The 109,304-nt window shown below is 66.7% G+C and carries 114 protein-coding genes and 3 pseudogenes (1 of these 117 running past the window's edge); 56 read left to right on the forward strand and 61 right to left on the reverse strand.

What is annotated here, in order from left to right; genetic code table 11:
* The 4 genes and pseudogenes from F622_RS0108165 to F622_RS14295 all read left to right on the forward strand — a co-directional run.
* Window positions 1-282: transposase (locus F622_RS0108165; protein ID WP_018939182.1), on the forward strand; the 282-nt coding region annotated here is incomplete at its 5' end.
* 68 nt (window positions 283-350) lie between these two features.
* Window positions 351-1,130, forward strand: a complete 780-nt coding sequence (locus tag F622_RS0108170; protein ID WP_018175688.1) for a nuclease-related domain-containing protein — start codon at window positions 351-353, stop codon at window positions 1,128-1,130.
* 62 nt (window positions 1,131-1,192) lie between these two features.
* Window positions 1,193-1,909, forward strand: coding sequence for a nuclease-related domain-containing protein (locus F622_RS0108175; protein WP_018175689.1), 717 nt, complete (start codon window positions 1,193-1,195; stop codon window positions 1,907-1,909).
* Between the two features lie 146 nt (window positions 1,910-2,055).
* Window positions 2,056-2,280 (forward strand): annotated as a pseudogene (locus tag F622_RS14295) (hypothetical protein); the annotation flags it as partial.
* Between the two features lie 151 nt (window positions 2,281-2,431).
* Here the strand turns inward: F622_RS14295 and F622_RS0108185 are convergent.
* Window positions 2,432-2,905 (reverse strand): SgcJ/EcaC family oxidoreductase, encoded by a 474-nt coding sequence (locus F622_RS0108185; protein ID WP_018170137.1) that lies wholly within the window; start codon window positions 2,903-2,905, stop codon window positions 2,432-2,434.
* A 367-nt stretch (window positions 2,906-3,272) separates the two neighbouring features.
* Here F622_RS0108185 and F622_RS0108190 point away from each other — a divergent pair, with 367 nt between their 5' ends.
* From F622_RS0108190 to F622_RS0108200, 3 genes are all read left to right on the forward strand, one after another.
* Complete coding sequence (locus F622_RS0108190) at window positions 3,273-3,593, forward strand: hypothetical protein (RefSeq protein ID WP_018170136.1); 321 nt, start codon at window positions 3,273-3,275, stop codon at window positions 3,591-3,593.
* Between the two features lie 243 nt (window positions 3,594-3,836).
* The gene (locus tag F622_RS0108195; RefSeq protein ID WP_047251416.1) at window positions 3,837-4,790 is read left to right on the forward strand and encodes a DMT family transporter; all 954 of its coding nucleotides are present in this window, start codon (window positions 3,837-3,839) and stop codon (window positions 4,788-4,790) included.
* Between the two features lie 204 nt (window positions 4,791-4,994).
* Window positions 4,995-6,464, forward strand: coding sequence for an amidohydrolase family protein (locus F622_RS0108200; protein ID WP_019571674.1), 1,470 nt, complete (start codon window positions 4,995-4,997; stop codon window positions 6,462-6,464).
* Window positions 6,465-6,766: 302 nt separating this feature from the next.
* Here F622_RS0108200 and F622_RS13820 read toward each other — a convergent pair whose 3' ends face one another.
* From F622_RS13820 to F622_RS0108225, 5 genes are all read right to left on the reverse strand, one after another.
* The gene (locus F622_RS13820; RefSeq protein ID WP_081620157.1) at window positions 6,767-7,099 is read right to left on the reverse strand and encodes a cupin domain-containing protein; all 333 of its coding nucleotides are present in this window, start codon (window positions 7,097-7,099) and stop codon (window positions 6,767-6,769) included.
* A gap of 43 nt (window positions 7,100-7,142) precedes the next feature.
* Window positions 7,143-8,417, reverse strand: coding sequence for a hypothetical protein (locus tag F622_RS0108210; RefSeq protein WP_018649886.1), 1,275 nt, complete (start codon window positions 8,415-8,417; stop codon window positions 7,143-7,145).
* A 240-nt stretch (window positions 8,418-8,657) separates the two neighbouring features.
* On the reverse strand, window positions 8,658-9,326 hold the full coding sequence (locus F622_RS0108215) for a cytochrome c (protein WP_018170131.1): 669 nt from the start codon (window positions 9,324-9,326) through the stop codon (window positions 8,658-8,660).
* Between the two features lie 221 nt (window positions 9,327-9,547).
* Window positions 9,548-10,450, reverse strand: a complete 903-nt coding sequence (locus tag F622_RS0108220) for a complex I NDUFA9 subunit family protein (protein ID WP_018938154.1) — start codon at window positions 10,448-10,450, stop codon at window positions 9,548-9,550.
* A 158-nt stretch (window positions 10,451-10,608) separates the two neighbouring features.
* Window positions 10,609-11,088, reverse strand: a complete 480-nt coding sequence (locus F622_RS0108225) for a hypothetical protein (protein WP_018144261.1) — start codon at window positions 11,086-11,088, stop codon at window positions 10,609-10,611.
* A 222-nt stretch (window positions 11,089-11,310) separates the two neighbouring features.
* On the opposite strand from F622_RS0108225, the gene F622_RS0108230 reads away from it, so the two are divergent.
* On the forward strand, window positions 11,311-11,877 hold the full coding sequence (locus F622_RS0108230) for a DUF99 family protein (protein ID WP_019571675.1): 567 nt from the start codon (window positions 11,311-11,313) through the stop codon (window positions 11,875-11,877).
* 157 nt (window positions 11,878-12,034) lie between these two features.
* Window positions 12,035-12,769 (forward strand): DUF72 domain-containing protein, encoded by a 735-nt coding sequence (locus F622_RS0108235; protein WP_019571676.1) that lies wholly within the window; start codon window positions 12,035-12,037, stop codon window positions 12,767-12,769.
* Between the two features lie 4 nt (window positions 12,770-12,773).
* Here the strand turns inward: F622_RS0108235 and F622_RS0108240 are convergent, their stop codons facing one another.
* The 3 genes from F622_RS0108240 to F622_RS0108250 form a co-directional block, all read right to left on the reverse strand.
* Entirely contained in the window at window positions 12,774-14,012 is a 1,239-nt protein-coding gene (locus tag F622_RS0108240; RefSeq protein WP_026287941.1) for an MFS transporter, read from the reverse strand.
* A 255-nt stretch (window positions 14,013-14,267) separates the two neighbouring features.
* The gene (locus F622_RS0108245) at window positions 14,268-14,663 is read right to left on the reverse strand and encodes a sulfur globule family protein (protein WP_018950763.1); all 396 of its coding nucleotides are present in this window, start codon (window positions 14,661-14,663) and stop codon (window positions 14,268-14,270) included.
* 588 nt (window positions 14,664-15,251) lie between these two features.
* A complete protein-coding gene (locus F622_RS0108250) occupies window positions 15,252-15,725 on the reverse strand; it encodes an SgcJ/EcaC family oxidoreductase (protein ID WP_026304744.1) in 474 nt (157 codons plus the stop codon).
* Between the two features lie 282 nt (window positions 15,726-16,007).
* Here F622_RS0108250 and F622_RS0108255 point away from each other — a divergent pair, with 282 nt between their 5' ends.
* Window positions 16,008-16,802, forward strand: coding sequence for a class III extradiol ring-cleavage dioxygenase (locus F622_RS0108255; protein WP_019571677.1), 795 nt, complete (start codon window positions 16,008-16,010; stop codon window positions 16,800-16,802).
* A gap of 70 nt (window positions 16,803-16,872) precedes the next feature.
* Here the strand turns inward: F622_RS0108255 and F622_RS0108260 are convergent, their stop codons facing one another.
* On the reverse strand, window positions 16,873-18,405 hold the full coding sequence (locus tag F622_RS0108260) for an L-lactate permease (protein WP_018175704.1): 1,533 nt from the start codon (window positions 18,403-18,405) through the stop codon (window positions 16,873-16,875).
* Window positions 18,406-18,617: 212 nt separating this feature from the next.
* Between F622_RS0108260 and F622_RS0108265 the strand changes: the two genes are divergently transcribed.
* The 3 genes from F622_RS0108265 to F622_RS0108275 all read left to right on the forward strand — a co-directional run bounded on the left by F622_RS0108265 (window position 18,618) and on the right by F622_RS0108275 (window position 23,787).
* Window positions 18,618-21,077 carry an EAL domain-containing protein gene (locus F622_RS0108265; protein WP_019571678.1) on the forward strand — a complete coding sequence of 820 codons (2,460 nt, stop codon included), beginning with the start codon at window positions 18,618-18,620 and terminating at the stop codon, window positions 21,075-21,077.
* Between the two features lie 168 nt (window positions 21,078-21,245).
* Window positions 21,246-21,887, forward strand: coding sequence for a hypothetical protein (locus tag F622_RS0108270; protein WP_019571679.1), 642 nt, complete (start codon window positions 21,246-21,248; stop codon window positions 21,885-21,887).
* Window positions 21,888-22,263: 376 nt separating this feature from the next.
* A complete protein-coding gene (locus F622_RS0108275) occupies window positions 22,264-23,787 on the forward strand; it encodes an NAD(P)H-dependent oxidoreductase (protein WP_019571680.1) in 1,524 nt (507 codons plus the stop codon).
* Window positions 23,788-23,823: 36 nt separating this feature from the next.
* On the opposite strand, the gene F622_RS0108280 is transcribed toward F622_RS0108275, so the two are convergent.
* Together F622_RS0108280 and F622_RS14125 are read right to left on the reverse strand one after the other, a co-directional pair.
* Window positions 23,824-24,519, reverse strand: a complete 696-nt coding sequence (locus F622_RS0108280; RefSeq protein WP_019571681.1) for an MOSC domain-containing protein — start codon at window positions 24,517-24,519, stop codon at window positions 23,824-23,826.
* Window positions 24,520-24,589: 70 nt separating this feature from the next.
* The gene (locus F622_RS14125) at window positions 24,590-24,733 is read right to left on the reverse strand and encodes a hypothetical protein (RefSeq protein ID WP_018175713.1); all 144 of its coding nucleotides are present in this window, start codon (window positions 24,731-24,733) and stop codon (window positions 24,590-24,592) included.
* Between the two features lie 130 nt (window positions 24,734-24,863).
* On the opposite strand from F622_RS14125, the gene F622_RS0108290 reads away from it, so the two are divergent.
* Entirely contained in the window at window positions 24,864-25,841 is a 978-nt protein-coding gene (locus tag F622_RS0108290) for an OmpA family protein (protein ID WP_019562981.1), read from the forward strand.
* Between the two features lie 28 nt (window positions 25,842-25,869).
* On the opposite strand, the gene F622_RS0108295 is transcribed toward F622_RS0108290, so the two are convergent.
* Window positions 25,870-26,934, reverse strand: coding sequence for an alpha/beta fold hydrolase (locus F622_RS0108295; RefSeq protein ID WP_019571682.1), 1,065 nt, complete (start codon window positions 26,932-26,934; stop codon window positions 25,870-25,872).
* Between the two features lie 106 nt (window positions 26,935-27,040).
* On the opposite strand from F622_RS0108295, the gene F622_RS0108300 reads away from it, so the two are divergent.
* On the forward strand, window positions 27,041-27,736 hold the full coding sequence (locus F622_RS0108300; protein ID WP_019571683.1) for a DUF4197 domain-containing protein: 696 nt from the start codon (window positions 27,041-27,043) through the stop codon (window positions 27,734-27,736).
* On the opposite strand, the gene F622_RS0108305 is transcribed toward F622_RS0108300, so the two are convergent.
* On the reverse strand, window positions 27,730-28,959 hold the full coding sequence (locus F622_RS0108305; protein ID WP_019571684.1) for a bifunctional diguanylate cyclase/phosphodiesterase: 1,230 nt from the start codon (window positions 28,957-28,959) through the stop codon (window positions 27,730-27,732). The genes F622_RS0108300 and F622_RS0108305 overlap by 7 nt on opposite strands.
* 396 nt (window positions 28,960-29,355) lie before the next feature.
* On the opposite strand from F622_RS0108305, the gene F622_RS0108310 reads away from it, so the two are divergent.
* Window positions 29,356-30,597: an HD-GYP domain-containing protein gene (locus F622_RS0108310; RefSeq protein ID WP_019571685.1), complete on the forward strand. Its 1,242-nt coding sequence runs from the start codon at window positions 29,356-29,358 to the stop codon at window positions 30,595-30,597.
* Window positions 30,598-30,630: 33 nt separating this feature from the next.
* Here F622_RS0108310 and F622_RS0108315 read toward each other — a convergent pair whose 3' ends face one another.
* The 4 genes and pseudogenes from F622_RS0108315 to F622_RS14300 all read right to left on the reverse strand — a co-directional run.
* The gene (locus F622_RS0108315; RefSeq protein WP_019571686.1) at window positions 30,631-30,945 is read right to left on the reverse strand and encodes a hypothetical protein; all 315 of its coding nucleotides are present in this window, start codon (window positions 30,943-30,945) and stop codon (window positions 30,631-30,633) included.
* 211 nt (window positions 30,946-31,156) lie between these two features.
* Window positions 31,157-32,278, reverse strand: a complete 1,122-nt coding sequence (locus F622_RS0108320) for a flagellin (protein WP_019571687.1) — start codon at window positions 32,276-32,278, stop codon at window positions 31,157-31,159.
* Window positions 32,279-32,413: 135 nt separating this feature from the next.
* A complete protein-coding gene (gene msrA / locus F622_RS0108325; RefSeq protein ID WP_019571688.1) occupies window positions 32,414-33,034 on the reverse strand; it encodes a peptide-methionine (S)-S-oxide reductase MsrA in 621 nt (206 codons plus the stop codon).
* Between the two features lie 145 nt (window positions 33,035-33,179).
* Window positions 33,180-33,379, reverse strand: a pseudogene (locus F622_RS14300) (hypothetical protein); the annotation flags it as partial.
* A 92-nt stretch (window positions 33,380-33,471) separates the two neighbouring features.
* Between F622_RS14300 and F622_RS0108335 the strand changes: the two are divergent.
* The gene (locus F622_RS0108335) at window positions 33,472-34,365 is read left to right on the forward strand and encodes a hypothetical protein (protein WP_019571689.1); all 894 of its coding nucleotides are present in this window, start codon (window positions 33,472-33,474) and stop codon (window positions 34,363-34,365) included.
* Window positions 34,366-34,508: 143 nt separating this feature from the next.
* Here F622_RS0108335 and F622_RS0108340 read toward each other — a convergent pair whose 3' ends face one another.
* The 7 genes from F622_RS0108340 to F622_RS0108370 all read right to left on the reverse strand — a co-directional run bounded on the left by F622_RS0108340 (window position 34,509) and on the right by F622_RS0108370 (window position 42,616).
* Window positions 34,509-35,546 (reverse strand): phosphotransferase, encoded by a 1,038-nt coding sequence (locus F622_RS0108340; RefSeq protein ID WP_019571690.1) that lies wholly within the window; start codon window positions 35,544-35,546, stop codon window positions 34,509-34,511.
* Entirely contained in the window at window positions 35,543-35,827 is a 285-nt protein-coding gene (locus tag F622_RS0108345; RefSeq protein ID WP_018175725.1) for an MliC family protein, read from the reverse strand. The genes F622_RS0108340 and F622_RS0108345 overlap by 4 nt, the downstream gene beginning before the upstream one ends.
* Window positions 35,828-35,961: 134 nt before the next feature.
* The gene (locus F622_RS0108350) at window positions 35,962-38,442 is read right to left on the reverse strand and encodes an EAL domain-containing protein (protein WP_019571691.1); all 2,481 of its coding nucleotides are present in this window, start codon (window positions 38,440-38,442) and stop codon (window positions 35,962-35,964) included.
* Between the two features lie 171 nt (window positions 38,443-38,613).
* Window positions 38,614-38,997, reverse strand: coding sequence for a hypothetical protein (locus F622_RS0108355; protein ID WP_019571692.1), 384 nt, complete (start codon window positions 38,995-38,997; stop codon window positions 38,614-38,616).
* Between the two features lie 206 nt (window positions 38,998-39,203).
* Window positions 39,204-40,229 carry a sensor domain-containing diguanylate cyclase gene (locus F622_RS0108360; RefSeq protein ID WP_019571693.1) on the reverse strand — a complete coding sequence of 342 codons (1,026 nt, stop codon included), beginning with the start codon at window positions 40,227-40,229 and terminating at the stop codon, window positions 39,204-39,206.
* A gap of 55 nt (window positions 40,230-40,284) precedes the next feature.
* Window positions 40,285-41,052, reverse strand: coding sequence for a hypothetical protein (locus F622_RS0108365; protein WP_019571694.1), 768 nt, complete (start codon window positions 41,050-41,052; stop codon window positions 40,285-40,287).
* A 7-nt stretch (window positions 41,053-41,059) separates the two neighbouring features.
* On the reverse strand, window positions 41,060-42,616 hold the full coding sequence (locus F622_RS0108370; RefSeq protein ID WP_019571695.1) for an EAL domain-containing protein: 1,557 nt from the start codon (window positions 42,614-42,616) through the stop codon (window positions 41,060-41,062).
* 199 nt (window positions 42,617-42,815) lie between these two features.
* On the opposite strand from F622_RS0108370, the gene F622_RS0108375 reads away from it, so the two are divergent.
* Window positions 42,816-42,995, forward strand: a complete 180-nt coding sequence (locus tag F622_RS0108375; RefSeq protein WP_018170098.1) for a hypothetical protein — start codon at window positions 42,816-42,818, stop codon at window positions 42,993-42,995.
* Here F622_RS0108375 and F622_RS0108380 read toward each other — a convergent pair.
* Together F622_RS0108380 and F622_RS0108385 are read right to left on the reverse strand one after the other, a co-directional pair.
* Window positions 42,975-43,931: a pentapeptide repeat-containing protein gene (locus F622_RS0108380; RefSeq protein ID WP_018170097.1), complete on the reverse strand. Its 957-nt coding sequence runs from the start codon at window positions 43,929-43,931 to the stop codon at window positions 42,975-42,977. The genes F622_RS0108375 and F622_RS0108380 overlap by 21 nt on opposite strands.
* 85 nt (window positions 43,932-44,016) lie before the next feature.
* Window positions 44,017-44,943, reverse strand: coding sequence for a patatin-like phospholipase family protein (locus F622_RS0108385; protein ID WP_019571696.1), 927 nt, complete (start codon window positions 44,941-44,943; stop codon window positions 44,017-44,019).
* Window positions 44,944-45,090: 147 nt separating this feature from the next.
* Between F622_RS0108385 and F622_RS0108390 the strand changes: the two genes are divergently transcribed.
* From F622_RS0108390 to trxC, 3 genes are all read left to right on the forward strand, one after another.
* Window positions 45,091-45,666, forward strand: a complete 576-nt coding sequence (locus F622_RS0108390) for a hypothetical protein (RefSeq protein ID WP_019571697.1) — start codon at window positions 45,091-45,093, stop codon at window positions 45,664-45,666.
* A 39-nt stretch (window positions 45,667-45,705) separates the two neighbouring features.
* The gene (locus tag F622_RS0108395; protein ID WP_018170094.1) at window positions 45,706-46,581 is read left to right on the forward strand and encodes a cupin-like domain-containing protein; all 876 of its coding nucleotides are present in this window, start codon (window positions 45,706-45,708) and stop codon (window positions 46,579-46,581) included.
* A gap of 76 nt (window positions 46,582-46,657) precedes the next feature.
* Window positions 46,658-47,092 (forward strand): thioredoxin TrxC, encoded by a 435-nt coding sequence (trxC, locus tag F622_RS0108400; protein WP_026182010.1) that lies wholly within the window; start codon window positions 46,658-46,660, stop codon window positions 47,090-47,092.
* 58 nt (window positions 47,093-47,150) lie between these two features.
* Here trxC and F622_RS0108405 read toward each other — a convergent pair whose 3' ends face one another.
* Window positions 47,151-47,507, reverse strand: coding sequence for a hypothetical protein (locus F622_RS0108405; protein ID WP_018144230.1), 357 nt, complete (start codon window positions 47,505-47,507; stop codon window positions 47,151-47,153).
* A 52-nt stretch (window positions 47,508-47,559) separates the two neighbouring features.
* Window positions 47,560-48,552 (reverse strand): MDR family oxidoreductase, encoded by a 993-nt coding sequence (locus tag F622_RS0108410; RefSeq protein ID WP_019571698.1) that lies wholly within the window; start codon window positions 48,550-48,552, stop codon window positions 47,560-47,562.
* Between the two features lie 172 nt (window positions 48,553-48,724).
* Between F622_RS0108410 and F622_RS0108415 the strand changes: the two genes are divergently transcribed.
* Window positions 48,725-50,161, forward strand: coding sequence for a diguanylate cyclase (locus F622_RS0108415; RefSeq protein WP_024326173.1), 1,437 nt, complete (start codon window positions 48,725-48,727; stop codon window positions 50,159-50,161).
* Window positions 50,162-50,176: 15 nt separating this feature from the next.
* Here F622_RS0108415 and F622_RS0108420 read toward each other — a convergent pair whose 3' ends face one another.
* The 3 genes from F622_RS0108420 to F622_RS0108430 all read right to left on the reverse strand — a co-directional run bounded on the left by F622_RS0108420 (window position 50,177) and on the right by F622_RS0108430 (window position 52,210).
* The gene (locus F622_RS0108420; RefSeq protein WP_019571700.1) at window positions 50,177-50,500 is read right to left on the reverse strand and encodes a hypothetical protein; all 324 of its coding nucleotides are present in this window, start codon (window positions 50,498-50,500) and stop codon (window positions 50,177-50,179) included.
* A gap of 138 nt (window positions 50,501-50,638) precedes the next feature.
* Entirely contained in the window at window positions 50,639-51,382 is a 744-nt protein-coding gene (locus F622_RS0108425) for a class I SAM-dependent methyltransferase (RefSeq protein ID WP_019571701.1), read from the reverse strand.
* Window positions 51,383-51,505: 123 nt separating this feature from the next.
* Window positions 51,506-52,210, reverse strand: a complete 705-nt coding sequence (locus F622_RS0108430; protein ID WP_019571702.1) for a VTT domain-containing protein — start codon at window positions 52,208-52,210, stop codon at window positions 51,506-51,508.
* Between the two features lie 136 nt (window positions 52,211-52,346).
* On the opposite strand from F622_RS0108430, the gene F622_RS0108435 reads away from it, so the two are divergent.
* Complete coding sequence (locus tag F622_RS0108435) at window positions 52,347-53,879, forward strand: AAA family ATPase (protein WP_019571703.1); 1,533 nt, start codon at window positions 52,347-52,349, stop codon at window positions 53,877-53,879.
* Between the two features lie 134 nt (window positions 53,880-54,013).
* Window positions 54,014-54,475, forward strand: a complete 462-nt coding sequence (locus tag F622_RS0108440) for a glycine zipper 2TM domain-containing protein (protein WP_018144223.1) — start codon at window positions 54,014-54,016, stop codon at window positions 54,473-54,475.
* Window positions 54,476-54,496: 21 nt separating this feature from the next.
* On the opposite strand, the gene F622_RS0108445 is transcribed toward F622_RS0108440, so the two are convergent.
* Window positions 54,497-55,861: a diguanylate cyclase gene (locus F622_RS0108445; protein WP_019571704.1), complete on the reverse strand. Its 1,365-nt coding sequence runs from the start codon at window positions 55,859-55,861 to the stop codon at window positions 54,497-54,499.
* 242 nt (window positions 55,862-56,103) lie between these two features.
* On the opposite strand from F622_RS0108445, the gene F622_RS0108450 reads away from it, so the two are divergent.
* Window positions 56,104-56,592 (forward strand): PleD family two-component system response regulator, encoded by a 489-nt coding sequence (locus F622_RS0108450; protein WP_018144221.1) that lies wholly within the window; start codon window positions 56,104-56,106, stop codon window positions 56,590-56,592.
* 24 nt (window positions 56,593-56,616) lie between these two features.
* On the opposite strand, the gene F622_RS0108455 is transcribed toward F622_RS0108450, so the two are convergent.
* From F622_RS0108455 to amrB, 4 genes are all read right to left on the reverse strand, one after another.
* Window positions 56,617-57,627 carry an adenosine deaminase gene (locus F622_RS0108455; RefSeq protein ID WP_019571705.1) on the reverse strand — a complete coding sequence of 337 codons (1,011 nt, stop codon included), beginning with the start codon at window positions 57,625-57,627 and terminating at the stop codon, window positions 56,617-56,619.
* A 76-nt stretch (window positions 57,628-57,703) separates the two neighbouring features.
* Window positions 57,704-58,318: a rhomboid family intramembrane serine protease gene (locus F622_RS0108460; RefSeq protein ID WP_018170084.1), complete on the reverse strand. Its 615-nt coding sequence runs from the start codon at window positions 58,316-58,318 to the stop codon at window positions 57,704-57,706.
* The gene (amrA, locus tag F622_RS0108465) at window positions 58,308-58,886 is read right to left on the reverse strand and encodes an AmmeMemoRadiSam system protein A (RefSeq protein ID WP_019571706.1); all 579 of its coding nucleotides are present in this window, start codon (window positions 58,884-58,886) and stop codon (window positions 58,308-58,310) included. The genes F622_RS0108460 and amrA overlap by 11 nt, the downstream gene beginning before the upstream one ends.
* Window positions 58,883-59,683, reverse strand: coding sequence for an AmmeMemoRadiSam system protein B (amrB, locus tag F622_RS0108470; RefSeq protein WP_018170082.1), 801 nt, complete (start codon window positions 59,681-59,683; stop codon window positions 58,883-58,885). The genes amrA and amrB overlap by 4 nt, the downstream gene beginning before the upstream one ends.
* A gap of 85 nt (window positions 59,684-59,768) precedes the next feature.
* Between amrB and amrS the strand changes: the two genes are divergently transcribed.
* The 7 genes from amrS (at window position 59,769) to F622_RS0108505 (ending at window position 68,340) form a co-directional block, all read left to right on the forward strand.
* The gene (gene amrS, locus F622_RS0108475; RefSeq protein WP_019571707.1) at window positions 59,769-60,890 is read left to right on the forward strand and encodes an AmmeMemoRadiSam system radical SAM enzyme; all 1,122 of its coding nucleotides are present in this window, start codon (window positions 59,769-59,771) and stop codon (window positions 60,888-60,890) included.
* Between the two features lie 61 nt (window positions 60,891-60,951).
* A complete protein-coding gene (locus tag F622_RS0108480; protein ID WP_018170080.1) occupies window positions 60,952-61,476 on the forward strand; it encodes an Hsp20/alpha crystallin family protein in 525 nt (174 codons plus the stop codon).
* 78 nt (window positions 61,477-61,554) lie between these two features.
* The gene (locus F622_RS0108485) at window positions 61,555-62,586 is read left to right on the forward strand and encodes a DUF2235 domain-containing protein (protein ID WP_018170079.1); all 1,032 of its coding nucleotides are present in this window, start codon (window positions 61,555-61,557) and stop codon (window positions 62,584-62,586) included.
* Between the two features lie 82 nt (window positions 62,587-62,668).
* Entirely contained in the window at window positions 62,669-63,049 is a 381-nt protein-coding gene (locus F622_RS0108490; protein ID WP_018144213.1) for a DUF2237 family protein, read from the forward strand.
* 155 nt (window positions 63,050-63,204) lie between these two features.
* Window positions 63,205-65,529 carry an HDOD domain-containing protein gene (locus F622_RS0108495; RefSeq protein WP_019571709.1) on the forward strand — a complete coding sequence of 775 codons (2,325 nt, stop codon included), beginning with the start codon at window positions 63,205-63,207 and terminating at the stop codon, window positions 65,527-65,529.
* A 211-nt stretch (window positions 65,530-65,740) separates the two neighbouring features.
* Complete coding sequence (locus F622_RS0108500) at window positions 65,741-66,988, forward strand: HD domain-containing phosphohydrolase (protein WP_051080023.1); 1,248 nt, start codon at window positions 65,741-65,743, stop codon at window positions 66,986-66,988.
* A gap of 74 nt (window positions 66,989-67,062) precedes the next feature.
* The gene (locus F622_RS0108505) at window positions 67,063-68,340 is read left to right on the forward strand and encodes an EAL domain-containing protein (RefSeq protein ID WP_019571710.1); all 1,278 of its coding nucleotides are present in this window, start codon (window positions 67,063-67,065) and stop codon (window positions 68,338-68,340) included.
* A 177-nt stretch (window positions 68,341-68,517) separates the two neighbouring features.
* Here F622_RS0108505 and F622_RS0108510 read toward each other — a convergent pair whose 3' ends face one another.
* Together F622_RS0108510 and F622_RS0108515 are read right to left on the reverse strand one after the other, a co-directional pair.
* Window positions 68,518-69,108, reverse strand: coding sequence for a CPBP family intramembrane glutamic endopeptidase (locus F622_RS0108510; protein ID WP_019571711.1), 591 nt, complete (start codon window positions 69,106-69,108; stop codon window positions 68,518-68,520).
* A 162-nt stretch (window positions 69,109-69,270) separates the two neighbouring features.
* Window positions 69,271-70,890: a BCCT family transporter gene (locus F622_RS0108515; RefSeq protein ID WP_019568548.1), complete on the reverse strand. Its 1,620-nt coding sequence runs from the start codon at window positions 70,888-70,890 to the stop codon at window positions 69,271-69,273.
* 252 nt (window positions 70,891-71,142) lie between these two features.
* Between F622_RS0108515 and F622_RS0108520 the strand changes: the two genes are divergently transcribed.
* On the forward strand, window positions 71,143-71,448 hold the full coding sequence (locus tag F622_RS0108520) for a hypothetical protein (protein ID WP_018649937.1): 306 nt from the start codon (window positions 71,143-71,145) through the stop codon (window positions 71,446-71,448).
* A gap of 321 nt (window positions 71,449-71,769) precedes the next feature.
* Here the strand turns inward: F622_RS0108520 and F622_RS0108525 are convergent, their stop codons facing one another.
* From F622_RS0108525 to F622_RS0108545, 5 genes are all read right to left on the reverse strand, one after another.
* On the reverse strand, window positions 71,770-72,036 hold the full coding sequence (locus tag F622_RS0108525; protein WP_018938096.1) for a DksA/TraR family C4-type zinc finger protein: 267 nt from the start codon (window positions 72,034-72,036) through the stop codon (window positions 71,770-71,772).
* Window positions 72,037-72,132: 96 nt separating this feature from the next.
* The gene (gene trpB / locus F622_RS0108530; RefSeq protein WP_019571712.1) at window positions 72,133-73,329 is read right to left on the reverse strand and encodes a tryptophan synthase subunit beta; all 1,197 of its coding nucleotides are present in this window, start codon (window positions 73,327-73,329) and stop codon (window positions 72,133-72,135) included.
* A 203-nt stretch (window positions 73,330-73,532) separates the two neighbouring features.
* Entirely contained in the window at window positions 73,533-74,156 is a 624-nt protein-coding gene (locus F622_RS0108535) for a phosphoribosyltransferase (protein WP_019571713.1), read from the reverse strand.
* A 43-nt stretch (window positions 74,157-74,199) separates the two neighbouring features.
* Window positions 74,200-74,733 carry a macro domain-containing protein gene (locus tag F622_RS0108540; RefSeq protein WP_019571714.1) on the reverse strand — a complete coding sequence of 178 codons (534 nt, stop codon included), beginning with the start codon at window positions 74,731-74,733 and terminating at the stop codon, window positions 74,200-74,202.
* A 92-nt stretch (window positions 74,734-74,825) separates the two neighbouring features.
* On the reverse strand, window positions 74,826-75,821 hold the full coding sequence (locus tag F622_RS0108545; RefSeq protein ID WP_019568634.1) for an LLM class flavin-dependent oxidoreductase: 996 nt from the start codon (window positions 75,819-75,821) through the stop codon (window positions 74,826-74,828).
* Between the two features lie 92 nt (window positions 75,822-75,913).
* Between F622_RS0108545 and F622_RS0108550 the strand changes: the two genes are divergently transcribed.
* Together F622_RS0108550 and F622_RS0108555 are read left to right on the forward strand one after the other, a co-directional pair.
* Window positions 75,914-76,387, forward strand: coding sequence for an aminoacyl-tRNA deacylase (locus tag F622_RS0108550; RefSeq protein ID WP_018950817.1), 474 nt, complete (start codon window positions 75,914-75,916; stop codon window positions 76,385-76,387).
* Between the two features lie 101 nt (window positions 76,388-76,488).
* Window positions 76,489-76,926 carry a nucleoside deaminase gene (locus F622_RS0108555; RefSeq protein ID WP_019571715.1) on the forward strand — a complete coding sequence of 146 codons (438 nt, stop codon included), beginning with the start codon at window positions 76,489-76,491 and terminating at the stop codon, window positions 76,924-76,926.
* A gap of 51 nt (window positions 76,927-76,977) precedes the next feature.
* Here the strand turns inward: F622_RS0108555 and F622_RS0108560 are convergent, their stop codons facing one another.
* From F622_RS0108560 to sohB, 6 genes are all read right to left on the reverse strand, one after another.
* Window positions 76,978-78,051 carry a succinylglutamate desuccinylase/aspartoacylase family protein gene (locus tag F622_RS0108560; protein WP_038038162.1) on the reverse strand — a complete coding sequence of 358 codons (1,074 nt, stop codon included), beginning with the start codon at window positions 78,049-78,051 and terminating at the stop codon, window positions 76,978-76,980.
* Window positions 78,052-78,148: 97 nt separating this feature from the next.
* Window positions 78,149-79,054 carry a 30S ribosomal protein S6--L-glutamate ligase gene (rimK, locus tag F622_RS0108565; RefSeq protein WP_018144195.1) on the reverse strand — a complete coding sequence of 302 codons (906 nt, stop codon included), beginning with the start codon at window positions 79,052-79,054 and terminating at the stop codon, window positions 78,149-78,151.
* Window positions 79,051-79,554 (reverse strand): ATP-dependent zinc protease, encoded by a 504-nt coding sequence (locus tag F622_RS0108570; protein WP_019568637.1) that lies wholly within the window; start codon window positions 79,552-79,554, stop codon window positions 79,051-79,053. The genes rimK and F622_RS0108570 overlap by 4 nt, the downstream gene beginning before the upstream one ends.
* Before the next feature lie 104 nt (window positions 79,555-79,658).
* Window positions 79,659-80,123: a DUF302 domain-containing protein gene (locus F622_RS0108575; protein ID WP_019571718.1), complete on the reverse strand. Its 465-nt coding sequence runs from the start codon at window positions 80,121-80,123 to the stop codon at window positions 79,659-79,661.
* Between the two features lie 194 nt (window positions 80,124-80,317).
* Window positions 80,318-80,821, reverse strand: a complete 504-nt coding sequence (locus F622_RS0108580) for a DsrE family protein (protein WP_019568639.1) — start codon at window positions 80,819-80,821, stop codon at window positions 80,318-80,320.
* A gap of 77 nt (window positions 80,822-80,898) precedes the next feature.
* Window positions 80,899-81,984, reverse strand: a complete 1,086-nt coding sequence (gene sohB / locus F622_RS0108585) for a protease SohB (protein ID WP_019571719.1) — start codon at window positions 81,982-81,984, stop codon at window positions 80,899-80,901.
* A 47-nt stretch (window positions 81,985-82,031) separates the two neighbouring features.
* Between sohB and F622_RS0108590 the strand changes: the two genes are divergently transcribed.
* The 4 genes and pseudogenes from F622_RS0108590 to F622_RS0108605 all read left to right on the forward strand — a co-directional run bounded on the left by F622_RS0108590 (window position 82,032) and on the right by F622_RS0108605 (window position 85,930).
* Window positions 82,032-82,421 (forward strand): hypothetical protein, encoded by a 390-nt coding sequence (locus F622_RS0108590; RefSeq protein ID WP_018144190.1) that lies wholly within the window; start codon window positions 82,032-82,034, stop codon window positions 82,419-82,421.
* 295 nt (window positions 82,422-82,716) lie between these two features.
* A pseudogene (locus F622_RS13425) lies at window positions 82,717-83,610 on the forward strand (LysR family transcriptional regulator).
* A gap of 99 nt (window positions 83,611-83,709) precedes the next feature.
* Window positions 83,710-85,494 (forward strand): N-acetylglutaminylglutamine amidotransferase, encoded by a 1,785-nt coding sequence (locus F622_RS0108600; protein WP_019571722.1) that lies wholly within the window; start codon window positions 83,710-83,712, stop codon window positions 85,492-85,494.
* Between the two features lie 7 nt (window positions 85,495-85,501).
* The gene (locus tag F622_RS0108605; RefSeq protein ID WP_019571723.1) at window positions 85,502-85,930 is read left to right on the forward strand and encodes a DUF488 domain-containing protein; all 429 of its coding nucleotides are present in this window, start codon (window positions 85,502-85,504) and stop codon (window positions 85,928-85,930) included.
* 10 nt (window positions 85,931-85,940) lie between these two features.
* On the opposite strand, the gene moaB is transcribed toward F622_RS0108605, so the two are convergent.
* Window positions 85,941-86,477, reverse strand: a complete 537-nt coding sequence (moaB, locus tag F622_RS0108610) for a molybdenum cofactor biosynthesis protein B (protein ID WP_019571724.1) — start codon at window positions 86,475-86,477, stop codon at window positions 85,941-85,943.
* Between the two features lie 59 nt (window positions 86,478-86,536).
* Here moaB and rluB point away from each other — a divergent pair, with 59 nt between their 5' ends.
* From rluB to F622_RS0108630, 4 genes are all read left to right on the forward strand, one after another.
* Window positions 86,537-87,544: a 23S rRNA pseudouridine(2605) synthase RluB gene (gene rluB / locus F622_RS0108615; RefSeq protein ID WP_019571725.1), complete on the forward strand. Its 1,008-nt coding sequence runs from the start codon at window positions 86,537-86,539 to the stop codon at window positions 87,542-87,544.
* 5 nt (window positions 87,545-87,549) lie between these two features.
* Window positions 87,550-88,191: an endonuclease III domain-containing protein gene (locus F622_RS0108620; protein WP_019571726.1), complete on the forward strand. Its 642-nt coding sequence runs from the start codon at window positions 87,550-87,552 to the stop codon at window positions 88,189-88,191.
* Window positions 88,192-88,274: 83 nt separating this feature from the next.
* Window positions 88,275-88,490, forward strand: a complete 216-nt coding sequence (locus F622_RS0108625) for a lipopolysaccharide assembly protein LapA domain-containing protein (protein ID WP_018144183.1) — start codon at window positions 88,275-88,277, stop codon at window positions 88,488-88,490.
* 42 nt (window positions 88,491-88,532) lie between these two features.
* Window positions 88,533-89,720 carry a nitrate/nitrite transporter gene (locus F622_RS0108630; protein ID WP_019571727.1) on the forward strand — a complete coding sequence of 396 codons (1,188 nt, stop codon included), beginning with the start codon at window positions 88,533-88,535 and terminating at the stop codon, window positions 89,718-89,720.
* A 43-nt stretch (window positions 89,721-89,763) separates the two neighbouring features.
* Here F622_RS0108630 and F622_RS0108635 read toward each other — a convergent pair whose 3' ends face one another.
* Together F622_RS0108635 and F622_RS0108640 are read right to left on the reverse strand one after the other, a co-directional pair.
* Window positions 89,764-90,483, reverse strand: a complete 720-nt coding sequence (locus F622_RS0108635; RefSeq protein ID WP_019571728.1) for a hemerythrin domain-containing protein — start codon at window positions 90,481-90,483, stop codon at window positions 89,764-89,766.
* Window positions 90,476-91,102, reverse strand: coding sequence for a hemerythrin domain-containing protein (locus F622_RS0108640; protein WP_018175768.1), 627 nt, complete (start codon window positions 91,100-91,102; stop codon window positions 90,476-90,478). The genes F622_RS0108635 and F622_RS0108640 overlap by 8 nt, the downstream gene beginning before the upstream one ends.
* A gap of 55 nt (window positions 91,103-91,157) precedes the next feature.
* Here F622_RS0108640 and F622_RS0108645 point away from each other — a divergent pair, with 55 nt between their 5' ends.
* The 5 genes from F622_RS0108645 to rnk all read left to right on the forward strand — a co-directional run bounded on the left by F622_RS0108645 (window position 91,158) and on the right by rnk (window position 93,959).
* Window positions 91,158-91,556 carry a hypothetical protein gene (locus F622_RS0108645; protein ID WP_026182008.1) on the forward strand — a complete coding sequence of 133 codons (399 nt, stop codon included), beginning with the start codon at window positions 91,158-91,160 and terminating at the stop codon, window positions 91,554-91,556.
* Entirely contained in the window at window positions 91,556-92,008 is a 453-nt protein-coding gene (locus tag F622_RS0108650; protein WP_018950395.1) for a glycine cleavage system protein H, read from the forward strand. The genes F622_RS0108645 and F622_RS0108650 overlap by 1 nt, the downstream gene beginning before the upstream one ends.
* Window positions 92,009-92,018: 10 nt before the next feature.
* Window positions 92,019-92,687, forward strand: a complete 669-nt coding sequence (locus F622_RS0108655; RefSeq protein WP_026331557.1) for a thioredoxin family protein — start codon at window positions 92,019-92,021, stop codon at window positions 92,685-92,687.
* A gap of 49 nt (window positions 92,688-92,736) precedes the next feature.
* Window positions 92,737-93,084 (forward strand): rhodanese-like domain-containing protein, encoded by a 348-nt coding sequence (locus F622_RS0108660; protein ID WP_019571730.1) that lies wholly within the window; start codon window positions 92,737-92,739, stop codon window positions 93,082-93,084.
* Between the two features lie 464 nt (window positions 93,085-93,548).
* Window positions 93,549-93,959, forward strand: coding sequence for a nucleoside diphosphate kinase regulator (gene rnk / locus F622_RS0108665; protein WP_018144175.1), 411 nt, complete (start codon window positions 93,549-93,551; stop codon window positions 93,957-93,959).
* 14 nt (window positions 93,960-93,973) lie between these two features.
* On the opposite strand, the gene F622_RS0108670 is transcribed toward rnk, so the two are convergent.
* The 4 genes from F622_RS0108670 to F622_RS0108685 all read right to left on the reverse strand — a co-directional run bounded on the left by F622_RS0108670 (window position 93,974) and on the right by F622_RS0108685 (window position 97,965).
* The gene (locus F622_RS0108670) at window positions 93,974-95,407 is read right to left on the reverse strand and encodes a DNA polymerase Y family protein (RefSeq protein ID WP_019571731.1); all 1,434 of its coding nucleotides are present in this window, start codon (window positions 95,405-95,407) and stop codon (window positions 93,974-93,976) included.
* 160 nt (window positions 95,408-95,567) lie between these two features.
* A complete protein-coding gene (gene imuA / locus F622_RS0108675; RefSeq protein ID WP_019571732.1) occupies window positions 95,568-96,200 on the reverse strand; it encodes a translesion DNA synthesis-associated protein ImuA in 633 nt (210 codons plus the stop codon).
* A gap of 290 nt (window positions 96,201-96,490) precedes the next feature.
* Entirely contained in the window at window positions 96,491-97,108 is a 618-nt protein-coding gene (gene lexA / locus F622_RS0108680) for a transcriptional repressor LexA (protein WP_019571733.1), read from the reverse strand.
* A 365-nt stretch (window positions 97,109-97,473) separates the two neighbouring features.
* Complete coding sequence (locus tag F622_RS0108685; protein ID WP_018144171.1) at window positions 97,474-97,965, reverse strand: Lrp/AsnC family transcriptional regulator; 492 nt, start codon at window positions 97,963-97,965, stop codon at window positions 97,474-97,476.
* A gap of 179 nt (window positions 97,966-98,144) precedes the next feature.
* Here F622_RS0108685 and F622_RS0108690 point away from each other — a divergent pair, with 179 nt between their 5' ends.
* Window positions 98,145-99,830 carry a 2-isopropylmalate synthase gene (locus tag F622_RS0108690; protein WP_019571734.1) on the forward strand — a complete coding sequence of 562 codons (1,686 nt, stop codon included), beginning with the start codon at window positions 98,145-98,147 and terminating at the stop codon, window positions 99,828-99,830.
* A gap of 100 nt (window positions 99,831-99,930) precedes the next feature.
* Here F622_RS0108690 and F622_RS0108695 read toward each other — a convergent pair whose 3' ends face one another.
* Window positions 99,931-100,773: an ion transporter gene (locus F622_RS0108695; protein WP_018144169.1), complete on the reverse strand. Its 843-nt coding sequence runs from the start codon at window positions 100,771-100,773 to the stop codon at window positions 99,931-99,933.
* 152 nt (window positions 100,774-100,925) lie between these two features.
* Here F622_RS0108695 and F622_RS0108700 point away from each other — a divergent pair, with 152 nt between their 5' ends.
* On the forward strand, window positions 100,926-101,528 hold the full coding sequence (locus tag F622_RS0108700; RefSeq protein WP_018649965.1) for a bifunctional 2-polyprenyl-6-hydroxyphenol methylase/3-demethylubiquinol 3-O-methyltransferase UbiG: 603 nt from the start codon (window positions 100,926-100,928) through the stop codon (window positions 101,526-101,528).
* 136 nt (window positions 101,529-101,664) lie between these two features.
* On the opposite strand, the gene F622_RS0108705 is transcribed toward F622_RS0108700, so the two are convergent.
* Genes F622_RS0108705 through F622_RS0108715 form a run of 3 tightly spaced genes read right to left on the reverse strand, consistent with a single transcriptional unit; the run spans window position 101,665 to window position 105,534 of the window.
* Window positions 101,665-102,267, reverse strand: a complete 603-nt coding sequence (locus tag F622_RS0108705; RefSeq protein WP_019571735.1) for a nucleoside triphosphate pyrophosphatase — start codon at window positions 102,265-102,267, stop codon at window positions 101,665-101,667.
* A complete protein-coding gene (oadA, locus tag F622_RS0108710; RefSeq protein WP_019571736.1) occupies window positions 102,260-104,095 on the reverse strand; it encodes a sodium-extruding oxaloacetate decarboxylase subunit alpha in 1,836 nt (611 codons plus the stop codon). The genes F622_RS0108705 and oadA overlap by 8 nt, the downstream gene beginning before the upstream one ends.
* 20 nt (window positions 104,096-104,115) lie before the next feature.
* Window positions 104,116-105,534 (reverse strand): acetyl-CoA carboxylase biotin carboxylase subunit, encoded by a 1,419-nt coding sequence (locus F622_RS0108715; protein WP_018144165.1) that lies wholly within the window; start codon window positions 105,532-105,534, stop codon window positions 104,116-104,118.
* A gap of 130 nt (window positions 105,535-105,664) precedes the next feature.
* Between F622_RS0108715 and F622_RS0108720 the strand changes: the two genes are divergently transcribed.
* The 6 genes from F622_RS0108720 to F622_RS0108745 all read left to right on the forward strand — a co-directional run.
* Window positions 105,665-106,186, forward strand: coding sequence for a DUF177 domain-containing protein (locus F622_RS0108720; protein WP_018175778.1), 522 nt, complete (start codon window positions 105,665-105,667; stop codon window positions 106,184-106,186).
* A 110-nt stretch (window positions 106,187-106,296) separates the two neighbouring features.
* Window positions 106,297-106,494: a 50S ribosomal protein L32 gene (rpmF, locus tag F622_RS0108725; protein ID WP_018144163.1), complete on the forward strand. Its 198-nt coding sequence runs from the start codon at window positions 106,297-106,299 to the stop codon at window positions 106,492-106,494.
* Between the two features lie 99 nt (window positions 106,495-106,593).
* Window positions 106,594-107,622, forward strand: coding sequence for a phosphate acyltransferase PlsX (plsX, locus tag F622_RS0108730; protein ID WP_018144162.1), 1,029 nt, complete (start codon window positions 106,594-106,596; stop codon window positions 107,620-107,622).
* On the forward strand, window positions 107,619-108,581 hold the full coding sequence (locus tag F622_RS0108735) for a beta-ketoacyl-ACP synthase III (protein ID WP_018144161.1): 963 nt from the start codon (window positions 107,619-107,621) through the stop codon (window positions 108,579-108,581). The genes plsX and F622_RS0108735 overlap by 4 nt, the downstream gene beginning before the upstream one ends.
* A 97-nt stretch (window positions 108,582-108,678) precedes the next feature.
* Window positions 108,679-109,155, forward strand: coding sequence for a CYTH domain-containing protein (locus tag F622_RS0108740; protein ID WP_019571737.1), 477 nt, complete (start codon window positions 108,679-108,681; stop codon window positions 109,153-109,155).
* On the forward strand, window positions 109,145-109,304 hold the beginning of the coding sequence (locus tag F622_RS0108745; protein ID WP_019571738.1) for a uracil-DNA glycosylase. The gene runs 476 nt beyond the window's last position; the window shows 160 of its 636 coding nt (coding positions 1-160); the start codon lies at window positions 109,145-109,147; the stop codon falls past the right edge of the window. The genes F622_RS0108740 and F622_RS0108745 overlap by 11 nt, the downstream gene beginning before the upstream one ends.

A 109,304-nucleotide genomic window follows, 5' to 3' on the forward strand; every position in this document is an offset into this window, starting at 1 on the left:
AGACTGTGGTTCCAGCGCAGCCCCGAGCGGACGCACCAGGCGTGGCGGCAATGGGTGCAGCAAGCGCACGAGAGCGGAATCCAGGCCCTGCAGCGCTTCGCACGCCTGCTGGAGCCCTACCTGCCCGGCATCGTCTCGCGCTGCCGCCACCGGCTGAACACCAGCGTCGTCGAGGGCATTAACAACACGATCAAGGTCATCAAGCGTCGGGCCTATGGCTATCGCGACCAGGAATACTTCTTCCTCAAAATCCGCGCAGCCTTCCCCGGTAATGCTCGATGAACCTGACCTTTTTGGGTGCCGACGCTTGGTCCAGCTTTACTAGTCCGGAGAGCCAAGAAGGGGATGTGATGGAGAACAATCTGGGCGGGGCATTTCTGGAGGGGATGCTGCGATTCTGGTGGGCCTGGATCTTGGTCGTGCTGTTCGCCATCGGTCGGCTGCCGATGGTCAAGGGCTGGGTGGGTGAGCTTGTGGTTCGCCTGATTCTGTCGGTTGGGCTGGACGGCAAGGCGGGGCACGCGCTTCATGATGTCACGCTGGAGACGGGCGACGGCACGACGCAGGTGGACCATGTGCTGGTGTCCCGCTTCGGCATTTTCGTCATCGAGACGAAGAATATGCGCGGGTGGATCTTTGGCGATGCGCGGCAGGCTCAATGGACGCAACGTTTCTACCGCCGGTCGTTTCGCTTCCAGAATCCGCTGCGCCAGAACTACCGGCATGAACGGGCGATTTCCGATGCGCTGCAGGTCGAGCCCGAGACGATCCATTCGGTGGTGGTCTTTGTCGGCAGCAGTCGTTTCAAGACGCCGATGCCCGAGAACGTGGTCCGGGGCCTCGGGCTGCTGGGCTACATCCGTTCGTTCCGCACGAAGGTGTGGAGCGATGACGAGGTGCAGGCCCTGGTGGACCAGCTGAAGGGTCGCCGGCTGGAGCCTTCTCGGCATACGCACCGGGCCCACGTGCAGCAGCTACGCGAACGGCATGAGGCCCCGGCCGGGCCGGCCTGTCCGAAATGCGGCGAGGCGATGATGAAGCGGAAGGCACGTCGCGGCTCCAGGGTCGGCCAGGAGTTCTGGGGGTGTACGCAGTATCCCGGCTGCCGCGGAACGAAGCCGGTCCAGTAGTCGGGCTCAATCTGGCATCGTGGAGGCGTTCGATTCGTTCCGGAAATGAAAAGGAAGGGGCCATGGCGAATACTCGGTATGTGACCGCGAATCGATTGACTGAGGAGTCGAAGGCGATTCAGGCGAAGGGGCGGAATCTGGTCCTGATCCTGGGCCTTCCGGTCGCGGTTGCGGCCTTCTTCATTCATCCGCTCGTAGGGCTCGTAGCGCTTGCGGGCGTGGCGGCCCTGTATGGAAGCATCGGTGGCAGCGCGGTGATCGAGGCGGGGGCGCGCGGCGAGGATGCGGCCCTGGACTGGCTTTCGAAGCTCCCGGATTCATTCGCGATCTTCAATCAGGTGGATCTGCCCAGCGAACAGTCCCGCACCGGGATGGTGGAGACCGACTTGGTGGTGACCGGACCGGAGGCGGTGTTCGTGATCGAGGTGAAGCACAACAACGGGGCGATCGACTGTGACGAGAGCCGGCCGCAATGGACCGTGAGCAAGACGGGGCGTCGCGGAAACCGCTATGGCAAGGAGATGCGCAATCCCATCAGGCAGGTGAAGAAGCAGGTGTGGTTGCTGAGTGAATACCTGAAGAGCCGCAAGGCGAAGCGCTGGATCCAGCCGATCGTGCTGTTCACCCACCCGGATGTCTCGCTGGGGCGTTCGTCCGACCTGTCGGTACCCGTGCTCACCGGCCCCGAGGCGGTCGAGTACATCCGGAACTTCAAGCCGGAGCGGCCGCGCCCGGTGAAGGAGAACACGGTGCAGGCCATCGCGACCCTGAAGGGCTGAATCGTCGAGAGTGGCTGCGCATCGGGGGGGCGGACCAGGGTAAGGGTTGGAAAAGGCGGTGAACATATCTGGCCTAGGGCACGAATTCGGGCTTGAAGCCGCCATTTCGACCGTCAAATGGCTATTTCAGGGAGGGAAGCCCATCACTGGCTGGGCCAATCTGGCATGTGGTCCATCGCTGTCTCAAGCAGGAGTTCCTGCTGAAGTTTGCCCGTGACCGCAGGCTCGGGCGGTACTGGCTGTATGACGCGCGGCAGCACTACGGTTTGTGTGTGCTGAACGCCATGGTCACCTCGCTGCGCGTGCACCTGCTGGTACGCCATGTGGGGAGGGCGAGATGGCGGGTGACGTCGTGGATCGCGGGATGGGTGGCCAGTCCTAAACCGGCGCAGGTTATCGGGTGGATACACGGTCTTGACCACCAAACAGGGCGGATAAGCGTCTAGAAAGGGGGTTTGGCGCGATATAACTACATTAAGTCAGTAGGTTATCGTGGTCCGACCCCGTCGCCGCCGCCGTCTGTTATGGGTGCACGGCGGTGTTCTGTCCGAACTGGATCTGCCAGCCGTGGTGATCGTGGCGTTCGAACAGGAAGCTCATACGCGTGTGCAGCTCGCCGTCGCCGCGGTCCGGCAGGCCGTCCGGCATGGATTCAATGCCCGAAACCCGAAACATGACCTCCGCGAAGGCGGTGTCGTCGCCGAGCAGGATGATGTCCTGTACGTCGACGCTTAGCGAGGTTCCGGCAAAGGGGCCCTGCAGCAAGTCCGTATGCCGTTGTGCATTGCTCGAACGGTCCTCGAGGCGCGTGCCGACGAGATTGATCACCCCGGCGTTCTCCGCATAGTCGCGTGCCCAGGCCTCGCCATCGCCGGCTTCCCATGCGGCCCCCTTGGCCTCCAGGATGCGCTGGATCTCGCCGTCGTCGGCCCAAGCAGGGGCCGCCATGAGTGCGGCCAGGGGCAAGGCGATCAGTAGGAACGGTTTCCTGGACATGCAAGCTCCGGATGGTGTTTGTGACAGGCGCCCCCTGTGTACAGGAGTGTCGGCCTGAGTGCCAGCGAGCCCGCGCTATGGGGTCTACCTTCGGATGTAGCAGGCCGGCATCGCCAAGGGAGCAGCTGCGGCGATTTCCCGCACAAATGGGCCCCCCGTCGGCTTGAGTGGCGCAATGGATGTGCGAGCAACAAAGGACACCAACGATCTTCGTTATGTTTGACACCGTACGGACTGCATCCTGACATCAGCCCATTTTGGCGGAAAGTGGAAGGGGCCTGGCATCAAAGCAAGGGCCGGAAGGCGCCTCGTACGCTGGGCATGGATCGCGTGACACTACGCGGGATATTCGGATGGAAGGAGTGACATGATGGCCAGAGACAATTTGCCGACCGTGGATTGGGAGCGTGGCGAGAACACGGATCGGGTGAAGGTGCAGGTAATGCGCGAGGAGCCCGTCATCCTGCAGATGCCATCGGGCATGGACTGGTCGGTGGATGGGGGTGAGTTCAAGTGCACAGCCGATCCCGACAGAGGGATGCAATGCGACTGCGAAGGCGGCCTGTTGCGGAAACTGGCGGAGCTCAACAATATGCCAGAGCTGAAGGAAATCGCGGACGCCTGCGAGTATTCGAGTTCCCGCGTCGATATCGACCCCGCCGGCGCGCGCATCATCGTCCACGACTGATTTGCCCGGGAGCCGCGAGGGCGGCAAGGGCTCAGGCCGTCCTTTCGCGCCGCGCCTCCACCCAAGCGGCAAGGGCTTCTCTAATGTCCCGGGCTCGTTGATGTCTCACAACATCACGACGTGTGGCGCTGTTATATTGTGCGGCGTTTCGCTGACCCATCGCGGGGTCAACGCGAAACATGTCGCCGACCAGCAGATCGACGGGTCGGGACTCACTCACGACCCACGATAGGGACTGGCTGAATGGCACAGGGCGCACCGACCCCGCTGAGGTCGCTTTCATCCGAAAAAGTGGTGGGTCTGAGCACGCTGTTCGTCGCCCTGGCGGCGTTTTCCTGGGGGCTGTCCGGCGGGATTGGGGGCATTCTCACGGGCCAGGGTTGGGATCCGGTGGTGGTGTCGTTCTACCGGGGTGCGATCGGGCTGCTGTTCGTGCTCGCCTGGCTTGCGATTCGTCCGCATGGCAGCGGATTGGCCAGTGGCCGCATGTGGTTCTGGTCGGCGATCGCCGGCCTGGGGGTCGCGGGCAACTTCACCTTCTACTTCCTGAGCATCGCCGAGGGCAGTGTCGCGGTGGCTGCGACACTGATGTACTGCGCGCCGGTATTCGTTTATCTCGTCTCTTTTGCACTCGGGCTCGAAAAACCCACCCTGTTCAAGTGGGTCGCGATCGCGATGGTCATGCTGGGTGTGGTGCTGCTGACGGGTATTTACGATATCGGTGCCGGTGACGTGACGCCGATCGCCGCCGGGGCCGGTCTGGCTTCCGGGCTGTCCTACGCGGTCTTTATCTTCGGCTTCAAGTTCGCGGCACCCCACGGCAGCCCGCAGGCGATTCTGGTGATTGCGTTCGCGGTCCTGGTCGTCATCCTGTTCGGGCTGGGCGATCCCGACCAGACCGTGGCTGTGCTGAGCACGCCGAGCTGGCCGTTGTTCGTGATACTGGGCGTGCTGGGCGCCGGATTGTCGTTCATTTTCTACATCATCGGCCTGAACCACACGGCACCCGCCGTCGCGTCCATCGTGGCGATGGTCGAGCCGGTGACTGCGTCGCTGTTCGGCGTGGTGTTCCTGAGCGAGACCCTGGGCGCACTCCAGGTCTTTGGCATGGGATTGATCCTGCTGACCGTGACCGCCCTGAGCGTCTATTCCAGCTCGCAGAAGCAATCGGTTCCGCCCCAGCCACGCGCTGACTAGCGCTTGAACCTGCTCCGGGGAGCTGGATTCGTGGGGTCCGATATCGCCTTCACGGCTCATCTTCCGACAATGTTTCGAAAGAGACAAAGGGATGAGAATGAGGGTCAAGGATGCACTCATCCCTGCTAATCTGAACTAGGGATCGGGCGGCGCGGACGTCTCCCGGTGTTTACTGGTCAGCGGCCTTGCCCAAGGAGCCCAGTGATGCACGAGCCTGTCCACTCCCACCCCTGCTGCGGCACCGAACACCCCGGGGGCATGTCGTGCCTGTGCGGCCGGCCGGAGACCATGCGCGCCATGCAGCGTATCGAGGCGGACATCAGCCGCCGGCGTATGCTGGGAGGCATGGCGGCGCTGGTGGGCATGTTCGCCGGGTTCCGAGTAGAGGCCGGGCCGGATGAGCGGCCGGGCCTGCCGGATCGCCCCCTGCTACTGGTGAATCTGCGGCTGTTCGATGGCCAGTCCCTCCATTTGAGGGAAGGCGTGGCGGTTTTGATCCAGGGTGAGCGGATCGTTGATCTGATCATGCCGGACGCAGCGCCCGAGGGTGTGCTGCGTGTGGATTGCGGAGGACGAGTGGTGATGCCCGGACTCATCGATGCCCACTGGCATACCACCCTGGCGGGGGTGGACATGCGCACCGCCCTGACGGCGGATCCGGCCTACATTCACCTGCAGGCGGCGCGCGAGGCGCGGGCGACGCTGATGCGTGGTTTCACCACGGTGCGCGACGTGGGCGGCCCCGCCTTCGCTCTCAAGCGCGCCATTGACGAAGGCGTTACCCCGGGGCCGCGCATCTTCCCCTCCGGCGCGATGATCAGCCAGACCTCGGGGCACGGTGATTTCCGCATGCGCCATGAAGTACCGCGCACGGCCCTGTCTGGCCCCACCCAGACGGAGCTTTCCGGGGTGTCGGTGATCGCCGATGGCGCCGACGAGGTGCTCCGTCGCGCGCGGGAACAGCTCATGCTGGGCGCAAGCCAGATCAAGCTAATAGCTGGTGGCGGTGTGGCCTCCCTCTACGATCCCCTGGATAGCGTGCAGTACACCGAGCGGGAGTTGCGCGCGGGTGTCGAGGCCGCCAGGGACTGGGGCACCTACGCCACGGTGCACGTTTACGTGCCCGAAGGGATCAAGCGCGCCATCCGCGCGGGTGTCGGCTGCATCGAACACGGCCAGCTGGCAGACGAGGAGGCGGTCCGCATGATGGCGGGCGAGGGCGTCTGGTGGAGCCTGCAGCCATTTCTCCAGGACGAGGACTCCAACGTTTACCGGGATCCGGAACAGGTGGCGAAGCAGACGCGGGTGGCCAGGGGTACGGAACAGGCCTACGCGTGGGCACGCGAGCATGAGGTACAGACCGCCTGGGGCACGGACATCCTGTTTGCCCCCGACAAGACCCATACCCAGGGGCGTCAGCTGGCCAAGATGACCCGCTTCTACGAACCCCTCGAGGTACTGCGCATGGCTACTGGGGACAACGGCCGCTGCCTGGCGTTATCCGGGCCGCGCGCGCCCTACGGCAGCGGTCTGGGGGTTATTCAGCCCGGCGGCCTGGCAGACCTGCTGGTGGTCGACGGGGAGCCGGAGCGGGATCTGTCCTTCCTGGCGGAGCCGGAGAACTCGTTGTGGTTGATCATGAAGGGCGGGCGGATGTACCGGAACACCCTGTGAAGTCGCTGCCGGCAGGGCTAAGAATTCTACCTGCGGATTTAGCAGGTCGGCGGGTTGGCGGCGGATGGGCAAAGGGCAAGGTTCGACCCCGAGCATTTCGGCTGGCAGTGGATGGGTAAAGGGCAAGGTCAGCCCCGGTCATCTCGCCTGCGCGAGGATGGGACTCGGGGGGCGGCCTACTCGAGCGCGCAGAGGCAGTCGGCTCCGTCTCAAGCAGGCGCTGAGTGGCGCCTGGGCCTGGAACCGGCCCGGTGCAGTACGGGATGGTGGCGTGGAATCACGCCAAATATCGGTTGATCAGGCTATCGTGGGTGGTAGATGGTCACCAGGACTGACGCGTCTTCCAGCGCCTTGAGGGCATGGGGCTGACCCCCATTCAGATAGATCAGGGCGCCGGCGGTGAGTCGCTGGACCTTGTCTTCCCCGATACGGAAATCGACCGAGCCTTCCAGGCATTGGACCGTGATCTCTCCGGGTACGGCGTGATCACTGAACTCTTCGCCTTTGGGGAGCACGACGCGGAAGACTTGCAAATGTTCCGAACGCAGCAGCGTTGCACTTTTTGATTCGCGCAGTTCTTTCCCCAGGGGGCGAACGTCCACGATTTCTCCGGGTGTGGCGTGGTGCAATGCCATGTTGTGCTCCAGCAGTTTTCTGCAATGGCGGGGCGCGCTGGCCTCAGCGGAGTGGGCGCACCTCGGCGATGTCGGACAGCGCGAGTGGCACGACCATGTAGCCGCTGCCGAAGCGTCGGCGCACACGGATGTGCTCCTCCTCGATTCCGAGCAGTTCGCCATCGCGGGTGCGCCCGTCGGCGAGCTGGATGCGGATATTGCGGCCGATGTGGTCGCCCAGGGCATTCAGTGCGATGTTCGGGACAGGCGATAAATCGGGTGCCGTGGTCGAGGCGGCCGGGCCCGTGTTCAAGTTCGTATTCTCGGTCGTCGTCGGTCTGGCGGGGCCCGGGGTGACGGGGCGCAGATCGACGCGACCGTAGTGTTTTTCGGCCACGGTCAGGCTGGACTCGACCCGACGTAGCAGGTGGGTCGGGGTGTCGACGTTGGCCCAGAGCAGCGCCGGGTTGTCGATCGGGCCAATGCGCAGCGAAACGTCCTTGGGATCCTCGATGAAGCGTCCGTAGGCATCGACCATCGTGGGCCCGGGCTGCACGCCGAAGGGGCGCCAGGCCTCGACCCAGGCGCCTTTGTGGTGCTCGGTATAGTCCTCGAGAGCCATCTCCATCTCGTTCGCGCAGAATTCCATCAGTGCAGGGTAGTACCCCCGGTCCGCGTACCCCACGGTCAAGGATTGTAGCGAGGCGGTCATTAGCGCCGGAGCGAGATCGCGGGCCCGGTTCGAGGCGGCCTGGATGTCGAAGCGTCCGGTGGAGGTGCCCTGGCCCAGTGGGCCCATGCCGAACGTGCTGTGCACGGTCAGACTGTTGCGGTCCTCTTCGAGGTGGTAGTGGGCGCCGAAGTCCAGCGGGATGTCGCGATAGCCGAGTGCGGCCATCAGGGCGTCCGGCGGGGCGGCTTGATAGGCCCCGCAGCCGGCGGTGTCGAGCCACAGCGCAGGCGTGTCGCCCTGCGCGCCTGTGGCGATGCCGGCCGGCAGGGTCAGCCCGTGCACGGAAAACCCGAGCTGCCGCGGCAGGCGTCGGGCATCCAGCGTGTGCCGAAGCCGGGCGAGCCGCCACAGGTTTCCGGCTTCCAGGGTGATGCGGTCAGCGCGCATGCGGCCGATGGCCGTGTTGTTGGGTTCAAACAGCAGCCCGTTGACGTGCAGTTCGCCCCCGAGGCCGATACCGACGTCGGAGTAGTGCAGCGTGCCGAGCGGCTGGAGCATCTCCACCATGTCGTCGAGCTTCTGCTCGACCTGCCGGACCTCGTAGTGGTAATACCCGACACCGGCGGCGGCGACCACGAGGCCGCCCACGATCAGTTTCCCTGGCATGTTTCTCTCCCTTTTTTGACTCATCCGGGCCGCGCGATACCGGACCCGACAGCGGGATTGCCTTGTCCCGCGCCAACAAGATACCCACTCCGGGACATTTCCGCACTGCGGTCGAGGCTCGCTACGCGTCGGGGGGCTATCTAGGGATTGAGCCCGCCGGCGGGATGGACGGAAGCCGGGCGCCCACGGCCCTGCGCCCCCGGGGCTCGTTGATGTCCGGTCCGGGCGGCAGCAAAGGGGTCATTCCTCGCGGGCGGGAATCGAGGCGAAGTAGGCCGACACGGCGGCCATCTCTTCTTCCTCCAGCTCCTGGGCGATGCCTTGCATCAAACCGGCCAGGGCGGTCTTGCGGGCCCCCTGGGCATAGGCCTGGAGCTGTGCCATGAGATAACGCGGGGGATGGCCGGCGAGCGGTGGCAGGCTGGGGTTGCGCTCGCGCCCCTGTTCGCCATGGCAGGAGGCGCAGGACTGGATGTTTCGCTCCGGCAGCCCTTCGAGCGCAATCTCGCGCCCTTTTTCTACCAGGTCTTCGGGCACCCGGTGCGGCCCGCCCGCGGGTTTCATCTCGGCGTAGTGGCGGCTGACCGCCTCGATCTCGTCATCGTCCAGATGCTGGGCGATCTGGCCCATGGTGGCATTCGGGCGCTGGCCTTCCCGGTAGGCCGTCATTTGCTCGACCAAGTAGGCCTTCGGGAGCCCCGCCAGGCGTGGGAATGGGGGCTGTGCCTGGCCCTGTCCCTGTTCGCCGTGGCACTGGATGCAGGCGGTCGCGCCGCGATCATTGCCTCCCTGCGCAATTTGGGCGCCGGGGGCGTCCTCGGCGACGGCGGCGCCGCCCAGCAGCCACAGGGCGGTTAACAGCGCGAGTGGCCGGACAGTGATTCGGTTGAAGGTGTGCGCTCGTGCCATTGGGTCACCACGATTGCAGGACGTTATCTTCAGGAACATAGGGCGGTTTCAACGATGGTGCAATTGCGGTGCACATTTGGCGGGCTTGTGAGGTGTGCGCCGCCGGATATAGCCGCGGTCCGGCGTGCCGCATCCGGGGCGACCAGGAAAGGACGGGAAGAGAGCAGGAAGAGGACACCCTGCTTCCTGGGTTTCGCACGGCGCGGCGGCGCATCCGGGAATCATTCCGCCGGGAGGCAGTCCGGAAGGGAATCCTCCAGCCTGCGGGGCGTGATGCCGAGGTCGGCGAAGCTTCCCGCCGTTTCGTCGGCGACATTGTCCTGCTGCATCAGGAAGATCTGGTCCCGGGTCAGGGGTGCGTTCGGTAGCAGCGAGCCGAGCCGGGCCAGTGCGTGCCAGAGCGCGAAGGGCACAGGCACCATCGGGCGCTGGCGTTCCAGGTGAACCAGTACCCGAGTCAGGATCTGGCGGTACGTCATGATGTCGGGGCCAGCGAGTTCGAAGACCGGGTGTGCGGGCGGGGTGGCGGCGAACAGCCTGGCCACGGCGCGGGCGACATCGGCCACGTGCACCGGCTGCAGGCGGGTCTCTCCGCGGCCGAACAGGGGGATCACCGGCAGGCGCGCAAGGCCGGCCAGGTTGCGCAGGAAGGCATCATGCGGGCCGAAGAGCACGCTGGGACGCACGATCAAGGCGTCGGGGAACGCGCGGATCACGGCCGACTCGCCTTCGGCCCTGGCGCGTATGTAGGCGGAGCGCGACTGGCTGTCGGCCCCGATCCCGGAGATCTGCACGACTCTCGCCAGGCCCGCGGCGCGCGCCGATCGGGCGAGACGCGCAGCGCCTTCCACGTGGATGGTGGTGAAGCGGAGGTCGCGGTGTTCCACATACAGGCTGACCGCGTTCACCACGCCGCTGGCCCCCTCCAGGGCCCGGGTGACGGCGGCATCGTCACGGATATCGGCGCTGCAGTGCTCCACCTGGGCATGTTGTTCCAGCGCGGCGGGTAACGCCGCCCGGCGCGAAGCAATCCGCACGGGGTGTCCGGCGTCGATCAGCTCGTGCACGATCGCGCTGCCGAGAAAGCCGGTGCCACCAAATACCGTGATCAGGTCCGGGCGCATGGCGAGCCCCCTTTGTGCGCTCTAGGTTGGCGCCAGATGTGGGGTGTCAATGATCAGTCGTCCAGGTACTGGGTGAGACCGGGCAGAAGTACGAAATGTCCCGGGCCGGCGTGGATTCAAGGGCTGTCTGTGCCTTTTGGGAACGGTCAGGCGTCCAGTCAGCGCGTGCGTCGACATCCGGCCAGCTGCCCGGCCCAGGCATCAAGCAGCCGCTGACGCACACCGGCGTCGTCGCCGCGCCGCAGCTCCTCGCGGCTAGCGGCGAAGGTTTGGGTCATCCAGCCGTCCTCGGCGGCGCATTCGACCCGAATCTCCCAGCCATCGTCGTGCGGCTCGACATCGAACGTGTAGGTCGCCAAATGCAGTTCCTCCAGCAGGCCGCTGACCATCTCCCGCGCCCGGGAGAACTCCTCGACGGATAACGTCATCGTGTCGTCCCTCATGTTGCCGTGCAGCCACTGTTCGAAGCGGCGGATGGAGTGCTCGAACTCCGAGCGGTAGTGCGCTGCCGGGGGGTGATTGCCCGCACCGGCCAGCGCTTCGCGGTAGATGTTCAATGTGCGCTCGACCCATTCCCGCGTGGCGGCCTCGCCGTCACGCTTGATCAGGAAGCGGATGCGTTGCAGTTCGTCGGTCACGGTCTGCTCTGGAACGGGGCTTGTATCTGCCATGATGTAGGGTATTGCGGGCGCCTCTGCAACCGGTGGCCCTTCGAGGCGAGTCCGTTATGGGCCGCCGGAGCGGGCGGGGCCGCTGCGGGTGGGGCCCGCCCCGAGTGCGCTCCGGGTTGGCGAGGCCTGGGCGGACACCAGTGGAACTGTGAAACGCCGCGGCGCGAGAGGCGGCAGACCGGGAAGCGGATGCAGGAGCGTCTTTCACACGTGGTGGGTTTCGATGATGCGCCGTTCGCGCGGCCACATCGGGGTGATGTGCTGGTGGTCGGTGCGGTATTCGCCGGCATGCGGCTGGACGGTGTGCTCTCGACGCGGGTGCGCCGTGACGGAGCCAACGCCACCGCGCGTCTGGCCGAATGCGTGCTGGACAGTCCGTTTGCACCGCAACTGCACGCGATCCTGTTGCAGGGGATCACCCTGGCCGGATTCAACGTGGTGGACCTGCCGGCGCTGCACGCGCGCACCGGGTTACCGATCCTCGCGGTGGCGCGCCACGCACCGGATCTGCCCGCGATTCGTCGCGCGCTGCTCGGGCCTGTTCCAGGGGGCGTGCGCAAGTGGCGACTGATCGAGGCCGCCGGCGTCATGGAACCGCTGGCGGGGTTGTACGTGCAGCGCTGCGGGCTGAGTCCCGAGGCGGCGCAGAGGCTCCTGGAAGACCAGCGCGTCCATAGCCGGTTGCCGGAACCACTGCGGGTGGCGCACATGATCGCAGGCGGTGTGACGACCGGGGCGAGTCGTCACCGTCCCTGACCGGGGGCGCGAGCCGTCCGGGAACGGGCGGACATTGGGCCGCCCGCTTTCCGCACGCGACTCCACTGCATGAGTGCAGGCGAGATTGGGGCACCCTCCGGATAGGGCGTCAGGCCTGTGGCTACACTCGTTGCAGGCAAGCCTGAAGGAGGTCTCGATGGCCTGTGCGTATGTCGGGACGTCTGGCTGGAACTACCGGGCGTGGAAGGACGACTTCTACCGCGGGGTTCCACAGCGCGAGTGGCTCGCCCACTGTGCGCGGCATTTCAGCGGGCTGGAGATCAATGCCACCTTTTACCGCCTGCCCGCGAGTACGACTGTGCAGCGATGGGCGGGGCAGACGCCGCCGGATTTCGGCTTCGCGATCAAGGGCAGCCGGTTCGTCACGCATATCCACCGACTGAAGGACGCTGGGGACTCGGTTCGGCTGCTGCGCGACCGCATGCAACCGATGGGGAGCCGGCTGCGGGCGGTCGTGTGGCAATTGCCGCCGAACTTCGCGGTGAACCAGGAGCGTCTGGAGGCGTTCACCAACGCGCTGGGCTTCTGGCCGGAGGTGCGGCATGCGATCGAGTTTCGCCATCCCAGCTGGTTTACCGTGGCGGTGGCGGGGCAGCTGGACGCGGCCGGAGTGGGGATCTGCCATTCCGATGCCCCGGACTGGCCGTGCTGGGAGGCCATAGCGGGCCCGCTGGTCTACTGCCGTCTGCACGGGCATACCCGCACCTATGCCTCGGCCTACAGCGACCGCCTGCTGGACCAGTGGGCCGCCCGCGTCCGGCAGTGGCTGGCGCAGGGGCGCGAGGTGCATGTCTACTTCGACAACGATGCCGAGGGCGCCGCGCCCCGGGACGCCCAGCGCCTGATCGAACGGCTGCGGGATGCAGGCTGATGGCTCAGGCATCCGCCTCCGCGCGATGGCGGCGGTACAGCCGCAGGGCCGTTAGCCCGACCAGCAGCGAGGCCAGTCCACCGATCATGAACACATGTGCGGGCGTGGCACCGGCGGGCCCGGTAAGCAGCCAGAACAGGACCGGTGCCACCAGCATGGCGGAGAAAGCCAGGAAGTTGCTGGCGGCGATGAAGCGGCCGCGCCGGTCAGCGGGGCTGTGGCCCTGCAGGTAGGCGGTGATCGGCACGATGAAAAATCCAGAGGCAATGCCCAGCAGGGCCATCAGCACCAGCGTTGCGGGGTAACTGTCGGTGGCGAAGTACAGCAATGCGCTGATCAGGGCCGCCGCGATCATGCCGGCCGGGGCATGGTGCATGGCGATGCCGCCACGTGACAGGTAGCCGGCAAGGATGCTGCCGGTTCCGATGCCGAGCGCCAGCGTGGTCAGGATGATGCCGGTCGCGAGCTCGCCCAGCTCCAGATGGACCTCGGCGAACAGTGGGACGTTGAGTTGGTACAGCGTGCCCAGAGCCCAGAACCATGCGATGCCGAGGATCACCATGAACAGGACGCGGTGTGGCCGGATCTCGGTGACCGACTGCATGACGGTCGCGAACGGGTTCAGGCGGAACGGCGCGGGGTTGTCGGTGGCCAGGGTCGGGGCGATGAACAAGCTGGTCACCAGACCGGTGACGGACAGCGCCACGATCAGGGCCGCCGGGACCCACAGCGCCTCGCCGGCGAACTCCATCACGAAGCCGGCCAGCGCGGTGCCGAGGATGATCGCCAGGAACGTCCATAGCTGGATGTGTCCGTTGGCGCGCGAAAGCTGCGGGTAGCGCACCAGCTCCGGCAGGATGCCGAACTTCGCCGGGCTGAAGAACGTGCTCTGCAGGCCCATCAGGAAGGTGGTCACCAGCAGGCCGGGGAAGTTGTCGGTGATCAGCATCAGCGCGGCGGTCAGCAGCACCGCGGCCTCGGCCATGCGGGTGCAGACGATCACGATCTTCTTGCTGTAGCGGTCGGCGATGTAGCCCGCCCATGGCGAGAACAGCACGAACGGAAGCAGGAACACGAAACCGACCAGGCTGTAGTAGAAGGTGCCTTCGCCCTCGGCGACGAACTCGCGGATGGCGATGAAGATGACCACCAGCCGGAAGAAGTTGTCGTTGAGGGCGTTGATGAAGACCGTCGACATGTGGGCGACGAAGCTCTTCCTGCGGATGTCCGAGGTCTCGGTCATGGGATCTGCGGCCCGGCGGGGTTTTTGAAAGAACTATAGGTCAGGTTTGACCGCAAAACGGGGGGCTGAACACGCGAAACGTCGAAAACAGCGATGAAACGAGGATAAAGCGTCAATTTCAGGCTAGATGAGGAATCCCATGATTTTCCGGGAGGCGAGATCCGGTGTGAAATGCGGGGTGCAGGAACGTGACCGGCCCGGCCTGCCATGGGCAGACCGGGCCGGTTGATTATCGGCCGGAAGGCGCGATCGCGATCAGTTGTCCTGATCTTCAGGCTGATCCGCGGCCATCTGTTGCGGAGCCCAGGCTGCACCCTGGTAGGGGGCGGGGTGGTAATACGGGGCATAGCCATAACGCGGGTAGTAGTTCCCGTAGTGACGGCCGTAGTAGTCGCCGTATCCATGCCCGCTGCCGTATCCATGGCCGCGACCGCGCATGCTGAAGTCGAAGTCGCCGAACATGTCGCCGAGGCCGAACCAGTCACCTACGCCGCGACCCCAGCCGGGACCGTACCCGTAGCCGGGACCGTAGTAGGGGCCATGATTCGGCGCGTGATAGCCGGGACCCCACCACTGGGCCGAGGCATGCATCGGGAATGCAAAGGCGCCGATCAGCGCCGCGGTAGAAAGAGCTTTGGCCAGCTTGTTCATGGCAATACCTCCTCAAGTTAACAACCACTTAAACAAGACCAAATGTCTCGGGGCATTCGGGGCCCCGCCTGCTGGAGGGCGGGGTTTTGGGCCCGCCAGTACCTAGCGGCTTCCATCGTAAAAGAAGAAAATCCAGATAATCTGATATAGGTCAATTTTTTGACGGAATGTTGACCTTTTGGCGGGGGTTGGCTGCGGGGTCCGTCGAAAAGTCGACGTTTTCGAGGGTCGCTGACCGGCATCTCCCTGAATCTCAGGGCGAGAGTGCGGATGCCATGCCGTGGATCGCGGCCCGGGATAGTCCGGTTTTCAGCAGCGCAGGGGATGCAAAGGCCATCTTCCGAGAGGACCGATGGTCACGTGATGGCGGTGGAGACGAGGGCACCGCTGGCGCGCAGACGGGTGGATGCGGGGCGGAACATGGTGCGGGCGGGAGTGATCTCGCATCCATCGGAGTGGGCGCGGGGCGGACATCGCGAGACCCAGGCGTCACCACCTGAACGCTACCGCGTCATGTCCGGTGGAGACGAAGCCAGAGGGTCTCCATGATCTAGTTCGCCGCGGTGCCAGTATGCCGGTTCCGCGCGCCTACCGATGCACGGCGGTGTTTTGCCCGAACCGAATCTGCCAGCCGTGATGACCGTCGTGTTCGAGCAGGAAGCTCATGCGTGTGTGCAGGACGCCGTCCCCCCGGTCCGGGAGGCCCGCAGGCATGGACGCGATGTTCGAGACCCGCAACAGGGCTTCGGCGAAGGCCGTGTCATCGCTCAGCATGGTGATGTCCTGAACGTCCACGCTGAGCGACGTTCCGGCAAAGGGGCCCTGCAGGACTTCGGTATGCCGTTTGGCATTGGTCGCGCGATCATTGAAACGCGTCCCGAACAGGTTCACGAGCCCCGCATCTTCCTGATAATCGCGTGCCCAGGCTTCGCCGTCGCCGGCCTCCCATGCGGCCTCTTTTGCCTCGAGGATCCGCTGGATCTCGCCCGGGTCTGCCCACGCATGGGTCGACGTCAATGCGGCCAATGGCAAAGCGGCTAGTAGAAACCATTTCCTGGACATGCAGCCTCCGGATGCTGGGGGTGACACACGTTTCCCGTGTACACGAAAAGCTGGATGCACGCCAGTTGCGGGAAGCGGATTGCATGACGAGACTGACGGTTGGGGTGACGGGCCCAGTCCCGAACCGGACGATCAGTGCAGGGCGGTCGTTGGTCTGGCAGTGACTGCGGGCGCTTGTCGGCTCCAGGGGTGCAGGTCTCAGCGTTGATGGACACGGGCGCAGGTAGGTAGCGGGCTTGTGTGGGTGACCGGACGACCGGGATGCAACGGCGGGAGCGAAGGATGGACAAGACGCAGGCGTTGTTTTTGTCCCATGGCGGCGGGCCGCTGCCACTGCTGGGGGACCCAGGGCACACGGCCATGGTGGAGAATCTGGAGGGTCTGGCCGGGCGCGTGCGGGTGCCCGATGCGCTGGTGGTGGTGAGTGCGCACTGGGAGGCGTCGGTGCCGACCATCACGTCCGGGGCGAATCCGGGGCTGATCTACGACTACCACGGGTTTCCCCCGGAGTCGTACACCATCGAGTATCCCTGCCCGGGCGAGCCGGCACTGGCCGCGGAGGTTCATCGACGGCTGCAGGAGGCGGGCATCGATGCGCAGCTGGACCCGGCGCGAGGGTTCGATCACGGGCTCTTCGTGCCGCTGAAGATCATGTATCCCGAGGCGCAGGTCCCATGCGTTCAGCTTTCCCTGGTGGAGACGCTGGACCCGGCGCAGCATATTGAGATTGGACGGGCTCTGGCAGGGCTGCATGAATCCGGTGTGTGGGTGGTGGGGTCTGGCTTCTCGTTCCACAACCTGCGCGCCTTTTTCACGCCCGATACGCAGGAGGCCCGGCAGCTCAACCAGTCGTTCGAGGCCTGGTTGGAGGCCGTTTGCTGCGGGCGCGCGGACGCGGAAGATGCACGGGCGGCCAAGCTCGTGCACTGGGATACCGCGCCGGGCGCCCGGTTCTGCCATCCGCGGGCGGAGCACTTGTTGCCGCTGCATGTCTGCTACGGAGTGGCGGGTGGCCCCGCGGCGGAGCGTATCGGGATGCAAATTATGGGCAAGGAGGCCAGTTGTTATCGGTGGTAGCCGAGGCCACGGAAAGGCGCCCCAGTGTCGCCTTCCGGTAACCCGTAGCGCGGGCCGACGCCGCCCTTGGCTACCAGGCGAGTGCCAGCAAGCCGGCCCCGAGGCAGACCACGATGACCGGGATGATGGTCTCGCGGATCACCTGACCCTCGCGCGCCTGCAGACCGGCGGCTCCGGCCGCCATGGCGATGTTGTGCAGCGAGATCATGTTGCCCACCCCGGCGCCGATCAGTTGCAGGGCGAGTACGGTCGGGAGCGCCATGCCCAGGGCATCGGCGGTGTCCGCCTGGAGTTGTGCAAACAGCAGGTTGGAGACGGTCGCGCTTCCGGTCATGAACGAGCCCAGCGCGCCGAGGAAGGCGCTGAACATCACGAAGGTCCCGCCCAGTGATTCCGCCAGGCCCTGCCCCAGCACCTGTGGCATCGACGGCAGGCCGGCGGCGTTGGAGCCGGAGCTCAGCAGGAGCTGGGTGAGGGCGATGATGAACGCCAGCACGATGGCCGCCACGCGCAGTTTGCCCCAGGTGGCGGCCACCGCCTGACCCAGCGTGGCGCGGCTCACGCGGAACAGGATCAGCGCGGTGAGCAGGGCCAACCCAAAGTAGAAATAGGGTGTGTACAGCGGGGCCAGGCTTTGCCCCAGCTCAATGCCGTGGAACTCGCCCGGCGACCAGCGCACGGACTGCAGGGCCTCGCGCAGCGGCATGATGGTGCGCGAGGCGATCAGTGCCACGGCCATGACCGCGAACGGAACAAAGGCCAGGAGCACGCGCCCGACTGGGGCCCGCTCGACCTCTGGGTGCTGTTCGTGCCCAGGTAGCAGGAAGCCGCGATGGGCCGCCAGGGCAATCACCGCCATTGCCACCACGCCGCCGATGATCGCGGGCAGTTCCGGCCCCACCAGCCAGGCAACCAGCAGATAGGGGATGCCGAACGCCAGCGCCGATAGCACGGCGAAGGGCACGAACTCGCGGAAGCGCCCGCGTTCCTCGCCGAGGGTTGCCACCCAGACCATGAATAGCGTAATGAACGGTGCGAGGACGGTGTGGATGACCGCCGTCTGCAACACGGCCGAGCGGGTGGTCTCCGCATCCAGGCCGAGGCCGGCGAAGCCGATGATCACGGGCGTTCCGGCCGCACCGAAGGGGACGGCGGTGCTGTTGCCGATCAGGGCGATGGCGACCGCCTTCAGGGGCCGCATGCCGAAATACACCAGCAGCGGTGCCGCCAGTACCGCGGGGGTGCCGAAGCCGGCGATGCCCTCTACGAAACCGACCAGCCCCCACCCCAGCAGCATGGCCAGCACCCGGTGGTCGCGCGAGACGCTAGCGATGACTGACTGGATTGCACTCATGTGCCCGGTCCCGATCATCACGTTCAGCACCAGCAGTGCCATCAGGATGATCAGCAGGACCTCCACGAAAACGATGGCAGCATCCAGCAGACTCGCTACCAGCACCGTGCCCGATATCTGCCAGACCAGAACGGCCAGCACCAGGGTGGCGAGATAGGCGATGGGCGCCGCTTCAAAGGCCGGCCGCCGCAACGGCACCAGCCACACGAACAGCAACACGAACGGCACCAACGTGAGCCAGAACAGCACGATCCCTCTCCCGTTATGCGCAAGGCGTCATCCTAACCCAGGGCTCGGTTCGGGAATAACCGAATCAGGCTGCCACAAGGCCCCTCGGCGTTATGCCCCGCGAAGAGCTCGCTGGGTCGGGCAGCATCCTGGAGGTCAGGGCCGGACGCTCGGCCCCATGGGCCGTGGATACTTGTCTATAGTGAAGCTGAATTGCTCACGTCCGGGTCTACATGATGCAGAACTCCGAAACCCAGTCATCCGGGGGCGCCTCGGATGCCCTTGATACGGACTTCTTGAAGAAACTTCCGAAGGTGGTCGATGACCTCAGGGACCGCTGGTATATCGTGCGCCAGCGCGGGTTCCGGCCACAGGACGTGATGGATGTCCGGGGCATAACGCGGGCTTTGGTGAGTGGTCTGACCGGCTCGGCAATGGATGACTCCTTCACCACCGCTCGCCGGATTGATGAGCGTCTGGCGCAGTATGCGGCCACCACGGTGCGTCCCAACCCGGCCGATCTCGAGACCATTGGAGCCCTGGTTCTGCGGCTGCGTGAAAGTGTGCGGGGCGAAGTGCCGCTCGCCGCGTACGACGCCGAGACGGCCGCGCCGGCCCCGACGCTCCAGCGGCCTCTGGTATGCCTGTTCGGGGCGGATGCTTCGCCGGAGAACGAGACCGCCTTGCTGCTGGGAATACACGGCTATGCGGTTATTGCGTGCGCCGACGAGGCAGCCCTGCCGCATCCGGGCGACGCGACCCCACCCGACGTGATGATCGCCGAACTGGCGGCGATGGATGACGCCGAACTGTCGCGGCTTGTCCATCTGCGTGACGGTTCGCTGCCGGGCGTGCCGCTGGTCATCCTGGCGCCAGTCAGCGGAGGAGCAGCAGGACAGGCCGAGCTGCATGTGCTCCGCGCCGGTGCCGATGCCCTGTTGAAGCGGCCCGTGACGGACCTGGACTTGGTGGGCGCCATACGCGGGCTGGTGCAGGACGACTTCCTGACCCCTTACCGGGTGCTGATGCTCGGCGCGGACGCCGGGTCTGTCGAGGAGCCGGCGTCCATGTTGCGGCAGGCCGGGCTGGAGGTAGGTATCAGCGTGGACCCCCTGGAGGTGGTTGATCGAGTGGCGGATGGTCGGCCAGAGGCGGTAGTGATCGCCGGGTCTTTGCCGGGGGTCACCGCGGAGGAGATCGGCCGCCTGCTGTTGCCCCACGACATGTCTCTGGATATCCCCCTGTTGGCTTTGGGTGTGCCGGGGGCACCGGATGGCTCGCCCGGCAATGGGATGATCGACTACCTGCCGCCCGCCAGTACCGATGCGGACATCGTCTGCCGGGTTCGTGCGCGGGCTGCATGGCACCGCCGTATTCGGTCGCGGGCGCACGGCCAGGCCGAGCTTGGTCGTGCGCCGACACTGGTGCATCCCCTGGAGTTCGAGCGTCTCGTGTTATGCCATCTCGACGGCCTTGATCCTGCGCAGGGGGCCGCGGTGGTCCTGCAGTGGGCGTTCGATGACCCGGGGATACTCCTCGCCCGCCTCGGTCCGATCGACTACCAGCAGACTCGAAACCAGTTCGTGCGCCGGATTCGCGAGGCCATGGCCCCGGGTGATCTGGTGGTGAGCCATGGTGAGGCGTGCTTGATTGCGATTGCCCAACGCAAGGACGTGAAGGAGATCGTCGAACTCGCGCAACGCGTGCATGAGCAGACTGCCGGTGCCGCTGTGTCCGGTCTCCCCGGTGGAACCGTTGCGGCCAGCATCGGTGTCGGACAGGTGATGTGGGAACGTCCGCTCAAGGCTCTGGACCGTGCCATCGCGCTTTGTAGCGAGGCCCGCGACAGCGGCGGCAACCGGGTGCAACTGGATCCGGAGTTGCTGACGCCGAATCTGGAGGTCGAAGAGCGCAATCACTGGCGGCGCACCATTGCCCATGCCATCAAGGAAAAGCGACTGTTCCCGGTGTTTCAGCCGATCGCGAATATCAGTGGGTCCGATCAGATCGAGCGTCACGAGGTGCTGCTGAGAATCCGCGAGCCGAATGGCAAGATCCTGTTGCCGGGACAGTTCGTCGAGATGGCGGAACGGCTCGAGCTCGACCGGCATCTCGATCGCTGGGTCATCAGTAATGCCCTTGGCATCCTCAATGCCCGAACCGTGAGCCATCCGCAGTCGCGGCTGTTTGTGAAGATGTCCCGCGGCTCGCTCGGCGATTCGAGCTTTTTGCCCTGGCTGGGCAAACAACTTGCCGTGCACCCGGTATGGCCGGGAAGCCTGGTTCTGCAACTCCGCGAGGGCGATGTGCTGGGCCGTGTGGATCAGCTCTCGGCCTTCGGCGATGCGCTTCGGGATTTGGAGATCCGCATCGCCCTGGAACACTTTGGCGCCAGTACCGATGCCGATACGCGCCGGATGCTTGCCGAAATGCGGCCCGACTACGTCAAGATCGCGCGGGAACTCACCGTGGGGCTGCATTACTCCGCCACGCCTTCGTTACGGCTCAACGGCCTCCTGGGTCAGGCCAAGGAGGTCGGTGCCTACACCATGGCCAGCTATGTGGAGGATGCCGATGGTCTGGCCTTGTTGTGGCAGGCCCAGATCGACCTGGTTCAGGGGAACTTCATCCGGCAGCCAGAGGAAGAGCTGCGCTACGAACTCGAGTTTCCCGGCCTGGACGACGCGGGCTGATCGGCTCGGTGAGACAGGACAGTACGCCTGCGAAGAATGCGGTCAGGCCGGCAAGGCGCAGGGGGCGGTCACGAGCAACGGATGGTCCAGGACGGTAGGATCGGCAGGCGGGGTCGCCAGGCCCCGCAGCGACGGACCGTTCCAATCACATGACGCAGGGAGGCGTTCATGATTCTTCTGGTTGTATACAGTTTCGCGGTACTGGCCGCATTGGTGATGCTGTTGTCGCGACGGCGCGCCGCGCTTGGCGTGCGGGTGTTGTATGCCTTCGCGACCTTGGCGCTGCCCTTTGCCACGGTATTGCTCGCGCATGCGCTGAACGGTGGCGAGCCATCCGGGGCGGGGGCTTTCGGGCTGGTGCTGTTCGCGTTCCTTGGCAGCCCGTTGTTGATGTGGTGGGTGTTTGCCTATCGCCACCCTGCAGGGGTCCCCGAGGACCCTGCTGAGAGGGGCATCGCGCCGGGGTCACCGCCGCCGGAGGCGGCCAGATCGGCCGCGCCGGATGCCGTCCAGGAGTCCGCGGTGGCCGCGGCACAGCGGTCGACTGCGCGGATGCACCCCTTCCGCCGTGCGGCGATGGTGCAGACGCCGGGGTCGCTCCTGCTGGGATTGGGACTGGCCGAGAAGCTCGGGGATAATGACGGTCCGATCTTTCCGTTTCTGGCGAATGGCTGGCTGGTCGACGGCATGCTGGTGCTGGGGGCGGTTCTGTTTGCCGTATCGCTCCGTATGATCGTCGCAGAACTGCGCCGGCCGTCCGCACCGCAACGGGATACCGATGCGCTCGGAATCCGTAACCCGCGTCGCTGAGCCACCCGCAGACGCAGTTCGCCGCGACCGCTTCTTGTGAACTCTTTAACGGAACGGCGCTTCTGCGTATGACGGATCGGTAGCAAGCCTCTCCGGCGCGGGCTATTTTCTGGGTGGAGCCGCTGTGGTGGACGAATTCCTCGACTCGCGGGATCGGCGCTAAAACGGCCGGTCGGCGCGGACGGAGGACTTGTGTGGGGTCGTGGGTATGAATGAGTAGCGCGGTGCGGAGGGTTTCGTCATGCAGGGATACGTCGTCGGCAGGGTGGAATCCGATTCGCGGGCAGGGCCTGGCTTGCGGTACCCATGACGTCGGTGGTTGTCACCGTGGCGGGCTGGAGAACGAAGGTATGACGACCGCATGGAGTGACCCCGCTTGAAGGTGCTCGTCATCCTCGGCCACCCGCGCACCGATAGCCTGTGCGGGGCGCTGGCCGAAGCCTACAGCGAAGGGGCGCGCGCGGCCGGGACCGAGGTGCAGTCCCTGAATCTGGCGAGCCTGGAGTTTGATCCGCACGTCCACACCCCTTCGCCCAATCAGCAGCCACTCGAAAAGGATCTGGAGGCCGCACGCGGCCTCGTCGAGTGGGCTGATCATCTGGTGTTTGTCTATCCCACCTGGTGGGGCACCATGCCGGCGCTGCTCAAGGGTTTTCTGGACCGGATCATGACGCCGGAATTCGCCTTTCGCTCCTGCGAGGGCGGTACCGGGTACGAAGGGTTGCTGCAGGGCCGCTCGGCGCAACTGATCACGACCATGGATACGCCGCCGCTAATCCACCGGCTGGTGTATCGCCAGCCAGGTGCCAATGCGATGGCGCGCGCCACGCTGGGGTTCTGTGGGGTCCGGCCGGTGCGCTCGTTGATGTTCGGTTCGGTGCGCCATAGCGACGAGGCCCAGCGCAAAGCCTGGTTGCAGCGCGCACGCCAGGAAGGGCTGCGTCTGGCCAAGGGGCGCGAAAGTGCGGGCGAGTGGCTTGCGCACAAGGCCGGTGCCTGGCTCCAGGCGTTGCGCTTGCAGTTCTATCCGATGACCTTTGTGGCCTACGCGGTGGGGGCGCTGGTGGCCGCCCCGGCGGGTGGGGTGTTCGGCAATCCGGTGTTCTGGCTCGGGTACCTGTGCCTGTTTCTACTGGAAGTGGCCACGGTGCTGGTGAACGAACGCGTGGACTTTGGCTCGGACCGGCAAAACCGGTTCTATGGTCCCTTTACCGGTGGGTCGCGCGTGCTGGTGGAGGGGCTGTTGTCCGCGCGCGAGCTGGGCGTGGGGATTGCCGGCGCGCTGGTGGGCTTCGCCCTCGCGTTCGTGGCATTGCTGGCGACCGCACCCGGAGATTCGGGGCCGATCCTGACGGTGATGGCCGTCCTCGCGATCCTGGCGATCGGCTACACGGCGGCGCCGCTGAAGCTTAGCTCTCGGGGGCTGGGCGAGCTCGATGTCGCGCTGACGCACAGCCTGGGCGTGCTGCTGTGTGGCTATGTGTTTCTGGCGGGCGACTGGACCGCGTCCTTGCCCTGGCTGTTGAGCCTGCCGCTGTTCCTGGCGATTGTGCCGTCGATCACGCTATCCGGGATTCCCGACCGCGAGGCGGACGCCGCGGTGGGCAAGGGCACCCTGGCCGTGCGCCTGGGGAACGACGGTGCGCTTTGGGTGGCGTTGTCGTTCACCATCCTGGCGGCCGCCAGCGGCGCGTCGTTCGATGCGCTGGGATGGGCGCAGGGGGCCTATGCCGGGATCGGGTATGTGGTGGTCCCGTATGCCGCCTGGCTGGTCTGGCTCCTGTGGCGTGCGCTGCACCGCGAAGACCCCAGGGGGCGCATCGATGGATTAATGGCGGCATCCCTGGGCTATGTGCTCTGGTTCGGACTGTTCCCCCTGGTGAACCTGGTCATGGGCTGATGGTGGGAGCCATCGTGGGCCAGTGCGTGGCACGCGTTATTTGGAGGGCGGTTCACCGGTGAGGCTCTGCTGGCTGCTGGCATCGGGTGCGCGGCGCAGCTTTCTCCGGGCCTTCTCGCGCCAGTTGGGAGCCAGGGTTTCGCAATCGGCGAGTAGCTGCAGGTGCTGGCGGTTCGGGCGCCGGTAGACCGCGGCCATTGCGGCCGCGATGCTGAGGCTTTCGGGCTGGCGTTCGAGCCGTTCGATCGTGTCGCCCGCGGTGAGGGTGCCGGGCTCCAGCACGCGGTAGAACCAGCCGCAGCGCCCGGTTTCCTGGACCTCGCGCGCGAGGCCCGGGATGTCGAAGCGGGCGTCGAGCTTCCAGCACGGGGTGCGGGGCTGGCTGACCTGCACCCGGGCGGTACCGATGCGATAGATGTCGCCGATGTGCACGCTGTGTTCGTCCATGCCGTGGCTGGCCAGGTTTTCGCCGAAGCCGGGGGGCACGAAGCGGGTGGCGCGATCCGGGTACTGTTCCTGCCACCCGGCGTACCGATCGAGGCTGTAGTGGAGCAGGGCGCGCTCCGCGCCGCCGTGGTTTTCCGGGTCCGCCTGTTCGTCACCCGCCAGGCCAAGGCACTCTACCGTCACCGCGCCGGCCACCGGCTGCTTGTCGATGGCGCTGGCGCGGCCATTGGCGAAGTCCGTGGCCACGCGGCCGGTGTAGATGCCGATGAGTCGGTTGGCAGTCATGCGGGTGCAGTCCCGGGCTTGCGCGGAGTCTTGACGATACAACGTCCGTACACCGGTGACGACCGGTCGTTCAGCGCCCGCGCAGGTAGAGCAGCCGCGCGATGAAGGCGATGCCCAGAATGATCCAGCCGATGGGATAGGGCAGCACGCCGGAGAAGAAGGCGGTCAGGCTGGCGACCAGCAGGGCGCCGATGACGAGCAGGGGGATGTCCATGCCCTTGAGAGCCGGGATTCCCGTCGATGTTCCGCGGCGGTCGGTCGGGGCGACGGCTTCGGGGTTGCAGGGTGCCTTGCGGCTGGGGTATCCGTAGGGCCGTATCTTGGGTATGGACAGGGGGAATTACATGGGGAAGCGTGCGAACACGGCGGTTGCGGGCTGGGTCGTCGCGGGGCTGATGGGGGTGGGCAGCGCGGGCGCGGCCGACATCGACGGGGCTGGGGATCACCCGGATGTGCCGCGGGTGGCGGGTTCGTACATCGTGTACCAGGACCAGAGCGACTTTGACCGGCTCGCGGTGCCCACCGGGCCGTGGGACGGGGATGGGTTCGAGTCGGTCGAACGGCTGGAGGGCGAGGTCCTGCGGCTGAGCTACAACTTCGAGGACCCCAGCGTAACCACGCTGCGGGTGAAGCGCAGCTACCTGCAGGCGTTGGAGGCACGCGGTTTCGAGATCCTGTTCACCGGCTCCGAGGAGGAGCTCTCGGGCGGGGCGGGACGGACCTTTTTCCGGGAATCCGGCCTGTTCGAGCGCGGGGCGCGCGATTGCTGCCGGGTAGCCAACCGGGATCGTCAGGTGCGCTACATCGCGGCGCGCTCCGAGGCCGGGGATGTGCTGGCGGGGATTGCCGTGTTTAACGCCCGTCGGGTCGACGGGCCGGCGGTCTCCAAAGCGATCGTGACCGCGGAGGACATGGATACGACCATGGATCACCAGCCGCTGACCGCCGGCGAGATGGAGATCGGCCTGATCGAGGACGGCCGCGTGGCGGTGCAGGACATCCTGTTCGAGGTGAACAGCGCGGCGATCCTGCCGGAATCCGCCGAGGCGCTGGCGACGATCGCGGACCTGATGAACGAGCAGTCATCCATGGAGCTGCTGGTGGTCGGGCATACCGACAACACCGGTGACTTTGACTACAACGTGTCGCTGTCCCTGGAGCGCGCGCAGTCCGTGGTGAACTGGCTGCGCGACGGGCACGGTATCGCAGGCAGCCGGCTCCAGGCCGCCGGGGCCGGGATGATGGCGCCGGTCACTACCAACCGCACGGAGGCAGGGCGAGCCCAGAACCGCCGTGTGGAGCTGGTCGAGCGCGGCGGATAGCGGCGCGGGCCGGACCCGAGCCGGGTGTTCAGTCTCCCGGCGCGGCGTTCCAGCGTTCGAGGATGTCGAGGATAGGGTCGATGGCGGGCGGATCGTCCGTCAGCGGGCCGGGTACCAGCAGCCCACGATGCGAGGCCTCGAGGATCAGCGGGTCCGGATGACCGTCCAGGTGCAGGGATTCGACCGGCACCACGCCGTCGCCCAGTTCGTCGTCGGTCTGCTCCCACCATTCGCTGATGCGCCCGGCCACCGCCTCGAGGTCGATCTGTTCGTCCAGCGCGGCGAGACTCTCGCGCATGGCGGGCGTGGGTTCGGGCAGTTTTCCGCCGATGATGCGGACCGGTATGTCGTCCGGCCAGGGGCGTGCGTTGAGTTCGGCCAGGAAGTGGCTGCCCGGGCGCAGGTCGATCTTGGCCGCGCCGGTGCCGTCGCGCAGGCCGGCAAACAGCGAGAAGCGCTGCTGCTGGATGTCGGCCAGCCACTCGCGTACCTCCAGCCAGACCCGCAGCCGGGCCCACTCGGAGCCATGATTGGGGGTGGCCACCAGGATCACGCCGGCGACGGGTCGCCCCCCGACACGCGGAGTCGCATCCTCCGGATGCCGGTAGCGCGTCACGAAATCGCGGATCACCAGACCCCCCATGCTGTGGCCAATCAGGATCAGCGGGTCGTCGCCTTCGAGCTGCGCCCAGTGTTCCGCCAGCAGGTCCGCACTGTGGTCGATGGCCTGGTCGTTGGGATAGCGGAATTCCCAGCCATTGATTCCGGCGTCGTCCAGCGCGGGCGCAAGGGCGTCCCAGATATCGCCGGGCTCGTCCAGTCCGTGCAGCAGCAGAACGTCCGGCGGGCGCTCGTCGTTGAACCGGTCCGAACGCGGCTGGAAGCCTCGCAGATCGTCGGGCAGCTCCATGGTCTCGGGGAACCATTCGTGCAGGCGGTCCTGGACTTCGACGCGCAGCTCGCGCTCCTGTTCCGGGTTCTGCTCGGCCCAGCCGACCCAGATGGCCAGGGCGAGCAGCGGCACGCCCACCAGGATCAGGAAGGCGCCGAGGCGCCGGCGGCGCCGGTTCGAATCGGGACGGCTGGCATTCATGGACGATCACCATCGGACAAGCCGAGCGCTACGGCAAGTAGGGCCCGGCACGGGCGATTGGATGCCCTGTGTATCATGGCGGGAAGTCCCTCATGGAAGTTTCGACATGCGACGCGCGTACCTGCTCCCCTGGCTTCTGGTCCCCCTCTTGCTGACCGCGTGCGCCGGGCTGGATGTCCGCGACTTCGGCCTCGACGGGGGTGGTGGTGATCGTGCCGAGGAGGCGATCCGCGAGGCCCTGCGGGTGGGCACCGAGCGCACGGTGGAGCGGACCGGCCGCGAGGATGGCTACTGGGGCAACGCGTTGATCCGCATCGGTCTTCCGCCGGAGCTGGAGCAGGCCGGCGATACGCTGCGGCGCGTCGGGTTCGCCAGCGAGGTGGACGATCTGGAGCGGCGGATGAATCGTGCGGCGGAGTCCGCAGCGCAGGAGGCCGTTCCGGTGTTTGTCAGCGCCATCCGCGGGATGCGGCCGGAGGATGTGTATGGGGTGCTGCGCGGGGCCGATGATGCCGCCACGCAGTATCTGCGCGATGCGTCGGAGTCCACCCTGCGCGAGCGCTACATGCCGATTGTGCAGGAGCAGATGGAGCGGGCCGACGTCTATCGGGTGTACCAGCCGCTGCGCGACGCGGCGGGCCGCATTCCGGGCCTGTCGGGGCTGGACGTCGATCTGGATCGCTACGTGACCGATCAAGCCCTGGATGGCCTGTTTACCATCCTCGCGGACGAGGAGCGTCGCATCCGCGAGGATCCGGCTGCCCGCACGACCCAGCTCCTGCGCGACTATTTCGGTCAGTAGCGCACCGCGTGCAGATGGCCGGTGTGCGGCGTGTCGGAAAGCAGCAGGGATGGGATCTCTTCGGCCCGTAACGGACGGGCGAAGTAGTAGCCCTGGATGCAATCGAATTTTAGTTCGCGGCCGATTGCCAGTTGTTCCTTCGTCTCCACGCCCTCGGCGATGGTTCGCAGGCCCAGCGACTCGGCCAGCAGGACCATGCCGCGCGAGAGGTCGTGGGCGGACGGATCGATCCCGAGTCCGGAGATCAGCTGGCGGTCGATCTTGAGGATGTCGATGGGGAATCGGTTGAGGTAGGCCAGCGAGGAATAACCCGTGCCGAAGTCGTCGATGGCGAGCTGGATGCCGAGTGACTTGAGCTGCTTCAGGGCATCGGTGGCCGCGTCCATCGCCAGCACTGTCTCAGTCAGTTCGATGTGCAGCAACTCCGGCGGTAGCCGATGGCGATCCAGCGCGGCCGCGACATGGGCCGCCATTTCGGGGCGGACGATGTCGTGCGCCGAGAGGTTGATTGCCACGTACCATGCGGGGCGGCCGTGTTCGGCGGCCAGGGCGTTCCACGCACCGGCCTGGCGGCAGCCCTCGTCCAGGGCCAGATCGCAGATGTCATGAATTAACGTGGAATCCTCCGCCACGTCCAGAAACTCCGCCGGGGATAGTTCTCCGCGGATGGGGTGTTGCCAGCGGATCAACGCCTCGACGCCGACATGGCGCTCCTGCGCCAGGGAGTAAATCGGTTGGTAGCGCAGGAAAAATTCGTTGTGCCGCAGCCCGCGCCGGATATCGAACTCCTGGCGCATGCGCCGCAGTTCCTCGGTGACCGGGTGCAGCGCGGGGATGACCAGCCAGGCCATCAGCTGGCCGATGCCGACGAAGAATCCAGTACGGGTTAGCCAGCGTTCGGTCTCCTGCGCGATGCCGGCGGTGACATCCACCGGCGTCATGGGTCCGGCCAGCACGCCGGCCACCAGGGCCACGACCAGGGCGGCGCCCGCGCCGAAGCGCGCCGCGGCGAACAGGATGGGCACGTAATAAAAGTGCGGGACGATACTGTCGGCGCCACCCGCGGTGTAGACGATCAGCCAGGACAGGGCGAGCCCGCCGAGGATCAGCAGACTAGCGCCCACGAATGACATGCCCACCCAGGCACGGAGTGTGGTGCGGGCGAGGTAGTCGGTGTAGCGGATGCCACCGGTGGAGGGCAGGGCCGAGGGAAACCTGGACATCGCGCTCTTCCTTTGGCCAATCCCGGGCCGGTTACTACACCTTGGGCTGTGCGACAAGGCGGCACGGCTTCAGGGTGGCATGTCCAGTCGTCCAAGCGACCGCCTGTATCCCGAGTGTAGTACATGTGAGTCAGAACACCGTTCTGCAGATCGGCAGCGCGGATCTGGAAAATCGGTACCCCCAGGAACGCTGCGGGGTCGTTCCTGATGCATATAAAAGGCGGGCCCTCGCCTTCGATGATCTGGCTTTTCATGCCCCCTCCTCGCGATGCCCAGGTGGCAAGAAAGGACTCTCGTTAGGCGGTGTTAGATCTGAGTTGTGGGCAATCGAGATCGGGATGATAATCCGCCGCCCGGGGCACAGCCCCGGCCTGCCATTGCAAGCCTGGGCCCCGAATGCTGAAGAAGATCAAGTTGGAATATGTCGTCGAGGGAATGTACATCCGGGAACTTTGTAGCTCGTGGATGGAGCATCCCTTCTGGCGCACGCGCTTCCTGCTGGACGATGCGAAGGACCTCGCGACCCTGCGCGAAAGCAGTATCCGCGAGGTCTGGATCGACACCACCAGGGGGCGGGACGTGGAGGGTGCGGAGGCCGCCATGACGCCGGCGGAGCGGGATGCCGAGGTGCAGGCGTCGCTGCAGTCGGTCCCGGATGCCGGGCGCGATTGGGAGCCCGCGTCCATGCGGGAGGAACTGGATCGGGCGGCGACCATTTGCCGGAAATCGCGGCAGGCGATGACCTCGATCTTCGGGGAGGCGCGCATGGGCCGCGCCGTGGACACGGAACTGGCGCGCAAGGTGGTTGAGGAGATCACGGACTCGGTGGCTCGCAACTCCAGGGCGCTGGTCAGCCTGGCGCGGCTGAAGAACGCGGACGACTACACCTACATGCATTCGGTGGCGGTATGCGCGCTGATGGTGGCGCTGGGCCGCGAACTGGGACTTGAGGACGACGCGGTCCTGGCGGCTGGTGAGGCGGGTCTGATGCACGACATCGGCAAGGCCGCGATGCCGCTGGAGGTGCTCAACAAGCCGGGCAAGCTCACCCCCGAAGAGTTTGCCGTGATGAAGCGCCATCCGGCGGAGGGGCGTCGCATCCTGCAGGCGGCCGAAGAAGATCTCTACCCGGTCACCCTGGATGTCTGTCTGCATCACCACGAGAAGATGGATGGTTCGGGGTATCCCGAGGGGCTGGTTGGGGACCAGATTACCCTGTACGCAAAGATGGGCGCGGTCTGCGATGTCTATGACGCGATTACGTCGAATCGCCCTTACAAGGCGGGCTGGGACCCGGGCGACTCCATTCGCAAGATGGCCGAGTGGGCTCAAGGCCATTTCGATCCAACCGTTTTCCAGGCGTTCGTGAAGAGCCTGGGTATTTACCCCGTGGGTTCCCTGGTGCGACTGGAGTCCGGGCGGATCGGTGTGGTCGTGGACCAGTCCGCGGGTTCGTTGCTCAAGCCGGTCGTGAAGATCTTTTACTCAACCAGCTCGGGGTGCCGCATTCCCCCGAAGGTCGTGGACCTCTCGGCGACGCACGTTCAGGAGGCTATTGCCGGGCGCGAGGACCCCACGGCATGGCCGTTCCCGGACCTGGATGAGCTGTGGTCCGGTTTGCCCGGCGGCAACGGATAAAGGAGACGCTTCGCCGAAGCCGGTGGTGGGGCGTCAAAACAGGCCGCAGGCGGGTCCTGTCCGCGCCGAACGGACCCCGCGGATGTCCGGGTGGGCACGCAGGTCATCCATCATTTCGCTGTACAGGCCATCCGGGACATCCCGCGCAAAAGTGATGTCGACGCGGCCGTTGCGGCGCATGTTGTAGGCCGTAAAGGCGTCTGCATCGTAGTCGAACAGGATGTGGGACAGCGCATCCTCGGACGCTCGTGCCTCCGGCGTGGTCGCATGGGTGGTAGCGCAGCCGGACAGGGTTAGAGGTAGAGCGAGAACTAGGATCAGTACGAGGGGCGATAAAAGGATCTGCATGGTGGACCTCCGTGCCGGACGCGATCAAATCGGCGGTTCCCGGATTGTGCGGCTTTCCTGCGTTACCGGGTGGGAGGTGGCAACCAGGGGCCATCATTCATCTTTGAGCTTCGCCATCAGCTTTCATTTATGTCAAAACATGAAGGAAAGCAAGGGTTGTGCGCGGCTTAGAAGGGATACCCAGGGAGAGGCGGATTCAATCCGCGTCTCCCTAGGCGAGCAGGCGCAGGACGAGCTGGGGTGCCAGGTTGGCCTGGGCGAGGATGGCGATTCCGGCCTGCTGGAGGATCTGGGCACGGATCAGGGCGGCGACCTCGGCGGCGTAGTCGGCATCCAGGATGCGGCTGCGCGCGGCCTGGAGGTTCTCGCTGCCGATGCCCAGGTTGTCGATGGTGGACTCCAGGCGATTCTGCACCGCGCCCAGACGACTGCGCCGGGCGCTGATCTGGTCCAGGGCCTGGTCGAGTCGGGCGAGTGCGTCGCTGGCGCCCTGTGCGGTGCCTAGGTCGATCCCGGCCAGGTGGCCCTCGACCGCGCGGGTGGCGGGCATGTCCAGGGCATTGAGACCGGCGTCGCCGCTTATGGTGATGATCTCGCGTGCCGTGGTTTCGAGGCGCCCATCGAAGGTGGCGGAGGCGCGGCTTGGGTCTCCGAGCTCGCGATTGATGGCGGTGGCCAGGGCCGCGACCGAGTCGTAATCCCCGTCCGGGACGTCGATCTCCGGCCGCTCGCCGATGCGGATGCGGAAGTCGCCCGCCACCGTGAACGGACCGCTGGCGAACAGCGCCGTCAGATCCCCCGACCGGCTGGTCGCGATCGCGCCGAGCTGGCGCGTGCCCATGCCGTCGCCGAGGTCCACGGCGAGGGTCTGCCCGGCGTTGGCGCCAACCTGAAAGAACGCGGTGGGGGCGCTACCATCGAGCAGGGTGCGTCCATTGAAGGTGGTCTGGGTGACCACCCGGTCGGTCTCGGCCAGCAACTGCCGGGCCTCGCGGTTCAGGGCCTGGCGGTCGGAGGCGGACAGGGTGCCGTTGGCCGCCTGCAGGGCCAGCTCGCGGATGCGCTGGATGTTGCCGCTCATGGACCCCAGCCCGCCCTCGGCGGTGCGGGCCAGCCCGATGCCGTCCTGCGCATTGCGCATGGCCTGGTTCAGGCCACGAATCTGGGTCGTGAAGCGTTCGCTGATGGCCATTCCGGCGGCATCGTCGCGCGCCGAGTTGATGCGGCGCCCGGAGGCCAGGCGTTGCAGGGCCACCTGCAGGGCGCGCTGGGAAAGCCGCAGGTTGCGCTGGGCGTTGAGCGACAGGAGATTCGTGTTGATCACCTGGGCCATGATGTCGGGTCTCACGGCCCGTCACCGGGCCTGTCGGTACCCGGTGCCATGCCGCCGGGATCATGCAGCCGAAGTTTCACGGCCACAGGGCGTTAGCGGCGGTCTTGAACCGAACTTTAGGCCCGGGAAACCCAATCATTTCCATGGTGGCCCCAACCTGTTCGGTATGCCCCATAGCGCTTGCAGGCGCTCCTCCCGGCCGCAATGGGTCACGTAGTCGGCGTAGCGGTCCGGGTGGTTGCGGTAGTAGTTCTGGTGTTCGTCCTCGGCCCGATAGAAGGGTGCAGCGTCCCGTATGCGTGTCACCACCGGTTGGTCGAAGCGGCCCGAGCGGTTCAGCTCGGCCCGTGAGGCTTCGGCGATGGCGCGCTGGGCGGCATCCTGCGGAAAGATGGCGGTTCCATAGTGGGGCCCGCGATCACAGAACTGCCCGTGGGGATCCAGCGGGTCAATACTGCGCCAGAAGGCCTCCAGGATCTCGCTGAAGCCGATGCGCCCGGGGTCGAAGAGGATACGCACGGCCTCGACGTGGCCGGTGCGCCCAGTGACCACCTGCCAGTACCCGGGATCAAGGGTATGCCCCCCGGTATACCCAAGCTCGGTTTCAAGCACGCCTTCCAGCGCATCGAAGGGTGCCTGCATGGACCAGAAGCAACCGCCGGCCAGTACCGCCTGTTCGGGTCCCTCGGCCTGTGTCAGGGCCGGCGCCGAGAACAGGAGCAGGGCGGCAAGCCAGAGTGTGCGAGCGAAGGACATGATGCCTCACGAATGCATGCGATCCGATCTTCAGACCCCGAGCCGCGTTCAAGGTGCCCGGTCCAGCGGTCGCGGGCGCCTGGATCAGTCCCTACTGGTTATCACGAGGGATGGAGGCGATGGACCAGACCCCGAACCTGGTGCCACTGCAGGACATCCGGTGGTGCTGGCCGATGATTTCTCCGCGGGAGTGGCCTACTGTTTTGGGAAAGAGCACGCTGGTATCGAGGATCTGGCCACGCGGGGTGAACTCGATGTGGCGACGACCTCGCGGATTGCGTCCCGCACGGCGTGATCCGTACTTTTCGTGGCGGGAGGGCGTCTGCGTATGCGGCGGGGATGGATGACATGACGAACCCCTTGCGGAAGGGTACGGCAACCGCCGTTGCACGCAATGTAAAAGGGCGGTACAGATTCATTGTGCAAGGAGCCAGGTAATGGATAAGCGTACACGGGCAGGGGTGTTGGCGGCCGTCCTGTCGCTGGGACTCGCGGTGCTGTTGGCTGGGTGCGGGGGAACCTTCCCGCAGCCCGGTCCGGATCCGGAATTCGACGACGGACTGAGTGCGGAGGCCCTGTTTCAGCGAACGCTTGCGGCCCACGGCGGGGACCTGCGCGAATACCCGGGTGATCTGAATCAGGCGACCGATGGCGAGTGGGGGCGCGTGATCCAGCGCCTCCAGCCGCTGGTAGCCGACGGCGACTACCGTGGCCAGGGCGAAGAGCGTTATCGCCCCGCCGATGATCTGTATGCGGTCCACTACACCGGTCCCGAGGGCACCAAGAGCGTCTTCCGCCACGGTGACGAATTCCGCTTGTACTACGATGGCGAGCGCAGTTCGGACCGCGACCGGATTCGCGCCAGCGCGATGACCACGGACGCCGGCGAGCTGTTCCACTACGGTCCGAGCTTCGTCAAACACCGGGCGACCGACATGGAGCGGCTGGCGGACCAGCGCGAGGGCGGTGTGAACTACCGCCGGGTACTGGCCACCATTGAGCCCGGGTTCGGCGAGGCGGACGAAGACCGGGTGGTGATGTGGATCCACCCCGCAACCGACCTACTTTATCGCGTGCATGTCACCCTGAACGGCTTTGGCCCCACCCAGGGTGCCCACGTGGATACGACCTTCCTGGAGTACGCGGAGATCGAGGGGTACACCCTGCCTACGCGCTTCGAGGAACGGGTGCGCGGGCCGCTGCGGCTGTTCGTGCACGAGTGGTGGGTGACCGGTCGGGACAGCGGACGCGACTGGGCGCCTGCGGATGTCCGTGGGCCCGGTTTCTCGGGGGCTGCGGCGCCCCCCGCGGCGGACACTGCCGCACCGTAAGGGATATGTTCGGGTGTGCCGTCATCGGCTCGCCATGAACGACGTGAGCCGACCCAGGGCCGATCTGCCGCCTCCGAATGCCCCTGCGGTTCCGGATGCGCCGGCGGTCGCCGATTGCTTGTGGGTCGCTGTGCGGCCGAGGCCTACTGGCTGGAGGTCGCGGAAGCGCTCGAATCCGCCCCCGACGGGATGTCGGACAAGCCACCTTCCTGAAGGCGCCGGACCACGGCCAGTGCCGTGCGGCGGCTGTAGTCGTGGATCTTCCAGTGATCCGGCATCCAGCCGACCAGGAAGCGGTAGAAGTCGGCCTGGGCAATGGGGAACAGCGCACGCCACTCGTGCTCGATGGCGTCGGCTTCCGTGCCCTTGCCCCGTTCGTTCAGGGCCTCGCGCAATGCCGCGAAATAGGCATCCAGCAGGTCGGCCTCCCAGTTCTCCTGTTCCCGTTCGTCCAGGCAGCTCCCGAGGAAATAGGCCACATCGCGCATGCCGCAGCCGCCCCCGACATACTGGAAATCCACGGCGGCAACGGCGTCGCCCTCTGGCGCAAAGCAGAAGTTGGCGACCTTGGCATCGCCGTGGACCAAGCTGCGGTAGCGGGCGCCGGTCAGGGCGTCGTCGAGGGCCGCCGCCGTCTCGCGAATCGCCGGGTCCTCGATGGCGGCCCATTCGTCCGGGCGGGTGGCCAGATGCCAGTAGCTGCCCTCGGGCCACAGGCCGGTGGGCTCCCGCCCCATGAAACGCGCGTGGAAGCGGGCGAGCCAGCGCAGGCAGAGCCGCGCCTCGGCGCGGGTCAGGTGGTCCCTGCGCTGCGGGAAACCGGCAGCGTCGAGGTCCTCCAGCACGATCAGGTGCTCGTCGCCGATGGTCGCGGTATCCAGACAGCGGGGCACACGGCTGGTGGCGTCGCATTGGTTGGCCCAGTCGCGGTACCAGGCCATCTCCACCTGATAGGAGCGGAGCTTGCGCTGATGCGAGCGGTTGTTGCTCCAGCCGCGCGGATGGTCCAGCTCGTCGGGGAACACGATGTGCTTGAGGATGACTGTGGGGGAGTCGCCGCCTTCAAGAAGGTAGCGCACGATCTCGCCGTAGCCGCTCCAGAGGGTCTGGATGACCGGGCCGCGCACCGCCGTGCGGGCACAGGTGGCCTGCAGGACGAAACGGGTCGCTGCGTCGGTCATCCGCGGTCGGGCAGGGCGCGACAGCTCCAGAACACGCCCAGCATCTCGAGCATGGCGGCGTCGTCGCGGGTCCAGAACACGATGTCGTCGGTGGGATTGGCGTAGCGCCCGCCGTAGGCCGTCTCGGTGGCTTGTAGTCGGGCGCGGGCCCCGTTGAAGGCCAGGACGGCCTGCTCGTCCTCGAAGGTGGCGGTGAGTTCGGGGCCGTAGGCGCAGATGTAGGCCACCTCGCGCGGGGCATCATCGCCCCGCGGCAGCGCGCTGCAGCCGGCGATCAGCATGATTCCTGCCAGTACGATTGCTAGGCGCACGCGGTGCTCTCCGGTTGGTGATGGTCCATCGTAGGGAAACACGGATCGATGTGCATGCTCGCTGCGTCGTCGCTTGGGCGCGCGAACATGGCGCGGGGAACCGCTCAGGCGCTGCGGCCCGGGTGCGCTGCGGCGGACGAAGCGGGCTCGGCGAGCATCCGTTGGCAGTCGGCGGCTGGCTGCGGGCGGGCAAACAGGAAGCCCTGCAGGGTCTGGCAACCGGCCTCCTGCAGGAAGGCTTGCTGCGCCTCGGTCTCCACGCCCTCGGCGACGGATTCGAGGCCCAGGTTATCCGCGAGGCTGAGGATGGTGCGCACGATGGCGCCCGCGCTCGACTCGGTCTCCAGGTCCGCGGTGAAGCAGCGATCGATCTTCAGCACATCCAGCGGAAAACGGCGCAGATAGGCCAGCGATGAATACCCGGTGCCGAAGTCGTCCAGGGCCACGCGCACCCCGCGCTCGCGAAACTGGCCCAAGGTGCGGATGACCTGGTCGGTATCGGCCATCAGCATGCTCTCGGTGACCTCCAGCTCCAGGGCGTCCGCATTCAGCTGGGTGTGTTCCAATACCCGGTCGATGCTGTGCGCCATCTGGCGATCCCGAAACTGGGGGGCGGCCAGATTGACGGACACGCGGACCGGTGGCAGCCCGGCCTGATGCCAGTCCCGACACTGACGGCAGGCCTCGGTCAGTATCCACTGGCCCAGTTCGACGATCAGCCCGGTCTCTTCGAGGATCGGGATGAAGGCGCCCGGCGAATGCACCGTGCCGGCGCCATCCTCCCAGCGCAGCAGGGCCTCGACGCCGACGATACGGCCATCGCCGGCCGCCACCCGCGGCTGGTAGTGGAGAAAGAACCCTTCCTGGTGATCGACCGCGCGCCGCAGTTGGCCCTCCAGCGAGACGCGTGTCCGCACGTCGTTGTTGAGCTCGCCGGAACAGAACTGGATGGAATTGCCCTCGGTGCGCTTGGCCTGGTGCATCGCGGATTCGGCGCGGCGCATCAGGTCGGACGCATCCTGGGTGTCGTGGGGATACACGGCGACCCCGACGGAACCGGGCACATAGAGCTCGTGCTCGCCAGCCTTGATGATCTGGCGCAGCGGCTCCAGCAGGCGGGTGACGGCGCCCGCGACCGAGCCGGGAGACTCCACCGGGAGCAGAGCGCCGAACTCGTCGCCGCCCAGGCGTGCCAGCACGCCACCGACCGGCAGACGGTTTTCCAGGCGCCGGGCCACATGTTGCAGGACCTCGTCGCCGGTGGCCTGGCCCATGCCTTCGTTGACGCTCTTGAAGCGATCCAGGCCGATGTGGGCCAGCACCAGTGGACGCCCCAGGCGCTCGGCATCGGCGACGGCCTGGTCGGCGCGTTCGGCAAAGCGGGTGCGGTTGGGCAGGCCGGTGAGGGCGTCGTGGTAGGTGATGAAATGGAGGTGGCGCTCCGCCTCGCGCCGTTCGGTGATGTCGTGCACCACGCCGGCCATGCGTTGGGGCCGGCCCTGGGTATCGAAGTCCACGCTCCCGCGCTGGTAGACGATGCGGACGGAGCCATCGGGGCGGACGATGCGGTGCTCGATGTCGTATTCCGGTCCTCCGGGGGTGAGGGCGTCGTCGACCGCGCGCTGCACGCGCTCGCGGTCGTCCGGGTGCACGGCCTGCATGAACGCCTCGTGGGTCGCACCCCATTGGTCGTATTCGAGGCCGAAGATGCGGAACACCTCGCTGGACCAGCGGATGCCCCCGGCGTCGAAGTCCGAGATCCAGTTGCCCAGATGGGCGATCTGCTGCGCCTCCTGCAGTTCCGCCTCGCGCCGTTCCAGCGCCTCGCGCGCCGCGCGACGCTCGGTGATGTCCTGGAACGAGACCACGGCGCCGGTAACACGGTTGCGGGCATCGAACAGCGGGGCGGCGTTGATCAGTACCGGGAACCCGTGTCCCGCGCGGCTCCAGAAATACTCCTCGCAGGCCTGCAACGGCTCGCCGGTGCGCAAGACCCGGTAGACCGGGCATTCCGTGGCGGGGAAGGCCTGGCCGTCGGGCCGGCTGTGGTGCGACAGTTCGTGCGAATTGTTGCTCAGGGCCTCGTCTTCGCTGGCGAACCCGAGCAGTTCGCAGGCCGCGGGGTTGAGAAAGGTGTAGTTGCCATCGGCGTCGATGCCGAAGACGCCCTCGGCCAGGCTCCCCAGCAGGTTCTCGCGCAGGAGTTCGCCCTGCTTGCGGTCCGTGACGTCGATTCCGAGGGTCTGAAAATGGGTGATCTCGCCGGCCTCGTTGAAAAAGGCGCGGCTGGTCCAGCGGATCCAGCGGTCGGTCCCGTCGCCGCGGCGCACCGGGTTCTCGATGGTGCGCACGGGCGCGTCGGGGGTATAGCGCAGCAGGTCGGCGCGGTTCTCGGGCTGCCGCTCTTCGGGGAGGTCATGGATCCAGCGGTGCCCGAGCAGGCTTCCGGGGCGCGCCGCGAAGTATTCGTGGGCCGCCCGGTTGGCATAGAAGATGGTGGTGTCGGGTCGATAACAGATGATGATGAAGGGGTGGTTTTCCACCAGGTCCTCGTACTGGACCTTCACCCCGGACGAATTGCTCATGCATTTCCCCTGTCGGACGCGTCCTGCTGGCCCCTTCCACCCGAACGCGTTGTCCCGAGTCTGTCAGGGGAATTCTGAAGGCGCAAACCGTATTCAAGAGGCAGATTTCAGGGGCGGTCACGCGGCGTCAATGCGGCGCGGTTCAGTGGGGCGCGGGTACGGGCGGAGATGTTAGCGCGGGCGTTCGCGGGAATCGAGTTGATCCAGCGGGTCGTGGGCATCCTCGCGCTGGCGGACGCGTTGTTCGTGTGTCCGGGGGTCGGTAAGGGAGGGATCCGCCTGCACGTTTCGCACGACGAGGAAGGTCCATACCGTCGCAAACACCCACAGGAACAGACCGATTGCCAGCGGGAAGCCGCCGTAGCCGGAGATGCCGGCCAGGCCGGTCAGCAGGGCATAGGCGATGGAGACGAGGGCGGCCGCCCAGACGATGGCGATCGGCGCGGCGCAGCTGTGGGCGGCGGCGCCGTAGCGGTAGGCCCCCACGGGGGGCAGCACGATCCCGAGAAATCGGTAGAGCGCGGGTTCCCGAGCGGGGTGATGCAGGCTGGTCATGTCGATCTCTCCCTCCGGGGTGCCCCTTTCCCCGGAGTCTGGTCCGAATCCGGGATGTTTTCCACGTGGCCCGGCGACCGCTGCGCGAGGACTGGACGTGGATCACGGCCCTGGCGCTCGGCCCGGCCGCGGATGGACTGCGTTCCGGTCCCTGCACGGGCGCGGTCCGGTTGCTATCCGTTCAGATCACCGGCGATGGGGATGGTTCAGGGCCTGGGTTTGGCGGTGTCGGCCGCGGCAATGGCGACCCGGTCGCGCCCGCCGCGCTTGGCCTGGTACAGGGCGCGGTCCGCGGCTTCGACCACCTGCGTGGCGTGGCGGGTCTCGTCGGGGGTGAGGCAGCCGACCCCGGCGCTGGCGGTCAGTGTGGGGGCCACGCGGGAACTCGCGTGCGGGATCGCCTCCTCGCGGATGCGCTGCAGGCAGCGCTCGGCCAGCGCGTGGGCCGCGTCGATATCGGTGTCGGGCAGGATCAGTACAAACTCCTCCCCGCCCAGGCGTGCCAGCAGGTCCTGTTCGCGGCCGACGACGCCGGCGAGGCAGGTGGCGATCCGCTGCAGACAGCCGTCGCCGGCCGGGTGGCCGTAGCGGTCGTTGTATTCCTTGAAGTGGTCGATATCGAGCATGACGGCGGAGAGCGGGCGCTGGTCGCGCCGGGCGTGGGCCCACTCGCGTTCGAGTACGAGATCGAACTGCCGACGGTTGGCGATACCGGTGAGCGAATCGCGGTAGGACAGGGCCTCCAGTTCGGACTTCAGGCGCAGCAGCTCTTCTTCCTGTTGCTTGCGCTCGCTGATGTCGAACATAAAGCCCACGAGTGCCTCGACCTCGCCGTCCTTGCGCACCACGTGGACCACATCGCGAATCCAGATGTAGTGGCCCTCCCGGGTCAGGGCACGGTAATCGGCCTCGTGGTCGACCCCGGACTGCGACTGTGCCACACAGAAGTTGACGACCGATTCGCGGTCGTCCGGGTGCATACGCTCCACCCAGTCGTCGATACTGACCCAGCTCTCCGGCGTCCAGCCCAGCAACGCCTCGATCTGCGGGCCGATGTAGGTGAACCGCATGGTGGCCCAGTCGATGCGCCAGGGGATGGCACGGGTGGACTCCAGCAGCGTGCGATAGACGGTGCTGTCCGGTTCCATCTCGGGGTGCGTGGTGGGCGATTCGATGCCCGGTCCCAGTGCCGTCCCTGTGTTCTCCGGCTGGTCGGCTGCGGTCGCGTTCATGGCGAATCAAGTCCTTCTTCGGGGCGCAGGCGGTATTGCGTGGTGGTTGGATTGATCAGCTGGCGGCGAGGGGCTGGATCAGCAGCTCGATCTGCGGGGAGAACGCCTCGCTGTCGAGGTTCCCGGCCGGAGTGGTGGTGCCGAAGACGCGCAGGACCAGGCGTTCGGGGGCGACCCCGGCGTTCTCCAGGCGGCGGCCCGCCGCCATCGCATCGTCCTCCGTGCCCTCCGACGAGGTGTCGGATGCGTCCATGCCGTGTCCATGCGCGATGACGGTCACCAGGCTGGCACCAAACTCGTCGAGCAGCCGGCCGATGGTATCCAGGGCGCGGGCCTGGTCCGCACCTTCCGGCAGGGTCACGCGGATACCCGAATCCTGATGATCGATCGCGCTGGGTTGTCCGGACAACTCCTGGCGCAGGCGGGCCCCCAGGACGTCCATGTAGTAGCCCAGGCGACCGGGGTCCAGGGTTTCGTGACCCTGTTCCCTCAGGAAGACGCGTCGTTCGCTTTCGGCGCTGGACGAGCGGGCGATGTGCAGGCCCAGCGACGGTTCGGTGGGTTCCGTCGAGCGGGTTTCCGTCTCGGTATCCGTATCCGTACCTGCGGCCGTATCCGTATCCGTTTCGGGCTGGCTATCGGTGCCTGCGGGTGGCGCCGTATCGGTTTCCGGCGCGGCGGGTTCGGAGGCGGGGCGGTCGCCAGTGGGAGCCGGTGCATCCTGCTCCACCGGCAACAGGGCACAGCCCGAGGCCATCGCGGACAGTAACAGGGGGAGCGCCAGGATTCGGCCCGAGCGACGGGTGTTCGAAGATTGGAACATGGTCTCCTCAGTGTTGGCGGCACCAGTCGAGGAAGGCCTCGGCGGACAAGGGCCGACTGAAGTGGTAGCCCTGTCCGCCTTCCACGCCCTGCGCGCGCAACCATTCCACCTGGTGGGCCGATTCGATGCCCTCGGCGACGATCTGCAGATTGAGCGAGCGCGCCATCTCGATGATGTGGCCGATGACATTGCTGGTCACCGCTTCGTGGGCGATGGCATCGGCAAAGGTCTTGTCGATTTTTAGTGTATCGAGTTCGAAACGTTCCAGGTAGGAAAGGCTCGAATATCCTGTGCCAAAGTCGTCGATGGCGATGTGGTGGCCGCGCCGGCGCAGTTCCCGCAGGCGGGCGCGGATGGCGTCTTCGTTGAGCAGGGAGCGTTCGGTCAGCTCCAGCTTGATCGCGGAGGGTGCGACACCTGCCTCGCGCAGGGCCTTGCGCAGCGCATCCCCGAAGCGGTCGGAGGCCAGGTCGTGGCCGGTAATGTTGAGGTTGATGGCCTGCTCGGGATGAGCCCGCAGGTTGTCGCCCAGATCGCGGAGGATCGCGCGCAGGATCGCCAGGGTCAGATCGGTGGCCTGCCCGGTGTCCTCGGCGAGCGGCACAAAGACATCCGGGCGGATGGTCTCGTCGCCCTCGCGATGCCAGCGGGCCAGAGCCTCGGCACCCCGGCAACGGCCGTCCGCGAGGTCGACGATGGGCTGGTACTCGACACTCAGGCGCTCGTTGGCAATGGCCTCGCGCAGCTCGCTGGCCAGGCTCAGGTGGCGGCGCAGGTAATGCAGGACCAGGAGTAGCCAGAGGGTCACCAAGAGCAGCCCGAAGATGCCCGCCACGATCAGGGTGGAAAGGTAGCGATCCCAGAAAGCCGCCAGCGGCTGCGCGGCAATGATGTCGACCGGGAAGATCGTGTCCAGCGAGAAGCGGCTGACGATGCGTCCCTGGGCGCGGTCGACGCTCAGGCCAATGGGGGTGGCGGCGGGTGATGGCAGGTCGGCGTCAGCGGGATAGCGGCTCATGGGAAGGCCTTCGACCCACAGGCCGACCCGCTGCTTGTCCAGCAGGCCCGGACTGATCAACAGGCGTGGGTCGATCGCGACATCATGCTGGCCGAAGCGCATCAGGAACAGCTCCACACCGCCCACGGCGGTGTCCGCGCTCGGCCACCAGGCGACCACGCCGGTGTCGTAGATGCGGCTGGCACGCGGTGGTGTGAGGGCCTCGCCCTGGACAAACCCCGCACCGCACTGGCGTTCGGCCGCGCGCCAGTAACCGATGGCACGCACATGAGGCCGTGCGATGGCCGCGTCCTGAAGGCGTTCCAGGTGCTCCGGGGAGCAGGGTTCCAGATCCAGCTGGTTGAGGCTGTCCAGTAGTTCGCGGGCGTCTACCAGCGCGGCTTCGGTCTGTTCGCCCAGACGCTGGGAGAGTTCGGCCAGGCGCTTCTCCTCGGCGACCACGGATTCCTGCCACAGGAACCAGGCCAGGGCGGCGAGCGGCAGCAGGATGCCGAGCAGGGTCGCGGCGGAGACCGAGAGCAGGACCTTGTCGCGTCGGGTGACCATATTCACCAGGGGCCGGGATCGAACGGATCGAGAGTAGCACGGGGCGGACCTCAGGCCGGTACCCGTAATGTCACGGAGATTCGGCAACGTCTATGGTCAGAATGAGGAGTCCGTGCCGGGAGGTGTTGCCATGAACCAGGATCGGAAAGAGGGCGGAGATGGGGGCGCGACGATGTCGCACGAAACATCCGGAACGCGAATGCCGCAGGCCCTGCGCAGCCGGATCAGCATGCATGACGGTGTCACCGATTGGTGCGACTGCTGTTCCTGCGAGGCCGAGCCGTACTGGGCGGAGGTGGCCGAGGAGCTGGGAATCGATCCGGATCCGGGCGTGGCACGTGGAGGGCGCGCCCGCGGGTCAGTCGCAGCTCCCGACTGAGTCACGGGCGCAGATGCGGCCGTCGGTCCAGATGCTGCGGCTTAGGTAAGCAGCGTCCAGCCGGGCACCGGAGAGGTCGGCATCGGTCAGGTTGGCGTGGGCGAGATTGGCATTCTCGAGGTTGGCGTCGACCAGGCGAGCCTGGATCAGGTCCGCGCCGGTCAGGTTGGCGCCAGCGAGATTCGCGCCCTCCAGTCCGGCCAGGGCGAGGTCCGCGAAACGCAGATCCGCGTCGGTCAGCCGTGCACCGTGCAGGCGCGCGCCGGCCAGGCGGGTGCTGTGAAGTGACGCGCCCGTCAGGTCGGCATCGCGCAGGTCGGCACCGGCCTTGTCACAGTAGTTCCAGTTGACCCCGGGCCCCGCGGCCTGTTCGCAGTTGGGCCCGGGGTCGCGCTCCAAGGCAATCCCGAAGGCGAGCAGCAGGCCGATGGCCAGGGTGACTGCAAGGCCACCCGCGATCCAGGGCCGCGGCCCGCGGACCCACTCACTCCAGGGCGGCGCCGGCCGTTCCAGTATCTCGGCCCATTGTTGGCGATGGGAGATCGTCGCGGGCGATTCGGGACAACGGCGGTCCCCCTTGCGGCGCTCGCGGATCTCGGCGGGCGGGTTGTCGTCGCGCCGTTCCCGCCGGCGTTCGTCCTCGCGCAGGCGGGCCTGGTTCAGGCGTTCGCGGCCCTCCGGGGTGTGGGCGTTCTGCAACTCTTCGGGGATCAGGTGAGGGCGCTGGTCGATGCGCCACCAGGTCTCGCGGTCGAGGCTGACCTGGTCATCCGGGCGCAGCCGGCCCAGGATCAGGAAGCGCCCGATCGAGCGCTGAGGGTAGGGCCCGCAGACCTGATCATCGCGTCGGGTAAACCACAGCTCATGGCGTCCGTCGCCGGTTCCCGGGGGCGGATCTTTTGCGTCTGGCCGGGGATCGGGGTTATCGCTGGTCACGGTTCTTGCAGGCTTCCCTTGGCACCGTGTCCGTTACGGTGGATGCCGCGAGTATAGGGCATGAAACAGGGATTCTGGGCACGGATTACCGGCTGGGGGCCGGGGGCTGGATGCCCCAGGTATCGAGCTGGGCGCGGAGTTCCCCGGCGGCGGGCTCCGCCTTCTCCAGGATCTCGTCGATCCGGTTGAAGTGCAGCAATCGGATGCCACCGGTATCCGGTACCAGGTAGAGATCCGGCGGGTCGAGGCGGGTCATGTGGCGGATGATGGAGCCCTGCATGATGCTGAAGCTCTTGAACAGCAGGTCGGTGATGCCGATGTCCTCGGTGGCGTTCGGCGAGCCATTGCCGGACACGTCCACGGCGATCACGTAGTCGTATTCGCCCTGCAGCAGATCATAGGGCAGCGGATTGGAGGCCCCGCCGTCGATCAGGGTCTGGCCGTCGTCGTGCCGGACCGGTTCGAACAGGCCGGGCACTGCCATGCTTGCCTCGATCGCCAGGAACAGGTCGCCCTGGTCGATCACCACGCTCTCGCCGGTGCGAAAGTCGGTGGCGACCACGGCGAAGGGGATGCGCAGGTCGTCGAAGTCGCGCGCCTCGGTGTGTTCGGCGAGGAAACGCAGGAACTCGCCCGAATCGAACAGGGCATTGCGGCCCAGGCGCAGGGGGACAAGGTCCAGCAGCTTGATCTCGGAGCGCGCCAGCCCGGTCAGGGCATCAAGCTCGGATCCGGAAAAGTCGTCGAACAGGTCGAAGATCTCGTCGGCATCGAGCCCGGCGGCGTACAGGCCGCCGATCACGGCGCCGATGCTGGTGCCGGTGATGCGGTCGGGCAGGACCCCCCGGTCGTCGAATACCTGCAGCATGGCGATATGCGCCAGTCCCCCGGCCCCGCCCGAGCCCAGCGCCAGGCCAATGGTGGGGGCGGGCGGTTCAGCGGGGTCCGCAGCCAGTGCGGCCGGGGCGGTGGCCAGAAACAGGGCGAGGAAAAGGAACGACAGCCGTCTCATGGGGCGATGCGTTTCCGGGGCGTGTGGGTCATGCTGCTACCCTGAGTCCGAATGCACGGACGGGCAAGAAGAGGGTCGCGCATGCGGGTCACAACAGGGAGTGGCGAGAGGGTCCCCCGCGCCTTCAAGTGGAGCTATCTCGCCTTCGTGCTGGTGCTGGTTCCGGTGTATGCCGTGGTGCACGGCTGGTTCAATTTTCTCTGGTTTTCCAACGTGGCGTTACTGGGCGGGCTGCTGGCGGCCTGGCTGGAGAGTCGCCGGATCGCGAGCATGATGCTGGTGGCCGTCGTGCTTCTGGAGCTGGGCTGGGTGCTGGATTTCCTGCTGAGCATGGCGGTCTGGGGCTGGGCCCCGCTGGGGGTTGTGCACTACATGTTCAACCCCGAGATCCCGCTGTTCGTGCGCCTGCTGTCGCTTTACCACCTGCCGCTTCCGTTCGTGCTGATCTGGATGGTCTGGCGTCTCGGGTATGACCCCCGTGCCTGGCGTTACATGGTGGGGCTGGGCTGGGCCATCCTGTTGCTGACCTTCGCGCTCGCGGATGCCGACAACAACGTGAACTGGGTGCTGGGTCCGGGTGGGCAGGTGCAGGAGTGGATGCACCCTGTTGCATGGCTGGCGGTGGTCATGGCGGTATGTTCCGGGGTGTGGTGGCTCACGCATCTGCTGTCTGCCTGGCTGTTGCCGCAGCGCAGCATCGCGCGCTGCGGGCGGGCTTGGTAGGCTGACGGGCTTCCCCCAGGCGAGGAAACGGGAGCGGAAATGATCGAGACTACGCCGGTAGAGCGGGTCGGGCTTGTCGAACCGGACACGTTCCTGCGGCAGTACAAGGCGGTCGCGCAACCGGTGATCCTGGAGGAGCTGACCCGAGAGTGGCCGGCACGGGAGCGCTGGACACCCGACTATTTTCGCGAGGTCGCCGGGGATGCCGTGGTGCCGCTGTACGACAGCCGGCCCGCGCGCGACAACGAGCATCAGCACGCCGCGTCCCTGCACATGCCGCTGGCGGAGTATCTGGACCTTCTGGAAGGGGGCGAGCGCGATCTGCGCCTGTTCTTCTTCAACCTGTTTGCCGCCCGGCCGACGCTGGCGCGCGACTTCGAGTTTCCCGACATCGGTTTGCGACTGTTCCGCAAGCTGCCCGTGCTGTTCATGGGCGGCAAGGACGCGCGCGTGCAGATGCACTTCGATATCGACCGCCCGGATATCCTGTTGTGCCACTTTGGCGGGCCGAAACGCGTACTGCTGGTCGCTCCCGAGTACACGCCGTACATGTATCACGTGCCTTTCTCATTCAGTGCGCTGGCCTCGGTGGACTTCGAGGATCCTGACTACCAGCGCCATCCGGCGCTGCGGCATGTGCGGGGGCACCTGGCCGAATTGCACCACGGGGATGTGCTCTATATCCCGCCGGGGTTCTGGCACTACGTGCTGTATGACGACATCGGCTTTTCCATGGCACTGCGGGCGTTTCCGCGTGACCTGCCGAATGTCGCGCGGATGCTGAGCAACCTGCTGGTGACGCGGACCATCGAGGGCACCATGCGCAAACTGGTCGGGCAATCCTGGAACGACCGCAACGAACGCCGCGCGGTGGAACGCACCGAACACTTTCTCGCCCGGCATCCTGCGGCCTGATGGATCCAGGCACGCGCTCGCGGAGTAAGATCAGGGTGCTGGCCTTTTCTTCTTCTGCCTGGAACGAGGTGCTGCCGTGAGTGAAGCCCTGCACGTGGTCTGTCCGCATTGTGACGCGGTGAATCGAATCCCTGCGACACGGCTGGGTGCCGGCCCGAAGTGTGGCCAGTGTCATCGGTCGTTGTTCGGCCAGGATCCGCTGGAACTGACCGCCACGAATTTCCTCCGCCACCTCGAGCGCAACGATATCCCGCTGTTGGTGGACTTCTGGGCGCCGTGGTGCGGCCCCTGCAAGATGATGGCCCCGCAGTTCCGCCAGGCTGCGGCGGACCTCGAGCCGACCGTGCGGCTGGCGAAGGTGAATACCGAGGCGGAGCCGGAGCTGGGCCGGCGGTTTGCGATCCGCAGTATCCCGACCCTGGCGCTGTTCCGCGGCGGACGCGAAGTGGCGCGCCAGGCGGGCGCGATGGGGGCGGCAGATATCGTGCGCTGGACCCAGAGCCAGGTTTAGCCGGGCAAAGGTGGCTTCGTCGCGGTCGTCAGCATCGTAGGGTGCCGACGGTAATCAATCAGCGGCTGCCCAGTTCGCGCCAGGCCTCGTGGCCGCAGCTCATGCAGTGGTATTGCGCCTCGAAATGCCCCGGCTGGTTCGCACGTTCCCGGATCGTACCGTCCTGGAAGGTGAAGCTGCGCAGGGTGCAGCGCGGGCATTTTTCGACCGGGTCGCGGGGCGCACGTGGCTCGCTGGCCGCAGGCGTGTGGGTGCCATCGGTCCTGTCGGCGGCGTCCTCGATTGCCTGATTGAGCTCCCGGGTCAACTCGGCCGTGACCCGGTGGGCGGCCTCTGTGGTGTCCTCGCGGGCCATGGCCTCCAGCTCGGCCAGACGGTCACGGATGTGCTTTAGACGGGTTTCGAGTTCGGTCACGGGCGCCTCCAGGGTGGTATGCCCAGCATAGTCGGTTCGAGTTCGACGGGGGTTAATCCAGCCGGACTACTGTACGGCCGCGGATCTGGCCCTTCAGGATCGCTTCGCCGTAGTCCGGCAGGTCTTCCAGGCCGATCTCGCTGGTGATGGCGTCGAGATCGGCCCCGGGGAGCAGAGCGGCCAGGCGCTCCCAGGTGCCCCGCCGCCGCTCGGCGGGGCACAGGACCGAGTCGATCCCCAGCAGGTTGATCCCGCGCAGCAGGAACGGCAGGACCGTGGTCTGGAGCTGCGCGCCGCCGGCCAGGCCACAGGCGGCCACCGAACGTCCGTACGCCATCCCGGCGAGTACATGGGCCAGCATGTCGCCGCCGACCGTGTCCACACAGCCGGCCCAGCGTTCGCCCAGCAGCGGCTTGGCCGGCGCGTCGGCCAGCGCCTCGCGAGCCAAGATGGTGCTGGCGCCCAGTTGGTGCAGGTAGTTGGCGTTCTCCGGGCGTCCGGTCACGGCGGTGACCGTGTAGCCCAGGCGTGCCAGGAGCCGCACGGCGATGCTGCCCACGCCGCCGGAGGCACCGGTGACCAGAACCTCGCCGGTGCTCGGTTGCAATCCGTGGTCTTCCAGGGCCTGCACCGCCAGCATGGCGGTAAAGCCGGCAGTGCCCGCGGCCATCGCCTGGCGCGCGCTGTATCCGGGCGGCTGAGCGATCAGCCAGTCGCCGCGGACGCACGCGCGCTGGGCGTAACCGCCCCAGTGGGCCTCGCCGACACGGTAGCCGGTCAGCACGACGGGATCTCCCGGGCGGTAGCGCGGGTCCGCCGATTCGAGCACGGTCCCGGCCAGGTCGATGCCCGGCACGTGGGGATAATCCCGCACCAGGTTGCCCCGCCCCTGCAGGATCATGCCGTCCTTGTAGTTAAGCCCCGAATAGTGAACCTGGAGCAGGACCTCGCCCGCGGGCAGGTCGTCGAGGGTGAGTGTCCGGATCGTGGCCACCGGGCCGTCGGGCTGCGGTTCCAGGAGCAGGGCCTTGAAGGATTCGGTCATGCGAATCAGCGTCTCGTCAGGGAATGCAACGGCAGCCTAACAAACGGCCGTCTTTTCTGGCGCGAAGGGCGGGGAATGTTGCTAACCTCATTGAGATGGGCGAACGGGATTGCGCGTGTTCGCCGGGCGGCGTTGCGCCACGCGCCGATTGTTTCCCGTTGCGAGGATCATCATGGCGGCAGACCCCTCCGCGTGTTTCCATTCACAGATCATTGAATACGCTCCGGTTTGGGTAAACACCCTGGATACCGAGGGGCGGGTGACGCTGTGGAATCGCGCGGCGGAACGGATCAGCGGGTACAGCCGCGAGGAAGTCGTGGGACACGCGAGTATCTGGGAATGGCTTTTCCCCGACCCGGAGTATCGCGCGGCGGTCTTCGCCGAGGGGCAGGCCATCATTCACGAAGGCCGCGAGATCGCGGGCCTGGAGTCCACTATCTGCACCCGCAATGGCGAAGAGCGCACGCTGTCCTGGTATGCCCAGCGGTTTTTTGATGCCGAGGGCGCGCTGCTTGGGGCCAGCGTGATGGGCGAGGACATCACCGAGCGCAAGCAACTGGAACTCAGGGCACAGCACCAGTACCGGTTGCAGGAGGTGGTCTCGGCGATCTCCGCGCAGTTTGCGGACCTGTCGGCGGACGCGGTGGACGCGGCCGTTGTGCAGGCCCTGCAACGTCTGGGCGAGTTCTTCCGGATGGGGCGAGCCTACGTGATCTGTTTTCGCCCGGACCATGAGACGATGGACCTGGTGAGCGAGTGGTGCGCGCCCGGGGTCGGCCCCTTCCTCGACGAGATGCAAGGGATACCCATGGAGGCGCATGGTTGGGTGACCCGCCAGATTCGGCAGGGACACCCGGTGCACGTCCCCGATGTGGGTGCGCTCCCCGAGGCTGCGGTGGTGGAGCAGGCCGAGTTCCGGCGCCAGGATATCGAGTCCCTGTTGCTCATCCCGTTGATCAGTGATCAGAAGGCCTTCGGGCTCTTGGGCCTTGATTCGGTGGCCCGGCACTACGAGTGGAGCCCCGAACAGATCGCCGTGCTGCAGGTGGTGGCCGATATCATCGCCGGCACCTTCGCGCGCAAGGAGGTGGAGGCAGAGCTGGCCCGCCAGGCGCGGGTAGATGGCCTGACCGGCCTCGCCAACCGGCGCGAATTCGATGCCGTCCTGGAGCGCGAGTGCGGTTCGCGGCGCGAGGTGAACCTTGCGCTGTTGATGATCGATATTGACCACTTCAAGCCGTTCAACGACCGCTTTGGCCACCAGCGTGGGGACGACTGCTTGCGCCAGGTCGCGGAGGTATTGCGCGCCGCGGCACACCGGCCCACCGATCTGGTGGCGCGTTATGGCGGCGAGGAGTTTGCCTGCATCCTGCCGGACACCACCCTGGAGGGTGCGCGGGCGGTCGCCGAGCGCGTGCGCCGCAAGGTCGAGTCGTTGCAGCTGGGCCACCCGGATAATGTGACGGATGCGGTGACGGTCAGTCTCGGGGTATCCGCGGTCGACAGGGGGCGATCGGTGGCGCCGGAGGACCTTCTGGGAGAGGCCGACCGGCAGCTTTACTGCGCCAAGCGCGAGGGGCGAAACCGGGTTTGCGCGGCGGGGATGTGAGCCGCGCCGCCGGGGTTATTCGTCGCCGGCGGAGCGCGTCGGGCGCTCGCGCGGGTCGGCGGATCGAGCATCGGTGCGCTCGAGCAGGGTGACCACCGGGGTCGATTCGGAGTCCTCGCTGGCCAGCTGGTCACCCTCCATCCACGGTGGGGGCAGCTGCGGGCGCATGTCCTGTACCTGGGCAAAGTTCGGGAACTCGACCTTGGAGAACAGTTCCGCGGCGGATTCCTGTGCCTCCGGGTTTTGCACGGTCAACACGAACCCGGTGGCCAGCACCAGCAGGGAAAACTGGAAGCGCTGATCGCGGTAGGTGGAACGTGAACGCAGCAGGTCGAGCATTGGATGGTCTCTCGGGAGTATTACCTGTACAGACAGTACGCCCGGACGAGGGTTTCCATCAAGCAGGCCCGGTGCGGAGCGGGGCTTTGAGTCGCCACCGACCCGGGTCGTGTCAGGGGCAGCCGGGGGCGTGTTGCTTCAGGATGCGCGGCGGCAGACCAGAAAGACCTCTTCGACGCCGTCGGTGGCGACCATGCCGGGGGTCAATTCGAGGGGCTTTTGCAGGCGCAGTCCCAGGGGCATCAGGAAGCGGTTGTAGACCTTCATCGCGACCGGCCGATGACGTTGCAGGAACCACATGCCGAGGTCATTGAGGCGCGAGGATTTGGGCTTCATGCCGAAGATTGCGCTTTGCTCGATCTGCAGGTGGTGGCGTTCCAGCAGTTGCGTCAGCTTGGCCGGTTCATAGCGCCGGTAGTGGCCGACGATGTCGTCGAACGGCGTCCAGTATTCCGGGTGTAGCGGGGTGGAGAGCAGTACCCGGGCCCCGGGTGCCGCCACCCGCGAGAGCTCGGCCAGGGCCGCCTCGTCGTCTTCCACGTGCTCGACGATGTCCAGCGCGCACACCAGGTCGAAGCTCTGGTCGGCGTAGGGCAGGGCGGAGATGGGGGCGGTGTGGGTGATGCCGCCCGCGCTTTCCAGTGCCGCCAGGGCCGGTGGGCTGATATCGACAAAGTGGGTGCCGGCGATCGGCAGGCGCGGGCGCATGCCGGGCCCTACTTCGAGCCGGCGGGTATGCGATTTGGCCAGGCTGGATACCAGGCTCCAGGTGTTGAAGCGCTCCGGGTGCACCAGCCGCGTGTCCGCCCACAAGCCATCGTAGAAGCGCTGGTTGACGTCGCCGATGTCCGAATGTTGCTGCGGGGCAGTATCGTGGGTCACGCGGTGGCCGGGCTTGAATGGTGCGCAACAGTGTAACCAACCTGACGGGTGGTCACAGGCTGGCTGGGTAGACTCCGGGAAGCCGTTCTCGGTTTGGCGGGCGGGTCAGCGCCATCGGCTGTGTCATTCGTCGGTCTCAATGCGCCGTGAGTGGCGGCGCTGAATCCGGTGGCGCAGCGCGGCGCCCAGTAGCAACAGCACCGCCAGCGCAAACAGGGGCAGGAGGGTTTGCGGTTGCAGGGCCTCGCCGCTCGCGAGGGCGTCGGTGGTCCCGTGGATGGCGGTGGCGTACACGCTCCATTTGACGGCGAGCCCAAGGACGGCTGCCAGCAGGAAACGGCCAAGTGGAAGGCCCAGCGCGCCGCCGGCGTAGTTGACCATCGAATGGGGAAAGCCGGGGAGCACGCGCAGCGCGATCTGCGTGGCGAGGCCACTGTGGCGGTGCAGGAAATCGGCCAGCCAGGCGTCTTCGCGGCGTTCGTGATCGGGATGGCGCGCCAGGCGGGCGGACACGCGGTACGCACCCCAGGCACCACTGACGCTACCTGCGAGGAGCAGACCGATGGCTAACAGGGGCGGATGGAACGGGGCGATCAACCAGAGGATGAGCGTGCCGGGCAGGGCAAGGGTCAGCATCAGGGCCATCAGGAGCACCAGCCCTGCCGTGGCCCAGGGGCCGCCCGCGACGGCATCGCCCCAGGCCAGCAGGCGGACCGGATCGCCGATCCACAGCGCGATGCCGATGCCCAGCGCGATCAGCAGCACCAGCAGGCCGCGCCCGATGTTGGCGCGGGAAAACCCGTTGGGTCGGGGGCGGGGGGGCGTCATTGAGCGGGGCCTCCGGGGAGCGTCCGGCGTGATGCGGTCAGAGTAGCGGATGCGCAATCCCAAGGTTCGGTGGGCAGGTCGCATCGGCGCCGCGGATCGGTACACTCGGCTCAGGCACCCGGGGAGGAGACGCGCATTGAGCAAGAAGCTGGAGAATCAGACGGCACACAAGATCCTGCGCGGGCTCAAGTCGCACTATCCGGTGTTCTACCTTCTCGGCTGGGACGAAGATCGCATAGAGCGGCTGCTGCGTTCGGTCGCACGTTCGTTCTACGGCGAAGACGGCCACCTGGAAGTCTGGTCGGCGAGTCACGGATTTGGCGAGCACGACGACCCGAATGCCCCGACGACGGACCCGGTAGCTGCAGTGGCGCGGGTGGCGGCCGGCGAGACGGATGCCCCGCGCATGGTCCTGCTGAAGGATCTGCCCATGTGGTTCGATGACAACCCGGCGCTGGTGCGCGGAGTGCGCGACCTGTACTACCAGCTGAAGAAGGGACGCAACGTGGTGTTCCTCAGCTGCCCGTTGCTGAAGCTGCCGGAGATCCTGAAAAAGGAGGTCTTCCTGGTCGAGGTGGAGCTGCCGTCCGAGGCCGAGGTGCTGGAGCAGCTCGAACACACCCGCGGCGCCGAGGCGGTCCCGCGCGAGCAGTTGTTCCGGGTGGCGGCGGGAATGCGCGGCCTGTCGCTCAACGAGGTCGGGCACCTGAGTGCGCGGCTGTTCCGCGGCAAGCCGCTGCCCGAGGCCGACATGCTGGCCGAGATCCAGGAGGAGAAGGGCCAGATCCTGCGCAAGGAGAGCTGCCTCGAGTTCTATCCGCCACAGCGCTCGCTGGAGGATATCGGCGGTCTGGAGAACCTCAAGGAATGGGTGCGCACACGCGCTGACCTGTTCACCGAGAAGGCCTGGAACGACAACGTCCCGCTGCCGGCCGGGGTGCTGTTCATGGGGGTGAGCGGCTGCGGCAAGAGCATGGCCGCCAAGGCCATCGCCACCGCCTGGGGGCTGCCGCTGGTGCGGCTGGACATGAGCCTGGTGCTGTCCGGCAGTTTCGGTACGCCGGAATACGCCTTTGCCCGGGCCACCCGGATCGCCGAGGAGATCGCGCCGATGGTGCTGTGGGTCGACGAGCTGGAGAACGCCTTCGGTTTCGATAGTCACGCCGCGGGCAGCGCCGGCAATGTCAACATCTTCTCCAGCTTTCTCACCTGGCTGCAGGAGAAGTCGCCCCGGGTGTTCGTGGCGGCGACCGCGAACCGCATCCAGCAGCTCCCGGCCGAGCTGATGCGCAAGGGGCGCTTTGACCAGCTGTTCTTCCTCGACCTGCCGAATGTGGATGAGCGCAAGGAGATCCTGCGCATCCACGTCGAGCGTCACGGCGGCAACCTGGAGGACTTCAATCTGAACTACATGGCGGCCAGCACCGAGGACTGGAGCGGGGCCGAGATCGAGCAGGCGGTGAAGTCGGCGCGGATCGACGCCTACCAGGAGGGGCGGGTGTTCAACCAGCGCGACGTGATCCGCAACGTCATCAACACGGTACCGCTGTCGCGGACCATGGTGGAGCAGATCCGCGAGATCAAGAGCTGGGTCTTCCAGCGCGCGATCAATGCGTCGAAGCCGGAGCCGAAGGGCGCCGCATCCGGCCCGACAAAGCCGCCCGGCTGACCGCCCGGCCTGGTTTTCCGGGCGCCGGAGAGTGGGCCCCGGGTGGCCTATACTCCGGTCAGGGGGACGCCAGAGCCGGTACGGGTCCCGGTCCCCCACGGGTTCAGATACGGGTCGCCGGTGGAGGAATGCTCATGTGGCGCAATGTTTCTTTCGCGATTGTCCTGGCGGCGGTCCTGGGTCTCGGCGGCTGTGCGACCTATCAGGGGTCGCAGGAACAGGCCGGGATGGTGATCGGCGGCGTGCTGGGGGGCGTGCTTGGCTCGCAGGTCGGCTCCGGGCGTGGCCGGACCGCGGCGATCATTGCCGGCACCCTCGCGGGCGCGGCGATCGGTGGCTCGGTGGGCCAGTCCATGGACGAGGTCGACCGGTTGAAGACGGCCCAGACCCTGGAGAGTGTGCGGACGGGTGTGCCCTCGCGGTGGGTCAACCCCGACAGCGGCAACCAGTACACCGTGGTGCCGACGCGGACCTACGAGACCACCGCCGGCCCGTGCCGCGAGTACACCATCGACGCGGTGATCGGAGGCCAGACCGAGCAGGTGTACGGGACCGCCTGTCGGCAGCCGGACGGCAGCTGGCGTATCCAGGGCTGAGTGGCGGGCCTGGTCCGCGTCTCAGACAGACGGTTCCGGGGTCGGTTGCACCGGCCCGGGCGAGTCGGCGGCGGCGTGGATGTCCTTGCAGTCGGATTCGGCTCCAGCATCCAGGGTGCGCGAGACGACGCAGTCACGCCCCTCGCTCTTCGCCTGGTAGACGGCCTGGTCGGCGACCCGGAAGAGGTCGTTCATGTCCACCTCGCGACCGCAGGGACGACTGGTCACGCCGAAGCTGGCGGTAATGGTCAGTCCGGCGGGCTGGAGTTCGCGCAGTTGCTGGCGCAGCTCCTCGGCACGGGTATGGGCATCGAACAGGTCGCACTCGGGCAGGACCAGCAGGAATTCCTCGCCGCCGAAGCGCAGGGCGACATCGACCTCGCGCCCGGTGGTACGTAGCAACTCGCCCACACCAACCAGGACCTCGTCGCCCACCAGATGGCCGTGGCTGTCGTTGATCTGCTTGAAATGGTCGATATCCAGCAGGATCAGGCTGAGGGCCATGTCCTTCTGGTTGGCTTCGGTGAAGAAGCGTGCGGCGCATTCGGCCAGGACATTGCGATTGCGCAGGCCGGTGAGGGGATCGATCATCGCCATGTCGTAGAGTTTCTGGCGCTGGCCTTGCACTTCCTCGAGCAGGCGCTTGTTCGCCAGGAGGTTGCCGATGCGGGCGCGGACCTCGTCTTCCAGCACCGGCTTGGTCACGAAGTCGTTGACCCCCAGGCGGAAGAGCTCGGCGCGTCGGTTCGGGTCGTCGAGGCCGGACATCGCGACGATCGGCAGGCTGGTCTTGTCGGGGAAGCGGTGGCGCAGGCGGCTGACCAACCCCATGCCGCTGATGTCGCCCTCGACCAGGATATCGCTCAGGACCAGATCCCAGGTGGCCTCGTCGAAGGCATTCAGGGCGGCGGAGGCGCTCCGAAAGTGCGCTACTTCCAGACCCATGCCTTCGAGGATGCGAGTCATCACCCGGGCGACGGTGGGGCTGTCCTCGACATACAGCACATGCCCCTCATGGGCGTGTTCCACCGGCCGGCCGTAGCGTGCGGCCTGGTGGAACAGGTCACGGATGTTGGTCTTGTCGTGGAGATCGGTGGCGCCGGCCTCGAAGGCCGCGCGGCGTATGTCGTGGTCCTGCTTGGTGGTCAGCAGGATCAGCGGCAGATCATGGCCGGCGGATTTGTCGCGTGCCTGGCGGCAGAACTCGATCCCGCTCATGTCGGGCAGGGTAATGGAGGCGCAGACCAGCTCGAGGTCGTCTTCCTCGATGCGGACGAGGCCCTCCGCACCACTTGCGGCCATGATCGGCTTGTGTCCGGCGGCCAGGACCATTCGGCTCCACAGCGCCCGGAATACGCGGGAGTGGTCGACGACCAGGATCTTCATGGCGGGCCGTCCATTGGGCGGTCTCGCCGGGGCGCGGCCGTGCCCGGCGGCCGGAGCGTGTCTGCCGTCATGCTGGGCCCTGACTCCATTCAGTGATCCGCAGGCAAACCAGGATAATGCGCGTCTTCGCACCGGGCTTCAAACGAGCCGTCAAGGCGCGCTGGACAGCGCGTGCGGGCACGGGAACAATGCGGTCATCTGGCGTGCGACAACACACTACGGCCAGGGGAAAGGAGTCCGGCATGAGCTACATGCAGCGAATGGGGAGTCTGCTGCGGTTCGGCAAGGCTGGCGAGCGGCGTACAAAGGCACGCCAGGAGGCCGCTCGCGGGCTGCGGGTGTTGGTGGTGGATGATTCGCGCACGGTGGTCGCGCTGCTCACCAGCATGCTCAAGCAGAACGAGCTGGAGCCGATTGGCGTCGGCGATGCCGAGGAGGCGCTGGCTTTGGCGCGCGAGAATCCACCGGACCTGATCTTCCTGGATATCCTCCTGCCCGGGATGACCGGGTTTGCCATGCTGCGTCAACTGCGCCGGGACCCCGCCACCGCGAAGGTGCCGGTGATCATGATCAGCGGCAACGAGGACGCGGTCGAGCAGTTCTTCCTCGATCGCATCGGCTCCGACGACTTCATGAAGAAACCCTTCGGCCGCGGAGAGGTGTTCACCCGCATCGAGCGCCTGGTGGCGAAGGGGCGTCTTCCGGCCCGCCCGACGCGCTTCTCCGGGTAGGAATCCCGGACCCGCTCTCGCGGTTCAGGCGGCCTGCCGGGCCCGCCAGTCGCCGATCTCGTCGTGCAGGCGCTGTTTTGCGCTGGCTTCCAGGAACGCGGCGTCGACGGCGTTGCGTGCCAGTTTTTCCAGGTCATCCAGGTCCAGCTGCAGGGCCGCGGCCGTGGCGCGGAAGTTTTCCCCCACGTAGCCGCCGAAATAGGCCGGGTCATCCGAGCTGATGGTGACGCACAGCCCCGCGTCCATCAGGCGCTTCAGGTTGTGTTGTTCCAGGCGCTCGAATACGCACAGCTTGATGTTGGACAGCGGGCAGACGGTCAGCGGGATCTGCTCCCGCGCCAGGCGCTGCATCAGGTCGGGGTCCTGCTCGGCCTGGACGCCGTGGTCGATGCGCGCGACCTTGAGCAGGTCCAGTGCCTGCCAGATGTAGTCCGGTGGTCCCTCCTCGCCGGCATGCGCGACGGCGGGGAATCCCTCGGCCCGCGCGCGCTCGAACACGGCCTGGAATTTCTCCGGCGGGTTGCCCAATTCGGCCGAGTCCAGCCCGACTGCGTGGATGTGCTCGCGCCAGGGCAGGGCGGTCTCCAGGGTTTCCATCGCGGCCTCGGCGCTCAGGTGGCGCAGGAAACAGAGAATCAGGCGGCTGGTGATGCCGAGCTCCCGTTCGCCGTCGGCCAGCGCGCGGTGGATGCCGTCGATGACCGTCGCGAAGGGCACGCCGCGTTCGGTGTGGGTCTGCGGGTCGAAGAAGATCTCGGTGTGGCGGACGTGGTCGTCCCGGCAGCGTTCGAGGTACGCCCAGGTCAGGTCGTAGAAATCCTGCTCGGTCAGCAGGACGCAAGCGCCCGCGTAGTAGATATCGAGGAAGGATTGCAGGTCGTGAAACTGGTAGGCGGCCCGAACCTCCTCGACCGAGGCATACGGGAGATCGACATCGTTGCGCTCGGCCAGGGCGAACATCAGCTCGGGTTCCAGGGAGCCCTCGATGTGCAGGTGCAGCTCGACCTTGGGGAGCGTGGCGATGGCGTCTTGCATGGCGGGATCCTGCGGTGTCGGGGAGGAAAGTGCGCAGAGGCTAGAACTGCCCGGGGCGTGCGACAAGTAACCGGGGTCACCCGAGGGGCGAGAGCAGTTCCTGGAAGAATCGCGCCAGCAGGCCGGGTTCCAGCCACAGCATGAAGGCGATGCCCCAGGCGCCGCCCCACAGGTGGGCGCTGTGGTTGATGTTGTCGCGGTTCTGGCGCTGGGCATAGAGCGAATAGCCGACATAGAGCGCCGCAAACACGATGGCGGGGACCGGGATAAAGAACACGAACAACAGCGACCACGGCTGCAGCAGGATGTAGGCGAACAGCACCGCGGAGACCGCGCCGGAAGCGCCCAGCGAGCGGTAGCCCGGGTCACGCAGATGGCTCAGATGGCTTGGCAGACTGGCGAGGACGATGGCGGCCAGATAGAACAGCACGAAGCCGCCCATGCCGATCGCGGGCACCAGCACGCGCTCCATGGCCATGCCGAAGAAAAACAGCGTGATCATGTTGAACGCGAGATGAGTGCCATCGGCATGGATGAAGCCGTGGGTCACCAGGCGCCAGTATTCGCCGCGCTGCACCGATGGCGGGTGATGGATCATCGCCTGCAACCAGCGCGGGTTCTGCCATGCGAGCAGGGAGACCGCGACGGTGGCGACGATCAGGTACAGCGTCACACTCGGTTCAAAGTTCACCGGCAACCTCCAAGGACCCGTAGCGCCAGGCCTGCAGGCCGTCGGGCCAGCTGCCCGGCGCCAGCCCGGCCTTTTGCAGCAGGGCATCGAGGAAGGTCTCGGGGTCGGGCAGTTGTTCCCAGACCGCAGGGAGGAAGGTGGCGCGGCGCGCTCCGGCCTGAAGGACCAGGCCGTCCCGGCCCGGTTGTAGCTGATCCAGCAGGCCCTTGCGCTGCGCGGCCTCCATGCGTCGCGACGCGGTCAGCAGCGTGACCGAGTAGGCGAGACCGGCCAGTTCCGACGTGCGCAGCGGCGGAAAGCGCGGGTCATTGAGCGCCGCCGCGCGAGCGTTGTGCAGGACGTCCGCGGCCAGGGGCCGGTGGGCCTCCAGCGTGCCGATGCAGCCGCGCAGGGTTTCCCCTTGCTTCAGGGTGACGAAGCTGGCGCCGGGATCGGGTAGCGGGTCGGGCTCCTGTCCCAGTGCAATGGGGCGGGCGGGGGCATGGTGCGCGGCCCGCCGGATGGCATCCGCGGCCAGTTCCAGCAGGCGCTCGCGCGCCGGCGCGGGCAGGTCGATGGTGTGCGTCATTGCAGCATCCAGGCGCCGTAGCCGACCACCTGGTCGCGCGGGCCGGCGGTGTCGCCGGAGTTGCGCTGGTCCAGTGTGGTGATGGTGAGACCGCGCTGCCGCGCGAGCCGCAACAAGCCCGCCAGCGGCCGGCAGCCGCAGGCCTGTTCCGGCCCCAGCGCGTGTTCGTCCAGCTGTTCGATGGCACGGGTGGTGGCCGTGTCCAGGCGGCACGCGGTGGCATAGTCGTGGAAGTGGGAGAGATCCGAACTCACGACGATCAGGGTCTCCGGGCCGCCCCACAGCCGTTCCAGCACGCTCGCGACCTGCTCGGACGAGGCATCCCCGACCACCAGCGGGACGAGTTCGAATGTCCCCAGTGCCACCTGCAGGAACGGCAGGTGGGCCTCCAGGCTGTGTTCCGGTCCGTGGGCGATGTCCAGTAACTGGACGCCGGGCAGGTCCGCGATGGCTTCCAGGGCTTTGTGGTCCACGGGGAGGTCTCCCAGCGGGCTGCGGTAGGCCGTTGCCGTAGTGGTCGCGATGCCGCGGAAGGGCACGCGATGCGATGGACCCAAGAGGATGACGCGCTGGATCTTCCCCGCCAGGGGGCGGATGTGCGCATAGACCGAGGCCGCCACCGGGCCGGAGTACGGGTAGCCGGCATGCGGCGCGATCAGGGCCTTGGGCGGCGCCGCGTCCGCTACGAGTGGGACGGCATCGAGCAAGCGGGTGACCGTGGCGCGCAGCTCCTCGGGATCGGCAGGGTAGAACTGGCCCGCGATGGCGGGCTCGCGGATGCGGGGCTGTGCCGTCATTGGGGGGCTCCATCAAACATTATGTTGTTGAATATTGGGATTGTGTCCTCATATACAAGACCATGAATCACGGTCTGGACTGGATATGAACGACATCCCCGAACACGACGCATTCACCGTCGCCACGCGCTACTGGCATGCCCTGGAGGATGGCCGCGTACAGTGCGATCTGTGCCCGCGCTACTGCAAGCTGAAGCCCGGACAGCGCGGCGCATGCTTTGTGCGCGCCAATCTCGACGATGCCGTGGTGCTGACCAGCTATGGGCGTTCCTCCGGCTACTGCGTGGATCCGATCGAGAAGAAGCCGCTCAATCACTTCCTCCCGGGCAGTCCGGTGTTGTCGTTCGGCACGGCCGGCTGCAACCTGGCCTGCAAGTTCTGCCAGAACTGGGACATCAGCAAGTCGCGCGAGATCGACACGCTGGCCGATCGCGCCGATCCCGAGACCATTGCACGTGCCGCCGAGGCGCTGGACTGTCGCGCGGTGGCCTTTACCTACAACGACCCGGTGATCTTCCACGAGTACGCCATCGACGTGGCGGCGGCCTGCCGCGCCCGGGATATCCGCACGGTGGCCGTGACGGCCGGTTACATCACCGAGCAGGCGCGCGGCGAATTCTTTGCCGCCATGGATGCGGCGAACGTGGACCTGAAGGCATTTACCGAGCGCTTCTATCACAAGCTGACCGGGGCCCATCTGCAGCCAGTACTCGACACCCTGGAATGGCTGGTGCACGAGACCGATACCTGGGTCGAGATCACCACGCTGCTGATCCCGGGGGAGAACGACAGCGATGCGGAGATCACCTCCATGGCGCAATGGGTCCGGGAGCATCTGGGGCCGGATGTGCCGCTGCATTTCACCGCCTTCCATCCGGATTTCAAGATGACCGAACACCCGCGCACGCCGATCGATACGCTGCAGCGGGCGCGGCGCATCGCTCGCGAGCAGGGTCTCCATCACGTGTATACCGGCAATGTGCATGACACGGAGGGCCAGAGCACCTGGTGTGCGGGCTGCGGGCAACGCGTGATTGGCCGCGACGGGTACGAACTCTCGGACTGGAAACTGACCGCCGATGGTTGCTGCAACGCCTGCGGGGCATCGGTGCCCGGGGTGTTCGAGGCGCGCCCCGGCAACTGGGGCGCGCGGCGTCAGCCGGTGCGGCTAGCCGATTTTCGGGGGGGGCTGATTCGCAGGGCTTGAAAAGTCCCTCTCCGCGACCTAGTTAACTCGGTAGACAGGATTTGCAACGGAGGTGATCACCATGGACCTGCAAAAGCTCAAGCCGTGGAACTGGTTCAAGCGCGAGGAGACCGCGAGCACGGAGGTCGTGCCGGCTCGGCGCGAGGGCGCCGACCCCTTGATGCGCATGCACCGCGAGATGGACCGGATGTTCGAGGATTTCTTTGGCTCGGCCCTCGGGATGCGCGGGGGTGATGCCGCCGCCTCGATGCTGCTCAAGCCCAGTGTGGATATCGCGGAGAGCCGCGAGGCCTACCGGATCAGCGTCGAGGTGCCGGGGATCGAGGAGGACGCGATCGACCTGACGGTGGATGGCGACGACCTGATCATCTCCGGCGAGAAGCGCCAGGAGACCGAGGAAGACGACGCGGGCTACCATCGGGTGGAGCGGGCCTACGGACAGTTTCGCCGTATCCTCAGCCTGCCCGGGGACGCCGATATCGATGCCATCCAGGCGCGGTTCAAGAACGGTGTTCTGAAGATCGACATCCCCCGGCGCAAGGACGACGCCCGGCCGGGCGTGCGCCGGATCGAGATCGGCTCCTGAGGGGGGCATCACACGGCGGTATGCCGTGCGCTGAATGATCGCCGGGACCGCCCGACGACAAGGATGTGAGACCAGCGAATGACACGGCGGATCGTGATCTGTGCGGACGGAACCTGGAATCGCCCGGAGGAGGACGTCGAGTCGGACGTGCCGACCAATGTCCTGCGCCTGGCGCGGGCCATTGCGCCCGCCGATGCCATGGGCGACCCGCAGCAGGTCTACTACGACTGGGGCGTGGGGGCGTACTACGCAAAGATCTCGGGTGGCGTGACCGGGCGTGGCATCCACAAGAACATCCAGGATGCCTATCGCTACATCGTGCAGAACTACGCCCCCGGCAGCGAGATATTCCTGTTCGGTTTCAGCCGCGGGGCGTACACCGTTCGCAGCCTGTGCGGCTTGATCAACAACTGCGGGGTCCTGAAGCGCCCGGATGCACGGTTGATCGAGCAGGCCTTTCGGCACTACAAGAACACCGGCGCCAGCCATGCGCCCGAGGGCGAAGCCTCGCGTACCTTTCGCGCGAAACATGCACATCCCTCGCGGGAGATCCGCTTTGTTGGTGTCTGGGATACGGTCGGCGCGTTGGGAATCCCGTTCTCTCTGCTAGGAATGTTCGATCGTACGGACGAGTTCTACGACACCAAGCTGGGGTCCAACGTGCGCATCGCCCGCCATGCCATGGCGATCGACGAGACACGAGCCGACTTTGAGCCCACCCTGTGGGATCCGCGCCCGGGGCTGGACCTGAAACAGCTGTGGTTCAGTGGCGTGCATGCCGACGTGGGCGGCGGCTACGCCCCGGATGCCGAGGGGCGTCTCGCGTCAGAGGCCCCGCTGGCGTGGATGATCGAGCAAGCCCGGATGGCCGGACTGCAAGTGGAGGGGTATCTGCCGGATAACCTGCGCCCCGACCCGCTGGCGTCGCTGCACCGCTCGCGGCGGCACATCTATCGCCTGCGACGGCGCTATCGGCGTCCGTTGTACCAGTCGGGTCACCCGACCGAGGTGCATCCAAGTGCCCTGGAACGCTACCGGCAGGATGTCGACTACCAGCCCGGGAACCTGCGCACGTTTCTGGACGAATGGGGCTGGCCGGACGCCGACTGAATTCCCCCGGACGGAGTAAACGCTCGCGTTGGGAGGCCGGGTCTCCGTTATCCTGTAGGAATAGCAGACGGAGATTCCCTCAATGCAGCCATTTCCCTCGAAGAACGTGTTTGGCGGGGCCCTGGAGCCCTGCAGTCGCGGACCGGTCACCGGGTTTTATCGCGACGGTCGTTGTGCCACCGGCTACGACGACCAGGGCATGCATACCGTGTGCGCCGAGCTCACCCGCGAGTTTCTCGATTTCTCCCTGGCACGGGGGAATGATCTGATCACGCCGGTTCCGGAATTCGGCTTCCCCGGCCTGGAGGCCGGGGATCGCTGGTGCCTGTGCGCCGCGCGCTGGCTGGAGGCCTACCGGGCGGGGGCGGCGCCCGGGGTCTTCCTGCGCGCGACGCACGAGGAGACCCTGGCGGTGATCCCGCTGGACATCCTCAAGGAACACGCGCGCGACCCAGCTGATTGAGATGGAGGCCCTCCTCGGAGGGTCGGTAGGGGGCCGGGGTGGGCCCCGCTGAAATACAGGGAGAAGACGGATGGATCCGTACATGGTGGGGCTGACAATCGCTCGGGTCGATAACGTGGGCATGGGGAATCGGGGGGTGGCCGGTGGTTGACCGCATGGCCGTGCCCGAGATCGAACGCTTCCGGATCACGCGGACGCTGGGTACGAGTGCCCGCGACGGGCTCTATGTCGCGCACGACCCGCTGCTGGATCGGCAGGTCGCGATTCGAACGCTGACCAACGTCGCGGCGGACGCTTCGACCCGCCAGGCATTGCTTGAAGACGCCCGCCGGTTAAGCCGCTTTCGGCACCCGAACATCGCTCCAATCTTCGAGGCGGGGGACTACGCCGACGGCGTCTACCTGGTGTTCGAGTACGTCGAGGGCGAGACCCTGGAGCAGATCCTGGCGCGCGGACCCTTGCCGATCGATCGCGCCCTGGCCCTGATGCGCGAGCTGCTGGATGCGGCAGCGGCGGCGCACGAGCAGGGCATCCTGCACGGGGCCCTGCAGCCGGCGAACGTGACCGTGAACCCCGAGGGACATGCGCGCATCACCGGGCTGGGCATGGCGCTGCCCGACGTGGCCGCGCGTGGCGAGAGCCACCTGCCGGATACACCCTACTACCTGGCGCCGGAACGGCTGGCGAATGAGGCCGCGACCGAAGGGTCCGACGTGTTCTCCCTGGGGGCCTTGTTCTTCGAGATGCTGACAGGCGAGCGCGCGTTTGCCGGTGATAGCCCCGCGGCGATCCGGCAGGCGATGCAGGCGGGGGCGCTGGAGCCACCCTCCGGTCGCACCGGCAATGGCGACGAACGCTTCGACGCCCTGGTACTCCGGGCCACCCGCCCGGATCCCGCCGAACGTTTCGCATCGGCCCGCGAGTTTCGCGAGGCGCTGGTGGTGGCCGTCGAGGGCGAAGGCCAGACGGGCGACGGATCGCAGGACTTCATCCTGCGGCGGATCCGGCGCAAGCCTGATTTCCCCGGTATCTCCAGCCACATCCGCGAGATCACCCAGTGTTCCGACGACACCATGAAGCGCTCGGTGGCCGAGCTGTCGAATGCCGTGCTGAAGGACTACGCCACCACGCAGAAGCTGCTTCGGCTGGCGAACTCCCCCTTTTACAGCAACTTTGGCGGCAATATCCGCACCGTTTCGCGCGCGATCGTGCTGCTGGGCTTCGAGCAGGTGCGCACGGCGGCGCTCGGGCTTGTGCTGTTCGAGAACCTCAAGGGTGGGCGTCATTCCGGACGCCTGATGGAGGCGCTGGTCGGCACCCTGTTCAGCGCCATGCTGGCGCGTGATCTGGCGGAGCAGGTCGGCGGGGTGGAGAGCGAGCGGGCGTTCGTCTGCGCGCTGTTCCACGATATCGGTCGCATGCTGGTGTTGTACTACCTGCCGGAGGAGGCGGACGAAATCCGCATTCGTGTGGGTCAGGGTACGGGTGAGGGCAGTGCCGCCCGCCAGGTCCTGGGGATCTCCTACGAGGCCCTGGCGCGCAGCGTGCTGGAGGACTGGAACTTCCCGCGCGAGATTGTTACGTCGGTGGAACGGGCTCCCTCGGGCACGCTGCCGGCCGCGCGGGATGCCGACCAGCGCCTGCATCGCATCGTCACCCTGGCGTCGGAGATGGGGCAATGCATTACCCAGGCGGATCGTGACCAGCAGGGCGCTCTGCTGACCGATCTGCGCAGGCGCTACGAACGTGCCCTGGGCGTGGATGCCCGCGGCATGCAGCGGGCCATCAAGTCCGGGCGCGAGCATATGGATCACTTCCTGACGGTGGTCAAGCTGCCGCCGGAGGGCCGCGAGCCGTTGAACCGGCTGAAGGCGAATCTGGGTGTGCAGATCGATGACAGCGACGCGGCGGATATCGAAGCCGCGGAGGGGAGCGGCGAAGCGGCGGCAGCCGCAACCGCCGATCCCGCCGCCCAGGCCGCGGCACTGATGGAGACCCTCACCGACATGCTGGACAGCATGGTGGGCGAATTCGAGCTGAACACATTGATGCAGACAACGCTCGAGACCCTGTACCAGACACTCGGTCTGCGGCGGGTAATGCTGATGCTCGCCGATCGCGAGCATCGGGTGCTGGTGGCGCATACCGCCTTCGGAAAGGATGCCGAGACGCTGTCCGGACGGCTGCGACTCGCGCTCGCAGGCAAGGGCGACATCCTGTCGCTGGCCCTGGAACAGAAGAAGGACCTGGTCATCACCGACAGCCACGAGGCCTCGATCAGTCGCTATATCCCCGACGAGTTTCGCCAGGCCCTGGATGCGCGCAGTTTTCTCCTGCTGCCGCTGGCGGTGCGCGATCGTTGTATCGGGCTGCTGTATCTGGAATTGCCGGCCGGCGCAGCCGTGGAACCGACGGTCCTGCGGGCCCTGAAGGCCGTTCGCAATCAGATGGCTCTGGCCATTCGGCAGGCGCGCGATTGACGCCGCCCCCGCCCGAGGACGCGCGCGGGTGGGGGCGGTCTGCTCAGTGTCGATCGCTCCCCCTCAGTCCGCCGGATGCCGGCTTTTGCGAACGACTAACGGATTCTGCACTCAATCGCTGTTGCCCCTCGATAAGTGGCGCTAAGGTGGAGATGATGCAAAGCTGGTCGAACATTATGGCGGCCAGATGCGACAGTTGGACAACAGTGGTATGCCCTGGGGACTGTTACAGCAGGAGATCCCGGTTTCCGATCTGCAGGTTGGTATGTACGTCAGCCGGCTCGATCGTCCGTGGCTGGAGACGCCCTATCTGGTCGAGGGGGTGCGGATTCGCTCGCAGGACGATATCGACGAGCTCGCTCGCCATTGTGTGCATGTGTTCGTTGATCTGGAGAAGAGCGCGCCGGCGTCGTTGAGCCGGCTGCCATCGGCCGCGGAGTCCGCGCGGACTGCCGTGACGGCCTCGAGCCCGGCCGAGGCCGCCCAGTTCCGCGGCATGACGGTGTATCGCGATCACTGCTCGGTGGAGCAGGAGCTCCCGGCGGCCAGGGAGGCTCAGGCGATTGCCGGGCGTGTGCTGGAGCAGATCCGTGCCGGCATGGAGCGCAACCCCGGGGTGCGTCTGGCGGCGGCCCGCGAGGCGTCCGAGGCGTTGCGCGAGAGCGTGGAACGCAACCCGGACGCCCTGCTGCTGCTGGCCAGGCTGAGCCACTCGGACGATGTGCTGTACGCCCACTCGCTCAATGTCGCGATCCATCTTCTGGCGCTGGGTCGGCACATGGGGCTGGATCGAGCCGAGTTGTCGATCCTCGGGCTGGGTGGTCTGCTGATGGACATCGGCAAGATGCAGATGCCGCGGACGCTCCTGGGGCGCCGCACGCGGCTGTCCCCGGATCAGCGGCGCGAGATTCAGCGCCACGTGGAATATGGCGAGGCGATCCTGCAGCGCTCCCACGGGATCCCGGAGGGCGTGCGCGACATTGTCGCCCAGCACCACGAACGCGAGGACGGGCGTGGCTACCCACGGGGTCTGGTAGCCAACCAGATCTGTGCCTATGCGCGCATGGCGGCTATCGTGGATTCCTACGAGGAAATGCTGACGGAGGGCGGCCTGGCCGGGACCCCCTTCGAGGCCTTGAAGGAACTGCGGGAGCACGCGCGCTGGGGGCTGAATTCGGCGCTCGTGGATCAGTTCACCCACTGCGTGGGGTTGTTTCCCGTGGGCAGCCTGGTGGAGCTGGACAACGGCGAGGTCGCGATCGTGCTGAGTCACCGCCGCACGCAGCGCTTCATGCCCCGGGTGATGCGCATCCTCGATCCGTCCCATATGCCGTATCCCGACCCGTGGGAGCTGGATCTGGGCTCGCCTGCGCCGGATTCCGAGGAGGCGCGGCGGCAGATCCTGCGCGACCTTCCGGCGGGTGCCTACGGGGTCGATCCGGCGCGCTATTATCTTTGAGTAGGTGCGCATTCCGTATTGGGGACCGCATCTACTGATTTCGCCGCATGGGCGTAGCCGCCGGACTTCTGTCGATGTCGAATCTGTTTGAATATCACGATTTTCTCCGTGCCCTGGACGGGACTTCCCCGTGCCCGCAGGAGGCCGGGGCGCAAGCAGCCGTGACCGTCATCGAACTGGAGGGGCTAAGGGACGTGGACGCGGCCCTGGGGTACGCCGCGGGAGACGAACTGATCCGGAACGCGGGTCAGGCGCTGGCGAGCGCCCTGAGCGACGGCCTGGTCGGGATCACCGGACGCCATCAGATCACCTGTGCGCAACCGGCCGTGGCCGGGAGTGGGTTCGCCGAACTGGCGGCCCACAAGATGCTGCGGGTGTTGAGTGAACCGTTTGCCTGTGGTGAGCGGCAGGTGCTGCTTTGGCCGCGTGCCGGGCTGGCGCTGGCGGGCCCCCGGGTGGTGCACCCGCAGGATTTGCTGGCTCATGCCTATGCCGCGGTTCGGCAGGCGCGACGGGCCCGGGCGCGCCTGCGCCTGTATGCCCCGGAGGCGGCGGCGACCATGCTGGAGGGCGTGGATCTGTGGTCCCAGCTGGGGCAGGCCATCGAGGAGGGAAGCCTGCACCTCGAGTATCAGCCACAGGTCGCGCTGGCATCGGGCTGCGTGCAATCGGTGGAAGCCCTGTTGCGCTGGGATCACCCGCAGTATGGCTCGATCCGTCCGGACACCATGGTGCGGGCGGCGGAGGGAACGGACCTGATGCCCCGGCTGACGCACTGGGTCTTCAACACGGCCCTGCGCCAGTGTGCCGAGTACCGCCAGGCCGGGCTGGATGCGGGGATCTCGGTGAACTTTTCTGCCGACGACCTGCAGGAACGGGAGGTGGTGGATCTGGTGGCGCAGTCACTGGAGGTCTGGCAGGTGCCGGCGGAGAGCGTCACGGTGGAGCTGACCGAAACCGCGGTGATGGAGAGTCACGACGCCGAGGCGCGTGCGGCCCTGCACGGGATGAAGGACCTGGGCTTGCGGGTGTCCATGGATGACTTCGGTATTGGCTATTCGTCGATGGAGCGGCTGCTGCGCATGCCGCTCGACGAGCTCAAGATCGACATGACCTTTGTCCACGAACTGGTGTCCAGCCGGCCGCACCAGCGCATCGTGGAATCCATGATCGGGCTCGGCCAGAAGATGGGCCTGAGCGTGGTGGCCGAGGGCGTGGAAGATCAGGAAACCCTCGACCGCCTGCGCGCTCTGGGCTGTGATCTGGTGCAGGGTTTTTATCTCGGCCGGCCGGCGCGCCTGGCGCAATTCATGGAACAGACGCGCGCGGGCCGTGACCCGGGCGCGTGCTGAACCCGCCCAACCCGTCCTCGTTGCGGCGCGCCAGCGCACCGATCCCGCAGTCTGGAAGCATGACGCGTGCTCCCGGGGCAGGCAGTCGGTGACGTCGACCCCCCGCCCGTGGATGGCATCCAGCAGTGGCAAGGCGGGGTTTGGCGGGCCCGTTCCCCCTGGATAATTGCTGGATGATCAGGCGCCGCCCTTGCCGGCATCGCGGGAACGCAGGTACCAGTGGATGACGATCCAGTCGTACAGGGCATGGGTGACGATCACCACCAGCAGGTTGCCGGTCAGGTGATAGAGCACCCCGAGGTAGAGCCCGATGACGGTGGCGAACACAAAGTACAGGCGGCTGATCGAATGGGCGAGTCCAAACACGATCGCCGCGGCGACGATCGCCCACTCGGGTGACCAGCGTTCGGTCAGCCAGCCCTGCAGCACGCCGCGCACCAGGAGCTCCTCGCCCACGCCGGCGAGGACGGCGATCAGCAGCACGGCGCCAGGCAGGGCGTGGCGAAAGAGTTGGTGCACGAAATCGCGCACCTGGTCGGCCAGTGCGCGGTAGGGCTCCCAGCCGCTGATCGCAAGCGTGCCGAGCAGCATCAGCATGGGCAACACGGCAAGGGCGCCCAGCGCGGCGGCCTCCAGGCTCCAGTCGATTCGCTCGTTGAGCGGGATGCCGGCCACCCGGGCCAGGATCAGGGCGAGCGGGATCAGCGCGGCCTGAAAGGCCAGGCCGGCCAGCAGCGGGTGTCGCGCGACCGCTTGACGGAAGCTCATGGGTGTTGCGCCGGGACGTGTGGACTCATCCGCGAGAGGATGCCCGATTCCGGGGGTGGTTGTCCCCAACGGAATGGCCCCCGCGGCGCCGAGACCGGCGGGCGCGGGGGCCGGGTGGGGAGGCTGGATGGCCTGTGGTGGCCATCCAGGCGGCGGCCGGCGTCAGGTCTTGGCTTCCTCGATGCGGATCAGGGCCAGTTCGTGGAACAGTCCCTTCATCAGGCTGACGCACATCAGCAGCAGCACGATGACGAATGGCAGGCCGGTGCTCACCGCCCCCGCCTGCAATGCATTGAGGGCCGCTGCACCGCCAACCGCCAGCAGGACCCCCGCGACCACGCCCTCGGTGGTGGCCCAGAACAGGCGCTGGGATTGCGGGGCGTCGGTCTTGCCGCCCGAGGTGATGGAGTCGATCACCAGGGAGCCCGAGTCCGAGGAGGTGATGAAGAACACCAGCACCAGGGCGATCGCCAGGAACGAGGTGATGGCGGTGAACGGCAGGTGCTCCAGCATCTGGAACAGGGCCAGGGAGGAGTCGGAGATGCCGTCCGCCAGGGCCCCGATGCCGTCCCGCGCCTGAGTCAGGCCGGAGCCGCCGAAGGCGCTCATCCAGACCACGGTGACCAGGGTCGGCACCAGCAGTACGGCGGTGACGAACTGGCGTACCGTGCGGCCGCGGGACACGCGGGCGATGAACATGCCGACGAACGGCGACCAGGAGATCCACCAGGCCCAGAAGAAGATGGTCCAGGCGTGGTAGAAGGTCTCGTCCTCGCGCCCGACCGGGTTGCTGAGCGGGATGAAGTACTGCACATACCCGGTGACCGTGGTGCCGATGCTGGAGAGGAATGCGAGGACGCCCCCGGCGATCATCACGAACAGCAGCAACAGCGCGGCGAACACCAGGTTGATGTTGCTGAGCACCTTCACCCCGCCGTGGATGCCGCGCATGATCGACAGCAGGGCGATGATGGTCACGCCGATGATGATGGCGACCTGGGTGTTCAGGCCGGAATCGATGCCGAACAGGAACTCCATGCCCGAGGCGGCCTGCTGCGCGCCGAGGCCTAGCGACGTGGCCAGACCGAACATGGTGGCGAGCACGGCAAGGGTGTCGATCACGTGGCCGATCGGGCCCCAGATGCGTTCACCGAGGATCGGATAGAACGCGGAACGGATAGTCAGTGGCAGGCCCTTGTTGTAGGCAAAGAACGCGAGCGCCAGGCCGACGACCGCGTAGATCGCCCAGGGATGCAGTCCCCAGTGATACATGGTGGCCCCCAGCGCGGCCTGCCGGGATTCTTCGGTCCCGCCTTCGATCCCCAGCGGTGTGCCGAACCATTCGGTGAAGTAGCCCACCGGTTCGGCGACGCTCCAGAACATCAGGCCGATGCCCATGCCCGCGGCGAACAGCATCGAAAACCAGGAAATGACCGAGAATTCCGGCTTGGCGTCCTGGCCGCCGATGCGGATGCGCCCGATGGGCAGGACGACCAGGGCCAGGCAGAACAGGACAAAGATGTTGCCGGCCGACAGGAACAGCCAGTCGAAGGTGCGGCCGATCCACTGACGCGTGTTGTCGAGGTGCTCGTTCGCCTGTTCCGGAAAGACCAGGGACAGGATGACGAATGCGATAATCAACAGGGCGCTGGTGACGAAGACCGGATTGTGCAGGTCCAGCCCCAGCGGGTTGATGTTCTGCTCGCCGATCTCGTGGTCGGTGTCGTATTCGGCTTCCAGTTCCTTTTTCTGCTCTTCGAGATCGTGCGGATTCTCGTTCACCGTCTCCTCCTCCCTTCTTGTTTTTATCGGGTGCCTGCGTCAGCCTCGGCGCGCGGCGACCTCGTTGAGTAAAGACGGGCAATCGGCAAATTGCAAAGCCCTTTGGCCGATTGGTTGCACGGGCGTTATGGGGACACGGATCCGCGTCTCCCGGGGGCGACAGGCGCACACGGTGCATGCTCGCAGTGGCCCCACGGTCCACGCACCGTTACCGTAGTAGCGACGATGAACCCATGTGCAGAGGGGAACCGAATGAAGGCCTTGTTGATTGATCCGGAGCAGCAGACGATCGAAGCCGTGGACGTCCAAGGGCGTGACGACATTGCCCGGCTGATCGGGTACGACACGCTCGAGTCCGACGAGATCGGGCCGGATGGTGATCGCCTGTTCTTCGACGAAGAGTGCTTCCTGCGCGGAACCACCGGGCGCTTTCAGATCGACAGCGTGATCCCGGTTTCCGGCAAGGGGCTGGTGGTTGGCAGTGACGACGATGGCGCGACCCTTAAGGACGTCGCATCCGATCTGGAGTCCATCCGGGGGCGGATGAAGTATCTCTAGGAGAACACTGATTGATGTACACGCTCGCGCGCGAGTCGCTTTTGCGTGCGAACAAGGCGCGGTGACTGCCGTGCAGTCATTCTGCACAAGGGAGCCGCAACGCCGTTCCCGCGCCCGTTTTCATCAACAACGGGCGGCCGAGCCCCGTCTTTCAATAGCTTGTGGGGTTGGTACCCCAGGTTCCCCGATCCTGCGTTGCGCCCCGAAGACATCAAAAACGGGCGGGTAGAACCACTACCCGCTGCACGACGCGCCTGGTCTCGGAAAACCTGGGGTGCCAACGCGAGCGTGTACATTAATCAGTGTTTCCCTGGGGCGAGATCAACGCAGCTGGCTGTCCTTGGAGGCCCGCCGGTTGTAGGGGCTGGTGGCCTGCTGTGCCGCGTCCTCCGCCTCCTGGCAGCCCACGCACAGGCGCACGCCCGGCAGGGCCTGGCGCCGGCCTTCGGGAATCGGCGCCCCGCATTCCTCGCACTCTTTCAGACCTTCCCCGGTGGGAATCTGGCTGCGCACCCGTTGCAGGGCGTCCTCGACCGTGTTGTCGATCTGCTCCTGCTCCGCACCGTCTTTTGCCCATCCGCCTGCCATCGCGAGGCCTCCGCCCGTGGTCAACAAGAGTGAGACCGGCGCAACCTGGCCTGAAGTTCCCGTAGCGCCGCCTTCGAGCCGTATTGGCGAGGCGGGCTATCCGTGTCCGAACTCGCGGGCGACGTAGTCGATGTCCTTGTCGCCACGACCGGAGAGGTTGGCCAGGATCGTCGTGCCCGGGTTCTCGCGGCCGTGCTTCATGGCCCAGGCGACGGCATGGGCGCTTTCCAGGGCCGGGATGATCCCCTCGGTGCGCGAGAGCTGGTAGAAGGCATCCAGGGCCGCGTCGTCGTTGATGGCGTGGTAGGCGACGCGCTGGGTGGTCTTGAGGTAGGAGTGCTCCGGGCCGACGCCGGGATAGTCCAGCCCGGAGGCGATGGAGTGGACCGGGGCCGGATTGCCCTCCGCGTCGGCCAGCAGCATGCACTTGAAGCCGTGGATCATGCCCGGCTTGCCGTAGGTCATGGTGGCGGAGTGCTCGCCGAGCTTGGTACCGCGCCCCAGCGGCTCCACGCCGTTGAGTTGCACCTGGTCGTCCTCGATGAAGCCGGCGAACATGCCCATGGCGTTGGACCCACCGCCGATGCAGGCGACCACGTGATCCGGCAGCTCGCCACCGCTCATCTCCAGGTACTGCTCGCGGGCCTCGATGCCGACCACCGACTGGAAATTGCGCACCATCAGCGGGAACGGGTGCGGCCCGACCACGGAACCGATCGCGAACAGGGCCTCGTCCGCCTGTGAGAGATAGGACTGGAAGGCGGAATCCACCGCCTCCTTCAGCGAGCGGCCACCGAAGGAGACCGGCACCACCTGGGCCCCCATCAGCTTCATGCGGGTCACGTTGGGTGCTTCCTTGGCGATGTCGATCTCGCCCATGTGGATCTCGCATTCCATGCCGAAGTAGGCCGCCGCAGTGGCCAGCGCCACGCCGTGCTGGCCGGCCCCGGTCTCGGCGATCAGCTTGCGTTTGCCCATGTGCTTGGCCAGCAACGCCTCGCCCATGCAGTGGTTCAGCTTGTGCGCGCCGGAGTGGTTCAGGTCTTCGCGCTTGAGATAGATATGCGCGCCCACCGAACGGCTCAGGTTATGGGCGTAGTACACCGGCGTCGGGCGCCCCTGATAGTGCTTGCGGATGTAGCGCAGTTCGTTCAGGAAATCGCCGGAGCGCGCCAGGGTCTGATAGGCGTGGTTGATCTCGGCGAAATGCGGTTCCAGCTCCGGCGGCAGGAAGGCGCCGCCGAATTCGCCGAAGTAGCCTTCCGGGTTGGGGAAATCCTTGAGATACGACATGGGCAGTCTCGATGCCAGGTTGGTGGGCCGGGTGGAAGGGCCCGTTGGGTTGGATCGGGTTTCGTGACCCGGGGTGACCGGGCCGGGTGGAAGGGCCCGTTGGGTTGGATCGGGTTTCGTGACCCGGGGTGACCGGGCCGGGTCCATATCATCCGTTCCCCGAACCCGATTGCCAACCCGGGCGGATCCCGGTCCGCGTCGTCCTACGCGGAAAAGGGCAGGTCGTTGTAGCGGATTACGCGGTCCAACTGGGCCGCGTCGAGCTCGAGGCCGTAGTCCTGCTGCAGACGCGTGCGCAGCTCGGTGGCGGTGGTCGGGGGCGGGTCCATTTCGCGGGCGAACTGGCCGACATCTTCGATGACGGCCCAGGGGTAGAGGATCCAGCGCCACTCCTGCACGGCCTGACTGTGGAGATCGGCGGGGCACTGGGTGCTGGCCTTTTCATGCAGCACGGCGGTGCGCACGGCGGCCGGTTGGAAGCCCTCCAGATGGGGGCGGGCGGCCACCAGGGTGTCGCCGGAGTCGTTGACGTCGTCGACCAGCAGGACCCGTTCGCCGCGCACATCCCCGGCCAGCGGGATGGTAACGGCCGCTCGCTGCTGTTCGCGCGCGCCCGAGGTGTAGTGCTCGACCTTGAGGCTGAGCAGCTTGTGCACTCGGAGGAAGTCGCACAAGAATCGCGCGGGCATGAACCCGCCGCGGGTGATGGCTACGATCGTGTCCGGCCGAAAGTCGCTGGCCCGTATCTGGCGTGCCAGGTCGTCGGCGCGGCGGACCACCTCCTCGACCGGGATCAACTGCACGGGCATCTTGCGCGGCGGATTCATGCGTGGAGCTCGTGGAGGTGTGAAGCCGTGGGAACGGCGGTGATCATGGCGTCAGTTCGCCAAGGATGCGGGTATGGATCTCCAGATCGCCCTCGGTATGCAGCACGAAGCGGACATGGCCGACGGCATCCAGCCGGGGCGTGGCGGCGATCACGGTTTCCAGGGCGATGCGGGCGGCTTCCTCGACGGGATAGCCGAAGGCCCCGGTGGACAGCGCGGGAAATGCGATGCTGTAGGCCCCGGCTTCTTCGGCGCGGGTGAGGGCGTTGCGATAGCAGGCAGCCAGCAACCGGCTGGCCGGTTCGTCGTGCCCGTAGACCGGTCCCAGGCAGTGGATTACGAAGCGATTGGGCAGGTTGTGGGCGCCGGTCAGTACGGCCTGGCCGGGTTCAATCGGGGCCAGGGGCTGGCATTCACGCTCCAGACCGGGCCCCGCGGCGTGGTGGATGGCCCCGGCCACGCCGCCGCCGGGCCGCAGCCAGGCGTTGGCGGCATTGACGACCGCGTCCATGTCGCGCTGGGCGGCGATATTGCCGGTGATGCATTCGATGGTGATGCCGTGGACCTTGACGCGCATGTGTCCCCCTGTTTCTGAATGGGCTCGGCCACTCCGGCCGTTGCCTCAAGCATAGGGCCCCATTTCGGTCGGGTGAACAGGTGGTCCGGTTTTCACATGGTGATTCGGTCGCGCACCTCCGCCGTTAGTTCCAGCGAGCGCCGGCGCGCCGCATGGTCAAAGGTGGAGGTGGTCACGATCAATTCGTCGGCGCCAGTCTGGTCGAGAAACTGGCGGATCTCGGTTTCCACCGTGTCCGGCGCGCCAATCGCGGAACAGGCCATCGTCTGTTCGACGATCGCGCGTTCGGCGCGGTCGAGGCGTTCGCGGTAGCCCTCGATCGGCGGCTGGATCGGTTCGGGGCGACCCCGCCGCAGGCTGACAAAGGCCTGTTCCATGGAACTGGCCAGGGTTCGCGCCGCGGCGTCGGTGTCGGCGGCATACACGTTGTAGCCGAGCATGGCGTAGGGGCGATCCAGCCATGCGGACGGCCGGAACTGGCTGCGATACAGCTCCAGTGCATTCATCAGATGCCCGGGCGCGAAGTGCGAGGCAAAGGCATACGGCAGGCCCATCTGCGCGGCCAGCTGGGCACCGAACAGGCTGGAACCGAGAATCCAGACGGGTACGTGCTGGCCGGCGCCGGGGATGGCGCGAATTACCTGGTCCGGCTGGGGGTCGTCGAAATAGCCCAGCACCTCGGCGACGTCACGCGGGAACTGGTCGGGGTCGATATCCGGGGCCCGGCGCAGGGCGCGCGCGGTGGTCGGGTCGGTGCCGGGTGCGCGCCCCAGCCCGAGGTCGATGCGGCCCGGGTACAGCGCGTTCAGGGTGCCGAACTGTTCGGCGACCACCAGCGGGGCGTGGTTGGGCAGCATGATGCCCCCGGCACCCACCCGAATGCGCTGTGTGGCGGCTGCCACCTGGCCGATCACCACCGCCGTGGCTGCGCTGGCGATGCCGGGCATGTTGTGGTGTTCCGCCAGCCAGTAGCGCTGGAAGCCGAGGGCCTCGGCGTGTTGCGCAAGATCGAGGGTGTTGTGCAAGGCGTGGGTGGCATCCCCGTCAGCGGTGATCGGGGCCAGGTCGAGTACGGAAAAGGCAGTCATATGCTTGATTGTACCGACCTGCTGGATCCGTGCAGACGTAGGCGATCCCGGTGGGGTCTATAGTCGAAGGAAGACACTGCGGAGCGTGCGCCATGAGTATCCCCGGGACCCTGAACAACTTTCTGGCCGAACATGCGGTGGCCTACCAGCTGGTGCCCCATCCGCATTCGAATTCGGCCAGCCGCACGGCCGAGGCGGCCCATGTGCCGGGCGACGCCGTGGCCAAGGCGGTGTTGCTGGTCGAGGAGGATGGACAGTACCGATTGGCCGTCGTGCCGGCCACGCGCCGCGTAAAACTGGGGCAGTTGCACCGGTTGTTGGGCGAGCACGTGGGCCTGGCTACCGAGGACGAGGTGGCCAGCGTCTTTGCTGACTGCGAACGCGGCGCAATCCCCGCTCTGGGCGCCGCTTACGGGCTTGAAACCCTGCTTGATGACAGCGTGCTGGAACAGCGCAACGTGTATTTCGAGGCTGGCGATCACGAGTCGCTCGTCCGGCTGCGCGAAACGGATTTCCTCCATCTGCTCGGCCTGCCGCGGCGGGGCCAGTTCAGCGCCCACATCTGACGCCCGCTCCATCGGCGTCTCACGCGTGGGGCGGACTCGATCTTGCAATGCCACATCAGCTACCGTCAGCCTGAATTCGTTGCGACAACTGGGTGACGACGATGGATCCGTTTCTGGAAATGGCGCTCGACGAAGCGCGTACGGGGCTGGGCGAGGAGGGGATCCCGATCGGGTCGGTGCTGGTGCACCGGGGCGAGGTGATTGGGCGCGGGCACAACCGGCGGGTGCAGCAGGGCAGCGCGATCCTGCATGCGGAGATGGATGCGCTGGAGAACGCTGGCCGGCAGCCGGCGCAGGTGTATCGCGAATGCACGCTCTACACCACGCTCTCGCCCTGCGCGATGTGTAGCGGCGCGATCGTCCTCTACGGTATTCCGCGAGTGGTGATCGGGGAGAACGAGTCGTTCCTGGGGGAGGAGGCGTGGTTGCGCGGTCACGGCATCCAGGTGGACGTGGTCCAGGACCCGGGCTGCCGCGAACTGATGCGTGCGTTTATCGAGACGCACCCCGAGCTGTGGCACGAGGACATCGGCCACTGAGCCGGATGGCCGGCGCAAGGGCCGCGCCCGGCGTGTCCCTCGGCGTCTCCTTCAGGGTGTCTCGAGCCGCTGCTGATCGGCGTAGGGGTAGTCGCTGGCCTCCAGGTTTTCCTGAAAGGTCTCCAGGCGTTCCACGGCGAGGTCCGTACGGTTGAACTGGGCGATGTGGAACAGTGCGTCCCCTTCGTTGATCAGCGGCAGGTTGAGCTGACCAATGATGATGCCGGAGGCCGGGGCGAGGATCTCGGTTTCGGTTTCGCCAAACGGGTCGGAGATGATCGCCAGGCGGGTCTGGTCGCGGACCACGCGGTCCCCGTGGCGCACGAAGGTGCGCAGGATGCCGCTTTGGGGCGCGCGGACCCAGCCGCTGGTGCGCGCCATGATGGGTTCCTTGCGCGGGCGCCGGCGTACGGCCGGCAGCATGCCCAGATGGCGCATCACCTCGATGATGCCGTGCACCCCGCCGCGGATGGAGAGCTCGTCGAAGCGCAGGGCCTCGCCGGCCTCGTACAGCAGGATGGGGACTTCCCGTTCCGCGGCGGCCTCGCGCAGGGAGCCGTCGCGCAGGGCCGAGTTGAGAATCACCGGGGCCCCGAAGGCGCGCGCCAGATCGAGGGTCTCGGCGTGATCGAGGTTGGCGCGGATCTGCGGCAGGTTGGAGCGGTGGATGGCGCCGGTGTGCAGGTCGATGCCATGGGTACTGTTCTGCACGATTTCGCGCATGAACAGGCGCGCAACGCGAGCCCCCAGTGAGCCCTTCTGCGAGCCGGGGAAACAGCGGTTCAGGTCACGCCGGTCGGGCAGGTAGCGGCTCTGGTTGATGAAGCCGTGCATGTTGACCACAGGGATGGCAATCAGGGTTCCCTTCATGCGCCGCAGGGCGGGGACTTTTAGCAGGCGGCGGATGATCTCGACGCCGTTGATCTCGTCGCCGTGGATGGCGGCGCTGACAAACAGCACGGGCCCTTTGCGCCGACCGCACAGCACTTGTACCGGCATGTTGGTCGGGGTGTGGGTGTACAGCGCTCCCAGTTCCAGCTCCACCGTGCGCCGTTCGCCGGGGCGGACGGTGGTGCCACCAATGGTGATCGGCTTGTTGCGCAGTGACTGGGGTATGCCGGGCATCAGGGAGCCACCGAACAATGTGCATACGCCCGCGCGGGTCGCTCTTGCGTGCGGTCCACCCGCTGCGAGTGAAGTGTAGCCCTGCGACTCAAGGACACTAGCCGCTCCCTTTGGTCTTCGTCCGGTTGGGCTTGGCGTTCTTCTCGATGAACTCGATGATCATGCCCGCCACATCCTTGCCCGAGGCATTCTCGATGCCCTCCAGGCCGGGTGAGGAGTTCACCTCCATCACCACCGCACCGTGATTGGAACGCAGCAGATCCACGCCACAGACGTTCAGGCCCATGACCTTGGCCGCGCGTACCGCGGTGGCGCGTTCTTCCGGGGTGATGCGGCACAGGGAGGCACTGCCGCCACGGTGGAGGTTGGAGCGGAACTCGCCGTCCTTGGCCTGGCGCTTCATCGCTGCGACGACCTTGTCGCCGATCACGAAGCAGCGGATATCCGAGCCCTTGGCCTCCTGGATGTATTCCTGCACCAGGATGTGCTGCTTCAGGCCCATGAAGGCCTGGATCACGCTCTCGGCCGCCTGCTTGGTCTCGGCGAGTACCACGCCCAGCCCCTGCGTACCTTCCAGCAGCTTGATCACGCAGGGCGCGCCGCCCACGGTCGCCAGCAGGTCATCGATGTCGTCCGGCGAGTGGGCAAACCCGGTCACCGGCAGGCCGATGCCGCGGCGCGAGAGCAGCTGCAGGCTGCGCAGTTTGTCGCGCGAACGCGAGATGGCCACCGACTCGTTCAGCGGGTAGACGTTCATCATCTCGAACTGGCGCAGGATTGCGGTCCCGTAGAAGGTGATCGATGCCCCGATCCGCGGGATGACCGCGTTGAACTGGTCGAGGATGTCGCCCTTGTAGTGGATCTGCGGGCTGTGCGCGGTGATGTTCATGTAGCAGCGCAACGGATCCACCACACGGACCTCGTGGCCGCGCTGTTCGGCCGCCTCGACCAGGCGTCGGGTGGAATAGAGTTTGCTGTTGCGCGAAAGGATGCCGAGTTTCATTCAGGCGCCTGCTGGGCTGTAGGGATTTGCGGTCGGTGGCTGGCGACAAACGAGGCCTGGGGGTCGACAAGAAAGCGACCGCGCATGGCCTCGCGGCCGAGCAGCATGCGAAAGAGCATGGTATCGCGGCTGGTCAGGGAGAGTTCAACTGGCAGTACTACGGCACCGAGTTGCACCCGGGTGGCGATGAAGTAGCGCTCCCCGGTGTGCCCGCCGGAATCCGTCACCTTGCGGACATCCAGCACCGGCGCCTCGCACCACATTTCGGTCTCGGTATCATGCTGGTGGGGGTGAATGCCGAAGCGCACCCACTCGTGGTCATCACGCGTGAAGGGTTCGATCTGGAAGGTATGCAGCGCGGAACTGCGGGCTCCGGTATCGACCTTGCACTTGATCGCGGGGATGCCGAGGTCGGGCAGGCCGACCCATTCGCGCCAGCCGAGGATGGGCCGGTCGCGGATGTCGGGTGAGGTCTGGCTGGAAGGGGACGGGCGATCCACGTCGGCTCCCGGAAAGGATGGAAGCCTCACTATAACCAATCGCCCGCCCGGCGCGAGTGAACCTCAGCAGGGCTGCGCCCGTGCGGCGGGGATCGAGCAGATGCTCAGTCCTCGGCGATTGCCGCGTTGGTCAGGTTGTCCAGCGCGTTGCTCATGGTATCGAGGATGTCATCGCGGTCGTCGATGCCGTGGCGTTCGGCCACCCATTCCGGATCGTTGTAGGCGAGCCAGGTCTGGCCGTCTGCGTCGGTCCACGCCAGCGCCTTCATCGGCAGGTCGATGCCGGCAGTCTGCTGGCTGGTGAACAAGTGGCTGCCGAGCGCCGGGTTGCCGAACATCAGGAGTTCGGTCGGGCCGAGTTCGATATCCACGCCGTCCGCCTTGGCGGCGTGGTCCCAGCGCAAGGCGACGCCGATATCGTTGGCTTCCAGGGCATTCTCCAGCCGATCCAGGGTCTCGGAGGCGGAATGCGGGCTGGCCTTGGCGATCATCCCGGGTACGTCGGCGGCCAGCGCCGGGGTCGTGATCAGGGCCAGGGGCAACAGAGCGGTCAGTAGCGTCTTCTTCATGACAACGTCCTCGTGCAGTAATGGGTGCGTCGAGCCAGTGGCGACGATCGACCGGGTGGTTTCGTCAGCACGTCCGGAAAAGGTAGGCGACCCATGCAGAATTTTCAGCGACCGGTCGGCGGAAGCGTGATCGGGTCGTGGGACGACGCCCGTGCACGGTGTTCGGCCCTGGGTGGCCGAACACCGCTCGAGGATTACTGCATCAGCAGATAGCCTTCGTGCTGCAGTTCGATGATCTCGGCATCGGCCATCGGTACGACGTTCACGAAGCCATGCACGTCTTCCACGTCGATGCCGCGCAGGCGCGCAGAGGCCTCGCACATGCGGAACTCGATATTGCCGGCCTGGGTGAGCGAGCGGGCGCGGCGCATCAGTTCCTCGTGCTCGCCGAACTCGTCGCGAGTGAAATACGGGACCTCGGCACCGTGCAGCACCAGGACGATGTGCGATTCGAACGGGTCCGCCTCGTAGACGTTGTTCAGCATGCTCACGCGGTCCAGTACGCCCTCCAGCTCGCTGGGGCTGCTGGTATACACGTCGTAGACCACCTTGCGGGGTTCGTACTGCCGGTCCATCTTTTCGGCCGAGCCCCAGGGCAGGTTGTCGTCCGCGCCGGCCACAAGCGGCGTGGCCATGAGACTGGCGGCGGCCAGCAGGATCAGCAGAAGACGGGTCAGTGGGTGGTTGTTTCGTTTCATGAGGGACTCCGATTGTTGCAGTAGATCGTGTGAGGTTGACGTTCTCGCCCGCCAAAGCGTTCCCCGGCAGGTGGACTTTACATCCGGGTTTCCGGCCCCTGGCTGCGCAAAACGCGCTCGAGGATGGATTCCATCGCAAAGGTGATACGCCGGCCCAGGGTCTGCGGGCGGTGATAGGTCAGCTCGAATACGTCCGCCTCGCGGGTCAGCTCCAGCAGCAGATCGTCGCTGGTGCGCAGTTCGTCGGCCAGCCCCATCTCGCGGGCCTGTTCGCCGTACCAGTGTTCGCCGGTGGCGACCTGGTCCAGGTCCAGTTGCGGGCGGTAGCGGGCGAGAAAGGTCTTGAACAGCTCGTGGGCCTCTTCCAGTTGTTCGCGGAATTTCTTGCGGCCCTCGTCGGTGTTCTCGCCAAGCATGGTCAGGGTGCGCTTGTATTCGCCAGCGGTCAGCAGTTCGATGTCGATATCGTTGCGCGACAACCAGCGGTGAAAGTTGGGGATCTGGGCGACCACGCCAATCGAGCCGAGCACCGCGAATGGCGCGGCGACAATGCGGTGACCGACCGCCGCCATCATGTAGCCGCCGCTGGCGGCGACGCGGTCCACCGCCACGGTCAGGTCCAGCCCGGCTTCGCGCAGGCGTGCCAGCTGGGCGGCCGCGAGCCCGTAGGAGGGCACCAGCCCGCCGGGGCTCTCCAGGCAGACGATGGCGCGGTCCTGTTCCGGTCGCGCCATGGTGAGGATGGCGGTGACCTCCTCGCGCAGGCTCTCGACGCTGGAGGCGCGGATATCACCGTCGAAGCGCAGGACGTACACGCGCGGGCGTTCGGCATCCGCCTCGCGGTCGGAACGGGTGCCACCGAGCTTGTCGGTCTGTTCGGTTTCGGTTGTGGCGGTCGAGTCCCCCATCCCCTTGCGCGGCAGCTTGCGTGCGGCCCAGTGGCGCAGGCGTTCCACCCGCCCGCGGCGGCGCTCCACCGCCCGGCGCACGGTCTTCTCCATCCGCTCGAAACGATCGTTCAGGCGTTTGACGTTCAACCGGTCCGGCTTGCCCTCGCGCGACCGGCCGACCAGGCCGGCGATCGCACTCAACACAATGAGCCCGGCGATGACGGCCGTGGCGGCCTTGGCGACGAAAAGTCCGTATTCCTGAAGAAATTCCATTGGGTGTCCTTGATGAGCCGGGATGTCCGCGCAGGCATAATGCCAGCATGGATACCGATACAGTTGAAGACCCTCGTAGCGCGGGACGGTTTCACGGCCAGGAAGGTTCCGCGGCCGGGCCGACGCCGGAGCCGATCATCCATGCCGGGTATGCGACCCTGAGTCTGCGCCAGGTCGATGCATGGAACGGCGTGCCCAAGGGCACGGCCTTCCGTCTGTTCAAGGCGCGCAAGCATCAGCTGCGCGAGGGCGTGGACTTCTTCTACATCCCGGAAGGCCGCGACCCCGAACTCACCGAGACCCTGCGCCTGGACGGACGGATCTACCCCTCCACCGTACACCTGGTCCTGTTGACCGGCGCGGCCTATGCCCGCATGCGCGAGGAATGGCATGCGCGGACCCACAATCCGGGCTGCGGCTGCCCCGAGGAACACTAGGGGTGCGCGCATCAATGGTCCCGTTCGTGCTCGAGTCGATTGTGCTCGCGGACGCGGCAGAGCGACTGCCATGCCTTCGCTCTGCACAAGGGAGGCGCAACGCCGTCAGCGGGCCCAACGTTAGAAGGCAAACGCGGCCGCGGCGCGTCATTCAATGGTTTGTGGGGTTGGTGCCCCAGGCTTCCCGACCCTGTGTTGCGACCCGAGACAGACCAAAACCGGCCGGTAGCTTCACGTTCGGTGGCGCGCCGCGCCAGGTCTCGGGAAACCCGGGGCACCAGCGCGAGCGGGTAGCTTGATCCGCGTCACTCTCGAACAGTGGCGCATGCTGCAGGCGGTGGTGGACGCCGGGGGCTTTGCGCGTGCTGCGGAACGGGTGCACAAGAGTCCGTCGAGCATCAACCACGCGGTGCAAAAGCTGGAAGAACAGCTGGGCGTCGACGTCTTCGAGATCAAGGGCCGCAAGGCGGTGCTTACCGCGGCCGGCGCGGCGCTGTTGCGCCGGGCCGGCCACCTGCTGGAAGAGGCGGCGGAGATCGAGACCCTGGCCGGTGCGCTGGCCGCCGGGGTGGAATCCGAAATCCGGTTGGCAGTGGATCAGCTCCTGCCGCGGGCGCCAGTGATCGGGGCCCTGGAGGGGTTCTCACGGGCCTACCCGGCCACTCGCATCCAGCTGCACGAGGTGGTGCTGAGCGGTGGGCCGGATCTGCTGCGCGAAGCGGCGGTGGACATCCTGCTGGGTCCGGAACTGCCATCCGGCTACCTCGGGACCTGCCTGGGCGAGTTGTCGATGGTGTGCGTGGCGCACCCTTCGCATCCCCTGGCGCAGGGTGAAGCGCCGCTGACCCGGCGCGATCTGCAGCCGCACCGCCAGGTCGTGGTGCGGGACTCGGGTGCCCAGGCCTCTGGTGAGGGCGGCTGGGTGGAGGCGGACCAGCGCTGGACGGTGTCGCACATGGGTACGGCCTGCGAGATCCTGCGCTCCGGGATCGGTTTCGCCTAGATGCCGGAGGACCGGATCGCCGAGGATCTTGCCGCGGGAGGCCTGGTCGAACTGAATCTGGAGGCCGGGGCGCGGCATGCGGTGCCGTTCTACATTACGCATGCCGATCGCGACCGAGCCGGCGCGGCCAGCCAGTCCCTGATGGACGCACTGGAGCAGGCGTTTCGAACCGAGCAGTCGTCCTGATCGCCGCTTGGGGGGCGGGTTCGCCCGCGAAGCCCCGCCCGCGTCGGACGATGGCCACGAAGCACAACCCAAGAAGTCCCAACCAGCAAGGAACCAATCATGTGCGGGATCGCAGGAGAATTCGTCTGGGGTGAACGGCGCGCGAGCGGCGAGGCGGTCGCGCGCATGCTGCCCTGTCTGGAACGGCGCGGGCCGGATGCCGACGGCCTGTGGGCTTCTGGTCGGGTCGCCCTCGGCCACCGGCGGCTGTCGATCCTGGACCTGTCGCAGCGCGCGCACCAGCCGATGTTCGATCCGGAGACCGGGCTTGCGCTGGTGTTCAACGGGGCGATCTACAACTTCCGTGCGCTGCGCAGCGAACTGGAAGGACGTGGCCACCGCTTCTTCTCCACCGGCGACACCGAGGTCATCCTGCGCGGCTACGCCGAGTGGGGCGAGGGCATCGTCGCCCGACTGCATGGGATGTTCGCGTTCGCACTGTTCGATGGCAACGCCCAGCGTCTGTTGCTGGCGCGTGACCGCATGGGCATCAAGCCGCTGTACCTGGCCCGCGTCGGCGAGGGCATCCGCTTCGCCTCCAACACCCAGGCGCTGCTGGCGGCCGGCGACGTGGACACCGAGCTGGATGCGGAGGCCCTGCACATGCTGTTCTCGCTGCACGCGGTGGTGCCCGCGCCGCGCACCGTGCTGCGCGGCATCCGCAAGCTGGAGCCGGGGCACTATCTGAGCATCGACGCGCGGGGCCAGGAGCGGTTGCAGCGCTACTGGACGCTGCACGCACACCGCCCGGCCGAGCCGGTATCGGACGGCGAGTGGCAGGAACGCATCGAGCATTCGCTGCGCCAGGCGGTGCGCAAGCGGCTGGAGGTGGCCGATGTGCCCGTCGGCGTGCTGCTCTCCGGTGGGCTGGATTCCTCCCTGCTGGTCGCGCTGGCGATGGAGGAGGGCGCCCAGGACCTGCGGACCTTTACCGTCGGCTTCGAAGACCAGCCGGAGGAGAAGGGCTCCGAGTTCGAGTATTCCGACCCCGTCGCCGAGCGCTACGCGACCGACCATCAGGCCACGCTGATCCCCAACGACCAGGTGCTGGCCCGGTTGCCGGAGGCCGTGGGTGCCATGGCCGAGCCGATGTTCGGCCAGGATGCGGTCGCGTTCTATCTGCTCTCGGAGCAGGTCTCGCAGCATGTGAAGGTCGTGCAGTCGGGGCAGGGAGCCGACGAGGTGTTCGGTGGCTACTTCTGGTATCCGCAGATGGCGGAGGATCGCCATGGCGACTGGGTGGAACGCTTCCGGCGCCACTACTTCGACCGCGATCATCCGGAGATGGCCGAGATGCTGCGCCACCCGCCGGCGAACGACGTCACTGGTGACTGGTTGCGCGAGCAGTTCGCCGAACTGGAGACCGACCGCGCGGATTCCTTCATCGACGCCGTGCTGGCGCTCGACGTGACCACGCTGATCGTGGACGACCCGGTCAAGCGCGTGGACAACATGACCATGGCCTTCGGCCTGGAGGCGCGGGTGCCGTTTCTGGACCACGAGCTGGTCGAGACCGCCGCCGCGATGCCGCCGCACCTGAAGCTGGGCGATGGCGGCAAGGACGTGCTGCGCCGCATCGCTCGTGGCCGGCTACCGGACGCGGTGCTGGACCGGCCCAAGGGCTACTTCCCGGTGCCGGCACTGAAGTACGTGCGCGGCGATTTCCTCGAGTTCATGCGCGACATCCTCACCTCGCGCGCCTCGCGCGAGCGGGGCCTCTATCAGCCGGCCTACATCGACAAGCTGCTGGATGCGCCCGATCAGTACTTCACCCGCATCCAGGGCTCCAAGCTCTGGCACGCGGCCCTGCTGGAGTACTGGTTGCAGACCCACGTGGACCGGTAATCGCCGTATGGAACGGGTGCGGATCCGGCGCGTCTACGACCCGGTCGATCCCGGGGATGGGACGCGTGTGCTGGTCGACCGCCTGTGGCCGCGCGGGGTGAAAAAGTCGGCGCTCCTGCTGGACGCCTGGGAAAAGTCGCTCGCTCCGTCCACCGACCTGCGACGCTGGTTCGGCCACGATGTGGAGCGCTGGCGCGAGTTCTGTCGCCGGTACCGGGCGGAACTGGGAGCGGCGCCCGAGGCCTGGGGCCGCTTGCTGGGGTTTTCCCGTCGCGGCCGCCTGACGCTGCTGACCGCAACCCGGGACGTCGAGCACAGCCATGCGGCGGCCCTTGGCGCTCTCCTCGACGCCGAACGCGCCGAGGAGGAACCAACGGGCGAGCGCGCCTCGCCGGTATGCTTCGCGCCCGACGAGTCCGGGCCGGCCCCGGATTGATCGTGTCTCGTCAAACTTCCTTCAGGCGCGGCATCAGCATGGTGAGGTTGCAGGGCATGGTGCGGTCGTCGAGCTGGGCCTGGATGATGCGGTCCCAGGCGGTGCGGCAGGCGCCGGTGGAGCCGGGCAGGACGAAGAGGTAGGTGCCGTTGGCAACGCCGGACAGGGCCCGTGACTGCAGGCTGGAGGTTCCGATCTCGTCGAAGGAGAGCATGCGGAACAGCTCGCCGAAGCCCTCGATGGTCTTGTCCAGCAGGACCGAGGCGGCCTCGGGGGTGCCGTCGCGGCCGGTAATGCCGGTGCCGCCGGTGGTCAGCACCGCGTCGATAGCGGGATCGGCGATCCAGCGCGAGAGTTCGGCGCGGATGGCATAGATGTCGTCCTTCACGATCTTGCGCTCGGCCAGCCGGTGACCGGCGCTTTCAAGGCGTTCCACCAGGGCGTCGCCGGAACGGTCCTCCGCGAGTTCGCGGCTGTCGGAGACGGTGAGCACGGCGATGTTCAGCGGTGTCTTGACGGGCTTGGTTTCCGGCGCGGAATCGGTCATGGCAACGTCCTGTTGGTGTATCGTGGCGTCCATCTTAATGAGTTGCTGGAGTTCCGGGAATGTCGGAGCGGGTACAGAAGGTCCTGGCGGCGCGCGGGCTGGGTTCGCGGCGCGAGATCGAGGGCTGGATCGAGCGCGGCGAGGTGCAGGTGAACAACCGCACCGTGAAGCTGGGCGACCAGGTCGACGAGCACGACGTGATCCGCGTGCGCGGGCGCATCGTGCGGCGCCCGGAGCATCCGCATCGGTGGATCGTGTATCACAAGCCGGTGGGCGAGATCTGCAGCCGCTCGGACCCCGAGGGGCGGCGGCCGGTGTTTGCCAGCCTGCCGCGGTTGAAGGGGCAGCGCTGGGTGGCCGTGGGCCGGCTGGACCTGAATACCTCGGGCCTGTTGCTGTTCACCACCGATGGCGAACTGGCCAACCGGCTGATGCACCCGAGCATGGCCCTGGAACGCGAGTACGCGGTGCGCGTGCTGGGCGAGGTGCCGCCGGCGACCCAGGACATGCTGCGCGAAGGCGTGGAACTGGAGGATGGCGCGGCCCGTTTCGACAGTCTGGAAGAGCAGGGTGGGGAAGGCGCCAATCACTGGTTTCATGTGGTGGTCAGCGAAGGCCGCAACCGGCTGGTGCGCCGCCTGTGGGATGCGGTCGGGGTCACGGTCAGCCGCCTGATCCGGGTGCGCTACGGGCCGGTGGTCCTCGGGCACGGGCTGAAGACCGGTGCGGTGCGGGATCTGGAGACCCGCGAGGTGGCCGGGTTGTACGAGGCGGCAGACCTGCCCGTGCCCGACTCCGTGCGCACGCGCGGTCGCGGCGGCCCGCGACGCGATCCGCGCGGCAAACCGCGGGATCAACGCCCCGGCAAGGCGGCGCCGGCGGGCAAGGCCCGCAACAGCCGGGCGGCGCGCGAGGACGGCTGGAGTTCGTCGCCGCCGAAGAAGCCGGGCAAGTCTTCGTCCCCCGCGGGGCGCGGCGGCTCCCGGGGCGCGAAGCCTGCGGGAGGTCGACCCGGCGGCGGCCGCTCGGGCGGCGGTGGCAAACCGGGCGGTAGCCGTCAGCGGTAGCTCCTGTGCGGATCCCCGAGCTCCTTGATGCCCTGCGCGCGGAGTACGGCGACCTGCAGTGGTGGCCGGCGGAGACTGCGTTCGAGGTGATGGTCGGCGCGGTGCTGACGCAGAACACCAGCTGGACCAACGTCGAGAAGGCGCTGGCCAACTTGCGCGGTATCGACGCGCTGTCGCCGGAGGGCTTGATGGCCCTGAGCCGGGAAGAGTTGGCCGAACACATTCGTCCCAGTGGCTATTTCAACGTGAAGACGGATCGCCTGCGCCATCTGCTGGCCTTCCTGGAGGCATCCGGCGGGATCGAGGGACTGGCCGCGCTGGACACCGACGCGCTGCGCGCGGCGCTGCTGGGGGTCAAGGGTGTCGGGCCGGAGACCGCCGACGATATCGTGCTGTACGCCTTCGAGCGCCCGGTGTTCGTGGTGGATGCCTATACCCGTCGGTTGTTCGAGCGTCTGGACCTGCCGCAGGCACGGGCTCCGTACGATGCGCTGCGCGAGCACGTCGAGGTGGCACTGGGGCCGGATGTGGCGGCGCTGAACGACCTGCATGCGCTGATCGTGGAACATGGCAAGGAGCGCTGCCGGCCACGGCCGCGCTGTGATGCCTGTCCGGTGCGGCGGCACTGCACCCACGCCGAGGCCTGAAACCCACCGCCCGGCCGGTTGGTTGACGCCCGCGGCGGGGCGCCGGAACCTGAGAGGCATGTCCGACTGACCAGGGAGGTCCCATGCGTTACCTGTACACCTTGTTGATTATCGTGTTCGTCGCGGTGGTTGCGATCTTTGCGATCCAGAACCTGCGTCTCGTAACGCTCAACTTCCTCACCCTGTACGTAACCCTGCCACTGGCGCTGCTGATTGTCGGAATCTACCTACTGGGTCTGGTCTCCGGGGGTGCCCTGGTCGCGTTGCTGAAGCGCTGGATACGCGGCGCCAGTCGTTGAGCCGCGTGGTGTCTTTCGGGGCGGCATCCCTCGATGGCTGACATGATCCGCCGCCATCCGCTGGCGGTGATCGTGGTGGCGCAGCTGTTCGGGACGTCACTGTGGTTTTCGGTCAACGGGGTCGGGCTGTCGCTGCAGCAGGCACTGGGGTGGTCGCCCGCCGAGATCGGCTGGCTCACGATGGCCACCCAGCTCGGTTTCATCACCGGGACCCTGGCGGTCGCCGCCACGGGGCTGGCGGATCGCTTTCGCGCCAGTCGTGTGTTCGCCATTTCGGCGCTTTTCGGGGCCGGGCTCAACGCCATCTTCATCCTGCTCGCCGGCGTCTGGGAGCTGGCCCTGCTGACGCGCTTTCTGGTCGGGCTGGCACTGGCCGGGGTCTATCCGCTGGGCATGAAGCTGGTAATCGGCTGGACCCCGCAGTACAAGGGCTGGGCGCTGTCCTGGCTGCTCGGAATGCTGACCCTGGGGACCGCGCTCCCGCATCTGCTGCGTGGCGCCACGCTCGATTTCCCGTGGGCGGTGCCCGTGCTTCTGGCCTCGGGCCTGGCCCTGCTGGCCGCGCTGATGATCCTGCGTCTGGGGGATGGCCCGCATCTGCCGCCACCGGGGCGCACGCCGGGGCTCGGGAAGGGCTTCCATGCCCTGGCACGGCGGGATTTTCGCGCCGTGGCCGGGGGCTACTTCGGGCACTGCTGGGAACTGTATGCGTTCTGGACGCTGGTGCCTCTGCTGGTCGCCCGTGAGCTTGCACGGATGGAGGCCGATGCGGCCCTGATTCCGTGGCTGGCCTTTGGCGTGATCGCGTTGGGGCTGGCGGGCTGTGTCTGGGGCGGTCGCCTGAGTCGGGGCCTGGGAAGCCTGCGTGTGGCGCGGGTGGCACTGGCAACCTCGGGCCTGGCCTGTCTGCTGTACCCGCTGCTTGCGGGGCAGTCGCCCTGGTTGCTGTTCGGCCTCCTGGCGCTGTGGGGGCTCACGGTGATCGCGGACTCGCCGCAGTTCTCCGCGCTGGCCGCGGACAGCGCGCCGGAGGATGCCGTGGGTTCCGCGTTGAGCGTGATGAATGCAATCGGCTTTGCGCTGACCCTGCCGGGCATCTGGCTGACCGGCTGGTTATGGGCGGATGGCGGGGTTTGGGTCCTGTGGCTGTTGCTGCCTGGCCCGTTGCTGGGGCTTTGGGCGCTGGCGCGCCTGTCGGCGCCGCGTCGCGCCCGGGAAGCCGTGGATTGACACGAGTGCCGGGCTGCGGCGGCCGCGCACCCATGCGGGGCGCTCAGTTGCTGTGGGGTGCCGGGTCGGGTGCCGTTAGCAGGGTCTGGGCGCGTTCAAGCAACTCGGCGGCGGCATCGGGCTGTTCGCGCAGGGCGCGGCTCCAGTGCGGGAACAGGTTCTGTTCCTCGCGGCCCTCGTGCTTGGCCAGCGCGCCGGAGATCAGGGCGAAGAACGGGGCCACGGCCCAGGCCTCGTCCACGCCTTCGCTGAATTCGTGTTCCAGCATCGCGGTCTGTTCCAGGATCTCGTCGTGCTCGCGCAGCATGATCGAGGTGGGATCCTGGCCGTTCGGGCTGCGGGGCAGGTCCAGCAGGGGGACGATCAGTTCGTTTTCCACCTCCACGTGGCGACGCAGGCCGTCGACATAGGCGTGGAATTCCGGCGCTGCGCCTTCGAGGTCGCCGGCGTTGACCTTGTGCAGGGCGCTGGCGAACAGGCGGTCGATGCGCAGGTGATCGCGTTCCAGCAGGTCGACCAGGTCCACCGGGGCGACGTCCTCGCGGCGTTGTACCACGAGCTTCCATAAGGGCGGGCCGTCTTCGAGCACCCGCCAGTGGATGGCCTGACGCAGCTGCAGGCTGACCGCGTCCATCAGCATCTTCGGTTCCTGATCCAGCCAGACCTCGAAGACCTGACCGCTGCGCAGTTCGCGCAGGGTGTAGTACGCGCGGGTGTGGGCATGCTCGGCCAGGCCGCGGAGGTCGAGTACGAAATCAGCCACGGTCTGCGCTCGCGATGCCCCGGCGTGCGGCCATGGCGGCACCGATGGCGCGGCGGTCTTCCGGGCTTAGCAGGTGCTCGGCAAAGGGGAGTACGGCGCGCTCTTCCAGATCGAGGTGGATGCGGTATTGGCGTATCCAGGCGTCGGCCCCGTCGAGGTCCGCCGGCTGGCCCGCGGCGATGCGTTGCAGGGCCGGCTCCAGTCGATCCCAGCCGGCCTCGATCTCGTCATGTTCGGCGGTCAGGCGGTCCAGCCATTCGCACAGTTGTGGATGACTCTCGGGGTGGCCACAGTGCTGGCGCAGCACGGGGAACAGGTCCTGGTCCTCGTCCGCGTGGTGGTTGGGCGCTGCCTCGTGAAAGTAGTTCAGGACCCGTTGCGCGGCGCCTCGGGCCTCTTCGTCGGCGCCTTTGTCGGCCAAATGGGCGGGCAGGCGCTCGAGGATGTCCAGAGAGTTGAGGATTCGGCGATGGCACGCCCGCAGCAACTCGATGGGCTGCTGGAATCCGGGAACACTTTCGTGGAGTTGCGCGTGCATGGGGTATCGGACCTTCGCAGAGTGGTCAACAAGCAGGCGACTTTCGCCGAAGCGCTCGCGCCCCGTCTTGATCTCGATCAATGTAAATTGAATATAGCTTAAAGTATGCTGTGCGAAACCTGGCCTGGAGCTTTTGATGCACCCTCGGAACCGGATGTTCATCCTCGCGGCCCTCGCCTATGCCCTGCTGGGCGGGCTGCTCGGCATCCTCTGGCTGGCCCATCCCGGCCTGATCCCCGGCAATGTGCCGCGCATCCATGGCCACCTGATGCTGCTGGGGTTCGTGACCATGATGATCTATGGCGTGGGTCTGCATGTGTTGCCGCGCTTTTCCGGACGTTCGCTGTTCTCCGAGCGCCTGGGCCATGTGCAGTTCCTGCTGGCCAATCTCGGGCTCCTGGTGATGATCGCGGGCTGGCTGGTCTTTCATAACCCGACCGTCGCGGTTGGCGGGGCGATGGCCTGGGGGGCGATGATCCTGTTCGCGCTGAACATTGCACTCACCGTGCGTCACTATGGTCCGAAGGGGGCGTAATGAGTCATACGGAATACAACGGCTGCGAGCTGCCGGACGACCTGTTCTACGACCTGGATTATGTCTGGGTCCGTCCGGAGGACGACGGCACCTTTACCCTCGGGATTACCGATCCCGCCCAGACCATGGCGGGGCGGGTGCAGTACTTCCGCTTTCGCAAGCCGGGTTCGCACCGCGCCGCGGGCAAGCCGGTGGCGCGGCTGGAGTCCGGCAAGTGGGCGGGGGGCATCCCTACGCCATTCGACGGCACCATCGAGCGCATCAATCCGGCCGTGGAGGCCGATCCGGGGCTGGTGAACGTGGCCCCCTATACCGATGCCTGGGTCGTGGTCATGCGCCCGGACGATCCGGAAAAGGCGCTCGAGCGGCTACATACCGGGGCCGAGGCGATTGCCGGTCTGAAGCAATGGGTCGATCGCTACGAGATCCACTGCATGCGCTGCGCGGACTAAGGGCGGGATCATGAAAGTGGAACTGCTGGTATCCGAGTGGTGCGCCTCCTGCCACGATGCCGAGCGCATCTGGCGCGAGGTGTCGGAGAATAAACAGATCGACTTCGCGGTGGTGGACATGGGCCAGCCGGAGGGGCGCGAACTGGCGACCCGGCTGCGCATCCGGTCGATCCCCGCCGTGGTGGTCGATGGCGAGCTCAAGCACATCGGGCTGCTGGATCGGACGGCCGCGACCGAGTTGGTGGGGGCGGCCCCGGAGCGCACACAGAAGGCTGCTCGGCACGTCGGGCTGGGGCTGTCGGCCTCCAGCCGGGCCTCGGTGCTGGGCGCGATGGTCTGGCTGCTGATCGCGGGTGCCGCGTTGCCACTGGGCGGGTTCTTCCTCGAGGGTGCGGCGCGTCCGGCCGCGCTGCATGGCTTTACCCTGGGTTTTCTTCTGTTGCTGATCATGGGGCTTGGCGAGCATATGCTGCCGCGCTTTACCGGACACCCGATCGCCGGTGGCTGGCTGTGGGCCTGGACGCCGCAGGTCCTGGTGCATCTGGCCGTGCTGGGCATGGGGCTCGGCTGGATCCTGGGCGTTGCGATGTTGACGACGGTGGGCGCGGTGGCGGCGCTGGTCGGGCTGGTCCTGTTCACCCTTCGGGTGGTCCCGCTGCTGGTACGTCCGTCGTTGTGACCCGGGCGCGCGCTAAACTTGCGGTTCACGCAGCCAACGGAGTTCTCCTGTGAGTCTTTTCGAGAAGCGTATTCGCGAGCTGGAACAAAGCCTGCCGCATCTGGAACCAGGGGAGGTGGCGCGCTGGCTCGAGCAAGAGAAACCGTTTTTGCTGGTGGATGTGCGCCAGCCCGAGGAGGCGGCCGCGGGGACGATCGCGGGTGCGATCAACATCCCGCGGCCCAAGCTAGAGGCCGGTATCGAGTCTCATATGGCGGATGCGGACCAGCCCGTCGTGGTGTTCTGTGGCGGTCGCGGCCGGTCCCAGCTCGTGGCCGACAGCCTGCGCACGATGGGTATCAATGCGCATGTGCTGCGCGGGGGCTACGCGGCGTGGCGGGAGACCTGGCCTCGGTGAGGGCGCAAGGCAAAGGCCAGGGAGACGCTGATTAATTCGCACGTCCGCGTTGGTGCCCCGTTTTTTCCGAGACAAGGCGCGGTGCGCAGCGCCGTAGTCACTCTACGGTCAAACGCCGCAACGCAGGATCGGGGAAAATGGGGCGCCAACCCCTTGAGGGCTCGGCCGCCCGTTGTTGACGAAAATGGGCCCGCTGACCGCGTTGCGGCTTGCTTATGTAGCTCGGCTACACTTCGCTCACCGCGCCTTGTCAGCGAGCAAAATCGATCGAGCGCGGACGTGCGAATTAATCAGCGTCTCCCTATGTGCGGCTCCCGCTTACGAGCACGGTGATGGGCGCTATAGCTTTTTTGCCGGGTCTTGGCTAGTCTCCCGAGTAAGTTTCCCGGTTTCCGGAAATTCCCTGAATATTATTTGCCTGGCGCGTCTCCCCGGAGGCGCGTTCTGCATTCTGGAGTAAGAAAGTGAACAAGCCGAAGATCATTGTCTCCACCACGGACATGGAGCGCCTGGACAAGCTGCTGGAGTCGCTTCCGGATGGCAGTTTCCCCGGCAAGGCCGATCTCGAGTCCGAACTGGATCGCGCGGATGTCGTGGATTCGCACGAGGTTCCGGGTTCGGTGGTGACGATGAACTCGAAGGTCCGGTTCCGGGTGATCGAGTCCGGCGACGAGTTTTCGATGACACTGGTGTACCCACGTGATGTGGACGAGAGTGGCGGCACGCTGTCGATCCTGGCGCCGGTGGGCAGTGCGCTGCTGGGCCTGTCCGAGGGCGACGAGATCGAGTGGCCGCGCCCGGGCGGGGGGCAGATGCACGTGCGCATCGAGGAGGTCGAGTACCAGCCGGAGCGCGCGGGCGAATACCACCGCTGACGCGGGGTCCCCCCTCAGCCCCAGTAACCCTGGCGATACCACTGGCCGCTGCGCAGGCAGCGGTACAGCCAGAGCCGGCGGCCCTGACGGTCGCGGCTGCAAGCGTAGTCGCGGCGCGCGTCCTGGCCGTGATCCCACCAGCCGTCTTCCAGTCGTCCCAGCCATTGGGGCTGGTCGGGGGGCGCGGCGGGCTCGGGGCCCTGTAGCCAGAGGGCAGTTCCGCAGGCCCGTTGGCCCGGGGTTGAAGCGGTGGGGGCCGGAGTGGTGGCGAGATCGTGTCGCGGCCGCTGGGCATCTTCCGGTCTCGGTGTGCGGCGGTTGATCAGACGGGCGACGGCCTGCTCGCCCAGCCGGGCGCGCAGGCGAGCCAGCACGGCGGGTAGCTGATCGGCCGGTGGTCTGCTCGCCGGGTCTGCGGCGAGCAGACTGTCGCCCCGGGCCGGTGGGTCCAGCAAGCGGGGTGCCTGCAGGCGCAGGCCGATCACCGCCGCCGGCAGGGTCTCGCGATCCAGTCGGGTCTGCCACAGGGGCAGCCACTCGTCGGTGCGAATGCCCGGCTGCCCGCGCTCCAGTGAGATGCGGGTATACGCCTCGCGGTGGGCCAGTTCCAGTGTCATCCCCTGCAGGCTGCGGTTCAGGCCGCGCAACTGCGCCTCGGCCTGGCGCAGCAGCCGCTTGAGCGGGAAGGCCAGGGTCGCCGTGGCGTGGATCTCGTGCTCCAGTCGCAGGGACAGATCCAGCACCGGGGGTGGCGCAAAGCGGGGCAGGGTCTCCGCGCGCCGCGCCAGCAGTCGGTCCAGCAGGTCCAGCAACTCCGGTCCGTGGCGTCGGGCCAGTTCGGGGCGCGACAGGCGCAGCAGATCGCCCAATTGGCGCAGGCCCACGGCGCGCAGGCCCTCGCGGGTCGCGGCGGCCAGTGGCAGGGCCTCCAGCGGAACCGGGGACAGGATGCGGCGCAGGGCCTCGGGGTCTTCCGCGATCGCGGGGTTGCGCAGGCGGGCCAGCAGGCGCGCGGCGGCGGGGCTGCGGGCCAGTCCGATACGGGGATGGAAGCCCAGTTCGGTCAGGGTGTCCCGCGCCTGGTCGCGCAGGGCCTCGATGCCGCCGAACAGGCGGCGGCTGCGCCCGACCTCCACCAGGATGCGCTGTGCCTCCGGCTCCGGGTGCACGTGATCGGAGAACCGCAGCAGTACGCCGGCCAGCATCTCCAGTTGGGCCTGCAGGGTGTCCGGGGCATGCTCGACCAGTTCCGGGGTATCCAGCACCGCCAGGGCATCCCCCAGCGCCATGCCGGGGCGGGCACCCGCCTGGCGGGCGGCGCGGTTGGCGGCGTGCACCCGGGGGGCAGGGTCGGATTCCACCACCAGCAGAGGGCGCTGCAGCCGCCCGGGGTCCGGCTCCGTCCGGGCCAGCGCATCCAGTGCAAGGTGTGGCAGGTCGATTGCCATCCAGTGTTCCTGCCGCGGCCGGGCGTCGCGGGTGGCGGTCTGCGTCTCCGGTGGCCGGGGTGCGGGGGCGGGCAGGGCTGCGGCCGGAAGCAGGCTCAGTTGTTGTCGGACCGGCTCCGGGTGTGTGGCCGCACGCGAGGGACGGGCAGGCTGGCCCATCTCAGGCCTCCGGTGGTTCGGGAACCTGCAGGGGGTGGCCGGAGCGGGCCCAGTGGCCGGCCCCCTTCAGGCAGTGCAGTTCCAGGCCGGAGGCCGCGGGCTGCCAGCGCAGGCGCTGGTGGGCCGGCGAAGGCTGTGCCGCGGCGTTTGGTGGCCGGTACAGGATCGCGCAGGCCCGGCTCTCGCTGGCAGCCAGACGCAACCGGCGCAGCAGGGCCGTCTCCACGGGGCCGCGCAGCCAGGCGAGCAGGACGCCGAACGCCGGGTCGCGCAGGCACTGCTCGCCGGCCCACAGGGTGTCGCGGTCGTGCTCGGTGTGGATCAGCAGGACCCGCTCCGGCGGGATTCCGAGGGTCTGCCAGCCCGGCAGCCAGGGCGTGGCCGGGGGCGCGATCACCGCGATCCAGTAGCCGTCGCGGCCGCAGGCGGCCAGCATGGGGACCAGCAGCCGGGTCTCGCCACAGCCGAACGGGGCCCCCAGCAGTTCGATCAGCTGGCCGCGCGGCCAGCCGCCGCCCAGGGCCCGGTCCAGTTCCGTATGGCCACTGGGCCAGACCGGGGCATCCGTGGCCGGGGCAGCACTGCGCCCGCGCCAGAGCGCCGGGTGGTCGAGCAGGGTATCCAGCGCGCTCATGGCTTAGGGAAACACTGATTCATGTACACGCTCGCGCTCGAGTCGCTTTTGCGTGCGAACAAGGCGCGGTGACTGCCGTGCAGTCATTCTGCACAAGGGAGCCGCAACGCCGTGCGCGCGCAAAAGCGGCCGAGCCCCGTCTTTCAATAGCTTGCGGGGTTGGCACCCCACCAGGTTTCCCGATCCTGCGTTGCGCCGCTTACGGGTAGAACCACTACCCGCTGCACGACGCGCCTTGTCTCGGAAAACCTGGGGTTCCAACGCGAGTGTGTACATGAGTCAGTGTTTCCCTAGGCCTGCGGGTCGAGATCGCGCAGCACGCCCACGCCGATTCCCTCAATGGCCAGGTCCTGGCGCTCGAGGTCGATCTCGATGGGGGCGAAGTCGGGGTTCTCCGGGAGCAGGCGTACCTTCGGGCCGTCCTGCGCGAAGCGCTTGACGGTGACTTCGTCGTCGATGCGGGCGACCACGATCTGGCCGGGCCGGGCCTCCGGGGTCTGGCGCACGGCCAGCAGGTCGCCGTCGAGGATGCCGGCGTCGCGCATGCTCTCGCCGTGTACGCGCAGGAGATAGTCCGGGCGGGCGCGGAACAGGGCGTCGTCGACCCGGTAGTGGCGCTCGATATGCTCGGTGGCGAGGATCGGCGAGCCGGCGGCGACGCGCCCGACCAGAGGGAGTTCGGCCGGTGTGCCACGGACGGCACCCGGCAGGCGTATGCCGCGGGAGGTGCCGCCCAGCAGTTCGATCGCGCCTTTCTTCTCCAGGGCTTTCAGATGGCACTCGGCCGCGTAGGGCGAGCGGAAGCCGAAGGCCCGTGCGATCTCGCTGCGGGTCGGTGCCGTGCCCTGGGTGGCGATGGTCTCGGCGATGTAGTCGAAGATGGCTTGCTGGCGTGCAGTGAGCGACACGGGGCACCCTCCAGTTACTGTCTATATATACAGTACAGGGGTGGTTCGCTGGAGGGCAAGGGCGACTGCACGATAGAGCGCACGGAGAAAGCCAAAGAAGGTTCATCGAAGCCGGTTTGTTCCACCACGAAGCGCCCGAAGAAGGTCAAGGGCGGTTGCGCCACAGAGGATTACGGAGAAAACCCAAGGGGGTGTCGCGGCCCGGGCGTAGGATGCTGTTGAGCGAAGCGAAACGCATCGATCCGGGAACCTCGCCACCCTTGGGATGGCTACACGATGCGATTCGCTCCGCTCATCACATCCTGCCGGCCCTTGCCTTTCTTCGTGCCTTCGTGGTCAATCCGCCCTGGGTCTTGAGGTGGTATTCAGGTGGGGGTGTAGTCCAGTGGCAGGGCGGTGCGGTCGACCACGCGGCGCAGCACGAAGCTGGAATGGACGCTGTCCACGCCCTCCAGTCGGGTGATGCGGCGCAGCAGGAATTCCTGGTAGGCATCCATGTCGGGGACGACCACCTGCAGCATGTAGTCCGCCGACTGGCCGGTGATCAGGTAGCAGTGCTGGACCTCGGGGTAGCTCGCCACGGTCTCCTCGAAGTGGGCGAAGCGCTCCGGGGTGTGGCGGTCCATGCCGATATGGATCAGGGCGGTCAGCTCCAACCCCAGGCTGCGCCGATCCAGCAGGGCTACGCGGCTCAACAGGACGCCGGCCTGTTCCAGCGCACGCACCCGACGCAGGCAGGGGGAGGGGCTGAGCCCCACGCGATCGGCCAGGGCCTGATTGGACAGGCTCGCATCCTCCTGCAGGATCTCGAGGATGCGGCGGTCATAGCGGTCGAGTCGGTGTGGTTCGGGTTTCATGGTTGAATATTGCTCTAGAGTGGCTTTATTGCGCAAGGATAGTGCGCAACTATTGCGTTCTTAGGGAAAAACGCAAGGTTATGCCGGGGACAATGCGTTAGGATAATGCACAGATAGAAATCCGGAGCGCGGCACCCGACCACACGGCGAGGCCGCGCCCCTTACAGGAGACGAACACGATGGCCTTCGATCACACCAAGTACGCCCCGTTCCCGCCGATCGACAAGTCCGATCGGCGCTGGCCGGCCCAGCGCACCACGGCCGCCCCGCGTTTCTGCGCGGTGGATCTGCGTGACGGCAACCAGGCGCTGGTGCACCCGATGAGCGTGGAACAGAAGATGCGCTTCTTCGAGGTGCTGGTGGAAATCGGTCTGACCGAGATCGAGATCGGCTTCCCGGCCGCCTCGCAGATCGACTACGACTTTACCCGCCGCCTGATCGATGAAGACCGCATCCCCGAGGGCGTGTACATCCAGGTGCTGACCCAGGCGCGCGAGGACTTGATCCAGAAGACCTTCGCGGCGCTGGAGGGCGCCCCGCGCGCGGTGGTGCACGTGTACAACTCCACCAACCCGGCGCAGCGCGAGCAGGTCTTCCGCATGGATCGCGACGGCGTGCGCGGCATTGCCGAGAACGGTGCACGCTGGGTGCGGGATTACGCGGCGAAGTACCCCCAGACCGACTGGATCTTCCAGTACTCGCCGGAGAGCTTCTCCACCACCGAGCTGGACTTCGCGGTCGAGGTGGTCGATGCGGTGAATGCGATCTGGCGCCCGGACCAGGGCCAGAAGGTCGTGATCAACCTGCCGGCCACGGTCGAGTCCGCCACGCCGAACGTCTTTGCCGACCAGGTCGAGTGGTTCTGCGACCACGTGCAGTACCGCGAGCATTTCTGCGTGTCGCTGCATACGCACAACGACCGGGGCACCGGTGTGGCCGCGGCCGAGCTGGGCCTGCTGGCCGGGGCCGATCGCCTGGAGGGCACGCTGTTCGGCAATGGCGAGCGCACCGGCAACATGGATCTGGTCACCGTCGGCATGAACCTGTACTCGCAGGGCATTGACCCGACCATTGACCTGTCCGACATGGAGCGGCTGATGGACGTGTACAAGGAGTGCACCGACATGCCCATCAACCCGCGCCACCCGTGGGCGGGCGAGCTGGTCTACACCGCTTTTTCCGGCAGTCACCAGGACGCGATCCGCAAGGGCCTGGCGCATTACAAGGAGAGGGGCGGCCACTGGAACGTGCCCTACCTGCCGATCGACCCGAGCGATCTGGGCCGGCGTTACGAGGAGGTCGTGCGTATCAACAGCCAGTCCGGCAAGGGTGGGGTCACGCATGTGCTGGAGCGCGACTACGGCATCGAATTGCCGCGCTGGCTGGCGATCGAGTTCGCCCGCATCGTGCAGAAGGATGCCGAGACCTCGCAGATCGAGGTCTCCTCGAAGCGCATCCACGAGCTGTTCGAAAAGCATTACCTGACGCCGGTTACCGGCTGGGATCTGGTGCGTTACGAGATCGAGAAGGACGGTCCTGTGGTGCGGCTGGATGCGACCATGGGACCGCCCGGGCGTGAATCCCGCCTGCGGGGCGAGGGCCACGGCGCGGTTGCGGCGCTGACCTCCGCCATGGAGGCCGAGCGTGGCGTGCAGGTGAAGGTCACCCATTTCGACGAGCACGCGATGGAGTCCGGCACCGAGGCGCGCGCCATGGCCGCCGTGGATGTGCAGGTCGATGGCGAACGCTCCGTGGGCGTCGCCCTGGGCGAGGACACCACGGCCGCCACCCTGCAGGCCGTGCTCAACGCCACGGGCCGCCGCCTGGGCGAGCGCGCCGTGGAGTCAGCCGCCGTCAGCGCCTGATCTCGCCGGGCCCGCGGGGCCTTTCCTGGCCCCTGTGGGAGGGTGCTTGCACACGAAACCTCCCGTTCGCATCACAACGGACGGGAGGTTTCGCGCCGGATCACCGCACGCGCTTCTCCAGCATGGTCTGCATGCGGGTCAGGCGTTCCTGGAGCTTGAGGGTTTCCTGCTGTATCTCGTGGATCTCCGCGTGCAGGGCCTGGTTCTCTTCGTGCACGCTGTCATGGATCATCTGCTGCTCGATCTCCATCGAGCGGTCGTGCATGCGCTGCATGGCGTCCACGATGATGGCGATGAACAGGTTCAGCACGGTGAAGGTGGCGATCAGGATGAAGGGCACGAAGAACGCCCAGGCCCAGGGGTAGATGTCCATCACCGGGCGGGCGATGTCCTCGGACCAGCCCTCCAGCGTCATCACCTGGAACAGGCTGTACATGGTGGCGCCGAGCGTGCCGAACTTCTGCGGGAAGGATTCACCAAACAGGCCGGTAGCGATGATCGCGAACACGTAGAAGATCAGCACCAGCAATCCCATGATGGAGATGATGCCGGGGATCGCCCGCAGCAGCGCCTCCACGATGAAGCGCAGCTTCGGCACCATGGAGACCAGGCGCAACAGACGCAGCACGCGCAGCACCGAAAATGGCCCCGAGGCCGGGATCAGTGCGATCCCCACCACGAAGAAATCAAACACGTTCCACGGGTTGCGCCAGAACCGCAGGCGGTAGACGAACAGCTTGGCCAGCACTTCGGCGGTGAAGATCGACAGGATGATGGCGTCCGCACTCAGGATCACCGGGCCCATCCAGCCCATTACGGTGTCCGAGGTCTCGAGCCCCAGGGTCAGGGCGTTCAGCAGGATCAGGCCAATGATGAAGCGCTGGGTCAGCCGGGCCTCGATAAAGTGTTCCAGGCGTGCGCGCAGCGTGGGGGTTTCGCTCATGGTGTCGAAGATCGTTGGAGTCCTTGGGGACGCGCAAGAGTAGGGTAAAGCCGGGGTTCCGGCAATCGCGCGAGCGCAAGCACGCGCCACGTCAGGAGTGCCTGGAAGACGGCGCGAATGGACAGATTCCCGGGAACGGAAGGAGAGCAGGGATGTGGGATGAACGTTACGCCGAGGACGACTACGTCTACGGCACTGAACCGAATGATTTTCTGCGCGCGGCAGTGGCCAACGTGCCGCGCGGGCGGGCCCTGTGCCTGGCCGAGGGGGAGGGCCGCAACGCGGTGTTCCTGGCGCAGCAGGGTTTCGACGTGCTGGCGGTGGACAGCTCCGCGGTCGGCCTGCAGAAGGCCCAGCGCCTGGCCGAGGACCGGGAGGTACAGATCGAGACCCTGGTGGCGGATCTCGCCGATTACGCGATCGAGCCGGACTCCTGGGATCTGATCGTATCGATTTTTTGCCATTTGCCACCGGACGTTCGGCGCCGCCTTCACGCCGAGGTGGTCGCGGGCCTGCGCCCGGGCGGGGTGTTCATCCTCGAGGCCTATACGCCGGCGCAACTCGAATGGGGCACGGGAGGTCCGCCCACTGCGGAGTTGATGATGACGCGGGAGGCGCTGACCGAGGAACTGGAAGGGCTGGAGTTCGAAGAGGCCGTGGAACGCGAACGCGACGTGATCGAGGGGCGTTTCCACACCGGGCGCGGCGCGGTGGTGCAGGTCCTGGCGCACAAGCCGCGGAACGACTGGGGCTAGGGAAACACTGATTAATGTACGCGCTCGAGTCGCTTTTGCGTGCGAACAAGGCGCGGTGACTGCCGTGCAGTCATCCTGCACAAGGGAGCCGCAACGCCGTGCGCGCGCCCGTTCTTGGGCGTTGTCGGGCCGGTGTTCAGGCCGCTGCGGGCGGGACGGCCACCCCTGCTTCGCGCAACCAGGTTCCGAGGGTGATCAGTGGTAGCCCCACCAGCGCGGTCGGGTCGTCGCCGCTCATGCGCGCGAACAGGCTGATGCCCAGCCCCTCGGACTTGAAGCTGCCGGCACAGTCCAGCGGCTGGTCCAGTGCAACGTAGCGCCGGATCTCCTCGGCGCTCAGCTCGCGGAAGGTCACGGTGAACGGGACCTGGCCTGTCCGCACCTTCCCGGTGGCCGTGTCCAGAAGGCACAGGCCGGTGTGGAACGTAACCGTTTTCCCGGACAGCGCCGCGAGTTGCGCCTCGGCGTGGACGCTGTCGCCGGGCTTGCCGAGGACCTGCCCGGCGTGGCTGGCGTTCTGGTCGGAGCCGATGACCAGATGGTCGGGATAGACATCGGCGACCGCCCGGGCCTTGGCCTCGGCCAGGCGTGCCACCATCGCCTCGGGCAATTCATGCGCCAGCGGGGTCTCGTCCACCGCCGGGCGCGCGGTCTCGAATGGCAGATGCAGCCGCTCCAGCAGTTCGGCGCGATAGCGCGAGGTGGAGGCGAGGACCAGTCTTCGTGCGGTATCAGCCATCGTCGCCGTCGATCTCGATCAGGGCGTCGTCCGGATTGGCGGCGGCCCCCTTGGTGATGTTCACTGCGGTGACCGTGCCGGACACGGGTGCAGCGATCTCGGATTCCATCTTCATCGCCTCCAGTACCAGCACCGGTTGCCCGGCCTCGACCTGGTCGCCCTCGGCCACCAGCACGTCGATGATGGTGCCGGGCATGGAGGTGGTGACGTCGCCCGGCCGGGTCGCACGGCGCGACTTCTTGCCTCCGCTGCCCCCGCGGCTGCGTTCGGCGCCGCCGTTGCCGGCGGTCTCGATGCTGTCCAGGGTCTCGATCTGAACCTCTTCCGGCATCCCGTCGACCGTCACGTACATCGGGCGGGTGTCCTCCCGGTGATGGCCGGAGCCATTGACCTGGATGTGGTAGGTCTCGCCGTGGAAGGTGACGTTGAACTCCACCGGGGCCGGGCAGCCGGCCTGGGTGTTCTCCGGCAGGTTGAGCGGTTCCGGGCTGAGCGTGCCGTCGCGGCGCTGCTCCAGGAATTGCCGTCCTACCTCGGGGAACAGGGCGAAGGTCAGGACATCCTCCGGGCCCCGGGCGAGGTCTCCGATCTCGTCAGTCAGGGTAGCCATCTCCGGCTTCAGCAGGTCGGCCGGGCGGCAATCGATGACATCGGCATTGCCGATGGCCTGTTGCCGCACGACGCTGTTGATCGGGCCGGGCGCCCGGCCGTAGTGCCCGGTCAGGTATTGCTTCACCTCGTTGGTGATGGTCTTGTAGCGCTCCCCGGCGAGGACGTTCATCACCGCCTGGGTGCCGACGATCTGCGAGGTGGGGGTGACCAGCGGCGGGTAGCCCAGGTCCTCGCGGACCCGGGGGATCTCTTCCAGCACCGCATCAAAGTGATCCAGCGCGTTCTGGTCACGCAGCTGGTTCGCCAGGTTGGAGATCATCCCGCCGGGCACCTGGTTGATCTGCACCCGGGTGTCGACGCCGGTGTACTCACTCTCGAAGCGCTGGTACTTCTTGCGCACCTCGTGGAAGTACAGCCCGATCTTCTGCAGCGCGACCAGATCCAGGCCCGTGTCGTGCTCGGTGCCGGCGAGGGCGGCGACCAGGCTCTCCGTTGGCGGGTGGCTGGTGCCCCCGGCGAATGCCGAGATCGCGGTCTCGATATGCCGGCAGCCGGCCTCGATGGCCTGCCAGTGGCACAGCTCGGACAGCCCCGATGTGGCGTGGGCGTGCAGGTGGATCGGCACGTCCAGGGCATCCACCAGCTCGGTGACCAGCTCGCGGGTGGCGCTGGGGGTGAGTAGCCCGGCCATGTCCTTGATCGCGATGCTCTGCGCGCCCATCGCGACCAGCTCGCGGCCCAGGGCGACGAATTCGGCGGCCGAATGCACCGGTCCGGTGGTGTAGCAGAGCGTGCCCTGGGCATGGCCGCCGGCTTCGCGGGTGGCCTCGATCGCGGTGCGCAGGTTTCGCGCGTCGTTCATCGCGTCGAAGATGCGGATGATGTCGATGCCACCGGCGACCGAGCGCTCGACAAAGGCGCGCACCACGTCGTCGGCGTAGTGGCGATAGCCGAGCAGGTTCTGTCCGCGCAGCAGCATCTGCAGGGGGGTGTTCGGCAGCGCGGCCCGCAGCTGGTGCAGCCGCTCCCAGGGGTCCTCCTTGAGAAACCGCACGCAGGCATCAAAGGTGGCACCGCCCCAGGCCTCCAGCGAGTGAAAGCCGATGGCGTCCATCTGCTCGCAGATTGGCAGCATGTCCTCGGTGCGCATGCGCGTGGCGATCAGGCTCTGGTGGCCGTCGCGCAGGGTGACATCGGTGATGTGAACTCGATCCATGGTCAGTCCGGTGGCCGGGGTTATAACCCGTGGTGGGCGGCGAGGGCTGCGGCAACGGCCACCGCCAGCTGGCGGTCCGAGCGCTTGCCGGGGAAGTGCGTCAGCTCCGGGTGGGCCGCGACAAACCCGGTATCGAAGTGCCCGCTGCGGAAGGTCGGGTGGTCAACGATGGCCAGGTGGAACGGGATGGTGGTCTTGACCCCGAACACGCCCATGTCCCGCAGGGCACGATTGGCGCGGGCCAGCAGGTCGTCCCACTCCAGGGCCCAGCAGATCAGCTTGGCGCACATCGAGTCGTAATGCGGCGGGATGGTGTAGCCGGTGTAGATGGCCCCGTCGGTGCGCACGCCCGGGCCGCCCGGGGCGAAGTAGCGGGTGATGCGGCCGAAACTCGGCAGGAAGTCGTTCTTCGGGTCTTCCGCGTTGATGCGGAACTCCATCGCATAGCCGCGGCGGGTGATCTGCGACTGTTCGTAGCGCAGCGGCTCGCCGGCGGCGATGCGCAGCTGTTCCTGCACGATGTCGACCCCGGTGATCATCTCAGTAACTGGATGTTCTACCTGAAGTCGTGTGTTCATTTCCATGAAATAGAACGAATCATCTGCGTCCATCAGGAACTCGACGGTGCCGGCGTTCTGGTAGCCGACGGCGAGCGCGGCGCGCACCGCCAACTCGCCCAGATACTGGCGCTGCGCCTCGTCCAGCTGTGGCGAGGGGGCGATCTCCACCAGCTTCTGGTGGCGGCGCTGCACCGAGCAGTCGCGTTCGAACAGGTGGATCGCATGGCCGTGGGCATCGCCGAGGATCTGCACCTCGATGTGTCGCGGATTGACCACGGCCTTCTCGAGGAAGATCTCGGTACTGCCGAAGGCACGGGTGGCCTCGGACCGCACGCGCTCGAAGTTGTGCTCCAGAGCGGCGGCATCCTCGCACAGGCGAATGCCGCGTCCGCCGCCGCCATTGGTGGCCTTGAGCATCACCGGGTAGCCGATGCGCTCGGCCACCTCCAGCGCCGCGGTGACGCCCTCCAGGTTGCCCTCCGAGCCGGGTGTGACCGGCACCCCGGCCTCGATCATCGCCCGGCGCGCGGCCACCTTGTCGCCCATGCGGCGGATCACCGACGCATCCGGGCCGACCCAGATCAGGTCGCGGGCGGCGCAGGCCGCGGCAAAGTCGGGGTTTTCGGAGAGGAAGCCGTAGCCCGGGTGCACCGCGTCACAGCCGGCGGCGCGCGCGACGCTGATCAGGCGATGGATGCTGAGGTACCCGCCCATGGAGTCCGGGCCGATGGCGTAGGCCTCGTCGGCCTTCTTCACGTGCAGGGCGTGGCGGTCGGCATCGGTATAGACCGCGACCGAGATGATCCCCAGTTCGCTGCATGCCCGGATCAGGCGCACGGCGATTTCGCCCCGGTTGGCAATGAGCAGCTTGCGAATCAAACGGAAGGCCCCGGGCAGGTCGATGACAACCCGAGTATCGACGTCGTTTGGGGCGGCTGCAAGTTTCTGTTTCGCTTTGACAGATCGCCCTCGCGCGCGTATATTCCGCGCCCTTGCAACCGAGCCGTTTATGAGTCGCATCCCCGTTTCTCTTGACCCGTGGCAACCGCGTGCGCGGCACCTGGAATTCGAGGGTGACCTGCGTGCGGAAGAGCTGCCGCGGTTGCGTGCCGATGCCCTGCCGGGACACCCGTTGCGGGTGCACGCGCAATTCCAGCTGGAACGCGGGGCGCTGGACGAGATACGGCTGAGCGGGACGATTACCGGCGAGCTGTGGCAGACCTGCCAGCGCTGCCTGCAGCCGATGGCATGGGAATTCCGCCTCGAACCGGATGCCGTGCTGCTACCACCGGAAGGCACTCCGGCCGGCATGAGCGAGGGCGATGACTTTGTCGCTCTCGAGGCGGATGGCCTGTTGCGCCCCGCGGCATGGGTCGAGGAAGAGATCCTGCTGGCGTGGCCACTGGTGCCGCGCCATGCGGACTGCGAACCCGCCGCCGGGGCCGAATTCGAGGAAGGCGAGGGCGCCGAGAATCCGTTCGCGGTGCTCGAACAACTCAAGAAGGGCGGCCCGGACCGGGGCGGCTCATGACGTGAGCGCCGGCCGGGGCATTGTCCGGGCCGAACCGTTATACTTGCGCCCGATTTGATACCGGGCTCACTCCCGTCGCCACGGGATTTTGATCAATCTGGAGATGCATCATGGCTGTTCAGCAACGCCGCAAGACTCGTTCCAAGCGCGATATGCGCCGCTCCCACGACAGTCTGACGGGCGCTACTCTGTCGACCGACCCGACCACCGGCGAGATCCATCGTCGTCACCACATGACTCCGGATGGTTTCTACCGCGGTCGTCAGGTGATCCAGCAGGCCGTCGAAGTCGACGAAGACGAAGATTAAGGTCCAGGGAATGATCGTCCCGGGGCCACGGCTGCGTTTGCGCCGTGGCCTTTCCGCGTTTGAATACGGCCGCTGTGCGGTCGTCCGTCGGGCCCGAGCATGACTGCCAGTTTTACCATCGCACTGGACGTGATGGGCGGCGACCACGGTGCGTCCGTCATCCTTCCGGCTGCGCGCCGTTCACTGAAGGTCGCAGACGATTTCCGCCTGCTGCTGGTCGGTGACCAGGAGACCATCGAGTCCGGGATATCCGGCTGGTCCGCGAGCGAACGCGAGCGGGTCGAGATGGTGCATGCCAGCCAGGTGGTCGGCATGGACGAGCTGCCGGCCGTGGCCCTGCGCACCAAGCGCGACTCCTCGATGCGGGTCGCCATTGACCAGGTGAAGAACGGGGCGGCCCAGGCCTGCGTCTCCGCCGGCAATACGGGTGGTCTGATGGCCACTGCGCGGTACGTCCTGAAGACCCTCCCCGGCATCGATCGCCCGGCCATCGCCACGGCCCTGCCGTCGATGAACGGGCATACCCACATGCTCGACCTGGGCGCCAATGTGGATGTCGAGGCCGCGCATCTGTATCAGTTCGCGGTGATGGGATCGGTGCTGGCGAATGCGGTGGACGGCCTGGAGGCCCCGCGGGTCGGCCTGCTGAACATCGGCTCCGAGGCGATCAAGGGCAATGACCGCGTGCGCGAGGCCGGCCGCATGCTGGAAGAATCCAGCCTCAACTACATCGGCTTCGTCGAGGGGAACGATGTCTACTGTGGCGACGTGGACGTGGTGGTCTGTGACGGCTTTGTCGGCAACGTCGCGCTGAAGATCAGCGAAGGCGTAGCCAAGATGATCTCCTCCAAAATGAAGGCGGAGTTCGATGCATCGGTGTTTTCTCGATTGTCCGGCCTGTTCGCCCTGCCGGTACTGCGCCGGATCCGTCATCGGTTCGACCACCGCCGCTACAACGGCGCTTCGCTGCTGGGCCTGCAGGGCGTGGTGATCAAGAGCCACGGCAGCGCCGACGAGCTGGCCTTCGAGCACGCGATCCGCATTGCCCGCATCGAGGCCGAGGCGAACATCTCGAGTCGGATCGACAAGCAGCTTGGCCAGCTCCTGGGCCAGGAGACAAGCGAGTGAAGCATGCACGCATCAGCGGGACCGGGAGCTACTTGCCCGAGCGCATCCTGACCAACGCCGAGCTGGAGGCGATGGTCGATACCTCGGATGCCTGGATCCGTGACCGCACCGGAATCCGCGAGCGGCATATCGTCGCCGAGAACGAGGTGACCTCGGATCTCGCGCTGAAGGCCGCCGAGCGCGCAATGGACGCCGCCGGCATCCGCGCCGCCGACCTCGACCTGATCCTGGTCGCAACCACCACCCCCGATCAGATCTTCCCCAGCACCGCGTGCATCCTGCAGGCCAAGCTGGGTGTGGGGGGCTGTCCGGCCTTCGATATCCAGGCGGTGTGCAGTGGGTTCGTGTACGCCCTGGCCACTGCCGACCGCTTCATGCAGAGCGACGAGATCCGGCACGTGCTGGTCGTGGGGGCGGAGACGCTCTCGCGCATTACCGACTACACCGACCGCGGCAACTGCATCCTGTGGGGCGACGGTGCGGGTGCCGTGATCCTGTCGCGTTCGCCGGACCCGGGCATCATCTCCACGCACCTGCATGCCGACGGCCACCACAAGAGCCTGCTGGAGGTGCCGGGGGGCGTGTCGCAGCCGGACAGCAACCCGGATCTCGACTTCATTCGCATGGAAGGCCGAGCCGTCTTCCGCGTGGCAGTGAATACCCTGGACCAGATCGTCGACGAGACCCTCGAGTACAACGGGATCGACAAATCCGAGCTGGACTGGCTGGTCCCGCACCAGGCGAACATCCGCATCATTCAGGCGACCGCGAAGAAGCTGAACATGTCCATGGACAACGTCGTGGTCACGGTGGATCGCCACGGCAACACCTCGGCCGCGTCCATCCCGCTGGCGCTGGATACCGCCGTGCGCGATGGTCGCATCAAGAAGGGTGACCTGATCCTGACCGAGGCCTTTGGCGGCGGATTCACCTGGGGCTCCGCGCTCATCCGGATGTAACCGGGGTCCGCGGACGCGTCATCGCGAGGCGCGCAGCGCCGTGGCGATCGACCGGGAGGGTCCTCGGCGTCCTGGGGAAACACAAGGAGCATTCGGCATGGGCCGCGAGATCGAACGCAAATTCCTGCTGGCCAGTGATGCCTGGCGTGACCGTGTCGTGCGTGCGCAGCGCATGCGCCAGGGCTACCTGTGCGGCAACGACCGCGCGTCCATCCGCGTGCGAGTGGACGAGGGCGGTGCCAACCTCAACATCAAGAGCGCGACCCTCGGCGTGGAACGCGACGAATACCAGTACGAGATCCCCGTGGACGAGGCCCACCGCCTGCTGGACACGCTGGCTGGCCCGCAGGTCGAAAAGACCCGCCACTGGGTGAACGTCGAGGGCTGGGAATACGAGGTCGACGTGTTCGAGGGCGCCAATGCAGGCCTGATCGTGGCCGAGCTGGAGTTGCCGAGCAGCGACGCCGAATTCCCGCGTCCGGACTGGCTGGGCGAGGAGGTCTCGCACGACCCGCGCTACTACAACACCGAACTCGCCCGGAATCCCTATCGCGAGTGGCCGGATGCCTCCTAGCGAGATCTTCGCCGCGCACTGCCGCGCCTGCCCGCGCCTGGCGGGCTTTCTGGAGGACGTGCGGGCGAAGCACCCCGAGTATCACGCCGCGCCTGTGCCGTCCTTCGGCCCGCTGGATGCGCGGCTGCTGATCGTTGGCCTGGCACCCG

Origin of the sequence: Thioalkalivibrio sp. ALMg3 (assembly GCF_000381225.1) — a bacterium.
Lineage (GTDB): Bacteria > Pseudomonadota > Gammaproteobacteria > Ectothiorhodospirales > Ectothiorhodospiraceae > Thioalkalivibrio > Thioalkalivibrio versutus.

Bases quoted from the DNA above. Each gene is read 5' to 3' on its own strand.
- F622_RS0108450 (WP_018144221.1), top strand. From the start codon at position 56,104: ATGAGCTACATGCAGCGAATGGGGAGTCTGCTGCGGTTCGGCAAGGCT.
- F622_RS0108250 (WP_026304744.1), bottom strand. From the start codon at position 15,725: ATGTCCAGGAAATGGTTTCTACTAGCCGCTTTGCCATTGGCCGCATTG.
- trpB (WP_019571712.1), bottom strand. From the start codon at position 73,329: ATGTCGTATCTCAAGGATTTCCCCAACCCGGAAGGCTACTTCGGCGAA.
- plsX (WP_018144162.1), top strand. From the start codon at position 106,594: ATGACTGCCAGTTTTACCATCGCACTGGACGTGATGGGCGGCGACCAC.
- rluB (WP_019571725.1), top strand. From the start codon at position 86,537: ATGTCGGAGCGGGTACAGAAGGTCCTGGCGGCGCGCGGGCTGGGTTCG.
- F622_RS0108590 (WP_018144190.1), top strand. From the start codon at position 82,032: ATGGATACCGATACAGTTGAAGACCCTCGTAGCGCGGGACGGTTTCAC.
- F622_RS0108265 (WP_019571678.1), top strand. From the start codon at position 18,618: ATGATGCAGAACTCCGAAACCCAGTCATCCGGGGGCGCCTCGGATGCC.
- F622_RS0108505 (WP_019571710.1), top strand. From the start codon at position 67,063: ATGTCGAATCTGTTTGAATATCACGATTTTCTCCGTGCCCTGGACGGG.
- F622_RS0108650 (WP_018950395.1), top strand. From the start codon at position 91,556: ATGAGTCATACGGAATACAACGGCTGCGAGCTGCCGGACGACCTGTTC.
- F622_RS0108215 (WP_018170131.1), bottom strand. From the start codon at position 9,326: ATGGCACGAGCGCACACCTTCAACCGAATCACTGTCCGGCCACTCGCG.
- F622_RS0108305 (WP_019571684.1), bottom strand. From the start codon at position 28,959: ATGTCCAGGTTTCCCTCGGCCCTGCCCTCCACCGGTGGCATCCGCTAC.
- F622_RS0108385 (WP_019571696.1), bottom strand. From the start codon at position 44,943: ATGAGACGGCTGTCGTTCCTTTTCCTCGCCCTGTTTCTGGCCACCGCC.
- F622_RS0108350 (WP_019571691.1), bottom strand. From the start codon at position 38,442: ATGAGCAATTCGTCCGGGGTGAAGGTCCAGTACGAGGACCTGGTGGAA.
- F622_RS0108575 (WP_019571718.1), bottom strand. From the start codon at position 80,123: ATGAAGAAGACGCTACTGACCGCTCTGTTGCCCCTGGCCCTGATCACG.
- F622_RS0108190 (WP_018170136.1), top strand. From the start codon at position 3,273: ATGATGGCCAGAGACAATTTGCCGACCGTGGATTGGGAGCGTGGCGAG.
- F622_RS0108295 (WP_019571682.1), bottom strand. From the start codon at position 26,934: ATGAATGCCAGCCGTCCCGATTCGAACCGGCGCCGCCGGCGCCTCGGC.
- F622_RS0108375 (WP_018170098.1), top strand. From the start codon at position 42,816: ATGCCGCAGGCCCTGCGCAGCCGGATCAGCATGCATGACGGTGTCACC.
- F622_RS0108645 (WP_026182008.1), top strand. From the start codon at position 91,158: ATGCACCCTCGGAACCGGATGTTCATCCTCGCGGCCCTCGCCTATGCC.
- imuA (WP_019571732.1), bottom strand. From the start codon at position 96,200: ATGAGCGCGCTGGATACCCTGCTCGACCACCCGGCGCTCTGGCGCGGG.
- F622_RS0108310 (WP_019571685.1), top strand. From the start codon at position 29,356: ATGCTGAAGAAGATCAAGTTGGAATATGTCGTCGAGGGAATGTACATC.
- F622_RS0108255 (WP_019571677.1), top strand. From the start codon at position 16,008: ATGGACAAGACGCAGGCGTTGTTTTTGTCCCATGGCGGCGGGCCGCTG.
- F622_RS0108290 (WP_019562981.1), top strand. From the start codon at position 24,864: ATGGGGAAGCGTGCGAACACGGCGGTTGCGGGCTGGGTCGTCGCGGGG.
- F622_RS0108685 (WP_018144171.1), bottom strand. From the start codon at position 97,965: ATGAAACCCGAACCACACCGACTCGACCGCTATGACCGCCGCATCCTC.
- F622_RS0108625 (WP_018144183.1), top strand. From the start codon at position 88,275: ATGCGTTACCTGTACACCTTGTTGATTATCGTGTTCGTCGCGGTGGTT.
- rimK (WP_018144195.1), bottom strand. From the start codon at position 79,054: ATGAAACTCGGCATCCTTTCGCGCAACAGCAAACTCTATTCCACCCGA.
- amrB (WP_018170082.1), bottom strand. From the start codon at position 59,683: ATGACGGCACAGCCCCGCATCCGCGAGCCCGCCATCGCGGGCCAGTTC.
- F622_RS0108720 (WP_018175778.1), top strand. From the start codon at position 105,665: ATGAGTCGCATCCCCGTTTCTCTTGACCCGTGGCAACCGCGTGCGCGG.
- F622_RS0108200 (WP_019571674.1), top strand. From the start codon at position 4,995: ATGCACGAGCCTGTCCACTCCCACCCCTGCTGCGGCACCGAACACCCC.
- F622_RS0108520 (WP_018649937.1), top strand. From the start codon at position 71,143: ATGAAGGCCTTGTTGATTGATCCGGAGCAGCAGACGATCGAAGCCGTG.
- F622_RS0108580 (WP_019568639.1), bottom strand. From the start codon at position 80,821: ATGAAACGAAACAACCACCCACTGACCCGTCTTCTGCTGATCCTGCTG.
- F622_RS0108535 (WP_019571713.1), bottom strand. From the start codon at position 74,156: ATGAATCCGCCGCGCAAGATGCCCGTGCAGTTGATCCCGGTCGAGGAG.
- msrA (WP_019571688.1), bottom strand. From the start codon at position 33,034: ATGTCCTTCGCTCGCACACTCTGGCTTGCCGCCCTGCTCCTGTTCTCG.
- F622_RS0108220 (WP_018938154.1), bottom strand. From the start codon at position 10,450: ATGCGCCCGGACCTGATCACGGTATTTGGTGGCACCGGCTTTCTCGGC.
- sohB (WP_019571719.1), bottom strand. From the start codon at position 81,984: ATGGAATTTCTTCAGGAATACGGACTTTTCGTCGCCAAGGCCGCCACG.
- F622_RS0108185 (WP_018170137.1), bottom strand. From the start codon at position 2,905: ATGTCCAGGAAACCGTTCCTACTGATCGCCTTGCCCCTGGCCGCACTC.
- F622_RS0108420 (WP_019571700.1), bottom strand. From the start codon at position 50,500: ATGCTCGACCTGCTGCGTTCACGTTCCACCTACCGCGATCAGCGCTTC.
- F622_RS0108245 (WP_018950763.1), bottom strand. From the start codon at position 14,663: ATGAACAAGCTGGCCAAAGCTCTTTCTACCGCGGCGCTGATCGGCGCC.
- F622_RS0108455 (WP_019571705.1), bottom strand. From the start codon at position 57,627: ATGCAAGACGCCATCGCCACGCTCCCCAAGGTCGAGCTGCACCTGCAC.
- amrA (WP_019571706.1), bottom strand. From the start codon at position 58,886: ATGACGCACACCATCGACCTGCCCGCGCCGGCGCGCGAGCGCCTGCTG.
- F622_RS0108525 (WP_018938096.1), bottom strand. From the start codon at position 72,036: ATGGCAGGCGGATGGGCAAAAGACGGTGCGGAGCAGGAGCAGATCGAC.
- F622_RS0108655 (WP_026331557.1), top strand. From the start codon at position 92,019: ATGAAAGTGGAACTGCTGGTATCCGAGTGGTGCGCCTCCTGCCACGAT.
- F622_RS0108300 (WP_019571683.1), top strand. From the start codon at position 27,041: ATGCGACGCGCGTACCTGCTCCCCTGGCTTCTGGTCCCCCTCTTGCTG.
- F622_RS0108700 (WP_018649965.1), top strand. From the start codon at position 100,926: ATGTGGGATGAACGTTACGCCGAGGACGACTACGTCTACGGCACTGAA.
- F622_RS0108240 (WP_026287941.1), bottom strand. From the start codon at position 14,012: ATGACCGAGACCTCGGACATCCGCAGGAAGAGCTTCGTCGCCCACATG.
- F622_RS0108550 (WP_018950817.1), top strand. From the start codon at position 75,914: ATGAGTATCCCCGGGACCCTGAACAACTTTCTGGCCGAACATGCGGTG.
- F622_RS0108335 (WP_019571689.1), top strand. From the start codon at position 33,472: ATGGATAAGCGTACACGGGCAGGGGTGTTGGCGGCCGTCCTGTCGCTG.
- F622_RS0108360 (WP_019571693.1), bottom strand. From the start codon at position 40,229: ATGAACGCGACCGCAGCCGACCAGCCGGAGAACACAGGGACGGCACTG.
- F622_RS0108495 (WP_019571709.1), top strand. From the start codon at position 63,205: ATGGCCGTGCCCGAGATCGAACGCTTCCGGATCACGCGGACGCTGGGT.
- F622_RS0108695 (WP_018144169.1), bottom strand. From the start codon at position 100,773: ATGAGCGAAACCCCCACGCTGCGCGCACGCCTGGAACACTTTATCGAG.
- F622_RS0108235 (WP_019571676.1), top strand. From the start codon at position 12,035: ATGGCCTGTGCGTATGTCGGGACGTCTGGCTGGAACTACCGGGCGTGG.
- F622_RS0108320 (WP_019571687.1), bottom strand. From the start codon at position 32,278: ATGGCCCAGGTGATCAACACGAATCTCCTGTCGCTCAACGCCCAGCGC.
- F622_RS0108370 (WP_019571695.1), bottom strand. From the start codon at position 42,616: ATGGTCACCCGACGCGACAAGGTCCTGCTCTCGGTCTCCGCCGCGACC.
- F622_RS0108415 (WP_024326173.1), top strand. From the start codon at position 48,725: ATGGCGGCAGACCCCTCCGCGTGTTTCCATTCACAGATCATTGAATAC.
- F622_RS0108345 (WP_018175725.1), bottom strand. From the start codon at position 35,827: ATGCTGATCGCCGGCTGCAGCGCGCTGCCGCGGGGCGATGATGCCCCG.
- F622_RS0108365 (WP_019571694.1), bottom strand. From the start codon at position 41,052: ATGTTCCAATCTTCGAACACCCGTCGCTCGGGCCGAATCCTGGCGCTC.
- F622_RS0108210 (WP_018649886.1), bottom strand. From the start codon at position 8,417: ATGCCAGGGAAACTGATCGTGGGCGGCCTCGTGGTCGCCGCCGCCGGT.
- F622_RS0108500 (WP_051080023.1), top strand. From the start codon at position 65,741: ATGCCCTGGGGACTGTTACAGCAGGAGATCCCGGTTTCCGATCTGCAG.
- F622_RS0108605 (WP_019571723.1), top strand. From the start codon at position 85,502: ATGGAACGGGTGCGGATCCGGCGCGTCTACGACCCGGTCGATCCCGGG.
- F622_RS0108490 (WP_018144213.1), top strand. From the start codon at position 62,669: ATGCAGCCATTTCCCTCGAAGAACGTGTTTGGCGGGGCCCTGGAGCCC.
- F622_RS0108315 (WP_019571686.1), bottom strand. From the start codon at position 30,945: ATGCAGATCCTTTTATCGCCCCTCGTACTGATCCTAGTTCTCGCTCTA.
- F622_RS0108410 (WP_019571698.1), bottom strand. From the start codon at position 48,552: ATGACCGAATCCTTCAAGGCCCTGCTCCTGGAACCGCAGCCCGACGGC.
- F622_RS0108740 (WP_019571737.1), top strand. From the start codon at position 108,679: ATGGGCCGCGAGATCGAACGCAAATTCCTGCTGGCCAGTGATGCCTGG.
- F622_RS0108560 (WP_038038162.1), bottom strand. From the start codon at position 78,051: ATGCCCGGCATACCCCAGTCACTGCGCAACAAGCCGATCACCATTGGT.
- F622_RS0108195 (WP_047251416.1), top strand. From the start codon at position 3,837: ATGGCACAGGGCGCACCGACCCCGCTGAGGTCGCTTTCATCCGAAAAA.
- amrS (WP_019571707.1), top strand. From the start codon at position 59,769: ATGAACGACATCCCCGAACACGACGCATTCACCGTCGCCACGCGCTAC.
- F622_RS0108445 (WP_019571704.1), bottom strand. From the start codon at position 55,861: ATGAAGATCCTGGTCGTCGACCACTCCCGCGTATTCCGGGCGCTGTGG.
- F622_RS14125 (WP_018175713.1), bottom strand. From the start codon at position 24,733: ATGGACATCCCCCTGCTCGTCATCGGCGCCCTGCTGGTCGCCAGCCTG.
- F622_RS0108600 (WP_019571722.1), top strand. From the start codon at position 83,710: ATGTGCGGGATCGCAGGAGAATTCGTCTGGGGTGAACGGCGCGCGAGC.
- F622_RS0108670 (WP_019571731.1), bottom strand. From the start codon at position 95,407: ATGGCAATCGACCTGCCACACCTTGCACTGGATGCGCTGGCCCGGACG.
- F622_RS0108170 (WP_018175688.1), top strand. From the start codon at position 351: ATGGAGAACAATCTGGGCGGGGCATTTCTGGAGGGGATGCTGCGATTC.
- F622_RS0108705 (WP_019571735.1), bottom strand. From the start codon at position 102,267: ATGGCTGATACCGCACGAAGACTGGTCCTCGCCTCCACCTCGCGCTAT.
- F622_RS0108630 (WP_019571727.1), top strand. From the start codon at position 88,533: ATGATCCGCCGCCATCCGCTGGCGGTGATCGTGGTGGCGCAGCTGTTC.
- oadA (WP_019571736.1), bottom strand. From the start codon at position 104,095: ATGGATCGAGTTCACATCACCGATGTCACCCTGCGCGACGGCCACCAG.
- F622_RS0108510 (WP_019571711.1), bottom strand. From the start codon at position 69,108: ATGAGCTTCCGTCAAGCGGTCGCGCGACACCCGCTGCTGGCCGGCCTG.
- moaB (WP_019571724.1), bottom strand. From the start codon at position 86,477: ATGACCGATTCCGCGCCGGAAACCAAGCCCGTCAAGACACCGCTGAAC.
- F622_RS0108280 (WP_019571681.1), bottom strand. From the start codon at position 24,519: ATGACTGCCAACCGACTCATCGGCATCTACACCGGCCGCGTGGCCACG.
- F622_RS0108440 (WP_018144223.1), top strand. From the start codon at position 54,014: ATGTGGCGCAATGTTTCTTTCGCGATTGTCCTGGCGGCGGTCCTGGGT.
- F622_RS0108355 (WP_019571692.1), bottom strand. From the start codon at position 38,997: ATGACCAGCCTGCATCACCCCGCTCGGGAACCCGCGCTCTACCGATTT.
- F622_RS0108270 (WP_019571679.1), top strand. From the start codon at position 21,246: ATGATTCTTCTGGTTGTATACAGTTTCGCGGTACTGGCCGCATTGGTG.
- F622_RS0108395 (WP_018170094.1), top strand. From the start codon at position 45,706: ATGATCGAGACTACGCCGGTAGAGCGGGTCGGGCTTGTCGAACCGGAC.
- F622_RS0108545 (WP_019568634.1), bottom strand. From the start codon at position 75,821: ATGACTGCCTTTTCCGTACTCGACCTGGCCCCGATCACCGCTGACGGG.
- F622_RS0108540 (WP_019571714.1), bottom strand. From the start codon at position 74,733: ATGCGCGTCAAGGTCCACGGCATCACCATCGAATGCATCACCGGCAAT.
- F622_RS0108485 (WP_018170079.1), top strand. From the start codon at position 61,555: ATGACACGGCGGATCGTGATCTGTGCGGACGGAACCTGGAATCGCCCG.
- F622_RS0108480 (WP_018170080.1), top strand. From the start codon at position 60,952: ATGGACCTGCAAAAGCTCAAGCCGTGGAACTGGTTCAAGCGCGAGGAG.
- F622_RS0108340 (WP_019571690.1), bottom strand. From the start codon at position 35,546: ATGACCGACGCAGCGACCCGTTTCGTCCTGCAGGCCACCTGTGCCCGC.
- F622_RS0108690 (WP_019571734.1), top strand. From the start codon at position 98,145: ATGGCCTTCGATCACACCAAGTACGCCCCGTTCCCGCCGATCGACAAG.
- rpmF (WP_018144163.1), top strand. From the start codon at position 106,297: ATGGCTGTTCAGCAACGCCGCAAGACTCGTTCCAAGCGCGATATGCGC.
- F622_RS0108230 (WP_019571675.1), top strand. From the start codon at position 11,311: ATGCAGGAGCGTCTTTCACACGTGGTGGGTTTCGATGATGCGCCGTTC.
- F622_RS0108555 (WP_019571715.1), top strand. From the start codon at position 76,489: ATGGATCCGTTTCTGGAAATGGCGCTCGACGAAGCGCGTACGGGGCTG.
- F622_RS0108175 (WP_018175689.1), top strand. From the start codon at position 1,193: ATGGCGAATACTCGGTATGTGACCGCGAATCGATTGACTGAGGAGTCG.
- F622_RS0108430 (WP_019571702.1), bottom strand. From the start codon at position 52,210: ATGACGCCCCCCCGCCCCCGACCCAACGGGTTTTCCCGCGCCAACATC.
- F622_RS13820 (WP_081620157.1), bottom strand. From the start codon at position 7,099: ATGGCATTGCACCACGCCACACCCGGAGAAATCGTGGACGTTCGCCCC.